Origin of the sequence: Demequina iriomotensis (assembly GCF_000971395.1) — a bacterium.
Classification (GTDB): domain Bacteria; phylum Actinomycetota; class Actinomycetes; order Actinomycetales; family Demequinaceae; genus Demequina; species Demequina iriomotensis.
In genome coordinates this window covers 223,714-337,926 of sequence record NZ_BBME01000011.1, presented here as the reverse complement: position 1 = coordinate 337,926, position 114,213 = coordinate 223,714, and the positions used below count along the sequence as shown (strand labels likewise).

The following is a 114,213-nucleotide window of genomic DNA, read 5'->3' as shown; positions in this document are numbered from 1 at the left end:
GGCGCGTGGCCAACGAGGAGCTCAACTACCGGCGCTTCTTCGACGTCGGCTCGCTCGTCGCGGTGCGCGTCGAGGACGAGGACGTCTTCGACGCGACCCACGCGCGCATCGTCGAGCTGGTGAAGGACGGCACGCTCGACGGCCTGCGCATCGACCACCCCGACGGGCTCGCCGATCCCGAGGGCTACATCGCGCGCCTGTCGGAGGCGACCGACGGCGCATGGATCGTCGTCGAGAAGATCCTCGAGGACGAGGAGCGGCTGCCCACCAGCTGGAAATGCGCGGGCACCACGGGCTACGACGCGTCCTGGCGGGTGGGAGCGCTGCTGCGCGACCCCTCGGGCGCGGCCCCGCTCGCGGGGACGCTGCATCGCGTCGCGGGAGATGCGATGGGCGAGCTGCCGGAGCTGATCGACGCCGCGAAGCGCGAGATCGTCAAGGAGTCGCTGTCGAGCGAGGTGCACCGGCTCGCGACGATCGCGCACACCATCTGCACCACGGACGTGCGCCTGCGCGACCACACCTGGCGCGCGCTCTACGACTGCCTGCGGACGATGCTCGTGACGTTCGACCGGTACCGCGCCTACGTGGTCGCGGACACGGCGCCGCGGCCGGGCTCGCTCGACACCATCGACCACGCCACCGAGCGCGCGCGCCGACTCCTCGACCCCGAGAGGCACGAGACGCTCGACGTGGTGGTCGACCTGCTCAAGGGCGCCGAGGTCGGATCGGCCGGACGGACCACCGACGCGAAGCGGCGCGAGCTGGTGACGCGCTTCCAGCAGGCGTGCGGGGCGGTGATGGCCAAGGGTGTCGAGGACACCGCGTACTACCGCTGGACCCACCTGCTGCCGCTGTGCGAGGTCGGCTCCCCTGCCGGTCGGTTCGCGATGCCGCCCGCCGCCTTCCATGCGTGGGCGCAGGAGCAGCAGAAGATCTACCCGCACGCGATGACGTGCCTGTCGACGCACGACACCAAGCGGTCCGAGGACGTCCGGGCACGGCTCGGCGTGCTGTCCGAGGCCGCCGACCAGTGGGACGATCTGGTCCAGGAGCTGCGGACGATCACGGCGGAGATGCGCCCGGCCGAGCTCGACGGGCGCACCGAGAACCTCTGGTGGCAGACCCTGGTCGGCACGTCCGACGAGGACGGGTTCATGGAGTGGGACCGGCTCGAGGGCTACCTGGTCAAGGCGATGCGCGAGGCGAAGTCGCACACGACGTGGACCTCCGTGAACGACGCCTACGAGTCGCAGGTGCTGTGGTTCGCGCAGGCCACCCACGGCGACCCGGAGGTCCGGGAGGCGCTCGCCGGCTGGCACCGTGCCACGGCGATCGGCGTGCGCGCGGCCGTCCTCAGCCAGAAACTCCTCCAACTCACCATCCCCGGCGTCCCCGACGTCTACCAGGGCACCGAGACCGTGGCGCCCAGCCTCGTGGACCCGGACAACCGACGTCCCGTCGACTTCGACGTGCGCGCCGACATGTTGAAGCGCGCGCTGCGCAACACCCGGCCCCGCGGCCTCGCCGAGGAGAAGATGCTCGTCACGTCGGCGGCGTTGCGGACGCGCCGCGACCACCCCGCCGCCTTCACCGGCGACCACGCCGGGTACGTGCCGCTACCCGCATCGTCCGGTCACGCGGTGGTGTTCGCGCGCACGGCGGACGACGAGCCGCTCGCGATCACCGTGGCGACGCGTGCCGCGCTCGAGCTCGAGCACCTGGGCGGCTGGGCCGAGCATTCGGTGCAGCTGCCGGAAGGCACGTGGCGCGACGTCATCGGCCGCCAGGTGTTCGACGGCGGCTCGGTGCCGCTCGCGCAGCTGCTGCGCCACCACCCGGTCGCGCTCCTGGAGCGGGCATGACGGCGCCGGTGCGCGTGTGGGCGCCCGAGGCGTCCCGGGTCGAGGTGCTCGTGGGCCCCGCCGACGAGGCGGTGGTCGACGTCATGCACCCCGCCGGCGACGGCTGGTGGGCGGGGCCGGCGCTCGCCGACGGCACCGACTACGCGTTCGCGGTGGACGGCGCCGGCCCGTTCCCGGACCCTCGCAGCGCGTGGCAGCCGTCCGGCGTGCATGGACCGTCGCGGACCTTCGATGCCTCGGCGTATCGATGGAGCGACGGCGCGTGGGCCGGCTGCTCCGCGCTCGGCGCGGTCACCTACGAGCTCCACGTGGGCACGTTCACGCCGCGCGGCACGCTCGACGCGATCGACGACCGCCAGCTCCGGGACCTGCGCTCGCGAGGCGTCGAGATGATCGAGCTGATGCCCGTGGCCGCGTTCCCGGGCGGCCGGGGCTGGGGCTACGACGGCGTCGCGCTGTACGCGGTGCATGAGGCGTACGGCGGGCCGGCGGCGCTCCAGCGGCTGGTGGATCGGGCCCACCGCATCGGCCTGGGCGTCTGCCTCGACGTGGTTTACAACCACCTGGGTCCGGACGGGAACTACCTCGCGCAGTTCGGGCCGTACTTCACCGACGCCCACGAGACGCCGTGGGGATGGGCCGTCAACCTCGACCAGGCGGGCGCGGCGGGGATGCGGGGCTTCATCGTCGACAACGCCCTGCGGTGGTTCGAGGACTTCCACCTCGACGCGCTGCGTCTCGACGCCGTCCACGCGCTCGTCGACGACTCGGAGCGGCACATCCTCGCCGAGCTGTCGGACGCCGCCGCCGCGCTGTCCGCTCGGCTGGGGCGGCCGCTCTCGCTCGTGGCGGAGTCCGATCTCAACGACGCCAGGATGGTGACGCCCACGGCCGAGGGCGGCCTGGGCATGACGGCGCAGTGGGCGGACGACGTCCACCATGCCCTCCACGCCTACCTCACCGGCGAGACGCACGGGTACTACTGCGACTTCGGCTCGATCGAGGCGTTGGACAAGGTGTACCGGTCGGTGTTCGTGCACGACGGCGGGCTCTCCACGTTCCGAGGCAAGCCGTGGGGTGCACCCGTGCCCGCGTCCATGGACCGGCGCCGCTTCGTGGTCTTCGCTTCGAACCACGATCAGGTCGGGAACCGCGCGCTCGGCGACCGCCCGGCCTCGCGGCTCTCCCCCGGCGCTCAGGCGGCATCGCTCGCGCTGGTGCTGCTCTCCCCCTTCACACCCATGCTCTTCATGGGCGAGGAGTACGGGGAGACCAGGCCGTTCATGTTCTTCACCGACCATGACGAGCCCCTCGGCTCCGCCGTGTCCGAGGGCCGGATGCACGAGTTCGCCGGGCACGGGTGGGAGGCCCTCTACGGCGGCGAGGTGCGCGTCCCCGACCCGCAGGATCGACAGACGTTCCTGCGGTCGAAGCTCGGGTCGGGGCTGGCGGCCGCGTCGGCCGCGAACGAGCGGATCGAGGCGTGGGTCACCGCCCTCATGACGGCACGGCGCCGCACCCTCGAGGACGGCGCGTGGGCGGCTCATCCCGCCGGCGCGTCCGAGGCCGCCCCGCGACACCTCACCATGTCGGGCCCGGTGCAGGTCCACGCCAACCTCTCCGACTCCGCGATGGAGGTGCCCCTCGCGGGTGAGGTGGTCGGGGTCTTCGGCAACGTCGCGATCGACGGCGCGGATGGCGGGCGCGGGACGCTCATGCTCGCGCCCGACGCGGTGGCGTTGGTCGCTGCGGAAGGCTGAGCACCCAGACCGCCCGAGCTCGTCCCCCGTCACCGCACGCCCACCCCTGCGCGCGCACGCCCCACTAGGGCGCCCACCCTCGGGGTGGCGCCGCCTGGGCGGGGTCATCTGGGTGGACCGGCGGCATCGACGTGGAGTGCCGCCTTGCCACCTTGGATGGGCACCTGACGAGGGTCGACGGCCGCCGGCGGGGTGAACCAGACCTCGGTCGCTGTCGCACGGACGGTCCAGCCGTCGTCGTGGATGCGGTGGTGACACGACACGCACAGCAGCACGCCGTTGGCCAGGTTGGTCGGGCCGAGGTGCTCGTGCCACCAGTCGATATGGTGAGCGTCGCACCAGGCCACCGGGGCATGGCAGTAGGCGCAGCCGCCGTCGCGTTCCGCCAGGGCGGTGCGCTGGGCGGGGGTGAACGAGCGCAGGCTGTATCCCACATCCAGGGGCTGCGAGCCGCTGCCGAGAACGACGGGCAGGATCCTGGCATCCACGGCCATCCGGCGCATGGTCCCCGCGGTGAGCGGTGTGGCGAGCGCGTCGCATCCACCCATGCCGATGCCGGTGCGGAGCGCCTCGAGGTCGAGGCGGATCACCACCTCGGTGGAGGTGCCCGAGCCGGGCTGGTCGCACCGCATGGCGTGGCGGGACAGCGCCACGAGCGCGTCGACGCGGATCCGACCCGCCTCGCCGGGCTCGGCATTCCCCCACCCCTGCTTGCGGCGCTGCTGGAACGCGGCCTTCACCTGGGCGTCGAGGAACGTCTTGATCACGGCCGCGGAGGCCGGATCGAGCACGCCGGACACACGGGTCATGCCGTCCGCTCCCTCGGTCAGGGACAGGTAGCGCGCGGAGCGCTGACGCACGTCGCGCTCCTCGGTCTGCGCCTGGTCCCACAGCGCGGTGACCTGTGCGCACACCTTGCGCAGATCCATCAACGACAGACGCGTGGCCTTGCCGACGAGACGCAGCTCGATGTCCTCGTCGCCGCCTTCGATCTGATCGAGCGTCTGGCTCAACAACGCGGCGGCCGCGGCAGAGATGTCGCCGCATTCGTAGGCGGTCGCGATGTGACGGTAGCGCGGGCGGCGCGGCGCGCCGCCCTTCTCCCGGCCCGCGCCGTCGTCGCCGTCGTCGACCTCCCCGTCACCGTCGCCGCCGAGAAGTCCGCCCGCGTTGATGAGGTCGTGCGCGGCGCCCGCGGTGCCGCCCGTGGACTTCGCAACCATCCCCTTCGCGCTGCCGTGCCCGTGACGGCGCGCCAGCCCGCCGCCTTTTTCCCGGGCTGCGTCGTTGCGGCGCGCGATCTCGGCCGCGAGGATCGACACCACCACCTCGACCAACCGCAGCAGCCGACCGGCGGCATCGTGAGCGGCCACCAGCTCCGCCTCCGCCAGCCGCGCGACCGCGCGCGACTCGAAGGCGCGCAGCGCGTTCACCGCCTGCACGATCCGGCCCAATGAGAAGCTCATGGGACCAGTCAACACGCGGGGTCTGACAGTGGAGGCCGCACATCACCCCTGACAGATGGGGATATCGACCAGGTTTCCGGGCCTGTGGACCACGCCCCGCCCGGGCGCGGGGGCCGATGCGCGCGGGCCGGTGCGCTCAGCCCGCTCCCACGCCGCGGACGTCGCGCGCGTGGAACTCGAGGATCTGCGCGATGGTCTCAGGCCGCCGGGTCTCCAGCGCGATCTCGCGCGTGCCGAGTCGCACGCCGCCCTCCACGAAGTTGTGCGACCCGGTGATCGCCGCATGCGCGTCGCCCGAGCGGAAGAACACGATCGCCTTCGCATGGAGGTAGCGCCTGCGCGTGTACAACGACCGATGGCCCGTCCACAGCATCGACGAGGCGATCAGCACACGGTTCGCGGGGCTGGCGTTGCGCGGAGGGTTGAACCACAGCTCGTTCTCGCGTGCGCCGATGACCTTGCCCAGCTCACCCGTCGGGCAGTACTGCGACACGAGGATCACCCGGTCCGCCCGCCGCGCCAGCGCGAGCGCCCGGCGGTAGATGATCGAATCGCCGGGGACCCCGCCGTCGACCAGCACCCGATCGGCGCCGTAGCGGAATGCGAGCGACTCGTGGCCGCGCTCATGCGCGTTCATGTGCTGGATCTGGTGGTAGACCGTCTCGAGATCGTCCGCGAGCCGCGCGTCGGCGATGCGGAGCATGAAGTCCGCGTTCTCGACGCCCTTGCGATCCAGGTTCACCCCGCCGAACGCGTACACCGCATCGTCCACCACGCAGAACTTGGTGTGCGTCCGGCCCCGCCACGGCAGCCCCTTCTCCCGGCCCAGCCAGGAGAAGCGCACGCCCTCGCGCATGAGCCGCGTCGCGAGGCTGTCGGAGGCACGCCACGCGCTGGTGCGGTAGCCGGTAGGAAGGAACGTGCCGGCGACGTCGGCGTAGGAGAAGACATCGGCGGCGACGGACACCTCGACGCCGCGTCGCGCCGCGGCCACCAGCGCTCCGATGAGATCGTCGGTGCGGTGGTCGTGCGCGATGGTCAACGTCGTCAACAGCACGCGCCTCTTCGCGTCGTGGATCCGCCGGGTCGCGTCCGCGACGTACTCGTCGCCACGGAGGAGCCGGGGCGCTGCAAGGCTCCCGCGGCGGCCCTCGGAGCGCTCGCCGTGTGCGGGTGCCGGCGCACTGGACACAGATCCACACTTTCCTGCTGTCCCGCCAGTCTACGAAGGCGCGCCGCGCCGCGCATCGTCCCGGAGCCGCGCTCGAATCCCACCATTCGCCCAGACCCCGCCAAACCACCCCGGCACGTCGACCGAGCAGGAGCGACACGCCGCCGCTCCCCTGGCGCACCGACACGAACACCGTCAGGATGCACTCATGAGCGCAGATGTGATCCACGTCACATGGGACGATGCGACACGTGCCGTGTTCGAGCGACGCCTCGCCCCGCTCGACCCCGCGGGTCGCGAGGAGGCGCTCCGGCTCATGGGCCTCGGGCTTCACATGACCGGCCGGAGCGACGATGCACGGCCCCTGCTCGAGCGTGCCGTCACCGTCCCCGGCGCCGACCCGCACCCGGGCGCATACGAGGCTCTCGCGCAGATCGCCGCGAGCCGCGGCGACCGTGAGGGCGCGATCTACCGCTTCCAGGAGCTCCTCGCCGAGTACCCGGAGGGCGAGGGAACCACGGGCGGCGTCGAGGTCGCGCTCGCCGAGCTTCTCCTGGAGCGCGCCGGCGAGGGCGACGTGGACCGCGCCGTCGAGCTCCTGTCGACCTGGCGCCGACGCCGCCCGCTCACCCTCGACACGCTGCTGTTCCGCTGGCACGTCGCGCTCATCCGCTCGGCGGAGGCCGTCGGCGACGACAGGACCGCACGCACGGCCGCCACCACGGCGCTCAACCTGGCCGAGAGCGCGAAGCGGCTGAGCTTCCACCCTGACTTCCACCGCATCGACGCCGATCGCTCGACGATGCAGTGGCTCAAGGCCCTCGCGGCCTGACGGGGCGCTACCCTGCCAGGGTGCCGCTCGACCAGGATCTGCCCTCGACCATCGCGGCGGCGGTCGAGCACACGCTGGAGATCAAGAGGTCGATCTTCCTCACGCACCTCGCCCCCGTCGGCTCGATGGAGGAGGCGGACGCGGTCATCGCGCGCATCCGCAAGGAGCGCTGGGACGCGCGGCACCACTGCGTCGCGATGATCGTGGGCACCCACGCCGACCGCCAGCGCTCGACCGACGACGGCGAACCCGCCGGCACCGCCGGCGTGCCGATGCTCGAGGTGTTGCGCCGGCGCGACGTCACGGACGTCGTCGCCATCGTGAGCCGATGGTTCGGCGGGGTGCTCCTGGGCACGGGAGGGCTGGTGCGCGCCTACACGCACGCGGTCGCGGACACGCTCGACGTCGCACGCGAGGTCCGACGCAGGCGCCTCACCGCCGTCACGCTCGACGTGCCGCACGCCGATGCCGGGCGCGTCCTCGCGTTCTGCCACGGCTGGGTGGCCTCGCACGAGGGCACCCTGGGCGAGCCCGAGTACGGCACGGACGCGCGGCTCGTCGTGCACGTGCCGCCGGCACGGCTCGACGCGTTCGACGCCGACCTCGCCGCGGCGACCGCCGGCACCGTGCGACCGCTGCGCGGCTCCACGTCGGTGGTCGACATCCCGCTGTGAGCTCCTATGTGTTGAGGTACTCGAACACGTCGTAGATGAGGAACGCGGGCCAGACCAGCGCCTGCAGCAGCGCGCCCACGTGCTCCCAGAAGCCGTCGGCCTGCTGCCAGAACCACACCGCCGAGCCGACCATCGCGAGGAAGTACCCGCCGCCGCCTGCCGCGGCGGCACCGTTGTTGCTCGCCATGCCACACCCCCTGTCGGGTCAATCGGGGACCCGCCTCCTGAGTATCAGGGCGCGCGGCCGCGCGCAACGGGACGATGCGCGCCGCCCGGGGCGCAGGGCTCACACCGGGCGCGTGTGCTCCAGCGCGGCATGCGCCATCGACTCGAGGCGCGACAGGCAGCGCAGGTACTTCTTCCGGTAGCCGCCGCGCAGCATGTCGGGAGAGAACACGGCATCGAGCGAGGCACCGGACGCGACCACCACCGCATCGCGGTCGTAGAGCCGGTCCACGAGCGCCACCAGGCGCAGCGCCTGGTTCTGATCGTCGAGCGGCGCGACGTCGGTGAGCGCCAGCGCGGCCACGCCGTCGATGTAGGCGCCGTAACGGCTCGGGTGCACCTGCGTGAGGTCCTCGAGCAGCGCGGTCCATTCGGCGAGCGCTCCGCGCGGCGCCTCCGCCACCGAGGCGACGAGCGCCTCGGCCGCGGGCGGCGGGAAGGACAGGTCGCCCCGGTGGCGATAGTCGGGACCGTCGATGCGCTGCGTCGTGAACACGCGCGCGACGGCCTGGATCTCGCGCTGGAAGTCGTCCGCGGCGAAGCGGCCCTCGCCCAGCGCATCGGGCAGCGTGTTCGACGTCGCGGCGACGCACACGCCCGCGTCCGTGAGCTCGCGCATGAGCCGCGCCATGATGAGCGTGTCGCCCGGGTCGTCGAGCTCGAACTCGTCGATGCACACCACCGCGAAGCCGGACAGCGCCTCGCGCGCGGCGATGAACCCCAGCGCGCCCACCAGGTTGGTGTACTCCACGAATGTGCCGAACACCGCGCGCGACGGTCCCAGCGCATGCGCGAGGGACGCCAGTAGGTGGGTCTTGCCCACGCCGAAGCCGCCATCGAGGTACAGCCCGACGCCCGGCCCCCTCCTGGATCGCAGCCGTCGCAGATGCGGCGCGGCGAAGTCGCGCACCGCGGCCAGCGCGGCCGCCTGCGACGGATGCGCGGGGTCAGGTCGATAGGTCTCGAACGACGCACGCCCGAAGTGAGGCGGCGGCTTGAGACCCGCGATGAGGTCCTCGGGCGCGACCACAGGGCGGCGCCCGATCAGCGCGATGCTCACCGCGTCTCCCCTGAGACGGCGCGAGGCGCGCCGGTGTGCACCGCCGCGCCCCGCATCGTCATCCCGAGGATCAGGCCTCGACCTCGGTGCGGTCGCCGGACCACAGCGTGTGGAACGTGCCGTCGCGGTCGACGCGCTTGTAGGTGTGCGCGCCGAAGAAGTCGCGCTGGCCCTGGATCAGGGCCGCCGGCAGGCGCTCGGCACGCAGCGAGTCGTAGTACGCGAGGGACGAGGCGAAGGCCGGGGCGGGCACGCCCGTGAGCGCCGCCTGGGCGACCACGCGGCGCCATGCGCCGACCCCGCCCGCGATCTCGTCCGAGAAGTAGGGGTCGACCAGCAGGGTCGGCAGCTCCGGGTCACGCGTGAACGCGTCCGTGATGCGGTCGAGGAAGCGCGCGCGGATGATGCAGCCCGCGCGCCAGATCTTCGCCATGTCACCCAGCGTGATGTCCCAGCCGAACTCCTCCGACGCGGCGCGGATCTGGTCGAAGCCCTGCGCGTACGCGACCACCTTCGAGGCGTAGAGCGCGAGGCGCACGTCCTCGATGAAGCCCTCGCGGTTGTTGATGTGGAAGTCGCCGGTCGACGCGGTCAGCACGTCACGCGCGGCGGCGCGCTGCGCCACCTGCGACGAGATCGCGCGGGCGAACGTCGCCTCGGCGATGCCCGTGAGCGGGACGCCCAGGTCGAGGCCCGACTTCACGGTCCAGCGACCGGTGCCCTTCTGCCCGGCCTCGTCCTTGATCACGTCGACGAGCGCCTTGCCGGTGCTCGCGTCGGTCTGGCGGAGCACCTCGGCGGTGATCTCGATGAGGAAGGACTCGAGGTCGCCCTGGTTCCACTCGGCGAAGATGTCGGCGATCTCGGCCGGCTCGAGGTCCAGGCCGGTGCGGAGCAGGTCGTACGCCTCGCCGATGAGCTGCATGTCGGCGTACTCAATGCCGTTGTGCACCATCTTGACGAAGTGGCCGGCGCCGTCGGGGCCGATGTGGACGCAGCACGGCGTGCCGTCCTCCGCCTTCGCCGCGATCTTCTCGAGGATCGGGCCGAGCGTGACGTAGGACTCCGCGGGACCGCCGGGCATGATCGACGGGCCGAGCAGCGCGCCCTCCTCGCCGCCCGAGACGCCGGAGCCGACGAAGTGCAGCCCCTTGGCGGCGAGGTCCTTCTCGCGGCGCATCGTGTCGGTGTAGAGCGCGTTGCCCGCGTCGACGATGATGTCGCCCTGCTCAAGCAGTCCCGTGAGCTGGTCGATCACCGCGTCCGTCGGGCCGCCGGCCTGGACCATGATGACGACGGTGCGCGGCTTCTGCAGCGACGCCACGAAGTCCTCGAGGCTCTCCGAGCCGATGAACGTGCCCTCGTCACCGTGATCCGCGATCAGGGAGTGCATCTTCTCCGCGGAGCGGTTGTGCACCGCCACCGTGAAGCCGTTGCGTGCGAAGTTGCGGGCCAGGTTGCGGCCCATGACCGCAAGTCCGGTCACACCGATCTGAGCGAGCGCCATCGTCCATCCTTCTCGTTCCGGGGATACCCGCCCCAGCCTAGACGTTCGCGGTGCGCGTGGCGTACGTCGTGCCTGACGGGGCCGGGCATAGGCTCCGAGTATGGCCAACGACCTCGACGCGGCGCCTGCGGACTTCCGCGCGGCGATCACGTCGCTGCGCGACGCCGCCACGCACCCGCTGGTGCTCCTCACGGAGGTCCCCGCACCCCACCGCATCGCGCCCTACGCCGCCGCCATCAGCGGCGAGATGGCCGACTACGAGGCCTCCGGCCGCTTCGTCATCCTCCACGACCCCGCGGGCCAGCCCGCGTGGGACGGGACGATGCGCATCGTCGCCCTGGTGAAGGCGGTCGCCGATGCGGAGGTCGGCAGGGACGAGCTCTGGGGCGAGGTCGCGTGGTCGTGGCTCACGGACTCGCTCGCGGGCGCGCCGCACCGTGCGCGCGGCGGTACGGTGACCAAGGTGACCTCCGAGTCGTTCGGCGAGCTGTCCGACCGGCCAGGCGAGGTCTCGATCGAGCTGCGGGCGTCGTGGACGCCCACCACCACCGATCTGGCCCCGCACATCGCGGCGTGGACCGATCTCATGGCGGCATGCGCCGGCATCCCTCCGACGCCGGACGGGGTGCGTGCGCTGCCGGGAAGGACCCTGTGACCGAGCCGACCACCGCATCGTCCCTCGCGGACGATGCGCCCACCCCCATCCCCCTCACCGAGCCCGAGGGCGGGGTGCCCCCGATCATCGACACGCCCGAGGCGCTCGCCGCGGCGTGCGAGACGTTCGCCGCCGGCACCGGTCCCGTGGCCGCCGACGCCGAGCGCGCCTCCGGATTCCGCTACGGCCAGGGCACCTACCTTGCGCAGTTCAAGCGCGCGGGCGCGGGGATCGCTCTCATCGACACCGCGGCGCTGCCGGACCTGTCGAGCTTCGGCGAGGCTCTCGGAGACACGGAATGGGTGTTCCACGCCGCAAGCCAGGACCTGCCGGGCATGCGCGAGCTCGGGATGACGCCCGCGAAGGTGTTCGACACCGAGCTGGGGGCGCGCCTGCTGGGCTGGCCCCGCGTGGGTCTCGCCGCGGTGGTCGAGCGCGAGCTCGGCTTCGCGCTCGCGAAGGAGCACTCGGCGCAGGACTGGTCCACACGCCCGCTTCCTCACGACTGGCTCGTGTACGCGGCGCTCGACGTGGAGGTGCTGCTCGACCTGCGCGAGCGCCTGGGCGCCCACCTCGAGGCCGCCGGCAAGCTGGCCTGGGCCGAGGAGGAGTTCGAGGCGGTGCGCCTCGCTCCCCCGCCGGAGCCGCGCGAGGAGCCGTGGCGCCGGACGTCCGGCTCCCATCAGGTGCGCGATCAGCGCGGGCTCGCGATCGTGCGCGCGCTGTGGGAGGCGCGGGACAAGGAGGCACGGCGCCGCGACGTCTCGCCGGGACGCGTGCTGCGGGACCAGGCGATCGTGGCCGCCGCGATGGCCAAGCCCGCGTCGCTCGACGCGCTCCTGGGCGTGCGCGAGTTCCAGTCCAAGGGAACCAAGCGCCGCGCTCCCCAGTGGTACGCGTCGGTCGAGAAGGCGATGGCGCTCGGCGACCGCGAGCTGCCGTCCCGGCGCGCGCCGGCGGGCGACGGCCCGCCGCAGCAGCGCGTCTGGAAGGACAAGCGTCCCGAGGCGTTCGCGCGCCTCGGAGCGGCACGCGAGCGGATCACCGCGCTCGTCGAGCTCCATGAGGTGCCGGCAGAGAACCTCCTGCAGCCCGACGCGCTGCGGCGCACCTGCTGGGAGTACGCCGGCGGCGGCGAGGCCTGGATCCGTCAGTTCCTCGAGGGGCGCGGCGCGCGCGCGTGGCAGATCGACCTGGTCGCGCCGGAGCTGGCGACCGCGTTCGAGGCGGCGGGGGCCCAGCCCACGGAGGTCTGAGCCTCCCGCGCGCCCCGCGTCCCAACCCACCGCGAAATGGGGCGCCCACGGTCGGTCTCGGGCGTGGCGTGCGCGCCATGGGGCGCTGAGCGTCGCCGCCCGAGGACGCGCACCGCGTGTGCCCCATAGCGCGCAGCCCGAGCCCAGGAACGACCGCCAGCGCCCCATTCGGGCGGGGGTGCGTGAGCGAGGCGGGGGTGCGTGAGCGAGGCGGTGTGGCCTACTCCCCCGCGAGCCGACCGATCGCGGCGTCCGCGATCGCGCTCGGGTCCAGGCCGAGGTCGTCGATGAGCTGGGCGCGCGACGCGTGCTGGAGGAACTCCCGCGGGACGCCGTGGTGCGACCACTGCGCCGTGCTGCCCTGAAGGCGTGCGAACGCCGCCCACTCCTGACCGATGCCCGCATCGGTGAGCCCGTCCTCGACGGTCACCACCAACTCGGCGCCCGCGATGAGCTGCTCGAGCCCCTCGGGGACCGGGTGGACCCAGGTCGCGGTCGCGGCGACCGCGTCGATCCCGTCGGCGGCGATCTTGTCCGCGGCGTCCACGGCGGTCGCCGCCATCGACCCGAGGCCCACGACCACCACGCGCGGCGCGTCCCCATGCTCCCCGAGGATCTCCAGCTCGCCGACGGTGCGCACGGCGGGGATCGCCTCGCCCACGGCGCCCTTGGGGTAGCGGACCACGGTCGGCGCATCGTCCACCTCGACCGCGTCGCGGAAGGCCTGGCGCAACGTGGGCTCATCGCGCGGCGCGGCGAGACGTAGGCCGGGCACGTGCCGCAGCAGCGCCATGTCCCACATGCCGTTGTGGCTGGGTCCGTCGTCACCCGTGATGCCGGCGCGGTCGAGCATGAACGTGACGCCCGCACGATGCAGCGCGACGTCCATGAGCACCTGGTCGAACGCGCGGTTGAGGAACGTCGCGTAAACGGCGATCACGGGGTGGAGCCCGGCGTAGGCGAGGCCCGCGGCGCTCGTGACGGCATGCTGCTCCGCGATGCCGACGTCGATCACCCGCTCGGGATGCGCATCGGCGAAGGGCTGCAGCCCGACCGGCCCGAGCATCGCCGCCGTCAACGCGACCACGTCGGGACGGTCCTGCGCGACCTGAAGGATCTCGTCCGCGAACACCGACGTCCACCCGAAGCGCGAGGGCTCGATCGGCAGCCCGGTCTCGGGGTGGATCTTGCCCACGGCATGGAACCGGTCTGCGACATCCTGCTCGGCGGGCGTGTAGCCGCGGCCCTTCTCCGTGAGCATGTGGACGATGACGGGCTGGCCGAAGTCGTGCGCCTGACGGAGCGCACGCTCGACCTGGCGCTGATCGTGACCGTCGATCGGCCCGATGTACTTGAGGCCGAGGTCGGAGAACACGCCGTCCTCGGTGAGCAGGCCCTTGAGGGCGCGCTTGCCGTGCTGCACGGTGTTGTAGGTGAAGCTGCGGAAACGCCCGCGGTTCTCGAAGGTGCGCTTGCCCCAGCCGAGGAAGCTCTCGTACCGGCGGTCCGTGCGGATCCCGTCGAGCTTGCGCGCGAGGCCGCCGATGGTGGGCGCATAGGAGCGGCCGTTGTCGTTGATGATGACCACCACGCGGTCGCGCGAAGCGCCCAGCGAGTTGAGCGCCTCCCAGGCCATGCCTCCGGTGAGCGCGCCGTCGCCGATGACGGCGACCGTCGTGCGGGCCGTCTCGCCCCGCAGGGTGTGGCCGCGCGCGATGCCGGCGGCCCAGGACAGCGCGGTGGAGGCGTGGGAGTTCTCGACGATGTCGTGGACGCTCTCCTGGCGGTCCGGATAGCCGGAGAGCCCACCACGCCTCCGCAGGGAACCGAAGTCCTGGCGACCGGTGAGCAGCTTGTGGACGTAGGCCTGATGGCCGGTGTCGAAGACGATCGAGTCGTGGGGCGAGTGGAACACGCGATGCAGCCCGATGGTGAGCTCGACCACGCCGAGGTTCGGGCCGAGGTGCCCGCCGGTGCGCGAGACGTTCTCGACCAGGAACGTGCGGATCTCCGCGGCGAGATCCTCCAGCTCCCCGTAGGTCAGCTCGCGGAGATCCCGCGGCGACCCGATGCGCTCCAGCACCCGTTGCTCCTCACTGCTGTTGACGTTCCACTGTACGGCCTCGATGCCGGGACCCCCGGGCGTGGCGACCCACGGGACGGCGACGGCCCCGCCCGGCTGCTGCCGGACGGGGCCGCGACGTCGGGTTCCGGCTACTTGACCAGCGACCGCAGCACGTACTGCAGGATGCCGCCGTTGCGGAAGTAGTCGGCCTCGCCGGGGGTGTCGATGCGGACTACGGCCTCGAACTCCACGACGGAGCCGTCGGCCTTGGTCGCCTTCACCGTGAGCGCCTTGGGGTGCTCGCCCGCGGAGAACGCCGCGACGCCCGCGATGTCGAAGGTCTCGGTGCCGTCGAGGCCGAGCGACGCGGCGCTCTCCCCCGCCGGGAACTGCAGCGGCAGCACGCCCATGCCGATGAGGTTCGAGCGGTGGATGCGCTCGAAGCTCTCGGTGATGACCGCGCGCACGCCGAGCAGCGACGTGCCCTTGGCGGCCCAGTCGCGCGACGATCCGGAGCCGTACTCCTTGCCCGCGAGGACCACCAGCGGGATGCCCGCGGCCTGGTACGCCACCGAGGCGTCGTAGATGGTGGTCTGCTCGCCGGTGAGGTGGTCGAGCGTGAAGCCGCCCTCCACCACGGAGCCGTCCTCCTGCTGGAGCAGCAGGTTCTTGAGCCGGATGTTGGCGAACGTGCCGCGGATCATCACCTCGTGGTTGCCGCGGCGCGAGCCGTAGCTGTTGAAGTCGCGGCGCTCGACGCCGTGCTCCGCGAGGTAGATGCCCGCGGGGCTGTCCGCCTTGATCGAGCCGGCCGGCGAGATGTGGTCCGTCGTGACGGAGTCGCCCAGCAGCGCGAGCACGCGGGCGCCGGTGATGTCCTCGACGGCCTCGGGCTCGAGGCCCATGCCCTCGAAGTACGGGGGCTTGCGCACGTAGGTCGAGTCGTCGGCCCACTCGAACGTCTTGCCGGCGGGCGTGGGCAGGTTCTGCCACCGCGAGTCGCCCGCGAACACGTCCGCGTAGTCCTTCTCGAACATCTCCTGCGTGATCGACGAGCCGACGATCGCCTCGACCTCGGCCGCGTCGGGCCAGATGTCGCGGAGGTAGACGTCGTTGCCCGCGGAGTCGGTGCCCAGCGGGTCGGCCTCGAAGTCGTGGTCCATCGTCCCGGCGAGCGCGTACGCGATCACCAGGGGCGGCGACGCGAGGTAGTTCATCTTCACGTCGGGGTTGATGCGACCCTCGAAGTTGCGGTTGCCCGACAGCACCGAGACGACCGCGAGGTCGTTCTCGTTGACCACGTCGGAGACCTCCTGCGGGAGGGGGCCGGAGTTGCCGATGCACGTGGTGCAGCCGTAACCCACCAGGTGGAACCCGAGCGCCTCGAGGTCAGGCCACAGGCCCGCCTTCTCATAGTAGTCGGTGACCACCTGCGAGCCGGGCGCCATCGACGTCTTCACCCACGGCTTCGACGTGAGGCCCTTGGCGTTGGCGTTGCGCGCGAGGAGCGCCGCGGCGAGCATCACCGACGGGTTCGACGTGTTGGTGCACGAGGTGATCGAGGCGATCACCACGGCACCGTGGTCGAGCGCGGTCTCGGTGCCGTCCGCGAGGGTCACGGGCGCGTGCTTGTGCGGGCGCGTCGTGGTGGCGACGGACGATGCGTGGGCCGGCTCGGGCGCATCGTCCGCGTGGGCCTCGGCGGCGATCGGGTCGGAGGCCGGGAAGGTCTCCTCCACCGACTCGTCGAGGCCGTGCATCTCCTCGTGCTGCGCGTAGTCGAGGATCGAGCGGCCGAACGACGCCTTCGCGTCGGACAGCTCGATGCGGTCCTGCGGGCGCTTGGGGCCGGCGATGGACGGCACCACGGTCGACAGGTCGAGCTCGAGGTACTCGGAGTACGCGGCCTCCCGCGACGGGTCGTGCCAGAGGCCCTGCTCCTTGCAGTACGCCTCGACCAGCGCGACCTGCTCCTCGGAGCGGCCCGTGAGGCGGAGGTAGTCCACGGTGACGGCGTCGATCGGGAAGATCGCGGCGGTCGAGCCGAACTCGGGGCTCATGTTGCCGATGGTCGCGCGGTTGGCCAGCGGCACCGCGCCGACGCCCTCGCCGTAGAACTCGACGAACTTGCCCACGACACCGTGCTGACGCAGCATCTGCGTGATGGTGAGGACCACGTCGGTCGCGGTCGCGCCGGCGGGGATCGCGCCGGTGAGCTTGAAGCCGACGACCTTGGGGATGAGCATCGACACGGGCTGGCCCAGCATGGCCGCCTCGGCCTCGATGCCGCCGACGCCCCAGCCGAGCACGCCCAGGCCGTTGATCATGGTCGTGTGCGAGTCGGTGCCGACGCACGAGTCGGGGTACGCCTGGGTCGCGCCGTCGAGCTCGCGCGTCATGACGCCGCGGGCGAGGTACTCGAGGTTGACCTGGTGGACGATGCCGGTGCCCGGCGGCACCACCTTGAAGTTGTCGAACGCCGTCTGACCCCAGCGGAGGAACTGGTAGCGCTCGCGGTTGCGCTCGTACTCGAGGTCGGTGTTGCGCTCGAGGGCGTCCTTGCGGCCGAAGATGTCGATCACCACGGAGTGGTCGATGACCATCTCGGCGGGCGCGAGCGGGTTGATGACGGTCGGGTCGCCGCCGAGCGCGCTCACGGCCTCGCGCATGGTCGCGAGGTCCACGACGCACGGGACGCCCGTGAAGTCCTGCATCACCACGCGCGCGGGCGTGAACTGGATCTCGGTGTCCGGGTCCGCGGTGGGCTCCCACGCGGCGAGCGCGCGCACGTGGTCGGCGGTGATGTTGGCGCCGTCCTCGGTGCGGAGCAGCGCCTCGGCGAGGATCTTGAGCGAGTACGGCAGGCGGTCAAGCCCTGGAACCGCGTCGAGTCGGAAGATCTCGTACTGCTGCGGGCCTACCTGCAGCGTCGACTTGGCTCCAAGGGTGTTCGCGCTCATGCGTCTCCTCCGTGGTTCGGGGTCTCCCAGCACTGGGTCTGGGCACATCCTATCGGGCGCCACCGACGGCGAAGTTCCTCGTGCATCGGCATGAATGACTATGCACGATGTCCGTTTCGTGGCATTCTCTGGCTCATGGGGGGAATCGAGAACCTCCGGCCCGTCGTCGTGCCGGACGGTGTGATCGAGCTACGCATCCACGGCGTCTCCGGTACGCCGCCCGAGGGGCTCCTGGCCGAGCCTCCCATCCTCGTCGCCGGCGGTGGCGACACCGGGTTCTATCGGGGTGCCGCGCACGTGGGCCGGATCGCCAAGGCGGGCGAGCCCGGCTTCGTCGAGGCGTACTCGTGGGGCGGGCTCACGTCGGGTGGTCGCGTACGTTCCGCACTTCGCGTGCTGCTTCTTCCCTTCGCGCTGATCAACGTTGCGGGGTGGATGCTGCCTGGCGTCTGGGCGTCCGCTCCGGAAGCAGAGACTGCCAGCGACAAGGACGACGCGACAACACTTGCGGACCGGCGCCCCACCGTGCCAACGGAGGTTGACGCGCGCACCATGCAGCGTTCGGCATGGCACACGTTCGCGGCCCGCGTCATCGCGCTCTGCATGACGGCGATCGCGACGATGGGCGCGTATTGGGTTGCTTCGATCGCGGTGGAGCGCGGGACCAAACCATTCGGATCCAACACCGGGATCTCGGAGGAGTGGCGGGCGGCGATCGCGCTCGGCGTCGCAGTCCTCGCGTTGCTCGGCTGGAGCCTCATCGCCATGCGCCGGTCCGACAAGCGTGTCCAACGGCAGGGTGCGGCACCGACAGAAGCGATGGTGCGGTCCCCCGCGACTGCACCCAAGAAGGAGGGGATCTCGGTCGCCCGCCTGTGGAGCGCGGGCGCCTTGACCCGGAGCCTGAGCCACATCCATACGCTTGCAGGCCTCGGCGTCGCATCGTTGCTGTACGCCACCGAGACCGATTCAGCCCGACCATTCTACGTGGGCGTGGGCTACGTGGCCTTGAGCGTGATCGCGCTCGTTGTCGAGGCCGTCAAAGGTGCGCTCATCCGCCTCCCGAAGGGCGTACGCCCGTTGGCGTACGCGGTCGTCGTGACCGTCGGAGTCTGGACCGCGTGGGGCACCTCGACGGCCGGCGCGAGGCTCTCGAGCCTCGCCGAACCGCTGGGGAAGGGCTTCCTCACCGTTGCGCTCCTCGCGTTCGCCCTCACGCTCGTCCAAGCTGGGTTCGCACCCGATGGCGGTCCCACGATCGCACGCTGGCACTCGGCCATCTTCGCCACGCTCGGGTTCGCGACCGCGGTGACCGGCGTGTCAGGCAGCGCGGTGGTGCTGAACAGGGTTCTCGATGGCGCGGCTGCGCACACTCCCCCGACGCCGGTCATGCTCATCGCAGCGTTCGCAGGTGTCCTCACCGTATGCGTCTTGGCGTGCGGCGTCCTCTGGCGCTGGAATGCGACGAAGGGTGTGGGCACGACGGAGTGGTTCAAGGGCCTCCGGAAGCTTGCTGAGAAGGCACGCTCCGTCCTCGGAGTGGCTGCTCTCGCCTTCGGCGCCGTCGTTGTCCTCGGCCTGGTTGTAGGCGTCATCGTGGTGATGCCTGGCGAGGCCCCTGAGCCCGGGTCACTCGCGGCCGGGTTTGGCTGGGGAGCGTTGGGTTGGATACCGGTAGCGGCGGTCGTCGGATTCCTCGCGGCGAGCCGTATTCGGCGCAATGTTGCGAAAGGAGCAGTCGCGTGCGTGACGACGGCCGCCGCCCTCGCGGGCGCTCTGGGGCTCTGGCACTGGGCGCTCGTGGCCCTCGGCAAGAACAGCAAGGAAGAAGCATTCGGGCTCGCCTCGAGCCACGCCGATGACGCATTCGCGACCTTCTCGATCCTTGCCGCGTTCGTCACGCCTCTTGCCGCCGTCGGCCTATTCATGTTCCGCGGCTCCGCCAGCGTGGGAATTCGGCGACCGGTCGGTGTGATCTGGGACCTCGTGAGCCTGTGGCCGCGCTTCTTCCACCCTTGGGCTCCGGTCCCGTACAGCGACACGACCTTCCCCGACCTGCAGGAGCGAGTGACCGCGTTGCTCGCGAACGACGCCAAGGCCACCGTCATCGTGAGCGCGCACAGCCAAGGCGCAATCATCGCGCTCCCCGCACTACAGGGCCTCCAAGGGACGAGCGCTACGACGGCGGTGCCTGGCAAGGACAGACTACGGCTGCTGACCTACGGTCAGCTCCTCAACGTCCACTATCGCTGGCTCTTCCCGTGGATCTTCAATCCACACCTGTTCGCCGACGTCGGCACGTTGGTGCGGAACGAGGAGCGCACCGGCTGGATCAATCTGTATCGCCAGACGGATCCGCTGGGCCACCCCGTGAATGACCCGCCTGGCGAGGACGACTGGGAGAACGTCCCCGATCCACCCACGCCGGACGAAGACCCTTACAGTTTCACCCCCGGACCACCAGGGAAGCCGCGCACCCTCAACCACGGCAACTATCAGTACGGCGCCCGCTACGAGGAGGCCCTGAAGGAGCTCAGTCGCACTGGTGCCTCTACACCGGATGCACCGCCGGAGTACGTCATCTGATGAACGTCGCCACCGTCTCCACGTGGTGCGTCATCGGGAACAGGTCGTACCCCTGCGCCCCCTCGAGCGCGTACCCGTGCGCCGCCAGCAACGCCGTGTCCCGCGCGAGCGCCACAGGGTCGCACGCGACGTAGACGATGCGCGGCGCGCCGACGGCGGCGAGCGCGTCCACGGTGCGACCACCGGCACCTGAGCGCGGCGGGTCGAGCACGATCGCGTCGGGGGTCGCACGCCCGGGCTCGACCGCGGCCGACTCGAGGAACGCACGCGTATCCCCGTGGACGATGCGTGTGTCCGGCACCGCATGCGCGTTGCGGCGGGCATCGCGCGAGGCGCGCGCGTCCGCCTCGACGGACGTGACCACGCGGCCCGTCGACGCGAGCGCGACGGTGAACAACCCGGCGCCGGCATAGAGGTCGAGCACCGTGGCCGCGTCGCCGACGCCGCGAAGCACTGCATCGACAAGCACGCCAGGCGCCTCCCGATGCACCTGCCAGAATCCCTCGACGTCGACCTGGTAGGTCCACTCCCCCTGCGCCGTCGTCACGGTCTCGCGCACGCGGCGCGGGGCGTTGTCGCGCCGGTCGGGACGTCCGCCGCGCCACGGCACTCCGTCGACGACGAGGCGCGGCTCCTCGCCACCGGGCGCGACGCCCACGATGTGCGAACCGCCGGAGAACCGCGTCTCGAGCACGAGCCGCTCGAGCTCGGGCGCCGCGATGGGCAGCGAGCCGAGCTCCTTGACCGCGCGCGAGCGGTGGACGTGCATCGCGGCACGCCCCTCGGGACCCGCGATCGCCGTGACGCGCGTGCGGTAGCCCAGCCCGCCGCGCTCGTCGTCACCGGGCGCCGCCTCGACGGAACCGGGGAACTCGCGGTCGGCGAACCGCAGGAACGCCTCCGCCAGCACCTCGTGCTTCCATCGCCGCTGCGCGGGCAGCGCGACGTGCGCGAGCTCGCCGCCGCCGACGCCGCCGGGGCCCGCATCGGACCACACGGAAGGCACGCGATCCGGCGACGCCTCGACCACCTCGACGGCGTCCGCACGCCACAGCCGCGCATCGTCCCCCGCCTCGGTGAGCCGCGCCCGCACCACCTCGCCCGGCAGGGCGTGGCGCACGAACACGACGCGCCCCTCGTGGCGCGCGACGCAGTGGCCGCCGTGGGCGACGGCGCCGATCTCGAGCGTCAGCAGATCACGCATGAGTCGCCTCTCCTTCCTCGACGCGCGGCAGCTCGCGCGTGAGCGCATCGCCCTCGAGCACCGCGAGCGACGACGACAGGTGCCACGGCACCGCCGCGACCACCACGCGAGGCACGGACAGGAGCTTGGCCCGCAGGCGCATCGTCGCCCGGTTGTGCAGGAACCTCTCCCACCACCGCCCGACGATGTACTCGGGTACGTACACCACCACCATGTCACGCGGCGACTCCCGGTGGATGCTGCGGACGTGGTCGAGCACGGGCGCCACCAGGTCACGATACGGCGAGTCGAGCACCACGAGCGGCACGCCGAGGCCGAGCGCTCCCCACCGCCGCTGCAGCTCGCGCGTCGCGGCCGGGTCGACCTGGACCGCGACGGCCTCGAGGGACGAGTGGCGTGCCGCCTTGGCGTACGCGATCGCGCGCAGCGCGGGACGATGCAGCTGGGCGACGAGCACGATGCCGTGCGTGGCGCTCGGCCTGGCCGACGCAGGATCGTCCGGCAGGATGGTGAGCTGCTCCTTGACGTCCGCGTAGTGGCGGTGGATCCCCCGCATGAGGAACACGAGGGCCGTGACGAGCACGAGCGCGAACCATGCACCCGCCACGAAGTTGAAGATCGCGATGACGAGCCACACCGCCGCCGCGACGATGGCCGCGGAGGCGTGGAGCACGCGCGTGCCCTTCATGCGCAGCCGCGTGCGACCGCTCGGCTCGAGCGCGATCCTGAGGCTCTGGTAGCGCACCATGGCGACCTGGCTCAGCACGATCGCCGCGAACGCGCCGATGAGGTACATGTGCACCAGCTGCTCGAGGCGCGCGCCGGTGACCACGACGATCACGGCCGACGACCCCGCCACCCACAGCACGCCGCCCCGCAGCACCAGCCGGTCGCTCTGCTGCGACAGCTGGCGCGGCAGGTAGGAGTCGGTGGCGAGCAGCGACGTGAGGCCCGCGAAGCGGCGGAACACCGCCGAGGCGGCGGCGTACAGGATGCCGACCGACGGGATCGCGACCACCCACACGGGCCATGACTGCTCGAACACGCGCTCGGCGGTCTGCAGCAGCACCGGCCCCGACGCCCAGCCCGACACCCGGTAGCGCCACACCATGACGATGACCGCGGTGAACGCGACGGCGCCGGCGAGCACGGCGAGGATGAGGGTGCGACCGGCCCGGGCGCCGCGCGGCTCGGCGTGCGCCGGCCCCGACGAGGCGAGGTGCTCGATGCCGGTGAGCATCACCGCGCCCGAGGCGATCGCACCCGCGAAGGCGAGCGCGGTGGACCACGTGGGCGCCGGCGGCGTGGTGGTGAGCGGGGCGATGTTGTCGCGCGTGGCGCCGACGAGCAGCTGGAGCAGCACGACGCCGAGGAAGCCGAACCACACCACCAGCAGCAGGTGCGCGCGCTCGCGCACGCCGCGCAGGTTGACGAGCGTCATGATGAGGATCGCGACCACCGCGATCGTCGTGTGCGCGCCGTCGAGGGCCGGGAAGACGAACGCCACGAACTGCGCGATCGCGGAGACCGACACCGCGACCGTGAAGACGTAGTCGACGAGCAGCGACGCGCCGGTCACGAGCGCCGCGTCCGGCCCGAGCTTGTCCGACACGAGCCCGTAGTCGCCACGCTCGTCCGGGCGCTTGCGCACGTTCGAGCGGTATGCGAAGCCGAGCAGCAGCATGATCGCCACGACGCCGACGGCCATGATCGGCAGCGTCGACTGCACGCCGCCCTTGCGCAGCGCATCGACCACCGCGTCGGGCGCATACGTCACCGTCGACAGCAGGCTCGCGCCGAACACGGGGAGCGCGAGGCGGGTGCGCAGCTGCGCACGCTGGATCCGCCCCGTCGCGATGGGCCGCCCGAACACCAGCAGTTTCAGGGTCGCCAGAAACCTTCGCACGTCGCACCATCCTAGGCTCAAGGGGTATACCGTGGGTTGCCGTGCACATCGTGATCATGGGCTGCGGCCGCACCGGAGCGACTCTGGCGATCGAGTTCGAGGCCCGTGGCCACACCGTGGCGGTGATCGATCAGTCGGGCGACGCGTTCCGTCGGCTCCCCGCCGGATTCGCCGGCCAGCGGATCACGGGCATCGGCTTCGACCGGGACACGCTCGTGTCCGCCGGCGTCGAGGACGCGTACGCCTTCGCCGCGGTCTCGGACGGCGACAACTCGAACATCCTCGCCGCACGTGTGGTGCGCGAGACCTACGGCATCGACAACGTCGTCGCGAGAATCGCGGACTTCGGCCGCGCCGAGGTGTACCGGAGGCTCGGCATCCCCACGGTGGCACCGGTCCCCTGGACCGCCGCGCAGATCGTCTCCCGCCTCCTCCCCGGCGGCTCCGATGCGCTCTATCACGACCCGAGCGCGGGCGTGAGCCTCAGCCGCCTGCCGATCGACGCGGGCTGGGTAGGCAGGCGCTACACCGATCTTGAGCGGCGCGCGCAGGCGCGCGTCGCATACCTCGTGCGCTTCGGCGAGGCGCTCCTGCCGGACGCCGACACGCTGGTCCAGGAGGGCGACGAGGCCTACTTCACCATGCTCCCCGGCGCAGGCGGCTCCCCCGCCCGCGTCGCGGGACGCTCCCCGGAGGTGTCCAAGTGAAGGTCATGATCGCCGGCGCCGGCTCGGTGGGGCGCTCGATCGCGCGCGACCTCCTCGAGCACGGGCACGAGGTCCTCCTCATCGACTCGAACCCCGCGGCGATGCGCGTCGCGCAGGTGGCCGAGGCGGAGTGGATGCTCGCCGACGTCTGCGAGATGTCCGCCCTGCGCGACGCGCAGGTGGAGACGATGGACGTGGTGGTCGCCGCGACCGGTGACGACAAGGCGAACCTCGTCGTGTCCTTCCTCGCGAAGACCGAGTTCGGCGTGCCCCGCACGGTGGCGCGCGTCAACAACCCCCGCAACGAGTGGATGTACGACGCCCAGTGGGGCGTGGACGTCGCCGTGTCGACGCCGCGCATCATGACCGCGATGGTCGAGGAGGCGGTGGCCGTCGGCGACCTGGTGCGCGTGTTCACGTTCCGCCAGTCGGGCGCGGCGATGGTCGAGGTGACCCTGCCTGCATCGTCACCCGTGGTGGGCGTGCTCCTGCGGGAGATCCAGTGGCCCGTCGACGTGGTGCTCGCGTGCATCATCCGCGGCGACCGCACGCTTGCGCCGACGCCGGACGACACGCTCGAGGCTCACGACGAGCTGCTCTTCATCGTGTCGTCGGAGGCGGATCCTGAGGCGCTCGAGCAGGTGCTGCGTCGCGGGACAGCAGCCATACGCCCCACAGCGTGAGGGCGAAGAGCGGCACGCCCATCGCGAGCTTGACGGTGCCGAGCACCGCGAGCTGATCCGCGAGCAGGAGCGGCACCTGCACGGCGAGCCGCAGCGCGAACATCGCCGCGAGCACGCCGGACGCGAGCTGGTAGCGACGCCGCTCGGTCGCATTCGCGCGCCACGCCGTCCCCTCGCCGCGGATGAGGCCCATGACGATGCCGACCACGGGCCAGCCCGCGACCATCGAGACGAGGATGCCGCCCAGGTAGGCGGCGTTGATCCACAGCCCCGGCTCGAAATAGCCGGCCGCGTCGCCCGAGCGCCATGCCCAGATCGCGCCGAAGGCGACGCCTGCGGCGCCGGCGAGCGCCTGCATCACGGGAGTGCGCTGGATCAGGCGCACCGCGACCATGACGACCATCACCGCGACGGACGCGATCACCGGGGTGCGGAAGCCGCCCCAGATGAGGTACGACGCCACGAAGACGATGCCGGGCAGCGAGGACTCGACGAATCCTCGCCATCCGCCGATCGCGGCGTGCAGGTCGAAGGTGTCCCCGCCGAGCAGGCTCGCGGCCCGGCTCTCGGGAACCTGGCGCTCGTCGCTCACGACGCCGGGATGAGCTCGTAGCGGGGGTTGTACAGGCGCGGCAGCGACTCCGTCGCGCACACCCGGCCCTCCAGGCGCAGCTCCACGCCGGGCGCGATGCCGGGCACGTCGCGGCGGCCCATGAACACCGCGTCGATACGTCCGGTGGCGTCCTCCAGACGCACCGTGAACGCGGGAGGCGCGTCGCTCGGCTCCACCTGGATGGCGACCACGCGGCCGGCCACGCGGGCGACCCCGCGCGGCTCCACGTCCGCGATGGCGCTGTCGGCGACCGTCACGCGGTCGCCTCGGCGGTCGCGACGCCCGTCGAACCGAAGCCGCCCTCGCCGCGGTGCGAGCCCGGAAGGGCCTCGACGGGGACGAAGTCGGCGCGTTCGACGCGCTGGATCACCAGCTGCGCGATGCGGTCGCCTTTGGCGAGCGTCACCGCCTGGGTCGCGTCGGTGTTGAGCAAGGTCACGGCGATCTCGCCGCGGTAGCCCGCATCGACCGTGCCCGGCGCGTTGACGATCGTGACGCCGTGCCGGGACGCGAGACCCGAGCGCGGGTGCACGAAGGCCGCGTAGCCGTCCGGCAGGGCGATCCTCAGCCCGGTGGGCACGGTGGCGCGCTCCCCCGGTTCGAGGCGCACGTCGATGCGCGTGGTGATGTCCGCTCCCGCGTCACCCGGGTGGGAGTAGCGAGGCAGGGGCACGTCCGGCTCGGTCGTGCTGACGAGGATCTCGAGGTCGGCCATGCGTCAGGCCGCGCACTCCGAGCAGATCGGCTGGTCGTTCTTGAAGCTCGCGAGCTGGCTGCGGTGGTGCACGAGGAAGCACGACATGCACGTGAACTCGTCCTGCTGCGCCGGCAGCACGCGGACCGAGAGCTCCTCGCCGGACAGATCGGCGCCGGGGAGCTCGAAGCCCTCCGCGGCCTCGGTCTCGTCCTCGTCGACCACGCCGGAGGTCTTGTCCGCGCGACGGGCCTTGAGCTCCTCGATGGAGTCGGCCGAGATCTCGTCGTCGGTCTTGCGCGGCGCGTCGTAATCGGTTGCCATGCGGCTGAAGTCCCTTCCACGTTCCTGTGGCTGTCTAATGCGCAGCGGGCACCTTTTGTTCCCGCGCGGCTGACGCATTCTGCACCATCCCGGAGAAGAATGCGACCCGAGCGTGCGCGGGCCTTCTAGAACGGCCGGACACCTGCCTCTGCCAGCGCATCTCGCAGGGCGTCCCACGCCTCGGGCATCGCCGCGATGACCATGTCCCCATCCGGCGCACCGCCGTCCAGGCCCGCGACCTTCACCCCCGCCTCCGTCGCGATGAGCGCCGCGGCGGCGAAGTCCCACGGATGGAGACCCTGCTCGTAGTAGGCGTCCACGGTGCCGGCCGCGACGTGGCACAGGTCGACCGAAGCCGAGCCGAGCCGCCGGATGTCGCGCACCTGAGGCAGCAGCCGCGCGACCACCTGCCCCTGGAGCGCACGCCGCTCGGCGGTGTACTGGAAGCCGGTGGCCACGAGCGTGCGGTCGAGCGGCGCGGAGCCCTCGCGCCGGAGCGCCTCGCCGTCCCGCCACGCCCCGAGGCCGCGCGCAGCCGTCCACAGGGTGCCCGCGCCGTCGCTCACCGCGCCGGCCTCGATGGTCCACCGGTGCGGCTCGGGCGGTCCGCTCACGGCGGCGACCGAGACCGAGTAGTGCGGGATCCCGTACAGGTAGTTGACCGTGCCGTCGATGGGATCGAGCACCCACGTGATGCCCGACGTCCCCTCGACGTCGTCGCCCTCCTCGCCGAGGATGCCGTCGTCCGGGCGCAGCTCGCGGATCCTGGCGCGCAGCAGCTCCTCCGCCGCAAGGTCCATCTGGGTGACGATGTCGACCGACGAGGACTTCGTGTCGGCGACGCGGGCCGAGGCGCGCCCGGCGACGATGAGCCGGCCGGCCTCCGTCGCGAGCGTGGTGGCGACCTCGAGCAAGGCGGCAGGGGTGCTCATGGGCACATCGTAGGAGGCGCCGCGACCGGAGATCCCGGCAATCGTCGTGAACCGGGGTGTCGCGGCCTCGGTCGCGATCGGGCGTGGCACCCTGATGCCATGACGCGCCTCACCCTTGTCGGCCCCTCCGAGGACGGGCTCCACCTCGTCGTGGAGTCCGAGTCGGGTGACCGCTTCGAGCTGCCCCTCTCCGACGAGCTTCGCCACGCGGTCAGGTACACGCGCCCCGCCGCGTCGCCCGCCGCCGCGTCGCCCGAGGAGTCCGACGGGCCCACGATGACGCCGCGCGAGATCCAGCAGCGCATCCGTGCCGGGCTCACGGCGGCGGAGCTCGCGGAGCTGTCCGGCACGTCCCTGGCCGCCATCGAGAAGTACGAGGGCCCCGTCGCCGCCGAGCGCCGCTACATCGCGGACCTCGCACGCGAGACCCGCATCGGCCGCGACCCCAGCGCTCCCCAGCTGGGCGACCTGGTGACCGACCGCCTGGCCGCCCGCGGCGTCGACCCCGAGTCGGTCACGTGGGACGCCTGGCGCGAGATCGACGAGCCCTGGCGCGTCGCCGCCGACTACCGCGTGTCCGGTCGCGGCGTGCGTGCCCTGTGGACGTTCGACCACTCGGCGCGGACGCTCACCGCCGAGGACGAGGAGGCGCGCTGGCTCTCGGAGACCGAGCTGCTCGACGTGCCCATCCCCCGGCGCCACCTCAGCGCCGTGCGCGACTCCGAGAAGGACGCCGCCCGACCGTTGCAGGCCACCCGCCCGCCGGCCCCCACGGAGCCCGTGCCCCTGGTGGACTCCCCCGAGGCCGCCGAGGCCGCGGCGGAGGACGATGCGCCGGCCCCCGCCGCGCGTCGCGCCCCCGAGCCCACCCAGACCGAGCTGCTGCTCGACGACCTCGACCTCCGGCGCGGCACGCGCGAGGCCGTGGCGGAGACCGACGAGGACGAGGACGACGACGAGGCGTTCGAGGGCTTCGGCCCCGCGCGCCGCGCTCGCGAGGCGGAGACGGGCTTCTCCCACCCCGCTGGTCGGGCGCGCGCGAGCGAACCCGCGGCCGCGGCTCCGCAGCCCAAGCCCGAGGAGCCGGTCGATCGGCGTCCGGCGAAGCGTGGGCGCGCCTCGGTCCCCAGCTGGGACGAGATCGTCTTCGGCGCGAAGAACGACCAGGGCTGATCGCCCGGCGGGCTCCCTCAGCCCGCCGCCACCAGCAACGGCACGTCGAGCTCCTCACGCGTGAGCGAGCCGTGCACGCCGACGAGCCCGATCGCCTCGGGCGTCTGGGTGCGGGAGTCGACCACGGTCGCCCGGCCCCCCATCGCGACCACCACGTCGCCGATGCGATCCTCGACGTGGCCGGAGACGGGTCCGAACAAGCCGAGCGCGACGGCCTCTGCGCGCTCGAGCACGGCCGCCCCCTCGCCCAGCACCGAGCGCCACCGCTCGGCCACCGCGGGCGCCGCCGACGCATCGTCCATGTGGAGGTGGAGCATGCGGGGCTCGCCCGCGACCAGCCGCACGTCCTGCGCGAGGGCGGGATCGGCCCCGATGTCCCAGCGAGGTGCGCCCGTGACGTCGACCATGCCGTGATCGGCGGTGATGACCATGGCCGCATGGCGCGGCAGGCGGGCGCGCAGGCGCCGCAGCTCCTGGTCGGCGTCCTCGAGCGCCGCCGTCCACGGTTCCGACTGCCAGCCGTGCTTGTGGCCCTGGCGGTCGAGCGCCCCCCAGTAGAGGTAGGTGAGCCCGGGCGTACGAGCGCGGCGGATCGCCTGGTCGACGCGCTCGGCCAGGCCCGTGGTGCCGATGAAGTCCCCGCCCGCCAGCGCGGCGCGGGTGAGGCCCGAACCCTCGAACTTGGCCTGACCCAGCGACGCGACGCTGAGCCCGCGCTCGTGCGCGGCGGCGAGGAGCGAGGGCTCGCGCTGCCACCGGTGCGGATCGTCTGCGCCCTCCCACGACACGAGGTTCGCGGCGGCGCCCGTCGCGGGGTTGTGCGCGGTGTAGCCGGTCATCCCCGTCGCGCCGGAGGGCCGTCCGGTGCCGAAGAGCGCGAGCGACGTCGCCGTCGTCGTGGGGAAGCCTGCGGTGATGACGGCCGACTCGGTACCGCGCAGGAACGGCGCGTGGCCCTTCCGCGCGTCGAGCTGGTGGTGGCCCAGGCCGTCGATGAGGACCACGACGATGTGCTCGGCGGCGGGGATGCCCAGACGGACCCGGTCCGCCTCGGCATCGCGCGCGGCCACCGCATCGGCGGCGCCCACCGCGGCGAGCACGCCCGGCAGCACGGCGCCCAGCTCGAGGCCGCCGTAGTCGGGGACGGACAGCCCCGCAGCCGCCAGCCGTCCCCCGGGGGTCACCCCCTGGCCCCGATCGCCCCCTGCAGCACACCCGCGAAGTCCTGCAGCGCGCGGATGGAGTCCTCGCCGTCGGCGATGAGGCTGACGCGGACCAGGATGTCGTCCGAGGTCAACGTCCCGGTGTAGCCGTGGTCCGCCTCGCAGCTCTGGTCGCCGCAGCTCGCCGGCTCGAGGTCGACCCGCGAGTGCACGGAGCCTCCCACGGCGAGCACCAGCTCGCTCGGGAGGTCGCCCTCGGAGAAGTGCTCGGGCTCGTGGACCACGTGCGTCATCGCGGTGTTCCGGATCGCGGACAGCGACGTGGTCTCGACCGTCGCCGAGGCCTCGTGGCCGCCCTCCGCGCCGTGGCCCGCGCCATCGTCCATGTGGACGCGCAGCAGGCGCGTGTCCGTGATCACCAGGACCGTCATGTGGCGGCGGACCTCGCGGTCGTCGAACGTGGTCTCGGCGTGGACGAAGTGCGCGCGCGCCTTCTCCGCCCCGATCGCCGAGCGGAGCACGGACGTGGCGAGCGCCGGGTAGTAGCCCGCGATGCGTACGGCCTGGTCGAGGGTCTGTGACATGGCCGCTATTGTCTCACCTTCGGGGGTGGACGTTCCGCCCGTCCTCAGGACGATGCGGAGGCCCTCTCCGCGTGCCTGTGCGCCGCTGTCCGACGGACGCGAGACAATACGGGCTGGACCCTGACCGCCAGAATTCTGCGAGGTGACTGATGACCGACGCGCCCGACGCGCAGATCGTCGACATCGACGTGAGCGCCGAGATGGAGGCGTCGTTCCTCGAGTACGCGTACTCGGTGATCTACTCCCGTGCCCTCCCCGACGCCCGTGACGGCCTCAAGCCCGTGCAGCGCCGCATCGTCTACATGATGCAGGACATGGGCCTGCGACCCGAGCGCGCCTATGTGAAGTCCGCGCGCGTGGTCGGCGAGGTCATGGGAAAGCTCCACCCCCACGGCGACAGCGCGATCTACGACGCGCTCGTGCGCATGGCGCAGTCCTGGTCGCTGCGCCTGCCGCTGGTCGACGGGCACGGCAACTTCGGCTCGCTGGACGACGGCCCGGCCGCCTCGCGCTACACCGAGTGCCGCCTCGCGCCCGCGTCGATGGTGATGACGGAGAACCTCGACGAGGACGTCGTCGACTTCGTCCCCAACTACGACAACAAGCTCACGCAGCCCTCCGTGCTGCCCTCGGCCGTGCCGAACCTCCTGGTCAACGGCGCCGCGGGCATCGCGGTCGGCATGGCGACCAACATGGCGCCGCACAACCTCATCGAGGTCGTCTCGGCCGCGCGCCACCTGCTGAGCAACCCCGGCGCGTCGCTCGAGGAGCTCATGCGCTTCGTCCCCGGCCCCGACCTGCCCGGTGGCGGCAAGATCGTCGGCCTCGAGGGCGTCAAGGAGGCCTACGAGTCTGGCCGCGGCAAGTTCATCACGCGCGCCACCACGCGCATCGAGAAGGTGACCGCGCGCCGCCAGGGCATCGTCGTGACCGAGCTGCCCTACATGGTCGGCCCCGAAAAGGTCATCGAGAAGATCAAGGACGCCGTCTCGAGCAAGAAGCTCGACGGCGTCTCCGCGGTCACCGACCTCACCGACCGTCACCACGGCCTGCGCCTGGTCATCGAGATCAAGAACGGCTTCAACCCGGAAGCCGTGCTCGAGAAGCTGTACAAGGTCACGCCGCTCGAGGAGTCCTTCTCCATCAACAACGTCGCGCTCGTCGACGGTGAGCCCCGCACCCTCGGGCTCAAGGAGCTCCTGCGCGTGTGGGTGGACCACCGCCTCGACGTGGTGCGCCGCCGCTCGGCGTTCCGCCTCAAGGCGCGCCAGGACCGCCTGCACCTCGTCGACGGCCTCCTCATCGCGATCCTCGACATCGACGAGGTCATCCAGATCATCCGCGCGGCGGACGATGCGTCGGTCGCCCGGGAGCGCCTGCGCACCGCCTTCGACCTGTCGGAGATCCAGGCCGAGTACATCCTCGAGCTGCGCCTGCGCCGCCTCACCAAGTTCTCACGCCTCGAGCTCGAGAACGAGAAGTCGCAGCTGCTCGCCGAGATCGCCGAGCTCGAGGAGATCCTCGGCTCCGACACCGTGCTGCGCGCGGTGGTCGGGCGCGAGATGGAGACCGCGGCCACGCAGTACGGCACGCCGCGTCGCACGATCCTGCTGGCGGACGGCGGCGCGCTCGCACCGGCGGCCACGCTGCCGGGGACGCGCGCCAAGGCGCCCGCGATGTCGCTCGAGATCGAGGACACGCCCTGCTACGCGATGCTGTCCACCACCGGCCTCATCGCTCGCACGGCGGAGGACGAGGCCCCGGCACGCGAAGGCCGCCGCTCGGCGCACGATGCGCTGCGCAGCGTGGTGCACGCCTCCGCCCGGGCCGACGTGGGCATCGTGACCAACCGCGGGCGGCTCATCCGCGTGTCGCTGCTCGACGTGCCCTCGCTCGCCCCCACGACAGAGCCGCCGTCGCTGGGCGGCGGCACCCCGGTCGCGGAGCTCGTGGCGCTCGGCAAGGGCGAGGAGGTCGTGGGCCTCGTGCCCCTCGACGGCTCCACGCCGCTCGCGCTCGGCACGCTCCAGGGCGTGGTCAAGCGCGTCAAGGCGGACGACATCCCGAACAAGGACGAGTGGGAGGTCATCGCGCTGGCCGACGGCGACGTGGTCATGGGCGCGGGAGCCGCGGCGGACGGTGACGACCTCGTCTTCGTCGCGACGGACGCGAGCATGCTCCACTTCGACGCCAAGAACGTGCGTCCTCAGGGCCGCGCGGGAGGCGGCATGGCGGGGATCAAGCTCGGCGACGGCGCGCGCGTGCTGTTCTTCGGCATCATCCGCGCCGGCACCAAGGGAGCCGTGGCCACCATCGCGGGACCGTCCGACGGCCTGCCCGGCGTGGCCGCCGGCTCCGCCAAGTGGACGCCGCTCGAGGAGTTCCCGACCAAGGGCCGCGCCACGGGAGGCGTGCGCGCGCACCGCTTCCTCAAGGGCGAGGACACCCTGCTGCTCGCCTGGGCAGGGCCCACTCCCCCACGCGCCTCGACGTCCGCCGGTCAGCCGGTCGACCTCCCCGAGGAGGCGGGCAAGCGCGACGGCTCGGGCACGGCCATGCCGACGCCCGTCGGCGGGATCGGGTGAGCGGGCTCGTCTACCGCACCGACGCCGTCGTGACGGCGGCGCAGTACATCGACGCGCTCGACCGGTCGACGCTGGGCGCCCGCCGCCCGACCGACGATCCGGTGGTGTTCGAGCGCGCGCTCGCCGCCTCGAACCTGCTGGTGACGGCATGGGACGGGGACCTGCTCGTGGGCTTCGCCCGCGCACTCACGGACCTCGAGCTCATCTGCTACCTCCAGGACCTGGGCGTCGACGTGGCGTACCAGCGCCGGGGCATCGGGCTCGAGCTCCAGCGGATCATGCGCGCGCAGCTGGGGCCCCACTGCAAGGTGCGGCTCTCGGCGGCGCCCGACGCGGCCGGGTACTACCCCGGGCTCGGCTATCGCCGCCACGAGCGCTCCTGGGAGCTTCTGCCGGGCGACCCGCTGGGCTGAGCGCAGCGGGTCGCGCGCCTCGCGGCTCCCGCCATCGCCCCTCCTCCCGACGCCCCCCCTCCCGTCGCCCCCGGTGCCGCAAGTCACGGACCTGCGGGACGCCGCCACCCGGATCCCGCATGGGCCGCTCGCGGTCGGCTCCAGGGCCGTGACTTAGAGCAGCGGCTCCTCGACCGTGGCCCGCGCCTCGCCGCCCTCGCGCAGCCGCACGCCGTCGCCGACGAGCAGCACGTCGCCCCGGAAGAACCGCAGCAGCCACAGCACCGCGTCGACGTTCGCGTCCTTCTGGATCCGCGCCGGCGCCCCCGGCTCGGCGCGCGTCGAGCGTCGGCCGATCACGTCGAGCACGGAATGCACCGCGAGCGTGTACTGCCCCCGCAGCACCGTCTCCAGCGGGCTCGAGACCCGCCGGTAACGCACCTTCACGCCGTACTCCCCCGCCTCGACGTCGGCACGATGCCCGACCTCCGCGGTGCGGCGCACGTACAGCCCCTTCTTGGGCAGGATGCGCGCCACATGGACGCCGCGCCGCATCGCGATCTCGAGGGCGAAGGCCAGGCCGTAGCCGGACGCCTCGCCCGAGCGCGAGAACACGGCGACGTCGCCGCGCACCTCGATGTCGCGCATCACCAGCACGGCGACCGTCGGGTGCCCCGCCGCGGCGGCATCGATCGCCCCGTTCACCGCCAGATGGAGGAACCTCCGCCGTCGTGGTGGCGGCGGCACCGCGAGGAGCACGCAGTCGAGGTCCGCGGCGCGCACGATGGCCTCCCGTACCTCGCCGCGGACCAGCCCGCCGTCCACGATCTCGAGCTGCGGCGTGACCGCGCGGAACCGGTCGGACGCGTCGAAGAGCGCGTCGCTGCTGAGCAGGACCAGGGTGGACGATGCACCGGCCAGCCGTGCCACGGCGCGATCGGTGAGCCGGTGAGCGTCGAGCACCGCGATCCGCCGGGTGACCTCGATGACGTGGGTCATGCGCGCCTCATCCCCTGTCGAACGCCCACTGGCGGTCCGTGAAGAGCTTCGCCACCACCAGGCCCACCATGATCGACAGCACGATGAGCACCACCTGGAGGATCGCGCCGATGGTCGCGGTGTAGTCGCCCTCGTTGAGGCGCACCACCGACTGGAACGCGAGCACGCCGGGGATCATCACGAGCACCGCCGGCACCTGGAGGGTGATGATCGGCGAGGGCGTGCGGGGCGCGGCCACCGCGACAAGCACGCCCACGAGCACGCACGCGAGCACGGTGGCCATCTGGATCATCACGCCGTGATCCGCCAGGTAGAGCCGCGCGGTGTTCGAGACCATGCCGATGAGCGCGGCGGACAGCGCCATGCGCCACGGCGAGTTGAACATCAGGGCGAAGCCGAGCACCCCCACGAGGCTGGCGACCGCCATCATCGCGTAGTGCGGGAGCGGGTCGAGCGGGATGGGCTCGCGCGCACTCGAGTCGAGGGCTCCGAGCAGCGTGATCCCCCACACCGACAGCGCGGCTCCGACGATCATCATCGTGGCGAACACCAGGCGCGATATGCCGGCGGAGAAGTCCAGCTTGGCCATGTCGAGCGCGGCTGTGATGAGCGGGAAGCCCGGCAGGAGGAACAGCGTGCACGCGATGTAGCCCGAGGCGTGGACGTCGACGTCGAGGCCGAAGGCGCCGTAGAGCGCGACCGAGGCGAGGTAGAGGCCGCACGCGAGCGCCGCCGCCACCATCGTGGTGCCGAACGGGTTGAAGCCACGATGCGCGAGGGAGCGCCGCAGGAACTGTCCCGCGGTCGCCGCGACCAGCACGGCGAGCACCTCGAGCGGTCGGGCGTTGTTGAGGACGCCGAAGGCGGCGCAGGCCGCACCCGCGGAGAGCGCGTTGACCGCCGCGGGGTAGAGCGCGGGCCTGCTCTCGATGCGGTCGAGCGCCTCGTGGACCTCCTCGACCGTGATCGACTCGGGCAGGCCCGAGCGGAAGTCGTCGAGCAGCTTGATGCGCTCGGCGTTCACGCCGAACTTGCGGACCTCGGTGACCTCGGTGCGGAAGATCGCGCCACGGTGCGTGGTCGCGGTGATCTCCGTGAGCGTCACGGCGGCGGTGTGGCGGTCCACGCCGAGCGCGTGCGCGACCGCGCCCATGGCCTCCTTGACCCGGTAGCTCGCGGTGCCGGCGGCGAGCATCATCCGGCCCATGCGCAGGATGGCCCCGGATTGCGCGATGAGGCCGACGGGTTCGAGCGAGTGCTCGGGGTCCCGGGTCTGCGCGTCTGAATCCGCCATGTCACCCCTCGTATCGATGTCGCGGCGATGCCGCCTGGCTCTCCGGGGCCTTCATTCTGGCAAACGTCGGGGCGCGCGGGCCAACGGCACGCGGACGAAGCCCCGGGCCCGGCAAAGCGGGCGCACCCGGCGTGCCCTGCCGTCGCGGCGCGCCGGCTGCCGCCATGATCCCGACCATGCCAAGGTCCCTCCTCGCGGCCATGCCCCTGCCGGTCCAGCGCTGGCTGCGACACGTCCCCGACGCCCCGCCGTCGTGGCGCGCGCTCCTCGCCTCGGGCATCGGCCTCGCCGTCCTCATGACGGTGCTGCCGAGCAGCGGGATGGACACGCGCTGGCCTGACGCCACCGTCTGGGAAGGCGGGTCCCAGGGCTACGGCGACCTGCTCCTGTTCGTCGACGCGGGCCGGACCATCCTCGAGGGTCACCCGGGCGATGCGTATGCGGACCCCGCGGTGCAAACGGGCCCGCTCGCGCTCGCCTGGGCCGCGCTGCTGGCCTGGGTCCTCCACGTCGTGGGCGCGGCGCCCGGCGTGGGGTTCGCGATCTCCGCGATCGTGGTGATCGTGCCGGCCCTGTACGGCGCGACGCGCTGGGCCGGGCGCCTGCGACCGCCCCGGTGGCTGTTCGCCACGGCGCTCGCCGTCACGGCGGGGCTCGTGGCCGCCTGGCAGCTCGCGGCGCTTGTGACGTTCCAGCACCCGACCTATGTGTGGGTCCCGGTGCTCTGGCTCGTCGCCGGCGGGTTCGCACAGCGGTCCCGTACCGTGCCGGCGGCACTGGCGCTCGTGCTCGCCTGCGGGCTCGAGACGTGGGCCGTGCTGGCGGCCCCGGTCATCCTCCTGTGCCTCCCGACGTGGCCTCGGCGCGCCGTGGGAGCGGCGGTGAGCGGGCTGGGCACTGCGGCGCTGTGGGCGCCGTTCGTGCTGAGCGATCGCTTCCACATGCTCGACTTCGCGTGGTCGACGGGCAGGCCGACGGTGCTCACGCTCCTGGTCCCGGGCGACGGAGCGGTCACCTGGACCACGCGCGTCGCGCAGGCCGCCGTCATCGTGGGAGCCGGGCTCGCCGCGTGGTTCGCCACGCGCCGGCGGTCGGACGCCGTCACGGTGGCCGTGGTGGTCGCCGCGTGGGCGCGACTGGTCACGGACCCGCTCACGTTCCCGTACTACCGGCTCTCGGTCCTGGTGCCGACGGCCGCGTTCGTGCTCGCGGCGGCGGCCTGGTACCTCGCGACCCGGTCACGGCGCGCCGCGGCAGGCGCCGGCATCGGGGTCGTGGTGCTGGCCCTCGCGCAGGCCCATCCCGTGCCGGGGCCGCCGGCCGTGCAGCTGATCCTCCACGCCGCCGCGCTGACGGCCCTCGTGGCCGCCGCCCGCGGCATCCCCGCACGGCTGCCCGATTCACCCGTGAGCCGCCCTGGAGACGGCCTGTCCGCGTCCGTCGAGGATGCCGCCGTGCGTTAGCGCGGCACGCCGACGCGACGGTGCCAGTCGCGGATGCGCCATAGCCGCGCCCGCACCAGCACCGCCTCGGCGCGAGACCCGAGCAGCGTCAGCGCCGCTCCCCCGCCCACCACGGCCGCGACGGTCGCCCCGCTCGCGTCGGACAGCGCGGCGATCACGAGCACGGCGCCCGACAGGGTCGCGGCGGCCATCGTGAGCGGACGCCCCGTCGACGCCCGCTCGCGCACCCACAGCTCGTCCAGCAGGTCGAGCTCACGCTCGGCCTCCATGAGCTCCTCCTCGAGGAGCGCGCACCGCTGCGGGACGCCCAGCAGCGAGACGTCGCGGAACACGCGGTGGGTGCCGACGGCGTTGACCCGCGGCTCGAGGTGGTAGCCGTACGGGTGCACGGGGCACGCCGGCGCACCCTCGTGAACCTCGGGGGCCCGTCCGGGCAGCCCGCTCATGCGTCGATCCGCGAGTGGTCGAGCGAGGCCGCGCCCGCGATGATGAAGTCGCGGCGGGGACCCACGTCGTTGCCCATGAGGAGCTCGAAGACGCGCTCGGCCGCCGCGGCATCGGCGCTGGTCACGCGGCGCAGGGTCCGCTTGGTCGGGTCCATCGTCGTCTCCGCGAGCTGATCCGCGTCCATCTCTCCCAGGCCCTTGTACCGCTGGATGTCGTCCTTGTACTTGCGGCCCGCGCGCTTGAGGTCGCGCAGCGTCTCCTGAAGCTCCTTCTCGGAGTACGTGTAGATGTACTCCTTCTCGCGCCGCGCGGAGCCCGAGACCTCGACGCGGTGCAGCGGCGGCACGGCGGCGAACACCCGACCGGCGTCGACGAGCGGGCGCATGTAGCGGAAGAACAGCGTGAGCAGCAGCGTGCGGATGTGGGCGCCGTCGACGTCGGCGTCCGTCATGAGGATGATCTTGCCGTAGCGCGCCTGCTCGAGGTCGAACGTACGTCCAGAGCCGGCGCCGACGACCTGGATGATCGACGCGCACTCGGCGTTGTGCAGCATGTCCGTGACGGACGCCTTCTGCACGTTGAGGATCTTGCCGCGGATCGGCAGCAACGCCTGGAAGTCGGACTGGCGGGCGAGCTTCGCGGTGCCGAGCGCCGAGTCGCCCTCGACGATGAACAGCTCGGACTGCTCGACGTCGTTGGAGCGGCAGTCGGCGAGCTTCGACGGCAGCGACGAGGTCTCGAGCGCGTTCTTGCGCCGCGAGATCTCCTTCTGCTTGCGGGCGGCCACACGGGCCCGCATCTCCGCGACCACCTTCTCGAGGACGATGCTCGCCTGCGCCTTCGTGTCGCGCTTGGGCGAGGTGAGGATCGCGGTGAGCTCCTGCTCGACGACCTTGGCGACGATCCCGCGCACGGGACCGGTGCCGAGCACCTCCTTGGTCTGCCCCTCGAACTGCGGCTCGGGGATGCGCACCGTCACCACGGCCGTGAGGCCCGCCATGATGTCGTCCTTCTCGATGCGCTCGGCGCCGTCCTTGCCCGTGAGCTTGAGGCGCCGCGCGTTCGCCGAGATCTGCGCGCGCAGCACCTTGACGATGCCCTGCTCGAAGCCCGCGAGGTGCGTGCCGCCCTTGGGCGTCGAGATGATGTTGACGAACGAGCGGGTCTCGGACTCGTAGCCCGTCCCCCAGCGCAGCGCAACGTCGACCTGGCACTCGCGCTCGACCTCCTCGGACACGAGGTGCCCGTTGGGCTTGAGCACGGGCACGGTCTCCCGGTAGGTGCCGGTGCCGGTGAGCTCCCACGTGTCGGTCACCGCGGCGTCGTGCGAGATGAAGTCGACAAAGTCCTTGGCGCCGCCCTCGTAGCGGAAGGTCTCCTCCGTCACCGCATCGGGGTTGCGCTCGTCGCGCACCACGAGCGCGAGCCCGGGCACCAGGAACGCGGTCTGGCGCGCACGCGTCACCAAGTCCTCGTAGCTGAACGACGCACCCTTGTTGAAGATCTGGCGGTCCGCCCAGTAGCGGATGCGGGTGCCGGTGCGCGCCTTGGCCACCTTGCCCACGATCGCGAGCTCGGAGCCCGTGACGAACGGCGTGAAGCCCGCATCCGGCACGGGGCCGCTCGCGGGGTCCTGGAAGTAGCCCGGCTCTCCGCGCCGGAAGCCCATGTGGTGCGTCTGGCCGCCGCGGTCGACCCACACGTCCAAGCGCTCGCTCAGGGCGTTGACCACCGAGGCGCCGACGCCGTGCAGGCCGCCCGACGCGGCGTACGAGCCGCCGCCGAACTTCCCGCCCGCGTGCAGCTTGGTCATGACCACCTCGACGCCGGTGAGGCCGGTCTTGGGCTCGACGTCGACGGGGATGCCGCGACCCTGGTCGCGCACCTCCACCGAGTCGTCCGGGTACAGCACGATGTCGATCCGGTCGCCGAAGCCGCCCAGCGCCTCGTCCACCGAGTTGTCGATGATCTCCCACAGGCAGTGCATGAGGCCACGCGAGTCGGTGGTGCCGATGTACATGCCGGGACGCTTGCGCACCGCCTCGAGGCCTTCGAGGACGGACAGATGCCTAGCCGAGTAGTCGTTCGCCACGGCGGACATCTTAGTTGGGGCGGCCGACACCACGGCGCCGCCTCTCCGATGAGCGTGCGGATGACGACGGGACGTGGGAGCGTTATGCCTGGCATGAAGGGGGCACGATGACCGTGACGGCACAGCGGCGGATCACACCTGGCGACCTGGTCGCGCGCGGGGTGGTGGCCGCGTCCGCGATCCTCGCGATCCTCGGCGGCGCCTGGGGCTCGGGCGCCTTCGGCGGCACCCCGATCGAGGAGGCCGTCGACGGAGCGCTCGCCTCGGACGCCACGCTGATCGCGCCGGCCGCGCCCGCGTTCGCGATCTGGGGCGCGATCTATGCCGGCCTGGCGGTGTTCGCCGTCGCGCAGGCGCTGCCGCGGCCGGGCTCGAGCAGCCGGGTCCGCGCCGCGAGCCTGCCCATGCTGCTCGCGATGGTCATGAGCTTCGTATGGGTCTACACCATCCAGCACGGATGGCTCGCGGCCTCTGTCGGCGCATGCGCCGCGCTGGTCGCGTGCCTCGGCTGGGCGGCCGCGGTGCTGGTCCGCCGGCCCGCCAGAGGTCTCCTCGAGGCGGCCACGATCGACCTGCCCGTCGGCCTCTTCCTCGGCTGGGCGGCCGTCGCCACGGTCGCGAACGTCACCGCGCTCGGCGCGTGGTGGCTCGGCACGCCGGCCGATGCGGGCATGCCCGCGGCGCTCGGCGTGCTCGTGGGCACCGGCTTCCTCGGCGTCGCGATGGTGCGCGACCTGTCGGCGTCGCCCGCGCTCGGCTGGGTCGCCACGGCGGGCTTCGCGTGGGGCCTCGCGTGGATCGGCGAGGGACGGCTCCACGGCGAGCCGGCCGATGCGCTGGTCGGGTGGACCGCGCTCGCGGCGGCGGCCTGCGTGGTCCTCACCACGGCGGTCGCCACCATCGCGGCGGCCGTCGCGCGCGTGGTGCGGGCGCGACGTGCGCGCGAGCGCGGCGTCGAGGATTACGGCTGACGAGGTCCTGCTACCGGCGCGGCCGCAGGCGCTGCGAGGTCATCGCCACGTTGTCGTGCTTGATGAAGAATCCGAGGTCCTGGTAGAGATGCAGGCCCGCGGGGCTTGCGTGCAGCTCGACCACCTCGATCCCCCGTCGGTCCGTCTCGGCGAGCAGCGCCTCCATGATCGCGCGCGCGTAGCCCTTGCGCTGGTGCTGCGGCGCCGTGGACACCCATTGGATGTAGCCCATCTCGTGCGCCTGCGCGCCGGGTCGCGCCAGCCTGCGCGCGACGTTGACCAGGCCGCACGCGGCCAGCCCGCCCTCCGGGGCGTCGATCACCATCCCGAACAGGTCCTGCCCCATCCGGTCGCGGACCGTGCGCGTCGACTCGACGGCCCAGGTGGGCGTGGGCTTGGCCCCGACCGCCTTGTACATGAGCGCGCCGAGGTGGACGATCTCGGCTGCGTCCTCCGAGGTCGCGGGACGGACCTCGGTCACCTCAGCGCCACGCGACGGCGACGACGATGTTGACCACCGTCAGCGCACCCACGAGCCAGTACTGGACCACCGGGTTCTCGCGCTTGCGGCTCGACTCAGCGATGCCGGCGATCGCGAGCGCGATGACGAGCTTCACGGCGATCTTCACGTGGTCGGGCTCGTAGCCCGTCTCGTCGGATCGCGCGAATGCGAGCCCCGCGAGCGCGAGGCCCGTGACGATCTGCGCGCGCGCACCCCACAGCATCGCGATGGTGATGCGCTTCGTGTCCGCCCGGAGCTGCTCGAGCGCGGGCCCGAGGATCGCGGCCAGGCCGATGAAGTGGAGCACCAGCAGGGCGTAGCGCAGAGCGGTCACGGGGCAACTCCTCGGTAGAACAGCGGGACGGCACGATGCTAGCGTGCGCGTGCGCATGCCTCACCCCTGAACCAGCGCCGATGCGGGTGACCGCCTAGCGTGGGAGTCCTATGAGCGCCTTCGAGAGCTGGGTGGTCTCCGCAAGCGACAGCCTGTGGACGTGGCTGGTCCTGCCGCTGGTCGCGGTGCTCGGCCTGTACTTCACCGGCCGCTCCGGCCTGGTGCAGGTGCGCATGCTCCCGCAGATGTTCCGGGGGCTGAGCGACCGCACCCCGACGGATGCGCGCGGGCACGCGCAATCGCTCTCCGCCTTCCAGGCCTTCACCGTGTCCGCCGCCTCGCGCGTGGGCATCGGCAACATCGCGGGCGTGGGCACCGCGATCGCGGTCGGCGGGCCCGGCGCCGTCGCATGGATGTGGCTCATGGCGCTGTTCGGTTCCGCGACCGGCTTCGTCGAGGCCACGCTCGCGCAGCTGTACAAGCATCGCGACGCCGCCGGGTTCCGGGGCGGCCCCGCGTACTACATCCAACGCGGCCTGGGCCGGCGGTGGCTCGGCGTCGTCCTCGCGATCGTGCTCATCGTGGCCGCGCCGCTCGCGGTCAACATGCTCCAGTCGTTCACCATCGCCGAGACCGTCACCAACTCGTTCGACGGTGGCGCGCCGGGCTGGGTCGCACCGGCGGTCGCGACGTTCGTCGCCGTGGCGACCGCCGCCGTGGTGCTCGGCGGGACCCACCGCATCGCGCTCGTGACGGAGACGCTCGTGCCGGCGATGGCGGTCCTGTACCTCGCGCTCGGCGTCGTCATCGTGGTCCTGCACCTCGACGCCGTCGGGCCCGTGCTCGCGGCGATCGCGCACGACGCGGTCACGGGTGAGGCCGTCGCCGGCGGCGCGATCGGCACCGTCATCCTCACCGGGGTCCAGCGCGGCATGTTCTCGAACGAGGCCGGCTTCGGCACCGCCCCCAATGCCGCCGCCAGCGCGGCGACGACGCACCCTGTCAAGCAGGGCCTCGTGCAGACGCTCGGCGTCTACTTCGACACATTCTTCGTGTGCTCGATCACCGCCTTCATCATCCTCGTGACGCGACCCGACCTCGAGTCCGCGGAGCCCGGGATCGCGCTCACCCACGACGCGATCGTCGGATCGCTGGGAGGCTGGGCCGGGATCCTGTTGTCAGTGATCGTGTTCATGCTTGCGTTCAGCACCATCCTCGGCCTCTACTTCTACGGCGAGTCGAACGTCGAGTTCATGAGCGAGCACCCCGCAGCCCTCTGGGTCTACCGGGTCCTGGTGCTCGGCGCCGTGCTCGTGGGCGGGCTCGTGACGGCGTCCGTGGTGTGGTCCCTGTCGGATCTGCTGCTCGGGGTGCTGGCGATCATCAACCTCGTCGCGATCGCGCCCCTGTCCCGCCACGCCTTCGCGCTGCTCAAGGACTTCCGCGTGCAGCGACGCGAGGGCCGCGACCCGGTGTTCACCCGCGACCGGCTGCCGGGAGCGCGGGGCGTCGAGGTCTGGGAGGACGAGCAGTCCGTGACGGGGTTGCCTCCGCGCTCCGGCACCGGCGGCTAGCTCCCCACCCCGGACACGACGAAGGCGCCCACCCCGACCGGGGTAGGCGCCTTCGTCACGGGGCGATGCCCGTCAGTCCAGGTAGTCGCGCAGCACCTGCGAGCGCGACGGGTGACGCAGCTTCGACATCGTCTTGGACTCGATCTGGCGGATGCGCTCGCGCGTGACGCCGAACACGCGGCCGATCTCGTCGAGCGTCTTCGGCTGGCCGTCCGTGAGCCCGAAGCGCATGCCGACCACGCCGGCCTCGCGCTCGCTGAGCGTGTCCATGACCTTGCTCAGCTCCTCCTGGAGAAGCGTGAAGCCCACCGCGTCGGCGGGGACCACGGCCTCGGAGTCCTCGATGAGGTCGCCGAACTCGGAGTCGCCGTCCTCACCGAGCGGGGTGTGGAGGGAGATGGGCTCGCGGCCGTACTTCTGGACCTCGACGACCTTCTCGGGGGTCATGTCGAGCTCCTTGGCCAGCTCCTCCGGCGTGGGCTCACGGCCCAGGTCCTGGAGCATCTGGCGCTGGACGCGCGCGAGCTTGTTGATGACCTCGACCATGTGGACCGGGATGCGGATGGTGCGCGCCTGGTCCGCCATCGCGCGCGTGATCGCCTGACGGATCCACCACGTCGCGTAGGTCGAGAACTTGTAGCCCTTGGTGTAGTCGAACTTCTCGACCGCGCGGATGAGACCGAGGTTGCCCTCCTGGATGAGGTCCAGGAACAGCATGCCGCGGCCCGTGTAGCGCTTGGCGAGCGAGACGACGAGTCGCAGGTTCGCCTCGAGCAGGTGGTTCTTGGCGTGGCGCCCGTCGTTCGCGATCCACTCGAGCTCGCGGCGGAGCTTCGGCGCGAGCTTCTCGCCCGAGCCGAGCTTCTCCTCGGCGAACAGGCCGGCCTCGATGCGCTTCGCGAGGTCGACCTCCTGCTCGGCGTTGAGGAGCGCGACCTTGCCGATCTGCTTGAGGTAGTCCTTGACCGGGTCCGCCGTGGCGCCGGCGGTCATGACCTGCTGGACCGGGGCGTCGTCGTCGCCCGCGGCGAGCACGAAGCCGCGGCTCTCGGTCTCGTCCTCCTTCGCGGCGGGCTTCGCGTCGTCCTCGTCCTCCGAGACGTCCGACGCGTCGGGGCCGTCAGCGCTGTCGAGGTCGGCGTCCTCGATCACGACGTCCTCGGCCTCGTCGCCCTCGGCATCGGCCGCCTTCTTGGCCGACGTGGCTGCGCCCTTCGCGGGTGCCTTCGCGGCGCGCTTGGGGGCGGCCTTGCGCTGGGGAGCGGCGGCCTGAGCCTGCTCCTCGACGGCCTCCGGGTCGGCCTTCGCGGCGCGCGCGGGCGTCGCCTTGGTCGAGGCTCCGGTGGACTTGGATGCGGCTGCGGTAGTCGTGGCCTTCTCCTTCTCGGTTGAGCTGCCGACAGGCGGCAGCGAAGCGTCGGACGATGCGGGGGTTGCGCCGGCAGCGGCCGCCGGGCGACGCATCGCGTCGACGGCAGACCTCCCGTCGGCGCGACTGTGCTGCTCTGGCGACACGGCTTCCCTCTCGACCTGTCACGGAGTGGATGGTGAGGCCCCGCTGATCGCCTCGCGCAAATCCATTAGATTGTAACGCTCTTGTCAATCGATCCGTTCCATCGCGGCCATCTTCTTACGCGATCGTGACCCGCGCGCGGCACCGTCAGCGCGACGGGCCCGCGGCGTCGATGAGGGCCAGCACCAGAAGCGCAAGACGATACCGGGGATCGTGGTCGAGGGCGACCGCGCACCACTCCCGCGCCTCCCGCTCGCCACCGCTCCACCACGCGATCACGGCGAGCGTCGCGGCAGGGGGTGCGCACAGGCGCGCCGGCAGATGCGCGAGGAGGTCGAGCAGCAGGGTCCGGGCGCGCCGCGCGGTCCCCGGGTCCGGCGGCGTCGCGGGTCGCATGCCCTCCCCCAGCGCCCGCCCGAGCGCGAGCGAGTCGATGCCCCGCAGCGCATCCTCGACGGCCTCGTCCGCGCCGGGCACCAGCATGAGGAGGACCGCATCGCGCACCCGCACATCCGCGAGCGCGGCGCCGAGCGCACCCAGGCGCGCGGGCCCGTCGACGCCGTCGCGCAGCACGGCTCTCCAGCGACGCGCCGACTCGGTGCGCCATGCCTCGAGGTCGCGCGGCGCGCGGTCCTCCCACCGGCGCGCCGCACGTGCCGCCAGGCGCCGTTGCGCCGCAGGGGCACGCCCCGACCCGGGCATGCGGCGCAGGCGCACGGCCGGTCCGGGCACCGAGGCGCCCGGAGGCACCGGCCTCCCGCCGGGAGGGCAGCACCGAGGGTCGTCGCAGTCGGGACAGAAGTACCGTCCCGCAACTACGATCCACGGCTCGACGCTCGCCACCGTCTCGTCGAGCGCGGCCACGGCCGTCGCGAGCGCCTCGATCGCGATGGACTCGTCACGCGTGTACGCGAGCACGATCGCGGAGCGCGCACCCTCGCGCATCGCGACGAGCGCGAGGTCCCGCGCGGGATCCTCGCGGCGGTCTCCGACCAGGTCGCGCTCGTCGAGGCGCAGGATCGCCCCGAGCTCCCCGTGCTCGCGCACCACCACGGCCACCACCGAGTCCTCGGGCTCGAATCCGAGGAGCGCGGGGATGAGGGAGGCCAGCTCGCCGGGTCCGGTGATCGTCGTCATGGGACGAGCGTGAGGCGGGATCCGCCGCCGCGAGGTTCCCGCGAGCGGTTCTGTGGAGTGCCGGCGGGCGCGGCCGGCCTGGGGACCTCGCCTCGTCCCGCGCCCCTACGCTGGTCGCATGCATGCGACGCACACCCGCCATCGCGCCCTCATCGCCGACCGCACCGCCACCCTGCTGTCGTGGGCCGGCAGCGCCATGAGTCCCGGCGGTGCGGCCGGGATCGACCTGATCGACCAGCTCGCCGAGTCCTCCCAGGGAGGCAAGGCGTTCCGGGGACTGCTGCTGCTCGCATCGTTCGAGGCGTGCGGCGGCAACGACCCCGACGTCGCGGCGGGCGTCGCCGCGTCGCTCGAGCTGTTCCAGACGGCGGCGCTGCTCCACGACGACGTGCTCGACGGCTCGGACATGCGTCGTGGTCGGCCCGCGGCGCACCGCGCGTTCGAGGCGCGTCACCGGCAGGCGGGCTGGCCCGGCGACGCCGAGGCGTACGGGCGCGCGGGAGCGATCCTCGCGGGTGACGTCGCGCTCGTCGCGGCGCTGCGGGGAGCCACGCTCGCGGCCCGAGCCGCCGGTGACATGGTCGGCGACCTGTTCGACGAGATGGCGGCGCTCGTCACGGCGGGACAGCACCTCGACATGCGCGTCGCCGCCGCGCCGTGGTCCGACCTGGCCGCGCTCGAGGTAGACATCCGCGCGGTGATGCGCGCGAAGACGGCCTCCTACACGGCGGAGTTCCCGCTCGCGCTCGGCGCGGCCGTGGCCGGGGCAGAGCACGCGACGATCACCGCGCTCCGCGGTGCGGGCCTGCCGCTGGGGGTCGCGTTCCAGCTGCGCGACGACGTGCTCGGGCTCACGGGCAGCCCGCAGGTGACCGGCAAGCCCGTCGGGGACGACCTCCGCGAGGGCAAGCGCACCCTCCTCGTGTGGCACGCGCTCGCCCACGGCGACGCCGCCGAGCGCGCGGCGGTCGAGCGTGTGCTCGGCCGCGCGTCGGCCGCCGAGGCCGAGCTCGCCACCGCGATCGCCGCGATCGAGTCCTCCGGAGCGCTCGCGGCGGCCGAGCGGGAGATCGCGACCCAGGCCGCGCTCGCACGCGAATCCCTGGTCGCGGCCCTCGCGCGGCCGGAGCCGGTGCTCGCCTTGGTCGACGCCGCGGTCGACCGCGCGTCCTAGCCTGCGCCTCGTTACAGGAGCGCCTGCGCGACGCGCCGCACGTGCGCGCGACGTCCCTCGCGCAGCGCGGCGAGCGGCGACATGCCGAGCTCCGGCTCGTCCGAAAGCAGCCACTCCGCGCATTCGGCGTCGTCCATGCCCGCGTCGCGCAGCAGCGTCAGCGTGCCGCGCAGCGTCGCGATCACCTCGGGACCGGCGTCGCCGTCGACGATGACGTCGGCGGGGATCTGCAGGGTCTGACGCTCTCCGCGGCGCACGGCGAGCAGGTCGCCCTCGCGGAGCATGTCACGCACCTTGCTCGGGGTGGACCCCAGGCGGTCGGCGAAGTCGGGAACGGTGAGCCACATGGCGTCGGTCATGGCACCAGGGTACCGACCGTGGCCGGACCCCTTGCGGCCGCGCCCGGACCGGGGTTACGGTCACTTTTGTCACATCCGTCACTTGAGCACCATCTCTCACACCGGAGGCATGCATGGCTGCGACGTCCCCCCTCGTCCCCGCCGGACCCGCGGCGACCACCGCCGCGATCGCCACCTTCTTCGGCCTCGCGACGACGGCCCCGGCTGCCGCGGACGAGCAGCACCGCGTCGAACCGGGTGACACGGTGTCGCACCTCGCGCATCGTTACGGCAGCACCATCCCCGCGATCGTCGCCGCGAACGACCTCGACTCGCGGGCCACCATCTACGTCGGCACCACCGTCACCGTGCCGACGGGATCCGCCGGCAAGCCCTCGACGAAGGTGACGACCCTCGCCGCCACGTACACCGTCAAATCGGGCGACACGCTGTCCGAGATCGCGCACCGCCACGGCACCACGGTCGCGAGGCTCGCGCGGGACAACCACCTGGCGAACGCCGCACTGATCTTCCCCGGGCAGCGACTCACCATCGGTGGCTCGGGCCAGGCCTCCGCCTCCGCGTCCCACACGTCGCAGCCGACGGCAAGGACGGCGTCGACCTACACCGTCCGCTCGGGCGACACGCTGTCGGAGATCGCGCAGAGGCACGGCACCACGGTCGCCTCCCTCGCGAAGGCCAACACCCTGGCGAACGCCTCCTTCATCACGGTCGGCCAGCGCCTCTCCATCCCAGGGAAGGCGACCTCCGCATCGTCCTCCCGCACGGCCACGACGCAGACGGCCCCGGCCGCCGCGTCCCGCACCCATTACACGGTCAAGGCCGGCGACACGCTCTCGTCGATCGCGCAGCGGCACGGCACCACGGTCGCCGTGCTCGCCCGCGAGAACACGCTCGCGAACGCGTCGCTCATCCGGGTGGGCCAGCGCCTCACCGTGCCGGGCGATTCGACCGAGCCGCTGGTCGGCGACACGTTCGCGGGACGCACCTACGCCTCCGACATCGTCCGGGCCGCCAACCAGAACAAGGCCGTCCTGCTCACGCGGGCCGTGCCGTCGCGGGACGACATGCAGCGGATCATCATCGCGACCGCGAAGGAGCATGGCGTCGACCCGGTGCTCGCCCAGGCCATCTCGTACCAGGAGTCCGGCTTCGACATGCGCGCGGTCTCCCCCGCCAACGCGGTGGGCGTGATGCAGGTGATCCCCACCTCGGGCGAGTGGGCCTCCGACATGGCGGGGCGGCGGCTCGACCTGCTCGACCCGCGTGACAACGTCCTCGCGGGCGTGCTCATCCTGCGGGCGCTCGACCGCACCTTCACGAGCGTCGAGGACGCGATCGCGGGGTACTACCAGGGCGCCGCCGCCGTCATCGACCACGGCTACCACTCCGACACCGTCGGCTACGTCGCGAGCGTCAAGGCGCTCATGGCGCGGTTCAGCTGACGCGCCGCGCGCGCACCGTCGGAGCCGGCAGGGCGGACGCCTAGAATGGGCGGCGTGTCCGACACCCTCACCGATCCCCTCCTGGGCCGCGTCATCGACGGCCGCTACGAGGTGCGCGAGCGGATCGCCGCGGGGGGCATGGCCACGGTCTACCTCGCCTTCGACCGCCGCCTCGAGCGCGACGTCGCGCTGAAGGTCATGCACCGCCACCTCGAGGTCGACCCGAACTCGCGGGAGTTCGTGGCCCGGTTCCGGCGCGAGGCGAAGGCGGCCGCGCGCCTCACGCACCCGGGCGTGGTGCGGGTCTACGACCAAGGCGTCGACGCGGACGTCTCCTACCTCACCATGGAGTACGTCGACGGCGAGAATCTGCGCGAGGTCCTCGCGCACGAGGGAACCCTGTCGCTCGCCGCCGCGCTCACGACGGTCGAGCAGGTGCTCGACGCCCTTGCGTCGGCGCACCGCCAGGGGCTGGTCCATCAGGACGTCAAGCCCGAGAACGTCCTCATCGACTCGGAGGGACGGCCCCGCGTCGCCGACTTCGGGCTCGCCCGGGCGGTCACCGAGGTGACCTCGAGCACCTCCGGGACGATCCTGGGCACGGTGGCGTACCTGGGCCCCGAGCTCATCACCAACGGCGTGTCCGACGCGCGCACCGACGTCTACGCGACGGGCGTGCTCCTGTACGAGCTCGTCACCGGCCGCCAGCCGCACACCGGTACCACCGCGATCCAGGTCGCGACCAAGCACGTGCACGACGACGTCCCTGCCCCGTCGACGGTGGTGGCGTGGCTGCCTCCGGAGATCGACGAGCTGGTCGCGTCCCTGACCGCCCGCGACCCGGAGGCGCGCCCGCAGGACGCCGGCGAGGCGCTGCAGCTCGTGCGGCGCACCCGCGGGCTGCTCGACGAGCCCACGCTCGACCGGCGCGCCGACCCCCCGTCGGGCTCGACCGTCCTCGTGCGCGACGGCGACGCGACCGCCGTGCTCGAGTCGGCGTCGCCCGGCTCGACCGTGGCGCTGCCCATCGGGCTCGGCCACCCCTTCGCCGCCGTGGGTGCTGAGCTCCAGCCGCTTCCCGACGACGACCCGGAGGCGCGGGAGCCGCAGCGCGCGGAGCGCCGTGCGGGCTGGTGGATCGCGGCGGTCATCGTCGCGCTGCTCGTGCTCGGCGGCGGCGGGCTCTGGTGGTACAACTCGATCGGCCCGGGCGCCTACACGACCGTTCCGTCCGTGGTGAACGAGACGGAGGAGGACGCGACCGCGATCCTCAAGGGCGCGGGCCTCACGCCCGACGTCGAGCGCACCTTCGACGACGTGATCCCCGACGGCTTCGTCATCTCGACCGATCCCGGCGCGCAGCAGCGCGTCCTCAACGATGCCGTGGTCACCGTGACGGTGTCCAAGGGGCCGCGCATGACGGACGTGCCGAAGCTCGTGGGCCGGTCGCAGGAGGACGCGGAGGCGCGGCTCGCGGAGCTCGAGCTCCCGCTCGGCGACGTGTCCGAGACGTTCTCCGACACCATCGCCGCCGGCGAGGTCATGTCGATCACGCCGGAGGCCGGCGAGTCCGTGCCCCACGACACCCCGGTGTCGCTCGAGGTGTCCGCCGGTCCCGCCCCCATCGAGTTCCCCCAGGTCACGGGCATGACGGAGGACGAGGCGGTGGCGGCGCTCGAGGCGGACGACTACAGCCTCGACGTGACCGTCGAGCACGAACGCACCGAGGAGGCGGACAAGGGCATCGTGTTCGCGCAGACACCCGGCGCGGGCGAGGCGGGCCACCGGCTCGACAGCATCACCATCACGGTCTCGGACGGCCCGCCGCTCGTCACCGTCGACAACTACGTCGGCATGGACTACGACGAGGCTGTCCGGGCGGCGAACGCGTCCGGTCTCAAGGTCACCACCACGGGCAAGTGGAGCTTCCTCAGCGACAAGGACAAGATCGTCGACCAGAACCTGCAGCCCGGCATCCAGGTGGAGCGCGGCACGGATCTGATCCTGCAGTACGACTGACGGAACGGACGATGCGCGGCCCGCCTTCGCATCGTCCCTTCCCCAAGCACGACGAAGGCCCCGTCCGTCCGGACGGGGCCTTCGTGCGTGGACGAGGCGGCTAGGCCAGCTCGTCCTCCTGCGGCAGGCGCGCCTTGTGGCGCGCGAGCAGGTCGGCCACCAGGAACGCGAGCTCGAGCGACTGCTGGTGGTTGAGGCGCGGGTCGACCTTGGTCTCGTAGCGCCGGGCCAGGCCCTCGTCGTCGATCTTCTCGGTGCCGCCCATGACCTCGGTCACGTCGTCGCCCGTGAGCTCCACGTGCAGGCCGCCCGGGACGGTTCCCAGCGCCTCGTGCACCTCGAAGAAGCCGGTGACCTCGTCGAGGATCGTGTCGAACTTGCGCGTCTTGTAGCCCGAGTCCGACGTGAACGTGTTGCCGTGCATCGGGTCGGTGAGCCAGGTGACCGCCACTCCGGAGTCCCGCACGCCCTCGACGATGCCCGGGAGCGCGTCCCGCACCTTGTCGGCGCCCATGCGGGCGACGAACGTCAGGCGGCCCGGGATGTTCTCCGGGTTGAGGCGCTCCGCGAGCTCGACCGCGTCCGCGGACGTGGCGGTGGGCCCGAGCTTCACCGCGAGCGGGTTGTGCACCTTCGACAGGAACTCGACGTGCGCGCCGTCGAGCTGTCGGGTGCGCTCGCCGATCCACAGGAAGTGCGCCGAGCAGTCGTACGGCAGGCCCGAGCGCGAGTCGATGCGCGTGAGCGCGCGCTCGTAATCGAGCAGGAGCGCCTCGTGGCTCGAGAACAGCTCGACCGTCTTGAGCGCCTCGAAGTCGCCGCCGGCCGCGCCCATGAAGCGCACGGCACGGTCGATCTCCTTCGCGAACGCCTCGTACTTCGCGTAGGCCGGGTTGGCGGCGAAGCCCTTGTTCCACTGGTGGACGCGACGCAGGTCGGCGAAGCCGCCCTGCGTGAACGCGCGGATGAGGTTGAGCGTGGAAGCCGACACGTGGTACGCATCGAGCAGACGGTCGGGGTTCGGGATCCGCTCGTCCTCGGTGAAGCCCGAGGAGTTGACGATGTCGCCCCGGTACACGGGCAGCGTGAGGCCGTCACGGGTCTCCGTGTCCGACGACCGCGGCTTCGCGTACTGGCCCGCCATGCGGCCGATCTTCACCACGGGCGTCGAGGCGCCGTAGGTGAGGATGACCGCCATCTGGAGGATGGTCTTGATCTTGTTCCGGATGCGGTCGGCCGTGGCCTCCGCGAAGATCTCGGCGCAGTCGCCGCCCTGGAGGACGAATGCCTCGCCGCGGGACGCGGCGGCCAGCTGCGCGCGCAGCCGGTCCGCCTCGCCCGCGAACACCAGAGGGGGGACCTGCGTGAGACGGTCGGTCGCGCGTCGCAGCGCAGCGGCGTCGGGCCACTGCGGCTGCTGCCTCGCCTCCTTGGAGAGGTACGAGTCGACGCCCGCCGCCGTCAGGGCAGCCTCTGTCATGTGATTACGCCTGCCCGATCGCCTCGAGCGTCTCGACGTACCACGGGGTGGTGGTGTCGAACGGCTTGTGGCCCGCGATGCGCGGGAACGGGATCGCCTTGAGACGGTCGCCGTCCTCCTCGTCGTGGCCGATCACGCCGGGCTCGCCGCGCAGCGCGCACTCGACGGCGTAGTCGGTCATCGACTTGATGAGACGCAGGTCCTCGGCGTTGGCGGCCGCCGCGCGCGAGAAGTAGCCCGACTTCTGGACCATGACCTTCTCGGCGCCCAGCTTCTCCGCGAACTGCTTCGCGAACCACTGGCCGGGGTTGATCTCGTCGAGGCGCACGTGGCCGAAGGGGTCGCGCTTGACCTCCTGGCCGGTCGCCTCCATCTCCGCGATGATCTCGGGCACGCCGGCGCCCTCCGACAGGAAGATGTTGACGTTGCCGACCTCGTCCATGACGGTGCGCAGGCGCGCCGCCTCGGCGTCGATGTCGAGCTTCTGCTCGGGGACGTACACGGCGTGGATGTCCCAGCGCTCCTTGGTGAGCCCGATGCCGGGCAGGAACGTGCGGGTCGCGAGGTCCTCGCGGTACTTCATCGCCGCGGCGGCGGTCAGCCAGCCGCACGCGCGACCCATGACCTCGTGGATGATGAGCATGCGCGGACCCGACCGGTGCTCGCCGATGATGTTGCGGCCGAACTTGGCGGCCTCCTCGGCGGCGGTCCAGGCGCCCAGCGACTGGCGGATCGGCACCACGTCGTTGTCGATGGTCTTGGGCAGGCCTACGACGGTGAGGCCGTAGTCGTTGTCGGCGAGGTACGCGGCGAGGTCGGCGGCCGTCGTGTTCGTGTCGTCGCCGCCGATGGTGTGGAGCACGTCGACGCCATCGGCCTTGAGCTGCTCGGCCGCGACGGCCAGCGGGTCCTCGCCCTCCTGCACGAGGCCGCGCTTGACGCAGTCCGCGACGTTGGTGAGCTTGACGCGCGAGTTGCCGATGGGCGAGCCGCCGAACTCGTGGAGCAGGCCGGCGTGCTTGCGGACCTCGTCGTCGATCACGATCTTCTTGCCGAGCAGCAGGCCCCAGTAGCCGTGCTCATAGGCGATGATCTCCACCTCGGGGGCGATCTCGGTGTAGCGCTCGATCAGGCCTCCCACCGCTGAGGAGAGGCAGGGAGCGAACCCACCGGCGGTCAGGAGTGCAACGCGGCGAACCGACATGACGGACCTTTCGTTCTGTGTCTTGCGGATTTCGTGGTCATTCTAGGCGCGCGACGATGCGCGCGGAGCCGGGACGGGGGACCTACTCCCCCGCCTCCCGGCGAGCCTCCTTGGCGAGCTCCCGCTTCACGATCGCGGCGTCGCGCTCGACGTACTCCTGACCCGACAGCGCGGCGATCGCGGCCATGATGCGGTCGGTGGCCTCGCGCAGCGCGGCCCGGTCCTCCTGCCGACCGTCGAAGTCCGACAGGTCGATGGCGGGGCCGATGCGCACGCCGATCGGGTGGCGCTTGGGCACCTTCTGCCCGATGGGCTGCGCGATGTGCGTGTCGATCATCGCGACGGGGATCACGGGGGCCCCGGACTCGATCGCGAGGCGCGCCACCCCGGTCTTGCCGCGGTAGAGGCGACCGTCGGGGCTGCGGGTGCCCTCCGGGTAGATCCCGAGGAGCTCGCCGCCCTGCACCACCTGCAGGCCCGTGCGCAGGGCGGCCTCCGAGGCCCGCCCGCCGCCGCGGTGGACGGGGATGGTGCCGACGCCCTCCATGAAGGCCTTCGTCGCGTATCCCTTGACGCCCTTGCCGGTGAAGTACTCCTCCTTGCCGAGGAACACCACCTTGCGCTTGATCACGACGGGCAGGAACACCGAGTCCGAGAAGGACAGGTGGTTGGACGCGAGGATCGCGCCACCCGTCTCCGGGATGTGCTCCTCGCCCTCGACGGACGGCTTGTAGACGCCCTTGAGCGCCGGCCCGACCAGGACGTGCTTGAAGAGGCGGTAGTAGGTGTCGCTCATGATTCCGGGGAGGTTCCTAGCGGTCGGCGGAGGCGAGGCGGGCGAGGTCGGCGGCGCCGACGATGCCCGCGTCGTTGCCCATCTCCGCGGCGACGATGGGCACGATGGGACGGTGGCCGCGCGCGGGCAGGTTCGCCTCGAACGCCTTGCGGGCCGGGTGGAGCAGCAGGTCCCCGGCGGCGACCACGCCCCCGCCGATGACGAACAGCTCGGGGTCGAGCGCCGCGGCGAGCGACGCCGAGCCCTCGCCGATCCAGCGTCCCAGCTCCGCGAGCAGCTCGAGCCCGAGCTCGTCACCGTCCATGGCGATCTGCGTGACCTGCGGGCCGGTGATCGCCGTGGCGTCGCCGCCGGCGAGCTCGAGAAGCCCGGAGGCGCGGACGGGACGGTCGACCGCAGCGCGGCGCGCCTCGCGCGTGAGGGCGGAGCCCGAGGCGTACTGCTCCCAGCAGCCGCGCAGGCCGCAGCCGCACGAATGGCCGTTGGGCACCACCCGCAGGTGGCCGAGCTCCGCGGCGAAGCCGTAGGCGCCGCGGACCAGCTTGCCGTCGACCACGAGCGCCGCGCCCAGGCCGGTGCCGATGGTGAGCAGCACCATGTGCTTGACGTCGCGAGCGGCGCCGAAGGCGAACTCCGCCCACCCGGCGGCGTTCGCATCGTTCTCCACGACCACCGCGATGTCGTCGCGGCCGATGAGCTCGCCCACGTTCTTGGCCAGCGGGTAGTCGCGCCACGCGATGTTGGGGGCGAAGAGCACGTTCTCCTGATCGGAGGAGACGAACCCGGCGGCCGCGAGGCCCACGGCGTGGAACTCGTGATCGACGGCGAGCTCGGCCACCGCATCGGCGATCGCGGCATCGATGCTCGCGGGATCCTGAGGCTTGGTCTTGCGCTTCGTCTTCGCGACGATCGCGCCGTGCTCGTCGACCACACCGACCGCGATCTTCGTGCCGCCGATGTCTACGCCGATTGCATGCATTCTCTGTGGCCTTCCGCTACCTCGCTGGGACTCCGTCAAGGCTATCGTCTGACACGTCCCCCCTACTGCCATGGGAGTCCCAAAGATGAGCCATCCCGCGCCCGCGGACTACGCCCCCAACATCGTCGCCCTCATCGCGGACGCGTGGCGCGTCCATGCCGACAAGGTGGTGATGCGGTACGCCGACGACGACGACGCGTGGATCGACGTCACCGGCGCCCAGGCGCAGGCGTGGGTGACCGCCGTCGCGAAGGGGCTCATCGCGCGCGGCGTCGAGCCGGGGCAGAGCGTGGGCATCATGGCGCGGACCCGCATCGAGTGGTCGATCCTCGACATCGCGATCTGGACCGTGGGCGCGCTGCCGGTCCCGATCTACGACACGTCGTCGTCCTCGCAGATCGACTGGATCACGTCGGACGCCGACGTGTCGCTGCTGTTCGTCGAGACGGAGGCGCACGCAGCGCTCGCCCGACAGGTCGCGACGGATCCCGAGAGCCCGCTGAGCGACGTCCAGGTCATCGACGAGGGCTGCATCGCCGCGCTCGAGGCCGCGGGCGCCGGCATCCCCGACTCGCTCGTCGCCGAACGGGCCGCACTGGCGACCCTCGAGGACCCGGCGACGATCGTCTACACCTCCGGCACCACCGGACGGCCCAAGGGCGCGGTGCTCACGCATCTCAACTTCGTCCGCCACACGTACGGCATCCAGCAGGAGCTGCCGGACGTCCTCATGCGCGAGGACTCCAGCTCCGTGCTGTTCCTCACGCTCGCGCACTCGCTCGCGCGGCTCGTGGAGGTGGTGCTGCTCGCCTGCGGCACCACCATCGGGTACTGCCCCGACTCTCGGAAGCTGGTGCCGTACTTCGCGACCTTCCGCCCGACCTTGATCCTGGCCGTGCCGCGGGTCTTCGAGAAGGTGTACAACTCCGCCGAGCAGAAGGCCGCCGCCGGCGGGAAGGTCCGGATCTTCCGGTGGGCCGCGAAGCAGGCGATCGACTACTCCACGGCGCTGGCGACCCCGTCCGGTCCCTCGCTCGGCCTCAAGGCGCGCCACGCGGTGGCCGACCGCCTGGTGCTCGCGAAGATCCGCGAGGTGCTCGGAGGCCGGGCGATCCACGCGATCTCGGGATCGGCACCGCTCGGCGAGCGCCTGGGCCACTTCTACAACGGGCTCGGCCTCCAGGTCATGGAGGGCTACGGCCTCACCGAGGTCACGGCCGCCTCGCACGTCAACCGGACGGCCCGCTCGCGGATCGGCTCGGTCGGTCCCGCGCTGCCCGGCTTCGAGACGCGGATCGCGGACGACGGCGAGATCCTCCTGCGCGGAGACATGCTCTTCCGCGGCTACCACCGCAACCCCGAGGCGACCGCCGACGCCGTGCGGGACGGCTGGTTCCACACGGGCGACATCGGCCGCGAGGACGCGGACGGCTTCCTCTACATCACGGGCCGCAAGAAGGAGATCATCGTCACGGCCGGCGGCAAGAACGTCGCGCCCGCGCTGCTCGAGGACCGGATCCGCGGGTACGCGCTCGTGAGCCAGTGCGTGGTCGTCGGCGATGCGCGCCCGTTCATCGGGGCGCTCCTCACGCTTGACGCCGAGGCGCTGCCCGGGTGGCTCACCAGCCACGGCCTCCCCGTCATGCCGGTCGCGGAGGCGGCGGCGCACCCCGTGGTGCGGGAGCACCTCGAGAAGGCGGTGACCAGGGCGAACAGCGCGGTCTCGCGCGCCGAGTCGATCCGGCGCTGGGAGATCCTGCCGACCGACTTCACCGTCGAGGGCGGCCACCTCACGCCGTCGTTGAAGGTCAAGCGGGGGCAGGTGCTGCGGGACTTCGCCGCGGACGTCGACGCGCTGTACGCGACCGCTCCCCGCTAGACCAGGGGGCATCCGGCACCCCATGCCCTATGCCCCCCGAGCGAGGGGCACCACAAGTCGGGGCTGTCGGGACGAATCGGACGGCGCGAGCATGATCCGGAATCCAACCCGGAGGTACCGATCATGTCCCTGTCCGCCCCTGCTGTCGCGGCGCGCACCGCGAGCCCGACCCGACTCGGCGTCCATGCCCTCGACGTGGCGCTCGACGGCCTGTCCGACCGCCTCGACGGCGCCCTGGTCCGTCCGGCCGACCTCGACTGGGACGCGGCGCGCGCCGCGTGGCAGCTCGGCGTCGACCAGCACCCGGTCGCCGTCGTGCTCGCGCGGTCCGAGGCGGACGTCGCGCGCACCCTGCGCCTCGCCACCCGGATGGGCGTGCGCGTCGCTCCGCAGTCGTCCGGCCACGGCGCGGTCGCGCTCGGCCCGCTCGACGGCGCGATCCTGCTCCGCATGAGCGCGCTCTCCGCCGTGGTGATCGACGCCGAGGCGCGCACCGCCACCGTCGGCGCGGGCGCGACGTGGGGCGACGTCTCCGATGCGGCCGCGCCGCATGGGCTCGCCGGCCTCTCCGGATCGTCGCGGACCGTCGGAGTGGTCGGCTACTGCCTCGGCGGCGGGATCGGCTGGCTCGGCCGGCTGCACGGCCTCGGCGCGGGCACGATCCTCGCGGCGCGCGTGGCGCTGCCGGGCGGCGCGGTGGTGATCGCCTCCCCCTCCGAGCACGCCGACCTGTTCTGGGCGCTGCGCGGCGGAGGAGGCGCGGGCGTGGTCACCGAGCTGACGCTGCGGCTGTTCGATGTGCCGCACCTGGTGGCGGGGACGCTCTGGTGGCCGCGCGGACGCGCAGCCGAGGTCCTCACGGCGTGGGCGCGGCTCATCCCGACGCTCCCGCACGAGGTCACCACCGTCGCGCGGGTGGTCCGGTTCCCGGACATCGACGCCCTGCCCCCGCACCTGCGCGGGGCGGAGCTGGTGCTGGTGCAGGCCGCCGTGGTCGGATCGGCCGGCCTCGCGGACCGCCTGCTCTCGCCCTTGCGCGAGCTCGAGCCGTTCATGGACGACGTCGCCCCGGCACCGCTCGAGACGCTCGGCCACCTCGCGATGGACCCGCCTGAGCCGTCGGCGGGCGTCGCCGAGGGCCTGGTGCTCGCCACGCTCGACGCGGCTGCCATCGATGCGTGGCTCGCCGCTCTCGACTCCCCGGACTGCGCGGGCGTGGTGTCGGCCGACCTGCGCCAGCTGGGCGGGGCGCTCGCCCCGCGGGCCGGCGAAGATGCGGCGCTCACCGGCATCGACGGCGCGGTCGCCGCCGTGGCGGTCGCGCCGGTCACGCCCCACGCAGATGCCGCCGCCGCGGCCGCGATGGTCGAGGCCGCGCTGGCGTCGCTCGCGCCATGGGCGGGTGCGCATCAGTACGCGAACTTCGTCGAGCGCCCGATCGACGAGCGCGCTCTCGTGGGCACGGCGACCGACCGCCTCGACACGGTGCGCCTGTCCTACGACCCCGACGAGACCGTCATGCGGCGCCATGGCCACGCCACGGGCCGCGCCGCCGTCGACGCCGCCTGACACGCCGCGCGAGCCGCGTCAGGGCACGCCGGGAGGAGCCACCCGCTCCCCCGGCGTGCCGCGCGTCTCAGCTCGCGCGCGGCGGGCGGACCAGCCTGAGCGGCGGCACGAGCCCGCCCTCTGCGAGCACCGACATCGCCGCCGCCTGATCCTGGTCCACCTCGACCGTGCTCCGGTCGGACGGCCGCACCTCGATGGTGAGGAACGACACCACGCAGTCTCCGCATGCCTTGCCGCGCATCTCGCACGAATCGCAATCGATCAACATGCTCCACACGCTAGGAGGGGGGTCTGACATTGCGACGTCATGGCAGGCAGATCAAGCAACGGCGAGCGCTGTCGGTGGGCCGACGTACCGTCATCACGTGACCAGCCCCGCCGAGACCGTCGAGCAGCTCCTGCACCAGCAGCGATCGTTCGAGGACGTCGGCGAGCCCCTCCATCGCACCACGTTCGTGGTGGTCGACCTCGAGACCACCGGCACGTCCCCCGACAAGGCGCACATCACCGAGATCGGCGCGGTCAAGACGCGCGGAGGCGAGGTGATCGGCGAGTTCCAGACCCTCGTCGATCCCGGGGCCCCCATCCCTCCGTTCATCGTCGCCCTCACCGGCATCACCGACGCCATGGTCGTCGCCGCGCCGCGCATCGAGCAGGTGCTGCCGTCGTTCCTCGAGTTCCTGGGCGACGCCGTCCTCGTGGCGCACAACGCGCCGTTCGACACGGGATTCCTGCGCGCGGCGTGCCGGGCGCACGGCTACCCGTGGCCGGGCAACCAGGTGGTCGACACCGTGACCCTCGCACGCCGGGCCACCACCAAGGAGGAGGCGCCCAACAAGAAGCTCTCGACCCTCGCCAAGGTCTTCGGCACGGTGGTCGAGCCGAACCACCGCGCCCTCGAGGACGCGCGTGCCACCTCGGAGATCCTCCACCGCATGCTCGAGCGGGTCGCGGCGTTCGGCATCAGCCACCGCGAGGACCTGGACACGCTGCGCAACCCCATGCCCGAACGCATCCGCAAGAAGGCCACGATGGCGGACCGCGTGCCGCCCAAGCCAGGTGTCTACACGTTCCGCGGACCTCGGGGCGAGCGCCTTTACGTCGGCACCTCGAAGAACCTGCGCGCCCGGGTGAAGTCCTACTTCACCACGGCCGAGCAGCGCCGGTCGGTACGGGACATGCTCGAGCTCGCGGTCGACGTCGACACCACCGTGTGCGCGACGGAGCTCGAGGCGAACGTGCGCGAGGTGCGCCTCATCGCCGAGCATCGTCCGCGCTACAACCGACGATCGGCACGCCCCGAACGGACCGCGTGGGTGCGCCTCACCGACGAGCGCTATCCGCGGCTGTCCGTGTCGCGCGCGGTGACCGGCCCCGAGGGGGCGCTCGGACCGATGCGATCCGCGAGCGACGCGAGGCTCGCGATCGAGGTGCTCCAGGGCGCGCTCGGCGTGCGGACCTGCACCACGCGGCTGCCGGTGGTGCCGCGCGCGAACGCGCGCGCGTGCCTGCTCAAGGACCTGGGCGCCTGCGCGGCGCCGTGCATCGCCGGCGCAGAGTCGGGGTACGAGGCCACCGCCGACGCGGCCCGTTCGGCCCTGCGGGAGGACCCGACCCCGGTGGTGAGCGCGCTCGAACGGCAGATCGCGGAGCGTGCCGAGGCGCTCGACTACGAGCGCGCCGCGGAGCTGCGCGACGGCGTGAGCGCAGTCGTGGACGGAGCCATGCGTGCGCAGCGGCTCGCCTCGCTCGCGCGCTGCTCGATCGTCGCCGTGCATCCCGACGGCGACTGGTGGGACGTCGCGGCGTTCAGCCGCGGGGCGCTGGCCGGGACCGAGCGCGTCAAGGACCGCGTGTGGGAGGCCGCCGATCGGCTGCGCGCCGCCACGCACGAGCTGGCGCTCGATGTCGAGGTGCTCGTCGAGGAGCGCGAGCTGGTGTCTCGTTGGCTCGAGGCCCCGGGCACGCGGCTGCTCTACGTGGACGGCGAATGGTCGAGCCCCGTCACGGGAGCCGGGCGCCACGCGCGCTGGGTGCAGGCGCGTCGCGCGGACCGGGACGCGAGGCCCCTCACCCGCGGCGCTCAGGACTGAGTGGCCGCCACCCAGCGGTCCAGCATATCGGCGGCCGCGCCCGAGTCGACGGACCTCGCGGCGTGGCCCAGGGCCGCCTCGAACCTTTCGACCAGCGTGCCGCTCGACGTGCCGGGCAGGGTCGCATCGGCCACGAGGCCCGCGGCCGCGTTGAGCAGGACCGTGTCGCGCACCGCGCCGGTCGCGCCCCCGAGCAGCCGACGCACCACGACCGCGTTCTCCTCCGCCTCGCCGCCGCGCAGATCCTCGAGCACGATGCGCGGCAGGCCCAGGTCGGCGACCGGGTCGAGCCGCAGCTCGGTCACGCCTCCGCCACGCACCTCCCAGACGGTCGCGGCGCCCGTGGGAGCGAGCTCGTCGAGGCCGTCGTCGCCGTGGAACACGAGCGCCTCGCGTCCCTGCGCGGCGATCACGCCGGCGAGCACCGGCGAGACACGCAGCGACGAGGAGCCGATCGCGGTCGCCTGCGGCTGCGCCGGGTTGGTGAGCGGGCCCAGGATGTTGAAGGTGGTCGGGACGCCCAGCTCCTTGCGGATCGGCATGGCGAAGCGCATCGACGGGTGGAACACCTGCGCGAAGCAGAACGTGATGCCCACCTCGGTCGCGAGCTCCTTCACCCGCTCGACGGGGAGGTCGAGCCGCACCCCGAGAGCGCCGAGCACGTCGGCCGAGCCCGACTTCGACGTCGCCGCACGGTTGCCGTGCTTGACCACGGTCGGGCCGGCGCCGGCGATCACGATGGACGCCATGGTCGAGATGTTGACGGTGTGCGCGCCGTCGCCGCCCGTGCCGACGATGTCGACGGTGCGTCCGGGAACCTCGAACCGCACCGCGTGCCGGAGCATCGCCTCGGCCAGGCCCGCGACCTCGGCCGGCGTCTCCCGCTTGACGCGCAGCGCCGCCAGGAACGCGCCCATCGCGACGGGCGACGCGGAGTCGGTCAGCACCGAGTCCATGACGGCGGACGTCTCCTCCGCCGTGAGGTCCTCATGCTCGACGAGGCGAGCGAGGAGATCCTGAAGCGTCGCCATCGTCGCGCGCCTCAGGCGGTCGCGGGCGCGAAGAACGCGTCGACGGCGTCGCGCAGCACGAACGGGTCGAGCGGGTGCGACACCGCGGCGTCCGCCTCGGACCACGTGGCGAGCCACGCGTCACCGGGCCGCCCGACGAGCAGCAGGATCGGGGGGCACGAGTACAGCTCGTGACGCATCTGGCGCGCGACGGCCATGCCGCCCACCTTCGCGGTCTCGCCGTCGAGGATCACCAGGTCGAAGGTCGCATTGTCGAGGCGCTCGGTGACGGCCGCATGCGTCGCGGTCTCGGTCCACTCGATCGGCTGGCCGTGGGTGGTGGGTCCCACCGCGAAGCGCACCTTCTCACGCACGTTGCGATCGTCGCTGTACAGAAGGATGCGTGCCTTGCGGACGGTGACGTCCCCGGACTCGTGCTTGACCACGTCGCTCATGGCGCCCATTCTGGCACGACACCCGCGCCCGTCCGGCCCGCCGCTCGCCCGCATCCGGGCATACCGCCCGGGGCACGGGAACATGACGTCGTACCCGCGCGTTGCTTGGTGAGTCCCGGGTGCTCCGTACGCTTTAATGGGACCTATGTCCCACGCCACGACTGCGCCGTCGCCCATTCACGCGACCCGGCCCAATCAGGTAGCCGTCGGCACCATCGTGTGGCTGAGCTCCGAGCTGATGTTCTTCGCGGGCCTCTTCGCGATGTACTTCACGCTCCGTGCTCAGGTACCCGAGGTCTGGGCCGAGAAGACCGAGCTCCTGAACGTCCCCTTCGCCCTCGCGAACACCACCGTCCTGGTGCTGTCGTCCTTCACCGCTCAGGCGGGTGTGTGGGCGGCCGAGCGCTACCAGCGCCGCCGCACCGGGAAGCTGCACCAGTTCAAGGGCTGGGGCATGCACGAGTGGTTCGTGCTGACGTACATCATGGGCTCCGTCTTCGTCGCCGGACAGGTGTACGAGTACGCGATGCTGATCTCCGAGGGCCTCACGATCTCCTCGAGCCCGTACGGCTCGGTGTTCTACCTCACGACCGGCTTCCACGGCCTGCACGTCATCGGCGGTCTCATCGCCATGCTCTTCGTGCTCGCCCGCTCGTTCGCCGCCAAGAAGTTCGGCACACACGAGGCCACCACGACCATCGTGGTCTCGTACTACTGGCACTTCGTCGACGTGGTGTGGATCGCGCTGTTCGCCGTGATCTACCTGATCCAGTAAAGGGCCCCGCATCGTGAACGCACTCGCACGTCACCGCTACCACCGCGCGGCACCGGTCGTCCTCGTCCTGCTGCTGCTCGCGCTCGTCACGGGCGTCGCCGCCGCCGTCTCCAACGCATCGTCCGCCGAGGCAGCCACCACGGCCACCGCCGACGACGCCGCGGAGGGCCAGAAGCTGTTCGCCGCCAACTGCGCGTCGTGCCACGGCCTCGACGCCACGGGCACCGAGGGCGTCGCGCCCTCGCTCGTGGGCGTCGGCGCCGCCGCCGTCGACTTCCAGGTCGGCACCGGCCGCATGCCGATGCAGTCGTCCGGCCCGCAGGCCATCGCCAAGCGCCCGCAGTTCACCGCCGAGGAGATCTCGCAGCTCGCCGCGTACGTCGCGTCGCTCGGCGCGGGCCCGGCGATCCCCACCGAGGAGCAGGTCGACCCCGAGCTGGGCGACCCCGCGAACGGCATGGAGCTCTTCCGCACCAACTGCGCCATGTGCCACGGCTCCGTCGGCGGCGGTGGCGCGCTCACCCAGGGCAAGTACGCGCCCAACCTGTGGGAGACCACTCCCACCCACATCTACGAGGCCATGCTCACGGGCCCGCAGTCGATGCCCGTGTTCAACGACGCGAACATCGACCCCGAGGGCAAGCGCGACATCATCGCCTACCTCAAGGCGCAGGACGAGGGCTCGCCGGGCGGTCTCCGCCTCGGCACCATCGGACCCGTCGCCGAAGGCATGTGGGGGTGGCTCGTCGCCCTCGGCCTCATCATCGCCAGCACCGTGTGGATCGGAGCCCGTTCTTCATGAGCACCACTGAGAACCCGACCTCGCACGAGTCGGACAACACCCCCGAGTCCTTCGAGGACCCGGGCCTCCCCTATCACCGTCCGCGCCGCGCGGACGTCGACCCGAAGGCCGAGAAGAAGGCCGAGCGCCAGGTCGCAGCGCTGTTCGGCGTCTCGATCGTCGGCACCGTCGTGGCCATCGGCTCCTACATGGCGCTCGACATGACGGACGAGATCGACTCGATCCGCTTCGTCAACATGGCGATCGGCATCGGCATCTTCCTCGCCATGATCGGCATCGGCTTCGGCGCGATCCACTGGGCCAAGACCCTCATGCGCGACCACGAGATGGTCGAGGAGCGCCACGAGCTCCGCTCCTCCGAGGAGGGACGCGCGGGCGCGATCCAGAACCTCAAGGACGGCGCCGAGGACTCGGGCATCTCCGGCGTGAAGCGCCGCCCCGTGCTCGTGGGCACCGGCGTGTTCGCCATGCTGCTCGCTCCGCTCGCGATCCTGTGGCCCCAGATCGGCAACATGGGCGCCGACTGGAACACCTCGAACTTCGGTCACACCATGTGGCGCAAGGGGATGCGCCTCACGCGCGACCCCGACGGCACGCCCATCAAGGCGTCCGACGTCACCATCGGCTCGGCGTTCCACGTCATCCCCGAGGGCCTCAACGAGCTCGAGCACCACAAGATCGAGGAGAAGGCGAAGGCCGTCGTCCTCCTGCTCCGCCTCGACCCGCGCGACCTCAAGATCCCGGAGGGGCGCGAGGACTGGTCCTTCGACGGCATCGTCGCGTACTCCAAGATCTGCACGCACGTCGGCTGCCCCGTGGCGCTGTACGAGCAGCAGACGCACCACCTGCTGTGCCCCTGCCACCAGTCGACGTTCGACGTCTCGGACGGCGCCAAGGTGGTCTTCGGCCCCGCGAAGCGCCCGCTGCCGCAGCTGCCGATCGCGATCGACGACGAGGGCTACATCATCGCCCAGAGCGACTTCCACGAGCCGATCGGACCGTCCTACTGGACGCGACTGAGCGACACCTCCGACGGCCTGCACGCCGATGAGACCGAGGGGAGCAGCCACTGATGGGCGCTCGCGTCAACACCGCCGCCGCCGGCACCGCGAACTGGGTCGACGAGCGCACCTCGATCGGTGGCTTCGTCAAGTTCTTCGCACGCAAGCTCTTCCCCGACCACTGGTCGTTCATGCTGGGCGAGATCGCGCTGTACTCGTTCGTCGTGCTGCTGCTCTCGGGCGTCTTCCTCACGGCCTTCTTCGTGCCGTCGATGGACATCGTCACCTACGAGGGCCCGCTCGCCACGATGCAGGGCGTCGAGATGTCGAAGGCCTTCGAGTCGACGCTGCACATGTCGTTCGAGGTCCCCGGCGGCCTCCTCATGCGCCAGATCCACCACTGGTCGGCGCTGCTGTTCACGGCGGCGATCGTCACGCACATGGCGCGCGTGTTCTTCACCGGCGCGTTCCGCAAGCCGCGCGAGCTCAACTGGCTCGTGGGCTTCACGCTGATGATCCTGTCGCTCGCGGCGGGCTTCTCCGGCTACTCGCTCCCCGACGACGTGCTCTCCGGCAACGGCCTGCGCATCATCGAGGGCGTGACGCGCTCGATCCCGATCGTGGGCGAGTACATCTCGTACTGGATCTTCGGCGGCGAGTTCCCCGGCGAGATCCTCATCCCCCGCCTCTTCACCATGCACATCCTGCTGGTGCCCGGCCTGATCCTCGTGCTCGTCGCGCTGCACCTGTTCCTGGTGTTCCTGCACAAGCACACGCAGTACCCGGGCGGCGGCCGCACCGACAAGAACGTCGTGGGCCTTCCCCTGTTCCCGGTGTACACCGCGAAGGCCGGCGGATTCTTCTTCGTCGTGTTCGGCATCATCGCGCTGGTCGCGGCCATCTTCACCATCAACCCGGTGTGGAACTACGGCCCCTACGACCCGTCGCCCGTGTCGGCCGGAACCCAGCCCGACTGGTACATCCTGTTCGTCGACGGCGCGCTGCGCCTCATGCCGGGCTGGCTGTTCGACGTCATCCCGATGGAGTGGGAGATCTGGGGCTACACGCTCTCGCTCAACCTCCTCATCCCCGCGCTCATCATGCCGGGCCTGTTCTTCGGGTTCGTCGCGCTGTACCCGTGGATCGAGTCGTGGGCCACGGGCGACCGCGGCGAGAAGCACGTGCTCGACCGTCCGCGCAACGCGCCGGTCCGCACCGGCATCGGCGTCGCGCTCATCACCTTCTACGTGATCCTGGTGATGGAGGGCTCGAACGACATCATCGCGAACCTGTTCCACCTGTCGCTCAACGACCTCACCTACTTCTTCCGCATCGGCATCTTCGTGCTGCCGGTCCTCGCCTTCTGGATCACCCGCCGCCTGTGCATCGGCCTCCAGCGCAAGGACCGCGAGCTGGTGCTGCACGGCAAGGAGACGGGTCGCATCGTCCGTCACGAGCACGGCGAGTACCAGGAGGTCCACGAGCCGCTCACCGATCACGAGCGTTGGGTCCTCGTCTCCTACGACGACATCTCTCCGCTCGAGATCGAGCCCGAGTACAACGACCGCGGCGTGCGCCGCAAGGGCTACCGGTGGGACCGCTTCAAGCAGCGGCTCTCGCGGATCTACTTCGAGAAGCGCATCTCCCCCGTCACCCCGGAGGAACTCGAGGCTGCGAAGCACGAGCACCACTAGGAGCAGGGACCGCAAGGGGCGTCCGGCCGAGACCGGGCGCCCCTTCGGCGTCCCCGGGGACGATGCGCGGACGTCCTCCTCGCGGGCCCGGTCCTCCTCGCGGGCCCGCGAGGAATGGGGCACCTGCGGTCGCTCCGGAGCGCAACTAATGCGTTGTGGGGCGCTCATCGTCGCGCGCCCGCGGCGGACGACCGCAGGCGCCCCCTGGCGAGCGCCGCGGTGAGGAAAGCGACGGTGAGCGCCCCATTCCGTGCGCGCTCCGTGCGCGCTCCGAGGGCGCTCCGTGGGCGGGTTCCGTGGGCGGGTTCCGTGGGCGTGTCCCCGGAATGCCCTGGCATCCTTCCCGGTTGGAGTGGATGTCCCATCACGCTCCCGGGCCGGGCACCGCTAGGCTCGGAACGTTCCCGGAAACCCGGCCGCGTCGCCTCCCTGGCGCCGCGGCCCGACCTTGGAGGAAGAATGGCCGACTACACGCTGCCGGACCTCAGCTACGACTACGGCGCCCTCGACCCGCACATCGCGGGCGAGATCATGGAGCTGCACCACAGCAAGCACCACGCCGCCTACGTGGCCGGCGCGAACACCGCCCTCGAGAAGATGGCCGGCGCGCGCGAGAGCGGCGACTTCGGCGCCATCGCGGGCCTCGAGAAGGCCCTCGCCTTCAACCTCGGCGGCCACACCAACCACTCCGTCTTCTGGACCAACATGTCCCCCGACGGCGGCGACAAGCCCGAGGGTGAGCTCGCGGCTGCCATCGACGAGCACTTCGGCTCCTTCGACGGCTTCCGCGCGCACTTCACCAACAACGCCATGACCATCATGGGCTCGGGCTGGTCGATCCTCGCGTGGGACACCATCGGCAAGAAGCTCATCATCGTCCAGCTCTACGACCAGCAGGGCAACGTGCCCGTGGGGCTCATCCCGCTGCTCATGCTCGACATGTGGGAGCACGCGTTCTACCTGCAGTACAAGAACGTGAAGGCCGACTACGTCAACGCCTGGTGGAACGTCGTGGACTGGGCCAACGTCCAGCAGCGCTTCATCACCGCCACGGCCACGCAGGGGCTCATCGTCGCGTAAGGCGCGCATCGTCCGCAGGGGCGGTCTCCCATCCGGGAGGCCGCCCCTGCGCCGTTCCGGTCCCGGTCCCTCGCACAGACCAGGCGCGACGCTACGGTGGGAGCATGCCGACCGACGACAGCGCCCCGGCCTCCGACCGTCTCCCGGCGGCCGAACGCCGCCCGATGATGTGGCTGCTGCTCGTCACGCTCGTGGTGCTGCAGTTCGGGTATCCCGTGACCTTCGGGGGCCGGGGGTGGACGATCGTCTACCTGCTGGCCTACATGGGCGTGGTGGTGTTCAGCGTCCGGCGCGCCAACGTCGATCGCCGACGCTACTGGCCCCTGCTGGTCGCCTCGCTCGCGCTCGTGGCGGGCGCCACGTGGTTCGCGTTCCAGCAGCACGACGAGACGGCCACCGCCGCCATGCTCACGGGCGTCGGCCTGCTCCAGCTCGCGCTCGTCGTCACGCTCACGGCCTCGCTGGTCCAGCCCCCGCCCCGTGCGCGCACCATCGACCTGCTGCTCGTGGCGGTCTCCGCGTACCTGCTGCTCGGCGGGGTGTTCGGGGTCGCCTCGGGCCTCATGGAGCTGTCGCACCCCGGCAGCTTCATGGACCCCAACGCCGCCGCGGGCGCCCTCACGTGGCAGGGTCTGCTCTATGGCAGCTACGTCACGCTCGCGACGCTCGGCTTCGGGGACATCGTGCCCGTGACCCCGTGGGCCCGGTCGCTGTGGTCGTTCGAGGCCGTGCTCGGCACGCTGTTCGTCGCCGTCGTGATCGCACGGCTGGTGGGCGTCGCCGGCTTCGCCCCGCGCGACACGACCGAGGCCTGAGCGCTACCGCCCGACGTACGCCGCCAGATGCTCCGCCGTGAGCGTCGCGCGCCCGCCCACCAGATCGGCCGGCGTGCCCTCGAAGACGATGCGCCCGCCGTCGTGGCCGGCGCCGGGGCCCAGGTCGATGATCCAGTCGGCATGCGCCATCACGGCCTGGTGGTGCTCGATCACGATCACGGTCTTGCCCGCGTCGACGAGCCTGTCGAGAAGCTCCAGCAGGTGGGCGACGTCGGCGAGATGCAGGCCCGTCGTGGGCTCGTCGAGCACGTAGACCCCGCCCTTGTCGCCCATGTGCATCGCGAGCTTGAGCCGTTGGCGCTCGCCGCCCGAGAGCGTGGTGAGCGGCTGACCGAGCGCGAGGTAGCCGAGGCCGACATCGACCAGGTTGCCCAGCACCTTCGCCGCGGGCGGGTTCTTGGCCTCGCCGTCGGCGAAGAAGGCGTGCGCCTGCTGCACCGGCATCTCGAGGACGTCGGCGATCGAGCGGCCGGCCAGCTGGTAGCGGAGCACGTCGTCGCTGAAGCGCCGGCCCTCGCAGGCCTCGCACACGCTTGCGACCGTCTCCATGACGCCGAGCTCGGTGTAGATCATGCCGGCGCCCTTGCAAACCGGGCACGCGCCCTCGGAGTTCGCGCTGAAGAGCGCGGGCTTGACGCCGTTGGCCTTGGCGAACGCCTTGCGGATCGGCTCGAGCACGCCGGTGTAGGTCGCCGGGTTCGAGCGGCGCGAGCCCCGGATGGGCTGCTGGTCGACGGTGACCACACCGGCATCGGCCGGGATCGCGCCGTGGATGAGGGAGCTCTTGCCCGAACCCGCGACACCCGTCACCACGGTAAGCACCCCGAGCGGGACGTCCACGTCGACGTCGCGCAGGTTGTTCATGGCCGCGCCGCGGATCTCGATGGCGCCCTGAGGCGTGCGCACGGTCTCCTTGAGCGCGGCCCGGTACCCGAGGTGACGGCCGGTGAGGGTATCGGAGGCGCGCAGGCCGGCGATCGTCCCCTCGAAGCACACCTCGCCGCCCGCACCGCCCGCCCCCGGGCCGAGGTCGACGACGTGGTCCGCGATGGCGATGGTCTCGGGCTTGTGCTCGACCACCAGCACCGTGTTGCCTTTGTCCCGCAGCCGCAGCAGCAAACCGTTCATGCGGGCGATATCGTGCGGGTGGAGGCCCACCGTCGGCTCGTCGAACACGTACGTGATGTCGGTGAGGGCCGAGCCGAGGTGGCGGATCATCTTGGTGCGCTGGGCCTCGCCGCCCGAGAGCGTGCCCGCCGCGCGATCGAGCGAGAGGTAGCCCAGCCCGATCTCGACGAAGGAGTCGAGCGTAGCCCGCAACGCCGCGAGCAGCGGAGCCACCGAGGGTTCGTCGAGCCCCCGCATCCACGCCGCGAGGTCGGAGATCTGCATCGACGCGAGATCCGCGATCGAGGCGCCCTCGATGGTGGCCGAGCGGGCGAGCGCGCTGAGCCGCGTGCCGTCGCAGTCGGGGCAAGCCGCGAAGGTCACCGCGCGATCGACGAATGCGCGGATATGGGGCTGCATGGCGTCCGGGTCCTTGGACAGCATGGACTTCTGGATCTTCGGGATCAGGCCCTCGTAGGTCATGTTGATGCCGGCGATCTTGACCTTGGTCGCCTCCTTGTACAGGAGGGCGTCGCGCTCCTTGGGCGAGTAGTCCCTCACCGGCTTGTCCGCCGCGAGCAAGCCCGACTCGGTGTACATGCGCACCGCCCAGCCATCGGCCGTGTAGCCCGGGATGGTGATCGCGCCCTCGCTCAGGGAACGCGACTCGTCGACGATCTGCGTGAGGTCCAGCTCGCTGATGCGGCCGGTCCCCTCGCACCGCACGCACATGCCGCCCATGACGCTGTACTCGCGGTGCTCGCGGACCGTCGAGCCGTCGGTGCGCGTCACGGTGGCGGAACCCGATCCGGACGAGGACGCGACGTTGAAGCTGAACGCCTGCGGCGGACCGACGTGCGGCGTCGCGAGCCGCGAGTACAGGATCCGGAGCATGGCGTGCACGTCCGTCGCGGTGCCGACTGTCGAGCGGACGTTGGCGCCCATCGGCTCCTGATCGACGATGATCGCCGTAGTCAGCCCCTCGAGGACGTCGACGTCGGGGCGCGACTGGCTGGGCATGAATCCCTGGATGAACGAGCTGTACGTCTCGTTGATCATGCGCCGCGACTCGGCCGCGATCGTGTCGAACACGAGCGAGCTCTTGCCCGAGCCGGACACCCCGGTGAACACCGTGATCCGACGCTTGGGGATGGTGAGCGTGACGTCCTTGAGGTTGTTCTCCCGCGCACCCTCGACCCGGATCAGGTCGTGGGCGTCGGCGGCATGCACGGCGTCGGTCATGAGGGGGCTCCCGTCGGTGGGGACGATGCGACGGGGACCATTGTGCCGTGCGGCACCGACATCGCGGCGTCGGCCGGCGAACGTCCGCGCCGTCCTCCCCCGCCGGAGCACGGAAACGGCCCGCCCCCACCGGGGACGGGCCGCCTCAGACGTCCGGGAATCAGTGCGCGTGCTGGCCGCGCGAGAACTCCATGACCCAGCCGACCAGGCCGATCACGCCCAGCACCACGGCCGGGGCCATGATCCACCAGCCGACGGCGAGCGCCACGAAGGACAGCGCCGCGCCGGCTCCGACCACGAGCGGCCACCAGCTCCACGGCGCGAACGTGCCCTGGACGCCGGCGTCCTCGGAGATCTCCGCGTCCTCCCGGTCCTCGGCGCGCTTGCCATGACGCTTCTCGAGCATCTTGAAGTACACGGCCACCATGGCGAACATGCCGCCGGTGAGGTAGATCGCGAGGAACCCGACCCACTCGGCCCAGTGCGTGAAGATGCCGTAGGCCGTGCCCGCGAGGAAGAAGAACGCCGCGGGGATGATGAAGATGTTCGCCTCAGTACGCATCGGCTCTCTCCTTACGCGACCGGCGCGTGATCCGTGGCGTCACGCTCGGCCTGGTAGTGGTCGCGCGCCGCGGCACCGGGGTGGTGCAGGTCGAACGCGGGGCGCTCCGAGCGGATGCGCGGGATGGACGTGAAGTTGTGGCGCGGCGGCGGGCACGAGGTCACCCACTCGAGCGAGTTGCCGAAGCCCCACGGGTCGTCGACCGTCACCTTCGGCGCACGCTTCGACGTGATGTACACGTTCCACAGGAACGGCAGCGTCGACAGCGCGAGCACGACGGCGCCGATGGTCGACACCTGGTTCATCCACTGGAAGCCGTCCTCGGGCATGTAGTCGACGTAGCGTCGCGCCATGCCGTGCGCGCCCAGCCAGTGCTGGATGAGGAACGTGGTGTGGAAGCCGACGAACAGGAGCCAGAAGTGGATCTTGCCCAGGCGCTCGTCCAGCATCTTGCCCGTGAACTTGGGCCACCAGAAGTAGAAGCCCGCGAACATCGCGAACACCACCGTGCCGAAGACGACGTAGTGGAAGTGCGCGACCACGAAGTAGGAGTCGGACAGCGGGAAGTCGAGCACCGACGAGCTCAGGATGATGCCGGTGAGACCGCCGAAGAGGAAGGTGACCAGGAAGCCGATCGACCACAGCATCGGCGTCTCGAACGTGATCTTCCCTCGCCACATCGTGCCGATCCAGTTGAAGAACTTCACACCGGTCGGGACCGCGATGAGCATCGTCATGAAGGAGAAGAACGGCAGCAGGACCGCGCCCGTGACGTACATGTGGTGCGCCCACACCGTCACCGACAGCGCCGCGATCGCGATGGTCGCGTAGACCAGGCCGTGATAGCCGAACAGCGGCTTGCGGGAGAAGACCGGGAAGATCTCCGAGACGATGCCGAAGAACGGCAGCGCGATGATGTACACCTCGGGATGCCCGAAGAACCAGAACAGGTGCTGCCACAGGATGGCGCCGCCGTTGTCGGGGTTGAACACCTGGGAGTGCAGCACGCGGTCCGAGCCGAGCGCGAACAGCGCCGACGCGAGCGGCGGGAACGCGAGCAGCACGAGCATCGACGTCACCAGGATGTTCCAGGTGAAGATCGGCATGCGGAACATCGTCATGCCCGGCGCGCGCATCGTCACGATGGTCGTGATGAAGTTGACCGAGCCGAGGATGGTGCCGAAGCCGCCGAGCGCGAGGCCGAAGACCCACAGGTCCCCGCCGACGCCGGGCGAGTAGATCGAGTTCGACAGCGGCGCGTAGGCGAACCAGCCGAACGATGCGGCGCCCTGCGGGGTGAAGAAGCCCGCCATCGCGATGACGCCGCCGAAGAGGTAGAGCCAGTACGCGAGCATGTTGAGGCGCGGGAACGCCACGTCGGGCGCGCCGATCTGCAGCGGCATGATGAAGTTCGCGAAGCCCGCGAACAGCGGGGTGGCGAACAGCAGCAGCATGATCGTGCCGTGCATCGTGAAGAGCTGGTTGTACTGCTCGGCCGACTGCACCACCTGCATGCCGGGCTCGAAGAGCTCGGCGCGGATCAGCAGCGCGAGCAGGCCGCCCACGATGAAGAAGAAGAACGACGTGATCAGGTACATGTACCCGATGGTCTTGTGGTCGGTGGAGGTGATCCACTTGATGACCAGCGAGCCGCGGCGCGTGGGGGCGACCGGGATGGAGACGGCGCGCTCGGCGTCGCCGGTCTCGAAGGGAACGGTCGTGGCCATCAGGAATCGGCCTCCTCGTGCTGCTCGGTCAGCTGGACCACCTGGTCGCGGCTGTAGTCGTCGACGCCGATCTGGCCGTCGTAGCCGGCCGCGCGGAGCTCCTCCATGTGGGCGTCGTACTCCTCACGCGACACGACGGCCACGTTGAAGAGCATCGAGGCGTGGTACTCGCCGCAGAGCTCGGCGCACTTGCCCTGGTACATGCCCTCCTCGGTCGGGATGACCTGGAAGGTGTTGGTCCGGCCGGGGACGGCGTCGACCTTGTAGAGGAACGCGGGGATCCAGAACGAGTGGATGACGTCGCGCGACTCGATGGTGAACTCGACGCGCTCGTCGACGGGCAGGTAGAGCGTGGGGAGCGTCTCCTCGACGCCCTCCTCGCCGGTCAGGGTCGCCTGGACGCCGGGATCGTAGACATCGTCGTCGATGTAGTTGAAGTCCCAGCTCCACTGCTTGCCGACCACGTTGATCTGGACGTCGGGGGTCTCGGACGTGTCGTGGATCGCGGCGATGTCCTCGGCGGTGTACTTGAACAGCACGCCGATCATGAGCAGCGGGACGATGGTGTACATCAGCTCGAGCGGGACGTTCGCGCGCGTCTGCACGGGGAGCTTGTTGTCCCCCTTGCGCTTGCGGTAGACCGCCACGCACCAGAGGATCAGGCCCCAGGTGATGACGCCGACGGTCAGCGCGGCGATCCAGGAGCCGTTCCAGAGCGTGATGATCCGCCCGGTCTGGTTGGTGATGTCAGGGGAACTCGGGAGGGCGCCGTTCTCGATGCCGTTGGCGCATCCTGCCAGGAGGGACGTCAGTCCCAGGACAGCGATGCCTGCCAGGGCTTTTCCGGGCACGCGGGGACGTGAAAGCAGGGACACACGGGCAGTGTAGCGCGCTGTACGGTGAAGCCATGCAGGCCGCACGCATGTTCCTGGACGCCTCGGGATCCGCTCCTTTGACGAACAGGACGCTCGAGGCGTTCCACGCCGGGCTGGCCGACGGATGGGCGGATCCCGCCCGTCTGCACACCGAGTCGCGTCGTGCCAGGCAGCTTGTCGACGCGGCCCGCGAGGCCCTCGCCGAGGCGCTCGGTTCACGCCCCGAGCACACCTTCCTCGCCCACTCCCCCCATGCCGCGATCGAGCGCGTCGCGGCCGGGATCTTCGCGGCGCGGCGGGGTCGCGACCGCATCGTCGCCACGGCGATCGAGCGCGACGCCACCCTTCACGCGGCCGACCACGTCGCTGCGGGCAACCTCACGCTGGTGCCCGTCGACCGCCTGGGCCACGTCGAGCTCGACGCGCTCGCGCGCGAGCTCGCGGTGCCCGACGTCGCCTTCGCCGCGGTCCAGCACGGCAACCATGAGATCGGCACGCTCCAGCGGCTCGACCGCGTCGCGGAGGCGACCGCCGCCGCGAAGGTGCCGCTCCTGGTCGACGCGACCGCGAGCATCGGTCACGGCCCGGCGCCGGAGCACTGGGACGCGATGGTCGCCAACCCCGCCGACTGGGGCGGTCCCGCGGGGCTCGGCGTCGTGGCGATGCGCCCGCGCACGCGCTGGCTGCCCGCGTGGCCGGAGGGCGACGACTGGGCGCCCGGAGGCGTGCTCGTGCCCGCGGTCCTCGCCGCGGCCGTGGCGCTCCAGGAGCGGCTCGAGCAGCTCGACGCCACCACGGCCAGGATGCGCGGGCTCGTCGACCGGGTCCGCTCGACCGCCGCCGGCTGGGCGGGCGTCGACGTCGTGGGCGACCCCAACGAGCGGCTCCCCCACGTGGTGACCTTCTCGTGCCTCTACGTCGACGGCGAGGCGCTGCTGTCGCGCCTCGACCGCGAGGGCATCGCCGTGGGATCGGGCTCCGCGTGCACCACCAGCACCCTCGAGCCCAGCCGCGTGCTCGCATCCGTGGGGGCCCTCAGCCACGGCAACGTGCGGCTCGGGCTGCACCCCGGCGTCACCGAGGAGCAGGTGTCCCGCCTGCTCGCGCTCATGCCGCGCGTCATCGCCGACCTGCGCACCGAGGCCGGCGCGCCGGGGCTCGCGTGAGCATGGACGATGCGCCGGTCGCCGGCGCGGGTCGCGTCACGGTCGATGCGGCGGGGCTCCTGTGCCCGCTGCCGATCATCGAGCTCGCGAAGGCCGCGCGCGGCCTGGAGGCAGGCACGGAGATCACCGTGATCTGCACAGACCTGGCGGCGCGGGTCGACGTGCCCGCGTGGGCGCGCATGACGGGCCACGAGTTCCTGGGGGAAAGCGAAACGGACGGCGAGGGCGTAGCCCTCACCGTCCGTCTGCGCTGAATCAGATCAGCTGAAGGAGTCTCCGCACGCGCAGGAACTCGAGGCGTTCGGGTTGTCGATGGTGAAACCCTGCTTCTCGATGGTGTCCGCGAAGTCGATCGACGCACCGTCGAGGTACGGGACCGACATCTTGTCGACAACGACCTCCACGCCGTCGAAGTCGCGGATCGCGTCCCCGTCCAGCGTGCGCTCGTCGAAGTAGAGCTGGTAGATGAGGCCCGAGCAACCGCCGGGCTGCACCGCGAGGCGCAGTCGAAGGTCGTCGCGGCCCTCCTGCTCGAGCAGGCTCCTGACCTTGGCCGCCGCAGCATCGGTGATGACGACGCCGTGCGACTTGGTCTCGGTTGCGATATCAGTCACTGACGCCTCCTCTCTCTCGGTGTTGTGTCAAGCGTACGCCGCCCGGCGGATATTCCGAACCCCGGCTCGCACCGGATGTAGACATGTCATCGAGCGGGGGTCCAGGTCTGCGCCACGCGGCGCACCTGATCGGCGAGGCCGCCCTCCCCCGCCGCGCCCTCGTGGGCGCCGGCGATCCCGGCGGCCATGAGGTCGCGCTTGCCCACCGCGAGCTCCGCCGTCACGACGACGCATGGAACGCCGCGGCGCGCCGCGAGGGACGATGCGGCGGAGGCGGCGCCGTGGTCGAGGTCCGCCGCGCGCAGGCGGTCGACCACGGCGACCACGACGTCCGCGTCGGCGGCCGCCCGGTCGAACCCCGTGAGCTCGGCCAGCGCACCCGCGGCCGGCGCCACGTGCGCGCCCATCGCGGCCAACGCGTAGGCGAGGCCGCCGGCGGCGCCGGTGCCTCGTTCGTCGGAGAGCCGGCCGGGGCCGACGAGCGTGCGTCGGGACGCGACGGGGTCGGCGGCCCTCGCGATCGCGGTCCAGCGCTCCTCCTGCGCCTGCGCGGCCGAGGCCAGCGCCGCATCGTGCTCGCGTCCGTCCCGCACGGCGGCGCTCATCCCCGTGAAGCCGAGCAACGGCCTGTCGGAGGTCACGAGCGCGACCATGCGGAGCGCGGACAGGTCGGCGCGCGCCGCCTCGAGGCCCCCGCCCCACAGGTCGACGGCGTCGCCCGCCGGCGGCGCATCCCCGAGCGGCACCACGATGCTGCGCTGCTCGCCGGCGGCCGCGAGCCCGAGCAGCGCGGCACGCAGCGCGGCAGGCTCCCAGCGCCCGTTGGCGGCAGGGGCGAGCACCACCGAGGCGCCCACGTCGCGGGCCGTCGCACCCCCCACGGCGCGCACCTCACCGGCCAGCGCATCGGCGCTGCGCGGTCCGCCGGAGGGCGTCGCGACCACCTGCAGCTCGACGTGCGAGGCCGCCGCCGACCAGGCATCTCGGACGATCCGGACGGTGTCGACGGGGGTGAGTCGCCCGGTGTCCGGGCGGAGCCAGCTCTGGGCGGCGATGGCGGCACGCATGGCCTCAAGTGTGCCCTGTCGCGCATGCGACAATGGCCGGATGACCCAGACCTTCTCTGAGCCCTCGCCGTCTGCGCTGATGCTCCTGGGCGAGCGTCGCGACCCCCTCTCGGAGCGTGGGGTCGACTGCCCGGGAACCCTTCCCTCCGCGTCGGACCCCGACCTGGTCGAGCGCGCGCGGGCCGCGAAGGAAGCGCTTGGCGACCGCGTCTTCATCCTGGGCCACCACTACCAGCGCGACGAGGTCATCCAGTTCGCGGACGTCACGGGCGACTCGTTCAAGCTCGCGCGCGACGCCGCGGCGCGCCCGGCGGCCGAGTTCATCGTGTTCTGCGGCGTGCACTTCATGGCGGAGTCCGCGGACATCCTCACGTCCGACGCGCAGCAGGTGATCCTGCCCGACATGGCGGCCGGCTGCTCGATGGCGGACATGGCGAACATCAACCAGGTGGACGATGCCTGGGCGCAGCTCGAGGAGGCCGGCATCGCCTCCCGCACGGTTCCCGTCACGTACATGAACTCGACCGCGGCCATCAAGGCGTTCTGCGGCGAGCACGGCGGCGTGGTCTGCACCTCGTCGAACGCCGAGGTCGCGCTCGACTGGGCCTTCGCGCAGGTCGGCGGCGTCGACGGCGACGGCAAGGTGCTGTTCCTGCCGGACCAGCACCTGGGCCGCAACACCGCCGTGCTGAAGCTCGGCCTGTCGCTCGACGACTGCATCGTCTGGGATCCCCGCAAGCCCCTGGGTGGCAACTCCCCCGAGGCCGTCGAGGCCGCGCGCATGATCCTGTGGAAGGGCCACTGCTCCGTGCACGGGCGCTTCCGCAAGGCCCACGTGGACCGCTTCCGCGAGGAGGTGCCCGGCATCAACGTGCTGGTCCACCCCGAGTGCGCCCACGACGTGGTGAACGCCGCGGACTTCGTCGGCTCGACCGAGTACATCATCAAGAAGCTCGACGCCGCGGAGCCGGGCTCGAGCTGGGTGATCGGCACCGAGCTCAACCTGGTCCGCCGTCTCGCGAACGCGCACCCCGACAAGGACATCCACTTCCTCGAGGACACGGTCTGCTTCTGCTCGACCATGAACCGCATCGACCTCCCGCACCTCGTGTGGGCGCTCGAGTCGCTGGTCGCGGGCGACGTGCCCAACGTCATCGTCGTCGACGACGAGACGCAGCGGCTCGCGAAGATCGCGCTCGACCGCATGCTCGCGCTTCCCGCCAAGAACCCCGCCAAGGACTGATCAGAAGAACATGAGCGACAACACCACCCCCGAGACCGACATCCCCGGCGTCGAGGCACCCGGCAAGAAGGGCAAGCCGACCCCGAAGCGCAAGGATCAGGAGGCCGCGCGCAAGCGCCCGGTCATCGCCGACACCAAGGCCGCGAAGAAGCAGCAGCGCGAGCAGCAGCGCAACTCCCGTGAGAAGGAGTGGCAGGCGATGCGCGACGGCGACGAGCGCCACATGCCGCTCGAGCACCGCGGTCCCGAGCGCCGTTACCTGCGCGACTACGTCGACGCCCGCACGTCGCCCGGCGAGTTCCTGCTGCCGGCCTCGATCGTCTTCGTGATCCTCTCGCTGTTCATCAGCAGCGGATGGGCGGGCCTCGCGCTCATCGTGTTCTTCTACCTCATGGTGCTCATCGTCGGCATCGAGACCTTCATCATGACCCGCCGGCTCAAGAAGCGGTTCATCGAGAAGTTCGGGGAGCGCAAGCTGCCGCGCGGGTGGACGTTCTACGTCATCGCGCGCCACCTCAACATGCGCCGCTTCCGCGCGCCCAAGCCGAAGGTCAAGCGCGGCGACTACCCCGTCTGACCCGACGCACGCATCGTCCCGAGAGGCGCCCCGGCCATCCGCCGCGGGCGCCTCTCGCGTCTCCGGGGCTCACGCGGCTGTCCTAGGGTCGAGCCATGGTCAACTATCGATACCTCGGCAACTCCGGCCTCAAGATCACGGAGCTCACGTACGGCAACTGGATCACCCACGCCTCGCAGGTCGAGAACGACCAGGCGACGGCATGCGTGCGCGCCGCGCTCGACGTGGGCATCTCCTCGTTCGACACGGCCGACGTCTACGCGAACACCGGCGCCGAGGTGGTGCTGGGCGAGGCCCTCAAGGGTGAGCGGCGCGAGAGCCTAGAGATCTTCACCAAGGTCTTCTGGTCCACGGGGCCCGGCGGCGCGAACGACATGGGCCTGTCGCGCAAGCACATCATGGAGTCCATCCACGGCTCGCTGCGCCGGCTCCAGACCGACTACGTGGACCTCTACCAGGCGCACCGCTACGACTACGACACGCCGCTCGAGGAGACGATGAGCGCGTTCGCCGACATCGTGCACTCGGGCAAGGCGCACTACATCGGCGTGAGCGAATGGACCGCGGACCAGATCCGTGCGGGCGCGGCCCTCGCGAAGGAGCTGCGCATCCCGTTCGTGTCCTCGCAGCCCCAGTACTCCATGCTGTGGCGCGTCATCGAGGAGGAGGTGGTCCCCGCATCGCGCGAGGTCGGCGTGAGCCAGATCGTGTGGTCGCCCGTCGCTCAGGGCGTGCTCACCGGCAAGTACAAGCCCGGCCAGCCCGCCCCGGCCGGGTCGCGTGCGACCGACGCGAAGTCGGGCGCACGCTTCATCGAGCGCTGGATGGGCGAGGAGATCCTCACGCGCGTGCAGCGGCTCCAGCCGATCGCGGACGAGCTCGGGCTCACCATGGCGCAGCTCGCGATCGCGTGGGTGCTGCAGAACAGCAACGTCGCGGCCGCGATCATCGGCGCCTCGCGGCCCGAGCAGGTGGTCGACAACGCGAAGGCCTCGGGCGTCGAGATCCCGGCCGAGCTCATGACGCGCATCGACGAGGTCCTGGGCGACGTGGTCGAGCGCGACCCGGCCCGCACCACGGAAGCCGGTCCCGCGCACCGCTGACGGCCCGCAGACGACGAAGGCCCCGGGGGTTCGCCCCGGGGCCTTCGCTGCATCAAAGGAGATAACAATGCGTGCACGCCTGGCAGGTGCGTGCACAGGGGGAACGCGCGGGACCGCGCATGTGTTCCCGGGCGGGCGCACACTGGAGCGGTGGACATGCTGCGCGACCGCGACGACGCGGGTGCGAGGCTCACGTGGCTCCTGTCGCCGCTGGTGGCCCAGGGCGACGCGACGGACGCCGTCGTGCTCGGGCTGCCGCGCGGCGGAGTCCCGGTCGGCGCCGCGATCGCCCGCGGCCTCGGGCTCCCGCTCGACGTGTGCGTCGTGCGCAAGCTCGGCGCACCGGGCAACCCCGAGTACGGCTTCGGGGCGATCGGCGTGGGCGGGGTCCGCGTGCTCGACGAGGCCTCGATGCGCGCGCTGGGCGTCTCGGACGACGACGTCGCACGGATCGAGGCGCGCGAGCGCGCCGTGCTGGACGATGCGTCGGCGAGGTACCGCGCCGCGCATCCCCGCGTGCCGCTCGCGGGACGCACCGCGATCGTGGTGGACGACGGGATCGCGACCGGCGGGACCGCGCGGGCCGCGGCGCACGTCGCCCTCGCCGCGGGCGCCGCGACGGTGATCGTGGCCGCCGGCGTCGCCGCGCCCGACTCGCTGCACGCGCTGATGAAGGACGGCAGCGCCGATCTCGCGCTCGCGGCGCTCATCCCCGATCACCTCATGGCCGTGGGTCAGTGGTACCTCGACTTCTCGCAGACCCCGGACGCGGAGGTGCTGAGGCTGCTGCGCGAGTCCGCCTAGCGGCCCGCGATGTCGAGGATGCGCGCGGCCGCAGGCGACAGCCTCCGGCGGGGGTCCCACACGGCCGCGAGCGGACGCGACAGCGAGGGCCCGTCGATGGGCACGCGGATGAGCCGGCCCGCGGCCACGTCGTCGTGCACCGCCCGCTCGCTCAGCGCCGCCGCTCCCCCGCCGGCGAGGATGGTGGCGCGGATCGCGGCGGTGGTCGACAGCTCCGCCGCGGGCGCCGCGACGCCGGCCGCGCCGACCACCGGCACGAGCGCGCGCTCGAGGGTCAGGCGGGTCCCCGAGCCGGGCTCGCGGCTGACGAGCGGAGTCCGTGCGAGCTCCGCGGCGCCGACCGCGCTGCGGCGCGCCCACGGATGGCCGGGGGCTACCACGATCACCACCTCGTCGTGGGCGACCACGAGCGCGGCGAGCCGCTCGGGCGGGTCCGGCGTCTCGACGAACCCGAGGTCCACCGCACCGGCGCGCACGCGCTCGACCACGCTCGCGCTGTTGACCGCGGCAAGCTCGACCTGCGCCGCGTGAGGCTCCGCCGCGTAGGCGACGAGCCATCCCGGCAGCAGGTGCTCCGCCACGGTGAGGCTGGCGGCCAGCCGCACGTGCGCAGCGGAATCCACCCGGAGCGCCCGGACGGCGGACTCGAAGCCGTCCATCTGCTGCAGCACGGCCGCCGCCCACCCGGCGACCGTGACCCCGTGGTCGGTGAGCGTCGTGCCCCGCGCGCTCCGCGAGAACAGCGCGAGCCCCCACCGGCGCTCGACGGCACGCATGCGCTGGGACACCGCCTGCTGCGTCACGCCCACCGCATGGGCGGCGGCGGTCAGGCTGCCATGCGCCTCGACCGCCGCGAGCATCCGCAGCTCCTCGATGGACGTCTCCGCCATGCCGCCTCCGTCACAATCTCTGCTTGTGGTTCGGGAGCATTCTCGCACTACCGGCGACCACCCGGCCTTGGGATGCTCGACGCATGACCCGCCCGCGCATCGTCCCCGTCGCCCCTCAGTGGTTCTCGGCGGTCATGGGCACGTCGATCATCGCGACCTCCGCACACGTGCTTCCCGTGCGCCTGCCCGGGCTCGACGCGATCGCGTGGACTGCGTGGGCGGTCGCGGGAGCCGCGCTCGCGGCCATCTCGCTCGCCACCGCGGCGCACCTGCTCACCACGCCGGGCGCGCTGAGCGCCCAGCTGCGCGACCCCGCCGTGGCGCCGTTCTTCGGCGCCGCAGCGATGGCGCCGCTCGCCTTCGGTGCCGCGACGCTGCTGGTCGCCGCACCGTTCCTCGGTCCCGCGGTGATCGCGATCGACGCGGCGCTGTGGCTCCTGGGCACGGCGCTGGGGCTCGCGACGGCGGTCGCCGTCCCTGCGCTGGCGTTCCTGCGCCCGGCGGCCGGGACCGCCGGCGCCTCGGGGACCGCGCTCCTCCCCGTCGTGCCGCCCATGGTGTCCGCGGCGACGGGCGCGCTGCTGCTGCCGCACGCTGGCGACGGGACGGCGCAGGCTCTCGCCGTCGCATGCGTGACCATGGTCGGTGTGTCCGGCATCGCGACGCTCGCGATCCTGCCGCAGATCTGGTCGCGCCTCGCCCGGCACGGCGTCGGGGAGGCGCGGTCGGTGCCCGCGCTATGGATCGTGCTCGGGCCGCTCGGGCAGTGCGTCACCGCCGCGGGGCTGCTCGCGGATCACGCGGGTCGCGCGCTGGGGATCGACGCCCGCCTGCTCACGGTCGCGGCCGTGCTCGCCGGCCTGCCCGTCCTGGGCTTCGCGCTCGCGTGGCTCGGCGTGTGCGGCGTGCTGACCGCCCGTGCCGCACGCGAGGGGCTGCCGTTCTCGCTCGGGTGGTGGGCGTTCACCTTCCCCGTCGGCACCCTGGTGACGGGCGCATCGTCCCTCGCCGCGCACACCGGGGCGCCGGCGCTCGACGCGTTGGCCGTCGGCCTGTTCGTGCTGCTGCTCGCCGGATGGGGCGTCGCCGCGACCGGGACCGTGCGGCACCTGCTCGCCGCGCGGCGACCGGCCGCGGGCGGTCAGCGCGCGGTGAGCGCCCGGTTGAGCCTCGCGACCCACCACGGGCCCTGATAGACGAACGCCGTGTAGACCTGGAGCAGCGTCGCGCCGGCGCCCAGCACGGCGCGCGCGTCCTCCTCCGAGGAGATCCCCCCCACGCCGATGAGGCACAGGTCGGGGCCGACGCGGCCGCGCAGCCTCGCGATCACCTCGAGGAGGCGCGGCAGCAGCACGGGGCCGGAGAGCCCTCCGGCGCCGCGGTCGTGCGCGATGGTCGTGTTCGAGGCGACGATGCCGTCGAGGCCGAGCTCGAGCGCGAGGTCCGCGACCGCGTCGACATCGTCATCCGCGAGGTCGGGGGCGATCTTCACCAGGAGCGGGACGCTGCGGTCCGTGACCGCCTGGTCCGCCGCCGCGCGGGTCGCCTCGAGGATGGGACGCAGCGTCTCCACGGACTGCAGGTCGCGCAGGCCCGGGGTGTTGGGCGAGGACACGTTGACCACCAGGTAGTCGGCGTACGGGGCGAGCAGCCTCGCGGAGTACGCGTAGTCGTCCGCCGCACCCTCGGGCGACGTCGCCTTGTTCTTGCCCAGGTTCACGCCGAGCACGATGCGCCGGCCGGCCTTCGTCGAGCGCAGCTGGGCGAGCCGCTCGGCCATCGCATCGGCGCCGCCGTTGTTGAAGCCCATGCGGTTGCGCAGGCCCTGGACGTCCTTCTCGCGCCACGATCGCGGCTTCTCGTTGCCCGGCTGGCCCATCGGCGTGACCGTGCCGACCTCGACGAAGCCGAAGCCCGCGGCGGCGAGCCCCGCGACGGCCTCGGCGTCCTTGTCCATGCCCGCGGCCAGGCCGACGGGTCCGGGGAAGGTGATCCCGAGCGCCTCGACCGCACCCTCGCGGTGGGGACGCGCGACCAGACCCAGCCGCCGCATCGTCCGGAAGGCCCACGCGTTGCGGCCGATGGCCGTCACCCCGAAGCGGTGTGCCCACTCGGCGTCGGTGCGGGACAGGACGTGGCGATACAGGGGGACGTACACGGTCCCAAACTACCGGGGCTAGGCTCGTCGGCATGACCTCCATCACCACCACCCAGGACCAGGTCGCGTCCATCGAGGCCGACGCCATCATCGTCGGCTGGACCGCGGACGACGCCGTCGCAGCCCACCCGCTGCTCTCCGACGAGGCGCGCGAGACCATCGCCGCGGGCGCCTCCCTGCTCGACGCCTCGTCGAAGGCCGGCAAGGTCACCGTCGTGCCGGGCGCCGGCACCGAGGCCCGCCGCATCGTCGTCGTCGGCATCGGCTCCGGCTCGGACGCCGACCTCCGCGCGGCGGCCGGCGAGGCCTCCCGCCAGGTCGGCAAGAAGCCGTCCAAGGTCGTCGTCGCGCTGCCCGTCGAGTCGGACGATGCGGCGATCGCCGTCGCGCAGGGCGCCGTGCTCGGCGCCTACACGTTCACCGACTACAAGTCCGCCGAGGACGCGGCCACCGACACCGAGTGGGTCGTTGCGGGCGCGTCCGACGCCGCGATCGCGCGCGCCACCATCCTCATCCAGGCCGCCGCGGGCATCCGCGACCTGGTCAACACCCCGCCGCTGGACCTCTACCCCGGCTCCTTCGCGGAGATCGCCGAGCAACTCGGCGCGCAGGCCGGCGTCGACGTCGAGGTGTGGGACGCCAACCGCCTCGCGAACGAGGGCTTCGGCGGCATCCTCGCCGTCGGCATGGGCTCCTCGCGCCTGCCGCGCCTGGTGCGCGTGGCCTACAAGCCCGAGGGGGCGACGCAGACCGTCGCGCTCGTCGGCAAGGGCATCACGTTCGACACGGGCGGCATCTCGCTCAAGCCCGCGAAGTCGATGGAGACCATGAAGTCCGACATGACGGGCGCCGCCACCGTGCTGCACGCCGTCGTCGCCGCCGCCCGCGCCGAGCTCCCCATCGCCGTCACCGCGTGGCTGTGCATCGCGGAGAACATGCCCTCGGGCACCGCGCAGCGCCCCTCCGACGTCATCCGCATCTACGGCGGCCAGACCGTCGAGGTGCTCAACACCGACGCCGAGGGACGCCTGGTGATGGCCGACGGCCTGGTGAAGGCCCGCGAGGAGAACCCCGACGTCCTCATCGACGTCGCGACCCTCACCGGCGCCCAGGGCATGGCGCTCGGCACCCGCACCTCGGGCGTCATGGGCACCCCCGAGATCCGCGACGAGGTCGTGTCCCGCGCGGACGAGGTCGACGAGCCGATGTGGGCGATGCCGCTCCCCGAGCACCTGCGTGAGTCGATCGACTCGAAGATCGCGGACCTGCAGAACATCGGCGACCCGCAGGGCGGCGGCATGCTGTCGGCCGGCATCTTCCTGCGCGAGTTCGTGGGCGACACCCCGTGGGCTCACCTCGACATCGCGCGCCCGTCCTACAACGAGGGCAAGCCGTGGGCCGAGAACGTCGCCGGCTCCACCGGCCACTCGCTGCGCACCCTGTTCCGCTTCCTCGAGGAGCGCGCGCAGGCGTAGACACTTCGGCACGGTCAGAAGGCCCGGTCACCGTTCGCGGTGGCCGGGCCTTTCTGCCGATCGGGGGCGGCACGCATACAGGGGGATGTACGGAGCCTTCCTTCATACGTGCCGGGTTGGGCACGCATGAAGGATCGTCCGGGAGCGCGTCCTGAATCCGGGTCGCCGCCCGGGCCCCTCTTCTGCCACGGGAACTTTTGACACTGGGAACGGACCTGGTCCCGGGTCGCGGGCGTGTCGCGCCGTTTCGCGAGCGACACGCCGCGCAACCGGGACTCACTCCGTTGGAAGTGTCCGGCGGGTGGGGCGGGAGGTCAGCTGGGGTTCTTGCGCTGCTTCTCGTTCCACTCGCGCATGCGCGACGGGTAGCCCGAGAGGTTGACGTCGAAGGCGGGGATCGAGAACTGCTGCGCGAGCTTGCGCGCGGCGGCCTCGTCGGGCACGCGGCGGCGCGTCCACTCCCCCGTGTCCGCGACGATCACCATGGTCGTCTGCGTCACGCGCGTCGGCGGCTCGACGAACGCCTCGCAGCCGGTGTGCGACGCGACGAACTCCTTGAGGTGCGCGATGGTCTCCGCCTTGGCGTCGCGACCGCCTCCCTGAGGGGACGATGCGTGCTTGGACCTCGACATCCACGAGAACAGACCCATGTCCCCAGCGTAACCACCGGGTATCGTCACAGCGCGCAACTCGCGCGGTTCGCGGGTCACGCGCACCGTGGCAAGATGAGCGGTACTGACATCCCTTACAAGGAGATCCCATAGTGTCCGAGTCCACCCCACGCTCGTTTGATGTCCTCATCCTCGGCGGCGGGTCGGGCGGCTATGCCGCTGCCCTTCGCGCGTCGCAGCTCGGCCTGACGGTCGGCCTGGTCGAGGAGTCCAAGGTCGGCGGAACCTGCCTCCACAACGGCTGCATCCCGACCAAGGCGCTGCTGCACGCGGCCGAGCTCGCCGACAGCGCCCGCGAGGGTGAGAAGTACGGCGTCAACAGCTCGCTGCAGGGCATCGACATGCTCAAGGTGAACTCCTACAAGCAGGGCGTCATCGACCGCCTCTACCGCGGCCTCCAGGGCCTCGTGAAGTCGCGCAAGGTGCACGTGATCGAGGGTCACGGCCGCCTGGTCGGCCCCGACACCATCGAGGTGAACGGCGAGCGCTACACCGGCTCGAACATCATCCTCGGCACCGGCTCCTACGCCCGCTCGCTCCCCGGCCTCGAGATCGGCGGCCGTGTCATCACGTCCGACCAGGCGCTCGGCATGGAGTGGGTCCCGCAGCGCGCGATCGTGCTCGGCGGCGGCGTCATCGGCGTCGAGTTCGCGTCCGTGTGGAAGTCCTTCGGCGCCGACGTCACGATCGTCGAGGCGCTCCCCCACCTCGCCCCCAACGAGGACGAGGCGCTGTCCAAGGGCCTTGAGCGCGCGTTCCGCAAGCGCGGCATCAACTTCAAGGTGGGCGTCCGCTTCCAGGGCGTCGAGCAGTCGGACGCCGGCGTCAAGGTGACCCTCGCGGACGGCACCGTGCTCGAGGCGGACGTCATGCTGGTCGCCGTCGGCCGCGGGCCGCGCACGGCCGACCTCGGCTACGAGGAGCAGGGCATCCGCATCGACCGCGGCTTCGTGCTCACCGACGAGCGTCTCCACACCGGAGTCGCGAACATCTACGCCGTCGGCGACATCGTCCCCGGCCTGCAGCTCGCGCACCGCGGCTTCCAGCAGGGCATCTTCGTCGCCGAGGAGATCGCCGGCCTCGCGCCGCAGCCGATCGTCGAGGCGAACATCCCCCGCGTCACCTACTGCGACCCCGAGGTCGCGTCGGTGGGCCTCACCGAGGCCAAGGCCGCGGAGCAGCACGGCGCGGACAACATCGTCACCCTCGAGTACAACCTGGGCGGCAACGGCAAGAGCCAGATCCTGGGCACCACCGGCTTCGTCAAGCTGGTGCGCGTGGTCGACGGCCCGGTGGTCGGCGTCCACATGCTCGGCGCGCGCGTCGGCGAGCAGATCGGCGAGGCGCAGCTCATCGTGAGCTGGGAGGCGCACCCCGAGGACGTCGCCCCGCTCATCCACGCCCACCCCACGCAGAACGAGGCTCTCGGCGAGGCGCACCTCGCGCTCGCCGGCAAGCCGCTGCACGCCCACGACTGATCCGATCCGACTGAGGGAGAACCACACATGAGCAACGACGTCACCCTTCCCGCACTCGGCGAGTCCGTCACCGAGGGCACCGTCACCCGCTGGCTGAAGAACGTCGGCGACACCGTCGCCGCCGACGAGCCCCTCCTCGAAGTCTCGACCGACAAGGTCGACACCGAGATCCCGTCGCCGTTCGCCGGCACGCTGCTCGAGATCCTGGTCCAGGAGGACGAGGAGGCCGAGGTCGGCGCGATCCTCGCGCGCATCGGCGACGCGGGCGAGGCCCCTGCGGCCGCGCCTGCTCCCGGGGCGGGAGCCGCCCCCGCGCCGGAGGCGGCTCCCGCCCCGGCTGCCGAGCCCGCTCCTGCCCCCGTCGCCGAGGCGCCTGCCCCCGCTGCCGCTCCGGCCGGCGGTGGCCGCGACGTCACGCTGCCCGCGCTGGGCGAGTCCGTGACCGAGGGCACCGTCACGCGCTGGCTCAAGGCCGTCGGCGACACCGTCGACGCGGACGAGCCCCTCCTCGAGGTCTCGACCGACAAGGTCGACACCGAGATCCCGTCGCCGTTCGCCGGCGTGCTCACCGAGATCCTCGTCGGCGAGGACGAGATCGCCGAGGTCGGCTCGGTCCTGGCCCGCATCGGCGAGCCTGGCGCCGCCCCGGCTCCGGCTCCGGCCGCGGCTCCCGCCGCCGCTCCGGCCCCGGCCCCCGCGCCGGTGGCCGCCCCGGCTCCGGCTCCGGCCGCGCCCCCGGCACCGCCCGCTCCCCCGGCCCCCGTGGCCGCCCCCGCCGCTCCGGCACCCGCCGCTCCGGCACCCGCCGCTGCCGCATCGTCCGGCTCGGGCTACGTCACGCCGATCGTGCGCAAGCTCGCCTCGGACAAGGGCGTGGACCTCTCCACGCTGACCGGCACCGGTGTCGGCGGCCGCATCCGCAAGGAGGACGTCCTCGCGGCGGCCACCGCCGCGCCTGCCGCCGCTGCCGCCCCGGCGGCCGCTGCCCCCGCATCGTCCGCGATGGACGTCGAGGTCTCCGAGCTGCGTGGCCAGACGGTCAAGATGACCCGCATCCGCAAGATCACCGCCGACAAGATGATGGAGTCGCTGCACGGCATGGCGCAGCTCACCTCCGTGGTCGAGGTCGACTGCACCAAGATCTGGGCGCTGCGTGCGAAGTCCAAGAACGCGTTCTCGGAGAAGCACGGCGTGAACCTCACGTTCCTGCCGTTCTTCACGCGCGCGGTCGCGGTGGCGCTCAAGGAGCACGCGTTCCTCAACGCCTCGGTCGACGGCGACAGCATCGTCTACCACCCCGCCGTCAACCTGTCGCTCGCGGTGGACACCCCCAAGGGCCTCATGCTGCCGACGCTCAAGGACGCCGACTCGAAGACCATCGTCGACCACGCCAAGGGCATCGTCGACCTCGCCGGCAAGGCCCGCAACGGCGGCCTCAGCTCGGACGAGATCTCGGGAGGCACCTTCTCGGTGACCAACACCGGCTCGGGCGGCACGCTCTTCGACACGCCGATCGTCCCCGCGCCCCAGGTGGGCATCCTCGCGACCTGCGCGATCGTCAAGAAGCCCGTCGTGGTCAAGGGCCCCGACGGCGAGGACGTCATCTCGGTGCGCCCGATGGCCTACCTGCCGCTCAGCTACGACCACCGGATCGTGGACGGCGCGGACGCGGCCCGCTTCCTCCAGACGGTCAAGAAGATCATCGAGGCCGGCGAGTTCGAGTCCGAGCTCGGGCTGTGACGGCCCAGGACAGCTGACCATGCGCGTCGTCATCGCGGGCTCCTCGGGGCTCATCGGCACGGCGCTCACGAAGGACCTGCGCGAGGGCGGCCACGATGTGGTCGCCCTCGTGCGGCGTTCCCCCACGGGTCCCCACGAGTCGCGCTGGGACCCCGCCGCGGGCCACGTGGACGCCGAGGTCCTGCGCTCGGCGGATGCGGTGGTCAACCTCGCCGGCGCGTCGATCGGCGACAAGCGCCTCACCGATTCCTATGCCCGGGTGGTCCGGCAGTCGCGCATCGACTCGACCCGGACGATCGTCTCCGCCCTGCTGGGGGACGATGCCGGGGCCGGGTTCTCGGGCATGCTCCTGCAGGGTTCCGCCATGGGGTTCTACGGCGAGCGCGGCGAGGAGGAGCTCACCGAGCGCTCCGGCCCGGGCGAGACGCTCCTGTCGAGCATCGTGCTCGACTGGGAGGCGGCCGCCCAGCCCGCGCGGGACGCGGGCATCCGGGTGGTCACCGCCCGCACCGGGCTCGTGCTCGCCCCGCACGGCGGCTTCGCGGAGCGCCTGCTCCCGCTGACGACGCGCGGGCTGCTGGGCGCGCTCGGCTCGGGCGACACGTGGCACTCCTGGATCACGCTCGTGGACCACATCCGCGCGCTGCGGTTCCTCATCGACTCGGATCACTCCGGGGTCGCGCTGTGCATCGCCCCGCATCCCGCTCGCGACGCCGCGCTGCTGCGCGCCTTCTCCGAGGCCGCGGGCCGCCGTCCGGGCTTCCATGTGCCCCGCGTGGTGCTCGAGGCCGCGGTCGGCCGGGCGATCGAGGACCTGCTCACCTCCCAGCACGGGACCCCAGGAGTCCTCGCGCGCCTCGGCTTCGAGTGGCGGCATCCGACCATCGAGGACGCCGCTCGCTGGGTCATGGCCGCGCGCTGACGTCCTCGACGCGCCACCGTTCGCCCGACCAGACGAGCAGCATCCGTATGCGCTGCGCATGGGCCGGGGTGCGCGCGAGCTCGCCGTCCGCGCCGCGCCACGTGTGCGCCGCGACCACGTAGGCCACATCCACAACCGCCCGCCCGCCCTCGACCTCGACGACCTCGGTCGCGCCGACCTCCACCGCGAGCCCGTCGACGCGCGCACCCTCGCGAAGGGCCCGCGCCTCGCGCTCCGCCGCGGCCCACGCGGAGGATCCCGGCACCGCCAACGCGACGAGAGCCTCCGGGTCCGCGCGCGCGAGGGCGTCCGCGCGCTCGAGGGTCACCGCTCGCGCCGCCGCGCCCGCATCGGGCAGGGACGATCGCGCGCTCGCCTCGGGCGCACCACGCGCGGCCAGTCCCGCGACCGCCGGCACCTCCGGCCCCCACACCCACCAGCCGCCGAGCAGCGCCAGCGCCGCGAGGACGGCGGCGCCTCGCCACGGATGGCGACGGAGACGCCAATGCCAGGCGCGGGGGTCGCTCACCGTGCGCACCGCGGCCGGCGCGGCGGCCGTGACCGGGTCCGGCGACGGCTGCCACCGCACGGGCGCCGCGCAGCGGTCGATGCCGCGCGCGACGGCGCCCGCGGTCGGGCGCGCACCGGGATCGGCGGCCAGCAGCGGCCCCGCCCAGGCCTCGGCCTCCGTGGTGATGCTCGCACTCGCCGCGGCCAACGCCAGGGCGCCGAGCGCGTGAACGTCGTCGGCCGCGGTCGGCGGGCCGCCCGCCGCACGCTCCGGAGACGCGAACCCGGGTGTGCCCCGTTCGCGCCCGAGCGCTGCTCCCACCAGGTCGATGAGCACGGGCCGGGAGCCCACGATCACGTTGGAGGGCGAGAGATCGCCGTGCGCGAGGCCCGCCGCGTGAAGCGCCGCGAGCGCCTCGGCGATTCCGCGCACCAGCCAGGCCCACTCGCCCAGCGACTCGCAGCGCCCTACGTCCGCGAGGACGGTGCCCGCGACGCGCGGCGCGTGGACCACCACCGCATCGTCCTCACGCACCACGTCCACGGGCGCGCACACGCCCGGATGGTCGATGGCGCTCAGCGCCGCGAACCGTGCCCGGGCGAGGCGCTCGTCGCGGTCGCCCGAACCGACCGCGCGCGCCACCCGGTCAAGCCGGAGCGGGGTGACCTGTCGCACCCCTCCACCGTCGCATCAGCGAGGGCGGAGGGATGCGTTCTCCACAGGCCGGGTTCAGTCGCCGATGCGCCGCGACGGCCACCACGCGCGGCGGCCGATGTCCCCGATGAGGCCGGGCACCAGCAGCGAGCGCACCACGAACGTGTCGATGAGCACCCCGGCGGCGACGATGAACGCGATCTGCGCGAGGAAGATCAGCGGGATGACCCCGAGCGCCGCGAAGGTGGCCGCCAGCACGATGCCCGCGGACGTGATGACGCCGCCCGTCACCGCCAGCGCGCGGCGGATGCCTTCGCGGGAGCCGTGGACCAGGGACTCCTCCCGCGCGCGCGACATGAGGAAGATCGAGTAGTCGACGCCCAGCGCGACCAGGAACACGAAGCCGAGCAGCGGCACCGACGGGTCCGTGCCCGGGAAGTCGAGCACGTGGTTGAACACCAGCGCCGAGAGCCCGATGGTCGCCGCGAAGCTCAGCACGTTCGCCAGGATGATGAGCAGCGGTGCCGTGAACGCGCGGAGCAGGAGGATCAGCACCACGAGGATCACGGCCAGGATGGTCGGCAGGATCACGGTGAGGTCGCGCTCGGTGGTGAGGCGGGTGTCGAGCGACTCGGCCGCCTGGCCGCCCACCAGCGCGTCGGGCTCGACGGCGTGCACCGCGGTGCGCACCTCCGCGACGATGTCCAGCGCCTCCGCGGAGGACGCCGAGACCTGCGTCACGGCGTCGATCTCCACGCGCCCGTCGACCACCACGGGCTGCTCGCCCGGCACCGAGCCCGCGGGTGCGCCCGCCGCGACGGCGGGCGTGAGCACGTACGCCTCCACGATGCCGTCGACGCCCTGCACCGCCGCGAGGACCTCGTCCGCGGCACCCTCGGCCGCGATGACCCGGATGGGCGACGTGGCGCCCGCGTCGAAGTGCTGCTCGAGGAACTCGAAGCCGGTCACCGACTCCGTCTCCGCGGTGAAGATGTCCCGCTCGCCCAGACCGCCGGACGTGAAGGTCGGGACGAAGGCGGCGAGCACCGCGAGGCCCAGCGCGGCGGCCGCCCACACGGCGCGCGGACGCGCGTCGACGCCGCGGGAGATGCGGCCCCACAGACCCGCGCGCTCCTCGACGGCCTCGATGGTCTCCTCCGACTCGTGAGCGTCGTCGCCGCGGTAGCGCGGCATCGCGGGCCAGAACACACCACGCGCATGCCTGCCGCCGATGAGGAGGAGCGCGGGCAGCAGCGTGAGCGCCGCAAGGAACGAGGCGACGATGCCGATCGCGCCGGCCGGGCCGAGCGCGGCGTTCGACTTGAGGTCGCTCAGCAGCAGCACGAGGAGGCCGATGATCACCGTCCCGGCCGAGGCGGCGATGGGCTCGAGGGACCGCTTCCATGCGTGCGACAGCGCCGCGTACGGGGACTCGAGGCGCAGCAGCTCCTCGCGGTAGCGGGCGACCAGGAGCAGCGAGTAGTCCGTGGTGGCGCCCACGACGAGGATGAACATGATGCCCTGGCTCTGGCCGTTGAGCGTGATGACGTCCGCGTTGGCGAGGGCGAAGACCGCGATGATCGCCCCGGTGAGCGCGAGCATCGACGTCGACAGCACCAGGAACGGCAGCACGGGGCTGCGGTACACGATGAGCAGGATGACGAGCACGACGCCGAGCGCCACCAGCAGCAGGATGCCGTCGATGCCGCCGAACGCCTCGACCAGGTCGGCCACCAGGCCGCCGGGGCCGGTGACGTAGCCGGTGAGGCCGGTGCCTGCCTCCTCCCATGCGGTGCGCAGCGTGTCGACGTAGAGCTGGCCGAGCGAGTCCTCGCCCGCCGTCTCGTCGAACACGTCGGCGTCGACGGCGAAGGACACGAGGATCGCCTCGCCGTCCTCCGACGGGATCGCCGTGGGGCCCTGACCCTGCGGGCCGGTGAGCGTGACGTCGGCGAGCGTGCGGCCCTCGGGGTCGCCCTCGAGGGGCTCCGCGAGGACGCCGTCGACGAACGACTGGACCGTCGCGACGTCCGCGCCGCCACCCTCGACCGCGAGGAGCGTCGGGACCGAGTCGGTCGGAGCGAAGTCGGCGTGAGCCGCGGCGGCCTCGGTCGACTCGGCGCTCGAGGGCAGGAACGCGGCGGAGTCGTTCTCCTGCACCTCGGAGAGCTTGCCGAAGGTCTGTCCGCCGGCACCGCCGATGGCGAGCCACGCGACGATGCACAGGACGATGAGCAGGGGACGTGCCCAGGATCGGATGTTCACGTCGGTAATGATCGCGCAAGGGTGGGACCTTATTCCCAGATCCCGGCAAGAGTTACCATCCTGGGATGCAGAACGTCCCCCTCGAGCTCGGCGAGCGCCTGGTCCCGTACGAGGAGGCGTGGGCGCTCCAGCGCGAGATCCACGCCCAGGTCGCGGCCGGGGAGCGCGAGGACACCCTGCTCCTGGTCGAGCACGAGCCCGTCTACACCGCGGGCAAGCGCACCGCGCCGTGGGACCGGCCCGTCGACGGCACGCCCGTCGTGGACGTCGACCGCGGCGGCCGCATCACCTGGCACGGACCGGGGCAGCTGGTGGGGTACCCCATCGTGCGCCTCGCCGAGCCGGTCGACGTGGTGCGCTACGTGCGCCGCCTCGAGCAGGCGATCATGGACGTCTGCGGTCACTTCGGTCTCGAGACCATCCGCGTCGAGGAGCGATCCGGCGTGTGGCTGCCCGCGACGGGGACCCGGCGCGAGCGGAAGATCTGCGCCATCGGCGTGCGGGTGGCCAAGGGGGTGACGATGCACGGCTTCGCGCTCAACTGCGCCCCCGACCTCGGGTGGTACGAGCGCATCGTGCCGTGCGGCATCTCCGACGCGGACGTCACCTCCCTCAGCGCCGAGCTGGGCCGCGAGGTCGCGCTCGCCGAGGCGGTCGCTCCCACGGCGCGATTCCTGGAAGATGCCCTGGCCGACGTAAGGTGGGCGCTGGCGACCACCCCCGCCGCCCCGATCCTCCCCACGAAGGAGCCCGTGTGACCATCGCCCCCGAGGGCCGCAAGATGCTTCGCGTCGAGGCCCGCAACTCCGCCGTGCCGATCGAGCGCAAGCCCGAATGGATCCGCACCAAGGCCACCATGGGCCCCGAGTACCAGGACCTCAAGGGCCTGGTGAAGACCGGCGGCCTGCACACGGTGTGCGAGGAGGCGGGCTGCCCCAACATCTTCGAATGCTGGGAGGACCGCGAGGCGACGTTCCTCATCGGCGGCGACCAGTGCACGCGCCGGTGCGACTTCTGCCAGATCGACACGGGCAAGCCGGCGGCCTTCGACGCCGACGAGCCGCGCCGGGTCGCCGAGTCGGTCCGCCAGATGGGCCTCAAGTACTCGACCATCACGGGCGTCGCGCGCGACGACCTCGAGGACGGCGGCGCGTGGCTGTACGCGGAGACCGTCCGTCAGATCCACGCGCTCATGCCCGGCACGGGCGTCGAGCTGCTCATCCCCGACTTCAACGCGGACCCCGACCAGCTCGCGGAGGTCTTCTCCTCGCGTCCCGAGGTGCTCGCGCACAACCTCGAGACCGTGCCCCGCGTGTTCAAGCGCATCCGCCCGGGCTTCCGCTACGACCGCTCGTTGTCGGTGCTGACCGCGGCGCAGGAGGACGGACTGGTCACCAAGTCCAACCTCATCCTGGGCATGGGCGAGACGTTCGACGAGGCCGTCGAGGCGCTGCGCGACCTGCACGCCGCGGGCTGCGACCTCATCACCATCACGCAGTACCTGCGCCCCTCGCCCCGCCACCACCCCGTGGACCGCTGGGTCCGGCCGCAGGAGTTCGTCGAGCTCTCCGACATCGCCGAGGAGATCGGCTTCCTGGGCGTCATGTCGGGCCCGCTCGTGCGTTCCTCGTACCGCGCGGGCCGGCTGTGGGGTCAGGCCATGCGGCGGAAGGGACGCGAGATCCCGGCCGCGCTGGCCCACCTGGGCGAGGCGACCGAGTCCCGCCAGGAGGCCTCGGCGCTGCTCAAGGCGCGCCCCGAGCTCGCCTGACCGGCGCATCGTCCCGGGGTCCCGGGGCTGTCCTCCCCTGCGACTAGACTGACGGGCATCATGGCGAAGAACGACGCACCGAAGCCCAAGAAGCAGCGCTGGTACCACCTCGTCGCGCAGGCGTACCGGACCACCGCACCCTCCGACAAGTACCTGCTGCCGGGCATCATCGGCATCGTCGTGGGCGTCATCGCGCTCGCGGTGGTCATCGGTCTGCTGTCGGGCAGCACCGTGGTGCTGGTCTACCTCATCATCTTCGGCGTGCTCACGGGCGCGCTGGGCGCGATGTACTTCCTCACGCGCCGTTTCGAGCGCACCGCGTACATGCGCATGGAGGGTCAGACCGGCGCGTCGCTCGCGATCGCGCAGTCGATCCGCACCGGCTGGAAGTTCGAGGACAACCCCGTCAACATGGACGCGCGCGGCAACGCGATCGTGTTCCAGGGAGTCGGCCGCGGCGGCATCGTGCTGCTGGCCGAGGGCGGATCGGCGGCGCGCAAGCCCGCCACGCAGGCCCAGAAGCGCCTCGAGAAGCTGGTCCCCGGCGTGCCCGTGAGCATCATCTACGTCGGCCGCGGCGAGGGCGAGGTGGCCCTGCCGCACCTCACGAAGGCGATCCGTCGCACCAAGAAGGCGCTCGGCCGCAACGACCGCCCCAAGGTCGAGGCGCGCCTCAAGGCCATCGGCGGCGCGAAGCCCCCGATGCCCAAGGGCATCGACCCGGTGCGCGCCCGTCCCGACCGCAAGGGCATGCGCGGCCGCTGAGCCGTTCCGCTCCACGACAGACCGCCCGGAGCCCCCGCAATGGGGCGCTCACGGGCGGTTTCTCGTCTGCGGCGCCTCCCTTGGGGCGCCGAGCGTCATCCGAGCGTGACGCGCACTCCCCCGTCGGCCGCAGCGAAGCTCACGCCCCGCAGGTCGGCGACGCGAGGCAGGCCTGCGGTCGCAGGCGTGGCCAGGCTACCGACCACCACCACCTGGGCACCGGCCGCGAGACCGGCCCGCACGCCCGCATCGGAGTCCTCGAACACGACGCAGTCCGCGGCGTCGAGGCCCAGCGCGGCCGCTCCGCGGCGGTACGGCTCAGGATCGGGCTTGCCATGCTCGACATCCTCGGCCGCCACCAGCACCTCGACCTCAGGGAACCCCAGCCGCGTGAGGCGGCGCAGCGCCGCGTCGCGCACGGCCGATGTCACCACGGCCCAACGCCCGGCGGGCAGCGTGTGAGCGGCGGCGAGGGCGCCGGGGATCTCCACGTCCGCATCGAAGCGCTCGTTCTCCCAGGCGGAGATCTGAGCGAACCACGGCTCGATGTCCGCCTCTTCGCCCAGGAACCGCCGGAGCGTCGCGCGAGCCGGCACGCCGTGGACATGCGCGAGCACCTCGTCGACGTCGAGGCCCGCCTGGCGGGCGAAGTCCCCCCACACGACGTCGACCGTCGCGGTCGAGTCGATGAGCGTGCCGTCCATGTCGAGCAGCACACCCGCGGCCGTGAGCGCGGTCATCGCTCCTCCGCCGTGCCCAGGCGGACGATGCGCGTCGTGGCGAGGCGGTCATGCAGGCCGCGGCCGTCCGGTCCCCACACGACGGCGGGGATCACGAGCGCGAGCAGGCCGGTCCGGATCGCGGCCTTGGTCGGACCCACCGCCGGGGCGCCGTCCTCACGCACCACGCGCAGCCCGGTGAGGCGATGACCGATGGTGCTGCCGAGGGTCGCGACCAGCACCAGGTGCTGGAGCGCCCAGATCGCGAGCGTCGCGAACGGCGCTCCCGCGAGGAAGGCGCGCTCCACGGCGGTCGCGCCCGCCGCGACGTAGGACGGGTCCGGGAAGAACGCCGAGGAGATCAGCAGGCACAGCGCCCAGTCGATCGCGATGCCGCCGAGGCGGCGCGGGACGTGGGCGGAGGGCGTCTCGGGAGCGGGCTGCGCGGTCACCGCGACAGCCTAACCGGACGATGCACGGCCGAGCCTGCCGCGCATCGTCCCGCGCGACCCCTGGAAGCGCGCCTCGGGACGGCCACATGTAACACCCTTGAAACATTCCGTGTATTTCTTGGCAACCGTCCACCCCTAGGGTGTGAGGTGCCAGTGCACGCCTGTCCATGTATTCAAGGAGTACCGGATGTTCAAAGACGCCAACGAGGCGATCGAGTATGTGAAGAATGAGGGCGTCGAGTTCGTCGACATCCGTTTCTGCGACCTCCCGGGTCAGATGCAGCACTTCAACATTCCCGCGTCGCAGTTCACCGAGGACGTGTTCACCGAGGGCGCGATGTTCGACGGCTCGTCGATCCGCGGCTTCCAGGCGATCAACGAGTCCGACATGAAGCTGCTGCCGGACGTGGCGACGGCGTTCGTCGACCCGTTCCGCAAGGCCAAGACGCTGGTCATCAACTTCTCGATCGTGGACCCGTTCACGAACGAGCCGTACTCGCGCGACCCCCGCAACATCGCGGCGAAGGCCGTCGAGTACCTGAAGTCCACCGGCATCGGTGACACCGCCTTCTTCGCCCCCGAGGCGGAGTTCTTCATCTTCGACTCGGTTCGCTTCGACACGAACCAGCACGAGGGCTACTACCACATCGACTCGTCCGAGGCCTGGTGGAACACCGGCGTCGAGTACGAGGAGGACGGCACCCCGAACCGCGGCTACAAGACGCGCTACAAGGGCGGCTACTTCCCCGTCTCCCCCGGCGACCAGTTCGCGGACCTCCGCGACGAGATGTGCAAGGTCCTCGGCGAGGTCGGTCTCGAGCTCGAGCGCGCGCACCACGAGGTGGGCACCGCCGGCCAGCAGGAGATCAACTACCGCTTCAACACGCTGCTGCACGCGGGCGACGACATCCAGAAGTTCAAGTACGTCGTCAAGAACGTCGCGTGGCGCGCGGGCAAGACCGTGACCTTCATGCCGAAGCCGCTCTTCGGCGACAACGGCTCGGGCATGCACGTCCACCAGTCGATCTGGAAGAACGGCGAGCCGCTCTTCTACGACGAGGCGGGCTACGGCGGCCTCTCGGACATCGCGCGCTGGTACATCGGCGGCATCCTCAAGCACGCGCCGTCGCTGCTCGCGTTCACCAACCCGACCGTCAACTCGTACCACCGCCTCGTGCCGGGCTACGAGGCCCCGGTCAACCTGGTGTACTCGGCGCGCAACCGCTCCGCCGCGGTGCGTATCCCGATCACCGGCTCGAACCCGAAGGCCAAGCGCATCGAGTTCCGCGCGCCGGACCCGTCGTCGAACCCGTACCTCGCGTTCGCCGCGCTCCTGATGGCCGGCATCGACGGCATCAAGAACCGCATCGAGCCCCCGGCCCCGGTCGACAAGGACCTCTACGAGCTTCCCCCGGAGGAGCACGCCCAGATCGCTCAGGTCCCGGCCTCGCTCCCCGCGGTGCTCGACGCCCTCGAGGCGGACCACGGCTTCCTCACCGAGGGTGGCGTGTTCACCGAGGACCTCATCGAGATGTGGATCGACCTCAAGCGCACGCAGGAGATCGACCCGCTGCGCTTCCGTCCGCACCCGCACGAGTTCGAGCTCTACTACGACTGCTAAGTCGTCTCACGGCTCACCGGAGGCCCGTCCCGCTCTCGCAGCGGGGCGGGCCTTCCGCTTTCCGGGCGCGCGCGTCCTGGTCCCGGAGCTCCCGATACGTGCATGGGTGCCCGAACATGAGGGCGTGCGCGCACCCATGCACGTACGGCGCGAGGGAGGCGCCGCGCGGGCGCGTCAGCGCAGCGCGTCGACGAGCGCCGCTGCGGTCGAGAGCACACGGTTGTCGTCGGCCTCGGGCGTGAAGCCCAGGCGCGCGATCACCAGCGACTCCGACGGCACCACCACGACCCACTGTCCGTCGTGCCCCTCGGCGAAGAACGCATCCGCAGGCAGCTCCTCCTCGACCACGGACCCGTCCGGGCGGGCGTTCGACCACCAGCCCGAGGCGTAGCCGTCGGAGCCGGGCTCGACCTCGGTATCGACGGCGGTGGTCGACTCGGCCATCCATCCCTCGGGCAGCAGCTGCTCCCCGTTCCACTCGCCGTCCTGCAGCGCGAACTGGCCGATGCTCGCCCAGTCGCGCGGCGTCGCCCACATGTACGAGCTGCACACCGGCGTCCCGGCGGCGTCGGCCTCGAGCACCGCGCTCGACAGCCCCAGCGGCGCGAAGACCTCCGCGCGCGGAGCGTCGGCCAGCCCACGGCCGTCCGTCACCACCGAGCACAGCAGGGTGGTGGAACCGCTCGAGTACTGCAGATAGGACCCAGGCTCGTGCGCGAGCTCCTGCGACGCGACGTATGCACCCATGTCGCCCTCGCGGTAGAGCATCGTGGTGATCGGCGTGCCGAGGTCGTACGTCTCGTCCCACGCCAGCCCGGACGTCATCTGCATGAGGTGACGGATGGTGATGTCCGCACGGCCGTCCGTCCACGACGGCACCAGGTGGTCGTCGTCGAGGCTGATCTCGCCCTGCTGCACCAGGCGCCCGACCAACAGGTTGGTGACGGACTTGGTCATGGACCATCCGAGCTGCGGCGTCGTCTGGTCGAAGCCGTCGGCGTAGCGCTCGGCCACCAGCTCGCCGTCCTTGAGGACCACGATGCCGCGGGTGCCGAGCGCGTCCCGCTTCTCCGCGTCCAGGTCGTCGCCGAAGGCGTGCGCCAACGCCGCCTCCACCGCATCGTCGCCGGGCTCGGTGAGCGAGAGGTCGGTGTAGACGTTCCCCGAGACGGGCGTCGCGGCCGGCAGGTCGCCCTCTCCCCCGCCGAGCGTGCAGCCGTAGCCGTCGACCGCGACGGCCTCCTGGCGCGCGAGGACGCCGAGGATGGTGGTCGCGGCGCCGTCGTCCGTCACCCGCGTCCTCAGCACGGGCACGAGGGGGTTCGGCGGGAGGTCCGACGCCGCATCGTCCCGGCCCGCGATGACGTCCAGCGCGCACGCGTTGTGGGCCGCGTAGCCGGTGCCCGTGACCAGCAACGGGCGCTCGTACCAGTAGCCGGCGGTGAGGGCCACGGCGACGGTGGCGGCGGAGGCGGAGGCGAGGACGATGGTGCGTGCGCGAGGCATGGAGGCGGGGATCCCTTCGGTCTGACACCGATCGCGAGCCGCCCCCGCTGTCCACGTTGAGGCGGGGTGCCGCGGCTGTCGCCGATCGGGTCGCCCAAGACTAGGGCATGGCCTCGTCCGGGCGCGACGCCGTCAACGTGCGCAAGGTATTTCCAAGAGCAAGTTGCTGGCCTTGCCACAGTGGTGGCGCTGCGCCGCATCACGAGGTGCCCGCATACCGGTGCCACGCTAGTATCCGAAGTACCAACGCCGCTGAGGGTCGTCGAAGGGGGTCCTCGGTGCCTGCGGTCGATCTATTTGTTGGGTATGACTCCGGCGAGGCGCAGTTGGCCAACGCCTCGATCGTCGAGTCCGTCGGGCACATCGTGGATGTCCGGCTCCATGTCCCAGTGACGCAGAAGGACGAGTGGCCACCAAACGAAGACACGCAGAAGAAACTCGTCAAACACACGCGCAACGCGTTCAAAGAGGCGCTCGCATCCAACATCGAGGTCACCCCGGCGAACTGGCATACCGACGAGTTCATTACCTGTGCGAGCCCATTCGGCGAGGTCTCAGGCAGGTACGTCGATCTCGTCGTGTTTGACAAGGCAGACACTCGGCGCCGTGGATTTACCAATCCAATGAAGTCCGGCAGCAAGCTGCATCGCGCGCCCCATCAATGGCGCATCGGCGCCGATGCCGCCTGCGAATCGCTCCGGCGGGAAGCCAACAAGCGATTCGGCAGCGGGATCGCGGGGGCGCAGGTTCGTTGGCGTGCGGCCGCCGGACTGCGGGTGGTCGATGCCACGAGCGAAGCTCGTGGCCGCGACTTACGAATGGCGATGAAGGACTCGCGCCGGACACGTAACTATGTGCTGGTCGCCGTAAGCGTCGTGGCACTTCTCGCGATTCCTTTGTTCATGTACGCAACTGGCAAACTCGATTCAGTCTTGGGCACTTTGCTGCTTCTCATCGCATACGCAGCCATGCTCGGTGTTCCGATCTTTATTGGCGCGCACTCCGAGTATGTCGATGCACGCGATGAACTCCGGGAGGTCGAAGCTCAGCAAGATCTCCAGCGCACGACGAACGCGGCCACCGATCACGAGTATCTTCGTGCACAGAGTCAGTACCGCGTGAGCACGGTCGAACTGAAGCGCTACCACGATCAAACCCTTCGCCAACGCGCATGGGTGTACACCCTTGGAGCGCTGTGCGTGGTTGCGGGGCTTGCGATCGCGGGGATTGCGCTCTACGCGGTAGCTGTACCGCTCAAAGACGCAGAGGACCAACAACGCGTGATCGTCGCGGTCGTCGGTCTCGTCGGGGGTCTACTCACCAACTTCGTCGCTGTCATCTTTATCCGAATGTTCTCCGACACGGTCAAGTCTTCGGTCGACCTCTTCCACCAGCTAGCTGCCACCCACCACGGTAACTTTGCCAACATCGTCGCCGCATCAATATCGGACCAGACCACAAGGGAAGCTGCGCTCGCTCGCATTGCCGAGGCCATGGTTCACCTCCCTGCTCAGCAAGCGCCAGGACTCACCGACTGAGCACGGCACGCGCCGCCATTTTGGGAGCGCCCATGGGAGAAGTCCCAGGTGGGTGCGATGGCGAGGTACGGCTCAAGGCATGCGGCAGGATAGGCGGATGCCTCAGACGTGGACCGGCCGCTCCGGGTGGACGCTCACGCGCGAGGGCGGCGGCCTCACGCTCACCGCCGACGGCGCCACGACCCGCTTCGAGGGCCCTGCCGCATCGCGGATCCGGGTCGCCTGGTGGTGGACCGGCCGCTGCCTCGTGATCGAGGCGGGGGACGATGCGCCGCGCACCCGCCTCGCCGGCCTGCGTCTCCGCGACGCCGGCGCCGTCGCCACCGCGGTCGCGCGCATCGTCACCCGCGCCACGCTGCGCGACGCCCTCCTGGTCGCCGCCGAGCGCGAGGGGTACTTCGAGCGCCTCCTCGAGACGCGCGTGCGCAAGCAGCGGTGGATCGCGCACGACGACGCCGCGACGATCCTCGCGGAACTCCCCCGGCACGACGACGTGCTCGCGCAGCTCTCCGCCGCCCAGCGGGAGGATCTCGACGCGCACCTGTCCCCGGCCGAGCGCAAGGCGCTCTCCTTCCTCGCCCAGGACCACCTGGCGCGCGTGAGCGCCGCCAACGACGAGATCCTGCGCCGGGAGCTCACGGTAGGCCGGCCGTTCTTCGACCGTGTCGAACGTTCACCTCTCTCCGAGGAGCAGGCCCGCGCCGTGATCTCCCACGACAACCGCGTGCGGGTCATCGCCGCCGCCGGCTCGGGCAAGACGTCGGTGATGGTCGCGCGCGCGGCCTACGCCATCCGGCGCGGCTTCGTGCGTCCCGACCGGATCCTCATGCTCGCGTTCAACGCCGACGCGGCCAAGGAGCTGCAGGAGCGGGTCGAGACCCGGCTGGGCGCCCTGGGGCTCCCGAGGGACGGGCTCAGGATCGCGACCTTCCACTCGTTCGGCCTCGCGCTCATCGGCGAGGCGACGGGCAGGAAGCCGCGCATCGCGCCGTGGGTCGAGGGCGGCCGCGACGTCGAGAAGGTGCAGGAGATCGTCGATCGGCTGCGCGACCAGGATCTCGACTTCCGCTTCAAGTGGGACCTGTTCCGCCTGCTCTACGGGAAGGTGTCGGCGACGGCCGACGGCGGCGAGCCGGACTCCTACGACCCCGCGACCAAGGTGAGCGGCTTCGAGACCTACCGCGGCGAGACGGTACGCAGCGAGGGCGAGCGCCTGGTCGCCGACTGGCTGTTCCTCCACGGCGTCGACTACCGCTACGAGCAGCCCTACGCGCACGACGTCGCCGACGCGACCCACGGCCAGTACCGCCCCGACTTCTACTACCCCGCCGTCGACGCGTGGCACGAGCACTGGGCCGTGCGCGCGGACGGCAGCGTGGTCGAGGACTTCCGCGGCTACCGGGACGCGATGACCTGGAAGCGCAAGGTCCATGCGACCCACGGCACCTCGCTGGTCGAGACCGAGTGGCACTCGATCATCGACCACAGCGGCTTCGAGGCCCTCGCGGTCGACCTCGAGGGTCATGGGCTCACCCTTGACTGGAACCCCGACCGGACGCTGCCCGGCGCCGAGCCGCTCGAGCACGAGCGCCTCGCCCGGCTCATGCGCACGTTCATGTCGCACATCAAGTCCGGGTCGCTCACCCGCGAGAGCCTCCGGGAACGCGTGGCCGCGCATCCTGAATGGGACACGGCGCGCACCCGCCTGTTCGTGGACCTCTACTGGCGGATCCACGAGGCATGGCAGGGCGAGCTCGACGCGACCCGCACGGTCGACTTCGACGACATGCTGCTGCGCGCGGCGGAGCTGGTCGAGCGAGATCCGGGCCTCGCCCGCTGGGACCTCGTCATGGTCGACGAGTTCCAGGACACCTCGCGCGCCCGCGCGCGGCTCACGAAGGCGCTGCTCGCCGGGCAGGGCAAGCACCTGCTCGCGGTCGGCGACGACTGGCAGGCCATCAACCGCTTCGCCGGCGCCGACCTCTCGCTGATGACCGGGTTCGGCGCGTACTTCGGCCCGGCGCTCACCCGCCGCCTCCAGACCACGTTCCGCACCACGCAGACCACCGCCGACGTCGCGGGCCGCTTCGTCTCCCGCAACCCCGCCCAGGTCACCAAGGCCGTGCACGCCTCGCGCGGTCCCGGCGGCGCGCCCGTGCGCATCGTCCGCGTCGGGAGGCACGATGCGGTGGCGGGCGCCGTCGAGGCGCACCTGAGGCGCCTCGCGGCATCGTCGAGCGGCACGGTCGACGTGCTCGGGCGGTACGGCTTCGACAAGAACCTCATGCCCGCCGCGCGCATCGACGGCCTCGACGTGCGGTTCCGCACCGTGCACCGGTCGAAGGGCCTCGAGGCCGACCACATCGTGCTGCCGAACGTCACAAGCGGGCGGTACGGCTTCCCCAGCACGATCGAGGACGATCCCGTGCTCACGCTCGCGATGTCGGACGACGACGGCTTCCGTCACTCCGAGGAGCGCCGCCTGCTCTACGTCGCGCTCACCCGCGCGCGCCGGACGGTAACGCTGGTCACGGTCGCGGGCCGCGAGTCGCCCTTCATCCTCGAGCTGATCGACGACCCGGACGTCGAGGTGGTGGACGCGGACGGCACCCCGATCGGCGAGGTCCGTGCATGCCCCGGCTGCGGCGAGGGCACGCTCGTGGCGCGCTCCGGCCCGCACGGCGAGTTCCTCGGCTGCAGCACGTTCCCCCGGTGCAGGCAGACTGTGAGGGTCTGACCCTGTCCTCCGCGCGACACGCCACCGCCTCCCACCCTTCGGTGAATACCCGGTATACAGTCGCCTCATGCATACCGGATATGCAAGGGGGAAGTGATGTCGGTCAAGCATTCGCTCCTGGTCCTGCTCGGCGACGGTGACCGTTACGGATACGAGCTCCGCGCCGAGTTCGAGCAGCGCACCGGCGGCGTCTGGCCGCTCAACGTGGGACAGGTGTACAGCACCCTCGAGCGGCTCGAGCGCGACGGGCTGGTGCTGCGCGCCGCGGCAGGCGACGAGCGCCAGGTCCGCTACGCGCTCACGGAGGCCGGACGCGCCGAGGTGGGCGCGTGGTGGGCGACACCCGTCCCGGTCGCCAACGTGGGCCGGGACGATGTGGCGCTCAAGATCGCGCTCGCCGTCACCTCTCCCGGGGTCGACGCAGGCGCCGTCATCCACGAGCAGAGGCGCGCGGTCATGACATCGCTCCAGGAGCTCAACCGCACCAAGCGGGCGAGCACCGACGCCGCGTGGGACCTGGTCGCGGACGCGCTGATCTTCCGCGCCGAGGCGGAGATCCGGTGGCTCGATCACACCGAGCAGCGGCTTTCGCTGACGCGCAGCAAGGCGGGGCTCCCCGCGGCAGCACCCCGCCGCTCGGTCGCCGCGTCAGAGGCGGAGGCCGCGCGATGACCGCCGCGCCCGACGCCTCACCGGTCCTCCGCCTGCGCGACGTCGCCAAGACGTACGGCGCGGGCGAGGCGGCGGTCGCCGCTCTCACGGGCGCGTCGCTCGACGTCCACGGGGGCGAGATGGTCGCGGTCATGGGCACCTCGGGCTCGGGCAAGTCGACGCTGCTCGCGATCGCAGGCGGCCTGCTCGCGCCGACCTCGGGCGAGGTCGAGGTCGCCGGCAGGCCCTTGGCGACGCTGAGCACGCGCCGCCTCGCGGCCGTGCGCCGCGAGGTGATCGGCTTCGTGTTCCAGGACTTCAACCTCCTGCCCTCGCTCACCGCGCTGGAGAACGTGGCGCTCCCCCTCGATCTCGGAGGCGCCTCGACCGCCACCGCGAGGTCCGAGGCACGCCGCGCACTCGCGACGCTCGGCATGCGCGAGCGCGCCCGGTCCTTCCCCGACGAGCTGTCGGGCGGCCAGCGCCAGCGTGTCGCGATCGCGCGCGCGATCGTCGGCGAGCGTCGGCTTCTCCTCGCCGACGAACCGACCGGTGCGCTCGACTCCGTCACCGGCGAGCACGTGCTGGAGGCGCTCAGGGAGCGTGCGGACGAGGGCGCCGCGGTGGTGCTCGTCACCCACGACGCGCGCCACGCGGCCTGGGCCGACCGCATCGTGTACCTGGGCGACGGCCGCATCGTCGACGAGACCCGCGCCGCCCGACCCGAGTCTCTCCTCTCTGGAGGGGTCCAGTGAGGGCGCTCCGGCGTGGTCGCGCCGCGCTCGGCTTGGTCCGGCGCGAGCTTCGTGCCGACCCGCGCAGCGGCGCTCTGGTCGCGTCCCTGGTGGCGCTGCCCTCGGCGGCGGTCATGCTGGTGTCGATCGCGCTGGCCAGCCAGACGCCGACCGTCGAGGAACGTCTCGCGGCCGAGCTGGGCCGCACCGAGGCACGGGTATCGGTCGGCGACACCACCGGCGCACCCATCATCCAGTCGCCTGACGATCCGTGGTCGTGGGACTACTCCCCCGAGACCCTCGAGGGCGACGGCATGGCCGAGGGGCTCGACCTGCTCGGACCCGCCGATGTCGAGGCCGCCCTCCCCGACGGCGCGCCGTACCTCCGTGTCAGCACCGCCGGACCCGTCGTCGTGGAGGCCGGCGGATCGTTGGCCCGCGCGACCGTCGTCGAGGGCGAGCCGTGGGCCGACGCGCTCGCGGGTCCCTACGAGGTGCTCTCCGGGCGCGCGCCGACGACGGCGTCCGAGGCCATGGTGTCGCCGGGGCTCGCGGAGACGCTCGATCTTGCGACGGGCGACGCGATCACCGTCACCGATTCCGCCCGGACCGTGACCGTCGTGGGCACGATGCGGTGGCGCGGGAGCGACGCCGCGGAAGCCGTCTTCGCCCCACTCGGCGCCACGGGCGTCGACCCGTCCTCGGCCACGCACGCGTGGTACCTGGTCGGGTCGCCCGTGGGCTGGGATACCGTCCGTGGGCTCAACGACACGGGCCTGGTGGTGGAGTCGCGCGCCGAGATCCTGGCCTCGGGCCTGGCCGTCCCGGCCGGCGAGCAGGACTCGGCCGGCGCCGCGCTGATCGCCACCGGCGCGGTCGGCGTGCTCGCGGTCATGCTGCTCGCCGGTGCGGGATTCGCGGTGACGTTCCGGGCCCAGCTGCGCGAACGCGCGCTGGTCGCGGTGACGGGCGCCACGCGCGGCAGCCTCGTAGCCATGGGCGCCGCACGCGGGTTCTGGCTGGGGCTCGCGGGAGGCGCGGCCGGCGCCACGCTCGGGGTCGTGCTCGGCGTGTCGTGGGTGGCCTTCCTTCGGCACTGGGACGGGGCGACCGACCCGGCCACCGTGTGGGGCTATCACGTCATCTGGTGGCACACGCTCGCGGTGGTGGGCTACGGGGCGCTCGCCGGCACGGCCGCGTCGCTCCTCCCGGCCCTGTCGGCATCCCGGATCGACCCGGTCGCGGTCCTGCGGGGCAGTCAACGACCGCCCCGCGTCCGGCGCTGGCCCGGCGTGGTCGGCGCCGTCCTGGTCGCGGCGGCGATCGCCGTGCTCGCGGTCGCGGCCACCACGCTCAACCTGGGCCTCGACGCCAGGGGCGCGGAGGCGCGCGCCGCCGCCACCCGCGGTTGGTGGCTGGCGTCGCTCGGCGCGATGGCAGGGTTCGCGGGCGCGACCCTGCTCACGGCACCGGCCTTCCGCGCGATCGCTCGAGTCGCGGGTGCGCTCGGCGTCTCGGCACGCATCGCCGCGCGCGACGCCGCACGCCACACCGGGCGGACGGTTCCCGTGGTCGCCGCGGTCGCCCTCGTCGCCGCGCTCGGAGGCGCCACTCTCCTGACGCTCGATCGCGACCAGGCCGCGGTCGAGTCACAGTGGCTCCCCGACGTCCCGATCGGCGACGCGCTGGTCCAGGTCACGACGAGCGACGCCGACCCCGCCCCGCTCGCGCGCCCCGCTGCGGACGCGGTGCGCGCCACGCTGCCCGACGCCGACGTCACCATCGTCGACGGCTGGGCGCAGGCCGATCAGCTCGCCGATCCGTCGGCGACCGTGCCGTACGTCCTGGTCCCGATCGCACGCGTCTGCCCGGACTTCGTGGGGGAGCCCGGAGTCATGTCGGCACGCGAGCTCGCCACCGATCCCCGCTGCGACGGGCTTGCGCACGAGGTCGGGCCGTGGATCGGCGCCGCCGCCGTCGGCGACGCCCGCCTGCTGGAGACCCTCATCCACGAGACACCGTCGAGCGAGGCCCGCGCAGCGCTCGACAGCGGCGGTGCCGTGGTGCTCGCACCGACGATGCTCGACGGCGACACGCTCACCGTGGGGATGTTCGACCCCTCGGCCGCGATCTACGCCGACCTCGGCGTCGAGCCGGAGTCACGCATCGTGCTCGACGCCGCGTACCAGCCGAGCGCCTATCGCGCCGGCGGGACCCTCGTCGTCCTCTCGCCCGCAGCCGCTGCACGGGTCGGGTGGCCTGTGGTGCCGTCGCGGCTCATCGTCGATGCGCCCGATCCGATCACGCCCGCCCAGCAGGCGGCCTTCGACGGCGCCATCACACGGGCGACCGGGGAGCTCCCCTACTCGTCGGTGGAGAGCGGCGGCGCGAGCCTTGCGCTGAGCCCCGCCGTCGCCTGGGCGACGGTCGGCATCGTCGCGCTGTTCACCCTGGGGTGCACGGCGGTCGCGCTGGGCCTCGCGCGCACCGACGCCCGGCGGGACGACTTCACGCTCGCCTCGCTCGGCGCATCGCCCGGGTTGTCGCGCGCCGTCGCCGCGTGGCAAGGCGCGCTGATCGTCGGCGTCGCCGGGGCGATCGGCCTCGCCTTGGCCCTCAGGTGGGTCACCGTCGACACCCGGTCGTGGGTCGATGTGTCCTTCTCGCCGCCGTGGGCTCTGCTCGTGGCGACGCTGCTCGGCGCGCCGGTCGCGGCGGGCGCGCTCGCGTGGACGGTCACACGGCCGCCGACGCCGCTGCACTACCGCCTCGCGGCCTGAGACGGCCGAGGCTCCGCGCCGCTCCCGTTCAGACCTTCGGGAACCCGCCGTCGCCCCAGTCGATGACCTCGCCCGTCTGCTCGGGGATGACGCGCGTCCCCCGCGACGGCACCTCGGGCTTGGGTGCGGTGATCGGTCCGCGCTCCGCGCGCGCCGCGGCACGCTCGGACGCCTCCGTCTCGCGCGTCGCGGCCAACTGCGCCGAGTGCCATGCCGCCGCGACGGCGGACGAGTGGTCGACGCGAGCGACGAGCGCCCGGACCCCCGCGATGAGCTCGAGCATCCCGGTCAGCGCGACCGCGACTCCCATGAGCGCCGCGACGGCCCCGATCACCAGTCCGAACCCGCTCCCCGTCCCGAGGAGCAGCGCCGCGATGCCGTACCCGACCGCGCCGATCAGCGGCCCCCACACGAACGCGTTGAGCGCGCCATCGCCGATCCTGTCGGCGGCCGACTTCTCCAGCGCCACGGGCGCCCTCCCCTTCACATGAGCGCACGCCGATGCGGCACGCGAGCAGGACTACTTCTGGCCGAAGAACTCCGCGTTGGACCGCTGCGGCGGCGCGCTCGCGGGACGTGCGACGTCGAGCTTGGCCGCGATGGCCTCGATGGCGGACGCCTGACGTGTCACGGCGCTCACCGTGAGCACGAGGCCCACGAACGCCACCACGGCGCCGATCACCGCGAGCACCGGCACGCCGGACAGCGCCCCGAGCGTGGTCACCATGTTCCCGACGATGAGCAGCACGAGCCCGAGTCCGAGGTTCGACGCGAAGGTGAACGGGACTCCGGACGGCGCATTCTCACTGGCAGACATGGCCATACCCTGGCACGTCGGCGCGGTAGACGCCATCCCCAGTTCGGGTGTCGCCCGGACGCAGGACGCCCGCCCCCGTGAGGGAGCGGGCGCCGAGCGGTGCCGAGACGGACGATGCGTCAGGAGCGCTCGGGGTCCTCGTCGCCGGGGCCGGCGGTCGCCGCTGCGGGGATCGCGGCCTCGTCGGCGCCGGAGACCGCCTCGCCCGCGGACGCGACGGCCGGCACGGCCTCGGCGCCGTGCGCGCCCCCGGCCATAGAACGCGACTGCACCAGGATCGCGGCCGTCAGCGCCGCGAGCAGCACGGCCGCCACCGAGATCCACATCGCGGTCGAGAATCCCTGAACAGTCGCCTCGGCCATCTCGGCGGGGGTGGTCGCGCCGTGGTCGGTGATCCAGTTGGCGGTCGCGGTCGCCGCGACCGTGTTGAGGAGCGCGATGCCGATCGAGCCGCCCACCTGCTGGGTGGTGTTGAGCGTCGCCGAGACCACTCCCGCATCGGTCCCGCGCACGCCGCCGGTCGCGGTGGCCATCGACGGCATGAACGTCATGCCCATGCCGAGGCCCAGGAACAGCAGGCCGGGGAACACGTGGACCCAGTACGTCGAGTCGACGTCGATCTGCGTGAGGAACGCCAGCGCGGAGGCGGCGATGAGCATGCCGGGGAGCATGAGGCGACGCGGACCCACGCGCGGCAGGAACCGCGCGGAGATGCCGACGGCACCGGTCATCATGCCGAGCACCATGGGCAGGAACGAGACGCCCGTCTTGAGCGGCGAGTACCCCTGGATTCCCTGCATGTAGTACGTGAGGAACAGGAACACGCCGAACATGCCGATCTGCGTGAGGCCCACCGCCGCGAGGGCGCCCACCCGGTTGCGGTCGCGCAGCAGGTGGAGCGGGAGCAGCGCGTGCGGCGTGCGGCGCTCGACGACGACGAAGACGGCGAGCAGCACCGCGCCGAGCGCGAGCATCGACAGCACGAGCGCCGACGTCCAGCCGTCCTGCTCCGCCTCCGACAGGCCGAAGACGATCGACAGCACGCCGCCGGTCGCGAGCAGCGCACCCGGAATGTCGAGGCGCGTGCGGATCCCCTCGACGCCGTGGTTGTGGAGGAACAGCGACGCGCCGATGACCGCGACCACCGCGATGGGCACGTTGACCATGAGGGTCCAGCGCCAGTCGAGGTACTGCGTGAGGGTGCCGCCGAGGATGAGGCCCAGCGCCGCGCCGCCGCCGGCGATCGCGCCGTAGACGCCGAGCGCGCGGGCACGCTCCTTGGGATCGGTGAACGTGACGTTGAGCATCGACAGCGCGGCCGGCGCGAGCAGCGCGGCGAACACACCCTGGAGGGCGCGGGCGACGATCAGCATCGTGAACGTCTGCGAGACGCCGCCGAAGGCCGAGGCCACGGCGAAGCCGATGAGCCCGGTGATGAGGACCTGCTTGCGGCCGAACACATCGCCGAGCCGGCCGCCGAGCAGCAGCAACCCGCCGAAGGCGAGGGTGTACGCCGTGATGACCCACTGTCGGTCGGCGTCGGAGATGCCGAGGTCCGCCTGCGCGGTGGGAAGCGCGATGTTGACGATGGTCATGTCGAGCACGACCATCAGCTGTGCCAGGCCGATCGCGGCCAGGCCCCACCAGCGGCGGGGATCGGGGGTGGAGTCCATGATTGCCTTTCGTGTGCGCACCTCGAGGCATGACGATGCCGCGAGGGCGTCGGTGCCATGGGGCCCGCGAGGGCCGGTGCCAGGCCGCGGGGGCCGTGGGGACGAGGGGCGGGCCCGCTCGGGGACGATCGTCCCTTGAGCACTTCCTAGCCGCCCGGTAAGTTACGGCTACGACGCTATAGTGGAACTAACCGGTCGTCAAGTTAAATGCATCGATCCGTCGACGACGGCCCGGAGAGGAAGCCATGACCGAGACCCCGACCCGCCGCCGCGGCGATACGCGTGAGCGCATCCAGGAGGTCGCGCTCGAGCGCTTCACCGAGAACGGCTACGACCAGACGTCGCTGCGCGAGATCGCCGAGGACCTCGGCGTGACGAAGGCCGCGCTGTACTACCACTTCAAGTCGAAGGACGAGATCCTCGAGTCCCTGCTCGCGGCGGCCTCCACCGAGCTCGACGCGCTCATCGCCTGGATGCGCGCGGAGCCGTCGACCCGGGAGCGACGCCTCGAGATGATCCGCCGGCTCGCCGCCGTCACCCACGGCGTGCCCGGCGACGTCATGCGATGCGTCCAGCAGAACGAGGTCGCGCTCCAGAACCTCGGGACCGGCCTGGTGCACGACCTCAAGGTGCGCCTGTGGGAGGCCGCCCAGCCCGCCGACGCGTCCATCGAGGACCGCCTGCGCATCCGCATGGCGATCATGGCGGTGCTCATCGCCAACAAGCCCGGCAACGATCTGGGCGGCACGGCGGCCGAACGCGAGACGGCCGCGCTCGCGATCGCCGAGGACCTGGTCCGCTAGGCGGGACCCGGCGCCTCCCGCCCCCTCAGCCGTCGGCGAGCATCGCCGCGGCCGCGCGCAGTTCCGCGAAGGCGGCGGCGGTGCGGTCGCGCAGCTCCCCCGGCGCATCGTCCACGGCGGGATCCACCCAACGCTGGAACCCGGTCGAGAACGCGACGACGCCCATCTCCGCCGCCAGCCGCGCGACCGGAGCCGCGACCCCCCTGGCGACCAGCGCATCGTCCATCGCCGCGGACATCCCCACGGCCTTCATCGCATTGCGGCCCCGCAGCTCGTCGTTGGCGGCGATGGCCGCCTCGATGAGGTGGCTGAGCTCGCGGTTGAAGGTGGTCATGGAGGACGATGCGCGATCCAGGCCCGCGGCGACAGCGTCGAGCGGCGCGGCGTCGGCGGGCGCCTCGGCGACCCCCTCGGCGAGCAGGCGGCTCAGGGTCTCGTGCCCCGCGGAGAGGATGTCGCGCTTGTCCGCGAAGTGGCGATGGAAGGTGCTGCGGGTCAGCCCGGCGCGCTCGGCGATCTGCGCGACCGTGGTCTCGTCGTAGCCCTGCTCGGCGAACAGCGTGAGCGCCTCGACGACGAGGCGCTGGCGGGCATCGGGCTTCCATCGGGCCATGCCCCCACCCTAGCCGATGCGACACCTGTCGCATCACGTGTTACCGTGATGGAACAACTGTCGCATCACTTCCCGGAGGTCTCCCATGCGCGTCTTCATCACCGGCGGTACCGGACTGATCGGCTCGGCGGTCGTCGCCGAGCTGCTCGCGGCGGGGCACACCGTGACCGCGCTCGCCCGCTCGGACGCGTCCGCCTCCGCGGCCGAGGCCGCGGGCTGCGCCGTGATCCGCGGCTCGCTCGCCGATCTCGTCGTGCTGCGCGCCGCCGCAGCCGAGGCCGACGGCGTCATCCACCTGGCGTTCGGCAACGACTTCGGCTCACCGGAGGCCCTGGCCGCGAACGTCGAGGAGGAGGCCGCCGCGCTCGCGGCCGTCGGCGAGGCGTTGATCGGAACCGACAAGCCCCTGGTGACCGTCGCCGGGACGCCGGGCGTGCCCGGGCGCGCCTCGACCGAGGAGGACCCGATGCCGGTCGTCGGGCCCGTGGGCGGCCGCGGCGCCTCGGTGAACCGCGCGCTCGGCCTCGCCTCGCGCGGGGTGCGCAGCGCGGCGGTCCGCCTCCCGCGCACCGTGCACGCGGACGGCACCGGCGGCTTCGCGGGCATCCTGACCGGGATGGCCCGGCAGTCCGGCGTCGTGGCGTACCCGGGCGACGGCACGCAGCGCTGGCCGGCGGTCCACGCGGCCGACGCGGCGGCCCTGTTCCGGATCGCCCTCGAGAGCTCGCCGGCGGGCGGCGTCTGGCACGCCGTCGCGGACGAGGGCGACACGGTACGCGACATCGTCGCGGTCATCGGGCGCCGGCTCGGCCTGCCCGTCGAGCCGCGTCCCGTCGAGATGTTCGGCCCGGTCGGTCCCGTGTTCGCGGCGGATCAGCCGTCATCGAGCGCGCGCACCCGCGCGGAGCTGGGCTGGGAGCCGACTCACCCGAGCCTGCTCGAGGACCTCGAGCTCCTTCGGGCCTGACCCGCGGGCTCGCCGAGCCCGGCGAGCGGCCCGTGTCACGGGGCCGACGGCGCGGCGCTCACCCCCGCGAGGCGGTCGCGGAACCACCGCTCGTCGCGCGGATCGAGCGCGATCTCGATGGCGGCATCGTGCGTGCGCACGGTCACCACGACGAGGGGCGCGGCGAGCGCCGCCTCCGGCAGATCGAGCGGCGGACCGGCCATCGCGTCGCCCATGGAGGTGCCGAGCATCTGCTCCTCGACAGGGGTGGGACGGCGCGAGCCCTCGTCGACGGAGACCACCGCGATCATCCGGTCGCGACGCCACAGCTCGCCCAGCTCGACGCGCCAGCGTGGCTTCGACTCCCAGAAGGGCTTGAGCCCCGGGACCGTGCCGGCGGCGACCCGGGTGTGCGCGACGAGGACTCCTCGCGCGCGCTCCTTCGCGAGGCGTCGAGGGCTGGGGCCGAGCTCGAGCAGGCCGAGCAGGAAGTTCAGCACGCCGCCCACCAGCCACATGTCCATCGCGCTCGTCCTCCGTCCGTCGAGCGCGAACCTAGCAGCAAGGAGACCCAAGTACCGCGAGGTCAGCCGGCCATCTCCTCCTGGCGGGTCGCCGCGGCCACCGCATCGGCGGACGCCACGTACCCGGGGATGTGCCGCTCCCCCACCCCGTCGTACGCCGAGAGCGGCCGGATCAGGGCGTTGTCCGCGAGCTGCTCCTGGATGTGCGCGGTCCAGCCGGCGATGCGGGACGCCACGAAGATGGGAGTGAACAGCTCCGTGTCGAAGCCCATGAGGTGGTACGCCGGGCCCGACGGGTAGTCGAGGTTGGGATAGATGCCCTTGCGCGCCACGAACTCCGCCTCGAGGGCGTCGTACAGCTCCGCGATGTCGGGGCGCTCGGCGTGCGCGACCAGCGTGTCGAGCGCCGCCTTCATGGTGGGCACGCGCGAGTCGCCGCGCTTGTACACGCGGTGGCCGAATCCCATGATCTTGCGCTTCCGACCGAGCGCCTCGTCGAGCCACGCCCCCACGTTCGCGGCCGAGCCGATCTCGTCGAAGGTCCGCATCACCGCCTCGTTGGCGCCGCCGTGCAGGGGTCCCTTGAGCGCGCCGATCGCCGCCACCACGCCGCTGTAGTAGTCGGACAGCGTCGACGTCACCACGCGCGCGGTGAACGTGGAGGCGTTGAAGCTGTGCTCGGCGTAGAGCGTCA

101 protein-coding genes (2 of these 101 cut by a window edge) are annotated in these 114,213 nt (G+C 71.9%); 49 read left to right on the top strand and 52 right to left on the bottom strand.

Annotated features, from left to right (window positions below; all coding sequences use genetic code 11):
- Positions 1-1,865, top strand: the 3' portion of a protein-coding gene (gene treY / locus AOM09_RS06755) for a malto-oligosyltrehalose synthase (protein ID WP_062385986.1). Its footprint begins 586 nt before the window's first position; the window shows 1,865 of its 2,451 coding nt (coding positions 587-2,451); the start codon falls outside the window, past its left edge; it ends in the stop codon at positions 1,863-1,865.
- Positions 1,862-3,625 carry a malto-oligosyltrehalose trehalohydrolase gene (gene treZ, locus AOM09_RS06750; RefSeq protein WP_062385898.1) on the top strand — a complete coding sequence of 588 codons (1,764 nt, stop codon included), beginning with the start codon at positions 1,862-1,864 and terminating at the stop codon, positions 3,623-3,625. Before treY ends, treZ begins: the two co-directional genes overlap by 4 nt.
- Before the next feature lie 104 nt (positions 3,626-3,729).
- Here treZ and AOM09_RS06745 read toward each other — a convergent pair whose 3' ends face one another.
- Positions 3,730-5,091, bottom strand: coding sequence for an HNH endonuclease signature motif containing protein (locus AOM09_RS06745; protein ID WP_156162274.1), 1,362 nt, complete (start codon positions 5,089-5,091; stop codon positions 3,730-3,732).
- A 136-nt stretch (positions 5,092-5,227) separates the two neighbouring features.
- Positions 5,228-6,283 carry a phospholipase D-like domain-containing protein gene (locus AOM09_RS06740; protein ID WP_062385893.1) on the bottom strand — a complete coding sequence of 352 codons (1,056 nt, stop codon included), beginning with the start codon at positions 6,281-6,283 and terminating at the stop codon, positions 5,228-5,230.
- Positions 6,284-6,470: 187 nt separating this feature from the next.
- On the opposite strand from AOM09_RS06740, the gene AOM09_RS06735 reads away from it, so the two are divergent.
- The gene (locus AOM09_RS06735) at positions 6,471-7,094 is read left to right on the top strand and encodes a tetratricopeptide repeat protein (protein ID WP_062385891.1); all 624 of its coding nucleotides are present in this window, start codon (positions 6,471-6,473) and stop codon (positions 7,092-7,094) included.
- A gap of 20 nt (positions 7,095-7,114) precedes the next feature.
- Complete coding sequence (locus AOM09_RS06730; protein WP_062385888.1) at positions 7,115-7,768, top strand: IMPACT family protein; 654 nt, start codon at positions 7,115-7,117, stop codon at positions 7,766-7,768.
- Positions 7,769-7,772: 4 nt separating this feature from the next.
- Here AOM09_RS06730 and AOM09_RS06725 read toward each other — a convergent pair whose 3' ends face one another.
- The 3 genes from AOM09_RS06725 to gnd form a co-directional block, all read right to left on the bottom strand.
- Positions 7,773-7,955, bottom strand: coding sequence for a hypothetical protein (locus AOM09_RS06725; RefSeq protein ID WP_062385886.1), 183 nt, complete (start codon positions 7,953-7,955; stop codon positions 7,773-7,775).
- Positions 7,956-8,054: 99 nt separating this feature from the next.
- A complete protein-coding gene (zapE, locus tag AOM09_RS06720) occupies positions 8,055-9,053 on the bottom strand; it encodes a cell division protein ZapE (protein WP_062385884.1) in 999 nt (332 codons plus the stop codon).
- Positions 9,054-9,123: 70 nt separating this feature from the next.
- A complete protein-coding gene (gnd, locus tag AOM09_RS06715; RefSeq protein ID WP_062385882.1) occupies positions 9,124-10,560 on the bottom strand; it encodes an NADP-dependent phosphogluconate dehydrogenase in 1,437 nt (478 codons plus the stop codon).
- 100 nt (positions 10,561-10,660) lie between these two features.
- On the opposite strand from gnd, the gene AOM09_RS06710 reads away from it, so the two are divergent.
- Both AOM09_RS06710 and AOM09_RS06705 read left to right on the top strand, forming a co-directional pair.
- The gene (locus tag AOM09_RS06710; protein ID WP_062385881.1) at positions 10,661-11,215 is read left to right on the top strand and encodes a DUF3000 domain-containing protein; all 555 of its coding nucleotides are present in this window, start codon (positions 10,661-10,663) and stop codon (positions 11,213-11,215) included.
- Positions 11,212-12,471, top strand: coding sequence for an HRDC domain-containing protein (locus tag AOM09_RS06705; protein WP_062385880.1), 1,260 nt, complete (start codon positions 11,212-11,214; stop codon positions 12,469-12,471). The genes AOM09_RS06710 and AOM09_RS06705 overlap by 4 nt, the downstream gene beginning before the upstream one ends.
- A 220-nt stretch (positions 12,472-12,691) precedes the next feature.
- Here the strand turns inward: AOM09_RS06705 and dxs are convergent, their stop codons facing one another.
- Both dxs and acnA read right to left on the bottom strand, forming a co-directional pair.
- Positions 12,692-14,554: a 1-deoxy-D-xylulose-5-phosphate synthase gene (dxs, locus tag AOM09_RS06700; RefSeq protein WP_062385879.1), complete on the bottom strand. Its 1,863-nt coding sequence runs from the start codon at positions 14,552-14,554 to the stop codon at positions 12,692-12,694.
- A 131-nt stretch (positions 14,555-14,685) separates the two neighbouring features.
- Positions 14,686-17,496, bottom strand: a complete 2,811-nt coding sequence (acnA, locus tag AOM09_RS06695) for an aconitate hydratase AcnA (RefSeq protein WP_062385876.1) — start codon at positions 17,494-17,496, stop codon at positions 14,686-14,688.
- Between the two features lie 135 nt (positions 17,497-17,631).
- Here acnA and AOM09_RS06690 point away from each other — a divergent pair, with 135 nt between their 5' ends.
- The gene (locus AOM09_RS06690) at positions 17,632-20,082 is read left to right on the top strand and encodes a hypothetical protein (RefSeq protein ID WP_062385873.1); all 2,451 of its coding nucleotides are present in this window, start codon (positions 17,632-17,634) and stop codon (positions 20,080-20,082) included.
- Here AOM09_RS06690 and AOM09_RS06685 read toward each other — a convergent pair.
- Both AOM09_RS06685 and AOM09_RS06680 read right to left on the bottom strand, forming a co-directional pair.
- Positions 20,075-21,286, bottom strand: coding sequence for a class I SAM-dependent RNA methyltransferase (locus tag AOM09_RS06685; RefSeq protein WP_062385871.1), 1,212 nt, complete (start codon positions 21,284-21,286; stop codon positions 20,075-20,077). The two genes, AOM09_RS06690 and AOM09_RS06685, sit on opposite strands and share 8 nt — an antisense overlap.
- Positions 21,279-23,192 carry an APC family permease gene (locus AOM09_RS06680; RefSeq protein ID WP_169747625.1) on the bottom strand — a complete coding sequence of 638 codons (1,914 nt, stop codon included), beginning with the start codon at positions 23,190-23,192 and terminating at the stop codon, positions 21,279-21,281. The genes AOM09_RS06685 and AOM09_RS06680 overlap by 8 nt, the downstream gene beginning before the upstream one ends.
- A 41-nt stretch (positions 23,193-23,233) precedes the next feature.
- Here AOM09_RS06680 and AOM09_RS06675 point away from each other — a divergent pair, with 41 nt between their 5' ends.
- Positions 23,234-23,899 carry a potassium channel family protein gene (locus tag AOM09_RS06675; protein ID WP_062385865.1) on the top strand — a complete coding sequence of 222 codons (666 nt, stop codon included), beginning with the start codon at positions 23,234-23,236 and terminating at the stop codon, positions 23,897-23,899.
- Complete coding sequence (locus tag AOM09_RS06670; protein ID WP_062385864.1) at positions 23,896-24,582, top strand: potassium channel family protein; 687 nt, start codon at positions 23,896-23,898, stop codon at positions 24,580-24,582. Before AOM09_RS06675 ends, AOM09_RS06670 begins: the two co-directional genes overlap by 4 nt.
- On the opposite strand, the gene AOM09_RS06665 is transcribed toward AOM09_RS06670, so the two are convergent.
- From AOM09_RS06665 to AOM09_RS06645, 5 genes are all read right to left on the bottom strand, one after another.
- Entirely contained in the window at positions 24,500-25,174 is a 675-nt protein-coding gene (locus AOM09_RS06665) for a DUF3159 domain-containing protein (protein ID WP_062385862.1), read from the bottom strand. The genes AOM09_RS06670 and AOM09_RS06665 overlap by 83 nt on opposite strands.
- Positions 25,171-25,452: an OB-fold nucleic acid binding domain-containing protein gene (locus AOM09_RS06660; protein ID WP_062385861.1), complete on the bottom strand. Its 282-nt coding sequence runs from the start codon at positions 25,450-25,452 to the stop codon at positions 25,171-25,173. The genes AOM09_RS06665 and AOM09_RS06660 overlap by 4 nt, the downstream gene beginning before the upstream one ends.
- Entirely contained in the window at positions 25,449-25,910 is a 462-nt protein-coding gene (gene dut, locus AOM09_RS06655) for a dUTP diphosphatase (protein ID WP_062385859.1), read from the bottom strand. Before dut ends, AOM09_RS06660 begins: the two co-directional genes overlap by 4 nt.
- A 3-nt stretch (positions 25,911-25,913) precedes the next feature.
- Entirely contained in the window at positions 25,914-26,213 is a 300-nt protein-coding gene (locus AOM09_RS06650; protein ID WP_042211966.1) for a DUF4193 domain-containing protein, read from the bottom strand.
- A gap of 125 nt (positions 26,214-26,338) precedes the next feature.
- On the bottom strand, positions 26,339-27,145 hold the full coding sequence (locus AOM09_RS06645; RefSeq protein WP_062385857.1) for an inositol monophosphatase family protein: 807 nt from the start codon (positions 27,143-27,145) through the stop codon (positions 26,339-26,341).
- A gap of 99 nt (positions 27,146-27,244) precedes the next feature.
- Between AOM09_RS06645 and sepH the strand changes: the two genes are divergently transcribed.
- The gene (gene sepH, locus AOM09_RS06640) at positions 27,245-28,318 is read left to right on the top strand and encodes a septation protein SepH (protein WP_062385855.1); all 1,074 of its coding nucleotides are present in this window, start codon (positions 27,245-27,247) and stop codon (positions 28,316-28,318) included.
- Between the two features lie 17 nt (positions 28,319-28,335).
- Here the strand turns inward: sepH and AOM09_RS06635 are convergent, their stop codons facing one another.
- The gene (locus AOM09_RS06635) at positions 28,336-29,502 is read right to left on the bottom strand and encodes an alkaline phosphatase family protein (RefSeq protein ID WP_062385853.1); all 1,167 of its coding nucleotides are present in this window, start codon (positions 29,500-29,502) and stop codon (positions 28,336-28,338) included.
- Positions 29,499-30,065 (bottom strand): DUF5998 family protein, encoded by a 567-nt coding sequence (locus AOM09_RS06630; RefSeq protein ID WP_156162272.1) that lies wholly within the window; start codon positions 30,063-30,065, stop codon positions 29,499-29,501. The genes AOM09_RS06635 and AOM09_RS06630 overlap by 4 nt, the downstream gene beginning before the upstream one ends.
- A gap of 149 nt (positions 30,066-30,214) precedes the next feature.
- On the opposite strand from AOM09_RS06630, the gene AOM09_RS06625 reads away from it, so the two are divergent.
- Complete coding sequence (locus AOM09_RS06625) at positions 30,215-32,650, top strand: DNA gyrase/topoisomerase IV subunit A (RefSeq protein ID WP_062385848.1); 2,436 nt, start codon at positions 30,215-30,217, stop codon at positions 32,648-32,650.
- Positions 32,647-33,063 carry a GNAT family N-acetyltransferase gene (locus AOM09_RS06620; RefSeq protein WP_062385846.1) on the top strand — a complete coding sequence of 139 codons (417 nt, stop codon included), beginning with the start codon at positions 32,647-32,649 and terminating at the stop codon, positions 33,061-33,063. Before AOM09_RS06625 ends, AOM09_RS06620 begins: the two co-directional genes overlap by 4 nt.
- Before the next feature lie 153 nt (positions 33,064-33,216).
- On the opposite strand, the gene AOM09_RS06615 is transcribed toward AOM09_RS06620, so the two are convergent.
- On the bottom strand, positions 33,217-34,041 hold the full coding sequence (locus AOM09_RS06615; RefSeq protein ID WP_062385844.1) for a hypothetical protein: 825 nt from the start codon (positions 34,039-34,041) through the stop codon (positions 33,217-33,219).
- A gap of 7 nt (positions 34,042-34,048) precedes the next feature.
- On the bottom strand, positions 34,049-35,335 hold the full coding sequence (locus AOM09_RS06610; RefSeq protein ID WP_062385841.1) for a threonine/serine exporter family protein: 1,287 nt from the start codon (positions 35,333-35,335) through the stop codon (positions 34,049-34,051).
- A 176-nt stretch (positions 35,336-35,511) separates the two neighbouring features.
- Here AOM09_RS06610 and AOM09_RS06605 point away from each other — a divergent pair, with 176 nt between their 5' ends.
- Positions 35,512-36,798 (top strand): hypothetical protein, encoded by a 1,287-nt coding sequence (locus AOM09_RS06605; protein ID WP_156162271.1) that lies wholly within the window; start codon positions 35,512-35,514, stop codon positions 36,796-36,798.
- Here AOM09_RS06605 and AOM09_RS06600 read toward each other — a convergent pair.
- Positions 36,795-37,244: a hypothetical protein gene (locus AOM09_RS06600; protein WP_062385836.1), complete on the bottom strand. Its 450-nt coding sequence runs from the start codon at positions 37,242-37,244 to the stop codon at positions 36,795-36,797. The genes AOM09_RS06605 and AOM09_RS06600 overlap by 4 nt on opposite strands.
- Positions 37,241-39,346: a DNA gyrase/topoisomerase IV subunit B gene (locus AOM09_RS06595; protein ID WP_062385834.1), complete on the bottom strand. Its 2,106-nt coding sequence runs from the start codon at positions 39,344-39,346 to the stop codon at positions 37,241-37,243. The genes AOM09_RS06600 and AOM09_RS06595 overlap by 4 nt, the downstream gene beginning before the upstream one ends.
- 98 nt (positions 39,347-39,444) lie before the next feature.
- On the opposite strand from AOM09_RS06595, the gene AOM09_RS06590 reads away from it, so the two are divergent.
- Complete coding sequence (locus tag AOM09_RS06590; protein ID WP_062385832.1) at positions 39,445-40,308, top strand: TspO-related membrane protein; 864 nt, start codon at positions 39,445-39,447, stop codon at positions 40,306-40,308.
- A gap of 10 nt (positions 40,309-40,318) precedes the next feature.
- On the opposite strand, the gene AOM09_RS06585 is transcribed toward AOM09_RS06590, so the two are convergent.
- Positions 40,319-40,789 (bottom strand): GNAT family N-acetyltransferase, encoded by a 471-nt coding sequence (locus tag AOM09_RS06585; RefSeq protein ID WP_062385830.1) that lies wholly within the window; start codon positions 40,787-40,789, stop codon positions 40,319-40,321.
- Position 40,790: 1 nt separating this feature from the next.
- A complete protein-coding gene (locus AOM09_RS06580) occupies positions 40,791-41,144 on the bottom strand; it encodes a hypothetical protein (RefSeq protein ID WP_062385829.1) in 354 nt (117 codons plus the stop codon).
- 110 nt (positions 41,145-41,254) lie between these two features.
- On the opposite strand from AOM09_RS06580, the gene AOM09_RS06575 reads away from it, so the two are divergent.
- Positions 41,255-42,718, top strand: coding sequence for an alanine/glycine:cation symporter family protein (locus AOM09_RS06575; protein ID WP_062385827.1), 1,464 nt, complete (start codon positions 41,255-41,257; stop codon positions 42,716-42,718).
- 72 nt (positions 42,719-42,790) lie between these two features.
- Here the strand turns inward: AOM09_RS06575 and AOM09_RS06570 are convergent, their stop codons facing one another.
- Both AOM09_RS06570 and AOM09_RS06565 read right to left on the bottom strand, forming a co-directional pair.
- Positions 42,791-44,233, bottom strand: a complete 1,443-nt coding sequence (locus tag AOM09_RS06570) for an RNA polymerase sigma factor (protein WP_082098903.1) — start codon at positions 44,231-44,233, stop codon at positions 42,791-42,793.
- A gap of 145 nt (positions 44,234-44,378) precedes the next feature.
- On the bottom strand, positions 44,379-45,368 hold the full coding sequence (locus AOM09_RS06565) for a DUF4192 family protein (RefSeq protein WP_062385826.1): 990 nt from the start codon (positions 45,366-45,368) through the stop codon (positions 44,379-44,381).
- A 118-nt stretch (positions 45,369-45,486) separates the two neighbouring features.
- Between AOM09_RS06565 and AOM09_RS06560 the strand changes: the two genes are divergently transcribed.
- Positions 45,487-46,542 (top strand): polyprenyl synthetase family protein, encoded by a 1,056-nt coding sequence (locus AOM09_RS06560; RefSeq protein WP_062385824.1) that lies wholly within the window; start codon positions 45,487-45,489, stop codon positions 46,540-46,542.
- 11 nt (positions 46,543-46,553) lie between these two features.
- Here AOM09_RS06560 and AOM09_RS06555 read toward each other — a convergent pair whose 3' ends face one another.
- A complete protein-coding gene (locus tag AOM09_RS06555) occupies positions 46,554-46,901 on the bottom strand; it encodes an Rv2175c family DNA-binding protein (RefSeq protein WP_062385822.1) in 348 nt (115 codons plus the stop codon).
- A gap of 113 nt (positions 46,902-47,014) precedes the next feature.
- Here AOM09_RS06555 and AOM09_RS06550 point away from each other — a divergent pair, with 113 nt between their 5' ends.
- Together AOM09_RS06550 and pknB are read left to right on the top strand one after the other, a co-directional pair.
- Positions 47,015-48,346, top strand: a complete 1,332-nt coding sequence (locus AOM09_RS06550; RefSeq protein WP_082098902.1) for a lytic transglycosylase domain-containing protein — start codon at positions 47,015-47,017, stop codon at positions 48,344-48,346.
- Between the two features lie 54 nt (positions 48,347-48,400).
- Positions 48,401-50,365 carry a Stk1 family PASTA domain-containing Ser/Thr kinase gene (gene pknB, locus AOM09_RS06545; protein WP_156162269.1) on the top strand — a complete coding sequence of 655 codons (1,965 nt, stop codon included), beginning with the start codon at positions 48,401-48,403 and terminating at the stop codon, positions 50,363-50,365.
- Positions 50,366-50,465: 100 nt separating this feature from the next.
- Here the strand turns inward: pknB and AOM09_RS06540 are convergent, their stop codons facing one another.
- The 4 genes from AOM09_RS06540 to AOM09_RS06525 form a co-directional block, all read right to left on the bottom strand.
- Positions 50,466-51,845, bottom strand: coding sequence for a class II 3-deoxy-7-phosphoheptulonate synthase (locus AOM09_RS06540; protein WP_062385817.1), 1,380 nt, complete (start codon positions 51,843-51,845; stop codon positions 50,466-50,468).
- A gap of 4 nt (positions 51,846-51,849) precedes the next feature.
- Positions 51,850-53,049 carry a pyrophosphate--fructose-6-phosphate 1-phosphotransferase gene (locus AOM09_RS06535; protein WP_062385815.1) on the bottom strand — a complete coding sequence of 400 codons (1,200 nt, stop codon included), beginning with the start codon at positions 53,047-53,049 and terminating at the stop codon, positions 51,850-51,852.
- Between the two features lie 82 nt (positions 53,050-53,131).
- The gene (locus AOM09_RS06530) at positions 53,132-53,845 is read right to left on the bottom strand and encodes a lysophospholipid acyltransferase family protein (RefSeq protein WP_062385813.1); all 714 of its coding nucleotides are present in this window, start codon (positions 53,843-53,845) and stop codon (positions 53,132-53,134) included.
- Between the two features lie 16 nt (positions 53,846-53,861).
- Entirely contained in the window at positions 53,862-54,824 is a 963-nt protein-coding gene (locus tag AOM09_RS06525; protein WP_062385811.1) for an ROK family glucokinase, read from the bottom strand.
- Between the two features lie 85 nt (positions 54,825-54,909).
- On the opposite strand from AOM09_RS06525, the gene AOM09_RS06520 reads away from it, so the two are divergent.
- On the top strand, positions 54,910-56,703 hold the full coding sequence (locus AOM09_RS06520) for an AMP-dependent synthetase/ligase (RefSeq protein ID WP_156162268.1): 1,794 nt from the start codon (positions 54,910-54,912) through the stop codon (positions 56,701-56,703).
- Between the two features lie 123 nt (positions 56,704-56,826).
- Positions 56,827-58,272 (top strand): FAD-binding oxidoreductase, encoded by a 1,446-nt coding sequence (locus AOM09_RS06515; RefSeq protein ID WP_062385807.1) that lies wholly within the window; start codon positions 56,827-56,829, stop codon positions 58,270-58,272.
- 67 nt (positions 58,273-58,339) lie between these two features.
- Here AOM09_RS06515 and AOM09_RS06510 read toward each other — a convergent pair whose 3' ends face one another.
- Positions 58,340-58,540, bottom strand: a complete 201-nt coding sequence (locus tag AOM09_RS06510) for a hypothetical protein (RefSeq protein ID WP_062385804.1) — start codon at positions 58,538-58,540, stop codon at positions 58,340-58,342.
- Positions 58,541-58,637: 97 nt separating this feature from the next.
- Between AOM09_RS06510 and AOM09_RS06505 the strand changes: the two genes are divergently transcribed.
- Positions 58,638-60,365, top strand: coding sequence for a DEDD exonuclease domain-containing protein (locus tag AOM09_RS06505; RefSeq protein ID WP_228375076.1), 1,728 nt, complete (start codon positions 58,638-58,640; stop codon positions 60,363-60,365).
- Here AOM09_RS06505 and trpD read toward each other — a convergent pair.
- Together trpD and AOM09_RS06495 are read right to left on the bottom strand one after the other, a co-directional pair.
- Positions 60,356-61,396, bottom strand: coding sequence for an anthranilate phosphoribosyltransferase (gene trpD / locus AOM09_RS06500; protein WP_062385802.1), 1,041 nt, complete (start codon positions 61,394-61,396; stop codon positions 60,356-60,358). The two genes, AOM09_RS06505 and trpD, sit on opposite strands and share 10 nt — an antisense overlap.
- Positions 61,397-61,407: 11 nt before the next feature.
- Positions 61,408-61,830: a response regulator gene (locus AOM09_RS06495; protein WP_062385981.1), complete on the bottom strand. Its 423-nt coding sequence runs from the start codon at positions 61,828-61,830 to the stop codon at positions 61,408-61,410.
- Between the two features lie 145 nt (positions 61,831-61,975).
- Here AOM09_RS06495 and ctaE point away from each other — a divergent pair, with 145 nt between their 5' ends.
- From ctaE to AOM09_RS15515, 6 genes are all read left to right on the top strand, one after another.
- Positions 61,976-62,605, top strand: a complete 630-nt coding sequence (ctaE, locus tag AOM09_RS06490) for an aa3-type cytochrome oxidase subunit III (RefSeq protein ID WP_082098900.1) — start codon at positions 61,976-61,978, stop codon at positions 62,603-62,605.
- Between the two features lie 13 nt (positions 62,606-62,618).
- Positions 62,619-63,407 carry a cytochrome bc1 complex diheme cytochrome c subunit gene (qcrC, locus tag AOM09_RS06485; protein WP_062385798.1) on the top strand — a complete coding sequence of 263 codons (789 nt, stop codon included), beginning with the start codon at positions 62,619-62,621 and terminating at the stop codon, positions 63,405-63,407.
- The gene (gene qcrA / locus AOM09_RS06480) at positions 63,404-64,480 is read left to right on the top strand and encodes a cytochrome bc1 complex Rieske iron-sulfur subunit (RefSeq protein ID WP_062385796.1); all 1,077 of its coding nucleotides are present in this window, start codon (positions 63,404-63,406) and stop codon (positions 64,478-64,480) included. The genes qcrC and qcrA overlap by 4 nt, the downstream gene beginning before the upstream one ends.
- The gene (gene qcrB, locus AOM09_RS06475; protein ID WP_062385794.1) at positions 64,480-66,102 is read left to right on the top strand and encodes a cytochrome bc1 complex cytochrome b subunit; all 1,623 of its coding nucleotides are present in this window, start codon (positions 64,480-64,482) and stop codon (positions 66,100-66,102) included. Before qcrA ends, qcrB begins: the two co-directional genes overlap by 1 nt.
- A 459-nt stretch (positions 66,103-66,561) precedes the next feature.
- Positions 66,562-67,182 (top strand): superoxide dismutase, encoded by a 621-nt coding sequence (locus tag AOM09_RS06470; protein WP_062385792.1) that lies wholly within the window; start codon positions 66,562-66,564, stop codon positions 67,180-67,182.
- A 104-nt stretch (positions 67,183-67,286) separates the two neighbouring features.
- Entirely contained in the window at positions 67,287-67,997 is a 711-nt protein-coding gene (locus tag AOM09_RS15515; RefSeq protein WP_062385789.1) for a potassium channel family protein, read from the top strand.
- 3 nt (positions 67,998-68,000) lie between these two features.
- Here AOM09_RS15515 and AOM09_RS06460 read toward each other — a convergent pair whose 3' ends face one another.
- The 4 genes from AOM09_RS06460 to ctaC all read right to left on the bottom strand — a co-directional run bounded on the left by AOM09_RS06460 (position 68,001) and on the right by ctaC (position 73,531).
- Positions 68,001-70,367, bottom strand: coding sequence for an ATP-binding cassette domain-containing protein (locus tag AOM09_RS06460; RefSeq protein ID WP_062385787.1), 2,367 nt, complete (start codon positions 70,365-70,367; stop codon positions 68,001-68,003).
- Positions 70,368-70,527: 160 nt separating this feature from the next.
- Positions 70,528-70,929, bottom strand: coding sequence for a cytochrome c oxidase subunit 4 (locus AOM09_RS06455; protein ID WP_062385785.1), 402 nt, complete (start codon positions 70,927-70,929; stop codon positions 70,528-70,530).
- A gap of 11 nt (positions 70,930-70,940) precedes the next feature.
- Positions 70,941-72,656 (bottom strand): aa3-type cytochrome oxidase subunit I, encoded by a 1,716-nt coding sequence (gene ctaD / locus AOM09_RS06450; RefSeq protein WP_062385783.1) that lies wholly within the window; start codon positions 72,654-72,656, stop codon positions 70,941-70,943.
- Positions 72,656-73,531, bottom strand: coding sequence for an aa3-type cytochrome oxidase subunit II (ctaC, locus tag AOM09_RS06445; protein ID WP_156162266.1), 876 nt, complete (start codon positions 73,529-73,531; stop codon positions 72,656-72,658). The genes ctaD and ctaC overlap by 1 nt, the downstream gene beginning before the upstream one ends.
- 32 nt (positions 73,532-73,563) lie before the next feature.
- On the opposite strand from ctaC, the gene AOM09_RS06440 reads away from it, so the two are divergent.
- Both AOM09_RS06440 and AOM09_RS06435 read left to right on the top strand, forming a co-directional pair.
- Entirely contained in the window at positions 73,564-74,697 is a 1,134-nt protein-coding gene (locus AOM09_RS06440; protein ID WP_062385781.1) for a cysteine desulfurase family protein, read from the top strand.
- A 2-nt stretch (positions 74,698-74,699) separates the two neighbouring features.
- A complete protein-coding gene (locus AOM09_RS06435; protein WP_062385779.1) occupies positions 74,700-74,951 on the top strand; it encodes a sulfurtransferase TusA family protein in 252 nt (83 codons plus the stop codon).
- 6 nt (positions 74,952-74,957) lie between these two features.
- On the opposite strand, the gene erpA is transcribed toward AOM09_RS06435, so the two are convergent.
- Both erpA and AOM09_RS06425 read right to left on the bottom strand, forming a co-directional pair.
- A complete protein-coding gene (gene erpA, locus AOM09_RS06430) occupies positions 74,958-75,311 on the bottom strand; it encodes an iron-sulfur cluster insertion protein ErpA (protein WP_082098899.1) in 354 nt (117 codons plus the stop codon).
- 86 nt (positions 75,312-75,397) lie between these two features.
- Complete coding sequence (locus AOM09_RS06425) at positions 75,398-76,378, bottom strand: glycerate kinase (RefSeq protein WP_062385777.1); 981 nt, start codon at positions 76,376-76,378, stop codon at positions 75,398-75,400.
- 40 nt (positions 76,379-76,418) lie between these two features.
- On the opposite strand from AOM09_RS06425, the gene nadA reads away from it, so the two are divergent.
- From nadA to AOM09_RS06405, 4 genes are all read left to right on the top strand, one after another.
- Positions 76,419-77,621 (top strand): quinolinate synthase NadA, encoded by a 1,203-nt coding sequence (gene nadA, locus AOM09_RS06420; protein WP_062385775.1) that lies wholly within the window; start codon positions 76,419-76,421, stop codon positions 77,619-77,621.
- A 10-nt stretch (positions 77,622-77,631) separates the two neighbouring features.
- Positions 77,632-78,198 carry a DUF3043 domain-containing protein gene (locus tag AOM09_RS06415; RefSeq protein ID WP_062385772.1) on the top strand — a complete coding sequence of 189 codons (567 nt, stop codon included), beginning with the start codon at positions 77,632-77,634 and terminating at the stop codon, positions 78,196-78,198.
- A gap of 95 nt (positions 78,199-78,293) precedes the next feature.
- Positions 78,294-79,301 (top strand): aldo/keto reductase family protein, encoded by a 1,008-nt coding sequence (locus AOM09_RS06410; RefSeq protein WP_062385770.1) that lies wholly within the window; start codon positions 78,294-78,296, stop codon positions 79,299-79,301.
- Positions 79,302-79,457: 156 nt separating this feature from the next.
- Positions 79,458-80,105 carry a phosphoribosyltransferase gene (locus AOM09_RS06405; protein WP_062385974.1) on the top strand — a complete coding sequence of 216 codons (648 nt, stop codon included), beginning with the start codon at positions 79,458-79,460 and terminating at the stop codon, positions 80,103-80,105.
- Here the strand turns inward: AOM09_RS06405 and AOM09_RS06400 are convergent.
- Entirely contained in the window at positions 80,102-80,995 is an 894-nt protein-coding gene (locus AOM09_RS06400) for a LysR family transcriptional regulator (RefSeq protein WP_062385768.1), read from the bottom strand. The two genes, AOM09_RS06405 and AOM09_RS06400, sit on opposite strands and share 4 nt — an antisense overlap.
- Positions 80,996-81,078: 83 nt before the next feature.
- Between AOM09_RS06400 and AOM09_RS06395 the strand changes: the two genes are divergently transcribed.
- On the top strand, positions 81,079-82,188 hold the full coding sequence (locus tag AOM09_RS06395; protein WP_062385766.1) for an SLAC1 family transporter: 1,110 nt from the start codon (positions 81,079-81,081) through the stop codon (positions 82,186-82,188).
- Here AOM09_RS06395 and AOM09_RS06390 read toward each other — a convergent pair.
- Entirely contained in the window at positions 82,137-83,153 is a 1,017-nt protein-coding gene (locus tag AOM09_RS06390) for a quinone-dependent dihydroorotate dehydrogenase (protein WP_062385763.1), read from the bottom strand. The genes AOM09_RS06395 and AOM09_RS06390 overlap by 52 nt on opposite strands.
- A gap of 32 nt (positions 83,154-83,185) precedes the next feature.
- On the opposite strand from AOM09_RS06390, the gene AOM09_RS06385 reads away from it, so the two are divergent.
- Complete coding sequence (locus AOM09_RS06385) at positions 83,186-84,628, top strand: leucyl aminopeptidase (protein WP_062385761.1); 1,443 nt, start codon at positions 83,186-83,188, stop codon at positions 84,626-84,628.
- 314 nt (positions 84,629-84,942) lie between these two features.
- Here the strand turns inward: AOM09_RS06385 and AOM09_RS06380 are convergent, their stop codons facing one another.
- Positions 84,943-85,278 (bottom strand): hypothetical protein, encoded by a 336-nt coding sequence (locus AOM09_RS06380; RefSeq protein ID WP_062385758.1) that lies wholly within the window; start codon positions 85,276-85,278, stop codon positions 84,943-84,945.
- A gap of 113 nt (positions 85,279-85,391) precedes the next feature.
- On the opposite strand from AOM09_RS06380, the gene lpdA reads away from it, so the two are divergent.
- From lpdA to AOM09_RS06365, 3 genes are read left to right on the top strand one after another with little or no spacing between them, the layout of a single operon-like run.
- Positions 85,392-86,777, top strand: coding sequence for a dihydrolipoyl dehydrogenase (gene lpdA, locus AOM09_RS06375; RefSeq protein ID WP_062385756.1), 1,386 nt, complete (start codon positions 85,392-85,394; stop codon positions 86,775-86,777).
- Positions 86,778-86,804: 27 nt separating this feature from the next.
- Complete coding sequence (gene sucB / locus AOM09_RS06370) at positions 86,805-88,517, top strand: 2-oxoglutarate dehydrogenase, E2 component, dihydrolipoamide succinyltransferase (RefSeq protein ID WP_062385754.1); 1,713 nt, start codon at positions 86,805-86,807, stop codon at positions 88,515-88,517.
- A 19-nt stretch (positions 88,518-88,536) separates the two neighbouring features.
- Complete coding sequence (locus AOM09_RS06365; protein ID WP_062385752.1) at positions 88,537-89,439, top strand: TIGR01777 family oxidoreductase; 903 nt, start codon at positions 88,537-88,539, stop codon at positions 89,437-89,439.
- On the opposite strand, the gene AOM09_RS15345 is transcribed toward AOM09_RS06365, so the two are convergent.
- Positions 89,423-90,625 carry an RIO1 family regulatory kinase/ATPase domain-containing protein gene (locus AOM09_RS15345; RefSeq protein WP_169747624.1) on the bottom strand — a complete coding sequence of 401 codons (1,203 nt, stop codon included), beginning with the start codon at positions 90,623-90,625 and terminating at the stop codon, positions 89,423-89,425. The genes AOM09_RS06365 and AOM09_RS15345 overlap by 17 nt on opposite strands.
- A 54-nt stretch (positions 90,626-90,679) precedes the next feature.
- The gene (locus AOM09_RS06355) at positions 90,680-92,869 is read right to left on the bottom strand and encodes an MMPL family transporter (RefSeq protein ID WP_228375075.1); all 2,190 of its coding nucleotides are present in this window, start codon (positions 92,867-92,869) and stop codon (positions 90,680-90,682) included.
- Between the two features lie 65 nt (positions 92,870-92,934).
- On the opposite strand from AOM09_RS06355, the gene lipB reads away from it, so the two are divergent.
- From lipB to AOM09_RS06340, 3 genes are read left to right on the top strand one after another with little or no spacing between them, the layout of a single operon-like run.
- Positions 92,935-93,627 (top strand): lipoyl(octanoyl) transferase LipB, encoded by a 693-nt coding sequence (gene lipB / locus AOM09_RS06350; protein ID WP_062385748.1) that lies wholly within the window; start codon positions 92,935-92,937, stop codon positions 93,625-93,627.
- Positions 93,624-94,640, top strand: coding sequence for a lipoyl synthase (lipA, locus tag AOM09_RS06345; RefSeq protein WP_062385746.1), 1,017 nt, complete (start codon positions 93,624-93,626; stop codon positions 94,638-94,640). The genes lipB and lipA overlap by 4 nt, the downstream gene beginning before the upstream one ends.
- A gap of 60 nt (positions 94,641-94,700) precedes the next feature.
- Entirely contained in the window at positions 94,701-95,405 is a 705-nt protein-coding gene (locus AOM09_RS06340; RefSeq protein WP_062385744.1) for a DUF4191 family protein, read from the top strand.
- A 95-nt stretch (positions 95,406-95,500) separates the two neighbouring features.
- Here AOM09_RS06340 and AOM09_RS06335 read toward each other — a convergent pair whose 3' ends face one another.
- Together AOM09_RS06335 and AOM09_RS06330 are read right to left on the bottom strand one after the other, a co-directional pair.
- Positions 95,501-96,145 (bottom strand): HAD-IA family hydrolase, encoded by a 645-nt coding sequence (locus AOM09_RS06335; protein WP_062385741.1) that lies wholly within the window; start codon positions 96,143-96,145, stop codon positions 95,501-95,503.
- Positions 96,142-96,576 carry an RDD family protein gene (locus tag AOM09_RS06330; protein WP_062385739.1) on the bottom strand — a complete coding sequence of 145 codons (435 nt, stop codon included), beginning with the start codon at positions 96,574-96,576 and terminating at the stop codon, positions 96,142-96,144. The genes AOM09_RS06335 and AOM09_RS06330 overlap by 4 nt, the downstream gene beginning before the upstream one ends.
- A 187-nt stretch (positions 96,577-96,763) precedes the next feature.
- Here AOM09_RS06330 and glnA point away from each other — a divergent pair, with 187 nt between their 5' ends.
- Positions 96,764-98,197, top strand: coding sequence for a type I glutamate--ammonia ligase (glnA, locus tag AOM09_RS06325; protein WP_062303700.1), 1,434 nt, complete (start codon positions 96,764-96,766; stop codon positions 98,195-98,197).
- Positions 98,198-98,371: 174 nt separating this feature from the next.
- On the opposite strand, the gene AOM09_RS06320 is transcribed toward glnA, so the two are convergent.
- Positions 98,372-99,703, bottom strand: coding sequence for a serine hydrolase domain-containing protein (locus tag AOM09_RS06320; protein ID WP_062385737.1), 1,332 nt, complete (start codon positions 99,701-99,703; stop codon positions 98,372-98,374).
- Between the two features lie 278 nt (positions 99,704-99,981).
- Between AOM09_RS06320 and AOM09_RS06315 the strand changes: the two genes are divergently transcribed.
- The 5 genes from AOM09_RS06315 (at position 99,982) to AOM09_RS06295 (ending at position 108,143) form a co-directional block, all read left to right on the top strand.
- Complete coding sequence (locus AOM09_RS06315) at positions 99,982-101,241, top strand: hypothetical protein (RefSeq protein ID WP_062385735.1); 1,260 nt, start codon at positions 99,982-99,984, stop codon at positions 101,239-101,241.
- Between the two features lie 97 nt (positions 101,242-101,338).
- On the top strand, positions 101,339-103,978 hold the full coding sequence (locus AOM09_RS06310) for a UvrD-helicase domain-containing protein (protein WP_062385733.1): 2,640 nt from the start codon (positions 101,339-101,341) through the stop codon (positions 103,976-103,978).
- Positions 103,979-104,074: 96 nt separating this feature from the next.
- A complete protein-coding gene (locus tag AOM09_RS06305; protein ID WP_062385730.1) occupies positions 104,075-104,650 on the top strand; it encodes a PadR family transcriptional regulator in 576 nt (191 codons plus the stop codon).
- Positions 104,647-105,384: an ABC transporter ATP-binding protein gene (locus AOM09_RS06300; RefSeq protein ID WP_062385728.1), complete on the top strand. Its 738-nt coding sequence runs from the start codon at positions 104,647-104,649 to the stop codon at positions 105,382-105,384. Before AOM09_RS06305 ends, AOM09_RS06300 begins: the two co-directional genes overlap by 4 nt.
- On the top strand, positions 105,381-108,143 hold the full coding sequence (locus AOM09_RS06295) for an ABC transporter permease family protein (protein ID WP_062385725.1): 2,763 nt from the start codon (positions 105,381-105,383) through the stop codon (positions 108,141-108,143). Before AOM09_RS06300 ends, AOM09_RS06295 begins: the two co-directional genes overlap by 4 nt.
- Before the next feature lie 28 nt (positions 108,144-108,171).
- On the opposite strand, the gene AOM09_RS06290 is transcribed toward AOM09_RS06295, so the two are convergent.
- From AOM09_RS06290 to AOM09_RS06280, 3 genes are all read right to left on the bottom strand, one after another.
- The gene (locus AOM09_RS06290; RefSeq protein ID WP_062385723.1) at positions 108,172-108,612 is read right to left on the bottom strand and encodes a hypothetical protein; all 441 of its coding nucleotides are present in this window, start codon (positions 108,610-108,612) and stop codon (positions 108,172-108,174) included.
- A 51-nt stretch (positions 108,613-108,663) separates the two neighbouring features.
- Positions 108,664-108,960 (bottom strand): hypothetical protein, encoded by a 297-nt coding sequence (locus tag AOM09_RS06285; protein WP_156162263.1) that lies wholly within the window; start codon positions 108,958-108,960, stop codon positions 108,664-108,666.
- Positions 108,961-109,079: 119 nt separating this feature from the next.
- Positions 109,080-110,633, bottom strand: a complete 1,554-nt coding sequence (locus AOM09_RS06280; protein WP_082098898.1) for an MFS transporter — start codon at positions 110,631-110,633, stop codon at positions 109,080-109,082.
- 245 nt (positions 110,634-110,878) lie between these two features.
- On the opposite strand from AOM09_RS06280, the gene AOM09_RS06275 reads away from it, so the two are divergent.
- The gene (locus AOM09_RS06275) at positions 110,879-111,436 is read left to right on the top strand and encodes a TetR/AcrR family transcriptional regulator (protein WP_062385720.1); all 558 of its coding nucleotides are present in this window, start codon (positions 110,879-110,881) and stop codon (positions 111,434-111,436) included.
- 25 nt (positions 111,437-111,461) lie between these two features.
- On the opposite strand, the gene AOM09_RS06270 is transcribed toward AOM09_RS06275, so the two are convergent.
- Positions 111,462-112,049 (bottom strand): TetR/AcrR family transcriptional regulator, encoded by a 588-nt coding sequence (locus tag AOM09_RS06270; protein ID WP_062385717.1) that lies wholly within the window; start codon positions 112,047-112,049, stop codon positions 111,462-111,464.
- A gap of 85 nt (positions 112,050-112,134) precedes the next feature.
- Between AOM09_RS06270 and AOM09_RS06265 the strand changes: the two genes are divergently transcribed.
- Complete coding sequence (locus AOM09_RS06265; RefSeq protein WP_062385715.1) at positions 112,135-113,016, top strand: NAD-dependent epimerase/dehydratase family protein; 882 nt, start codon at positions 112,135-112,137, stop codon at positions 113,014-113,016.
- Between the two features lie 35 nt (positions 113,017-113,051).
- Here AOM09_RS06265 and AOM09_RS06260 read toward each other — a convergent pair whose 3' ends face one another.
- Together AOM09_RS06260 and AOM09_RS06255 are read right to left on the bottom strand one after the other, a co-directional pair.
- A complete protein-coding gene (locus AOM09_RS06260; protein ID WP_062385714.1) occupies positions 113,052-113,519 on the bottom strand; it encodes a hypothetical protein in 468 nt (155 codons plus the stop codon).
- Positions 113,520-113,581: 62 nt separating this feature from the next.
- A protein-coding gene (locus tag AOM09_RS06255; RefSeq protein ID WP_062385711.1) for a bifunctional 2-methylcitrate synthase/citrate synthase crosses the window boundary here: on the bottom strand, positions 113,582-114,213 show its 3' portion. Its footprint extends 544 nt past the window's final position; the window shows 632 of its 1,176 coding nt (coding positions 545-1,176); the start codon falls outside the window, past its right edge — the gene reads right to left on this strand; its stop codon occupies positions 113,582-113,584.

Bases quoted from the DNA above. Each gene is read 5' to 3' on its own strand.
- sucB (WP_062385754.1), top strand. From the start codon at position 86,805: ATGAGCAACGACGTCACCCTTCCCGCACTCGGCGAGTCCGTCACCGAG.
- AOM09_RS06300 (WP_062385728.1), top strand. From the start codon at position 104,647: ATGACCGCCGCGCCCGACGCCTCACCGGTCCTCCGCCTGCGCGACGTC.
- AOM09_RS06460 (WP_062385787.1), bottom strand. From the start codon at position 70,367: ATGACCGACGCCGTGCATGCCGCCGACGCCCACGACCTGATCCGGGTC.
- AOM09_RS06565 (WP_062385826.1), bottom strand. From the start codon at position 45,368: ATGACGACGATCACCGGACCCGGCGAGCTGGCCTCCCTCATCCCCGCG.
- sepH (WP_062385855.1), top strand. From the start codon at position 27,245: ATGACGCGCCTCACCCTTGTCGGCCCCTCCGAGGACGGGCTCCACCTC.
- AOM09_RS06560 (WP_062385824.1), top strand. From the start codon at position 45,487: ATGCATGCGACGCACACCCGCCATCGCGCCCTCATCGCCGACCGCACC.
- AOM09_RS06340 (WP_062385744.1), top strand. From the start codon at position 94,701: ATGGCGAAGAACGACGCACCGAAGCCCAAGAAGCAGCGCTGGTACCAC.
- AOM09_RS06710 (WP_062385881.1), top strand. From the start codon at position 10,661: ATGGCCAACGACCTCGACGCGGCGCCTGCGGACTTCCGCGCGGCGATC.
- lipB (WP_062385748.1), top strand. From the start codon at position 92,935: ATGCAGAACGTCCCCCTCGAGCTCGGCGAGCGCCTGGTCCCGTACGAG.
- AOM09_RS06555 (WP_062385822.1), bottom strand. From the start codon at position 46,901: ATGACCGACGCCATGTGGCTCACCGTTCCCGACTTCGCCGACCGCCTG.
- AOM09_RS06440 (WP_062385781.1), top strand. From the start codon at position 73,564: ATGCAGGCCGCACGCATGTTCCTGGACGCCTCGGGATCCGCTCCTTTG.
- AOM09_RS06575 (WP_062385827.1), top strand. From the start codon at position 41,255: ATGAGCGCCTTCGAGAGCTGGGTGGTCTCCGCAAGCGACAGCCTGTGG.
- AOM09_RS06435 (WP_062385779.1), top strand. From the start codon at position 74,700: ATGGACGATGCGCCGGTCGCCGGCGCGGGTCGCGTCACGGTCGATGCG.
- ctaD (WP_062385783.1), bottom strand. From the start codon at position 72,656: ATGGCCACGACCGTTCCCTTCGAGACCGGCGACGCCGAGCGCGCCGTC.
- acnA (WP_062385876.1), bottom strand. From the start codon at position 17,496: ATGAGCGCGAACACCCTTGGAGCCAAGTCGACGCTGCAGGTAGGCCCG.
- AOM09_RS06425 (WP_062385777.1), bottom strand. From the start codon at position 76,378: ATGCGTGCCGCCATCGCCGCCCAGAGCTGGCTCCGCCCGGACACCGGG.
- AOM09_RS06275 (WP_062385720.1), top strand. From the start codon at position 110,879: ATGACCGAGACCCCGACCCGCCGCCGCGGCGATACGCGTGAGCGCATC.
- AOM09_RS06410 (WP_062385770.1), top strand. From the start codon at position 78,294: ATGGTCAACTATCGATACCTCGGCAACTCCGGCCTCAAGATCACGGAG.
- AOM09_RS06365 (WP_062385752.1), top strand. From the start codon at position 88,537: ATGCGCGTCGTCATCGCGGGCTCCTCGGGGCTCATCGGCACGGCGCTC.
- AOM09_RS06455 (WP_062385785.1), bottom strand. From the start codon at position 70,929: ATGCGTACTGAGGCGAACATCTTCATCATCCCCGCGGCGTTCTTCTTC.
- AOM09_RS06405 (WP_062385974.1), top strand. From the start codon at position 79,458: ATGCTGCGCGACCGCGACGACGCGGGTGCGAGGCTCACGTGGCTCCTG.
- AOM09_RS06745 (WP_156162274.1), bottom strand. From the start codon at position 5,091: ATGAGCTTCTCATTGGGCCGGATCGTGCAGGCGGTGAACGCGCTGCGC.
- AOM09_RS06310 (WP_062385733.1), top strand. From the start codon at position 101,339: ATGCCTCAGACGTGGACCGGCCGCTCCGGGTGGACGCTCACGCGCGAG.
- AOM09_RS06385 (WP_062385761.1), top strand. From the start codon at position 83,186: ATGACCTCCATCACCACCACCCAGGACCAGGTCGCGTCCATCGAGGCC.
- AOM09_RS06690 (WP_062385873.1), top strand. From the start codon at position 17,632: ATGGGGGGAATCGAGAACCTCCGGCCCGTCGTCGTGCCGGACGGTGTG.
- AOM09_RS06525 (WP_062385811.1), bottom strand. From the start codon at position 54,824: ATGCATGCAATCGGCGTAGACATCGGCGGCACGAAGATCGCGGTCGGT.
- ctaE (WP_082098900.1), top strand. From the start codon at position 61,976: ATGTCCCACGCCACGACTGCGCCGTCGCCCATTCACGCGACCCGGCCC.
- dut (WP_062385859.1), bottom strand. From the start codon at position 25,910: ATGGCCGACCTCGAGATCCTCGTCAGCACGACCGAGCCGGACGTGCCC.
- trpD (WP_062385802.1), bottom strand. From the start codon at position 61,396: ATGGCGACGCTTCAGGATCTCCTCGCTCGCCTCGTCGAGCATGAGGAC.
- AOM09_RS06470 (WP_062385792.1), top strand. From the start codon at position 66,562: ATGGCCGACTACACGCTGCCGGACCTCAGCTACGACTACGGCGCCCTC.
- AOM09_RS06550 (WP_082098902.1), top strand. From the start codon at position 47,015: ATGGCTGCGACGTCCCCCCTCGTCCCCGCCGGACCCGCGGCGACCACC.
- AOM09_RS06645 (WP_062385857.1), bottom strand. From the start codon at position 27,145: ATGAGCACCCCTGCCGCCTTGCTCGAGGTCGCCACCACGCTCGCGACG.
- AOM09_RS06260 (WP_062385714.1), bottom strand. From the start codon at position 113,519: ATGGACATGTGGCTGGTGGGCGGCGTGCTGAACTTCCTGCTCGGCCTG.
- AOM09_RS06600 (WP_062385836.1), bottom strand. From the start codon at position 37,244: ATGAGCGGGCTGCCCGGACGGGCCCCCGAGGTTCACGAGGGTGCGCCG.
- AOM09_RS06615 (WP_062385844.1), bottom strand. From the start codon at position 34,041: ATGACCCACGTCATCGAGGTCACCCGGCGGATCGCGGTGCTCGACGCT.
- AOM09_RS06395 (WP_062385766.1), top strand. From the start codon at position 81,079: ATGACCCGCCCGCGCATCGTCCCCGTCGCCCCTCAGTGGTTCTCGGCG.
- AOM09_RS06535 (WP_062385815.1), bottom strand. From the start codon at position 53,049: ATGTCGGTTCGCCGCGTTGCACTCCTGACCGCCGGTGGGTTCGCTCCC.
- AOM09_RS06335 (WP_062385741.1), bottom strand. From the start codon at position 96,145: ATGACCGCGCTCACGGCCGCGGGTGTGCTGCTCGACATGGACGGCACG.
- nadA (WP_062385775.1), top strand. From the start codon at position 76,419: ATGACCCAGACCTTCTCTGAGCCCTCGCCGTCTGCGCTGATGCTCCTG.
- AOM09_RS06320 (WP_062385737.1), bottom strand. From the start codon at position 99,703: ATGCCTCGCGCACGCACCATCGTCCTCGCCTCCGCCTCCGCCGCCACC.
- AOM09_RS06515 (WP_062385807.1), top strand. From the start codon at position 56,827: ATGTCCCTGTCCGCCCCTGCTGTCGCGGCGCGCACCGCGAGCCCGACC.
- AOM09_RS06265 (WP_062385715.1), top strand. From the start codon at position 112,135: ATGCGCGTCTTCATCACCGGCGGTACCGGACTGATCGGCTCGGCGGTC.
- AOM09_RS06540 (WP_062385817.1), bottom strand. From the start codon at position 51,845: ATGACAGAGGCTGCCCTGACGGCGGCGGGCGTCGACTCGTACCTCTCC.
- glnA (WP_062303700.1), top strand. From the start codon at position 96,764: ATGTTCAAAGACGCCAACGAGGCGATCGAGTATGTGAAGAATGAGGGC.
- AOM09_RS06650 (WP_042211966.1), bottom strand. From the start codon at position 26,213: ATGGCAACCGATTACGACGCGCCGCGCAAGACCGACGACGAGATCTCG.
- AOM09_RS06630 (WP_156162272.1), bottom strand. From the start codon at position 30,065: ATGTCACAGACCCTCGACCAGGCCGTACGCATCGCGGGCTACTACCCG.
- AOM09_RS06400 (WP_062385768.1), bottom strand. From the start codon at position 80,995: ATGGCGGAGACGTCCATCGAGGAGCTGCGGATGCTCGCGGCGGTCGAG.
- AOM09_RS06285 (WP_156162263.1), bottom strand. From the start codon at position 108,960: ATGTCTGCCAGTGAGAATGCGCCGTCCGGAGTCCCGTTCACCTTCGCG.
- AOM09_RS06610 (WP_062385841.1), bottom strand. From the start codon at position 35,335: ATGGCGGATTCAGACGCGCAGACCCGGGACCCCGAGCACTCGCTCGAA.
- AOM09_RS06495 (WP_062385981.1), bottom strand. From the start codon at position 61,830: ATGAGCGACGTGGTCAAGCACGAGTCCGGGGACGTCACCGTCCGCAAG.
- AOM09_RS06605 (WP_156162271.1), top strand. From the start codon at position 35,512: ATGCCAAGGTCCCTCCTCGCGGCCATGCCCCTGCCGGTCCAGCGCTGG.
- qcrB (WP_062385794.1), top strand. From the start codon at position 64,480: ATGGGCGCTCGCGTCAACACCGCCGCCGCCGGCACCGCGAACTGGGTC.
- AOM09_RS15515 (WP_062385789.1), top strand. From the start codon at position 67,287: ATGCCGACCGACGACAGCGCCCCGGCCTCCGACCGTCTCCCGGCGGCC.
- AOM09_RS06625 (WP_062385848.1), top strand. From the start codon at position 30,215: ATGACCGACGCGCCCGACGCGCAGATCGTCGACATCGACGTGAGCGCC.
- gnd (WP_062385882.1), bottom strand. From the start codon at position 10,560: ATGGCGCTCGCTCAGATCGGTGTGACCGGACTTGCGGTCATGGGCCGC.
- qcrA (WP_062385796.1), top strand. From the start codon at position 63,404: ATGAGCACCACTGAGAACCCGACCTCGCACGAGTCGGACAACACCCCC.
- AOM09_RS06530 (WP_062385813.1), bottom strand. From the start codon at position 53,845: ATGAGCGACACCTACTACCGCCTCTTCAAGCACGTCCTGGTCGGGCCG.
- AOM09_RS06415 (WP_062385772.1), top strand. From the start codon at position 77,632: ATGAGCGACAACACCACCCCCGAGACCGACATCCCCGGCGTCGAGGCA.
- AOM09_RS06595 (WP_062385834.1), bottom strand. From the start codon at position 39,346: ATGTCCGCCGTGGCGAACGACTACTCGGCTAGGCATCTGTCCGTCCTC.
- AOM09_RS06510 (WP_062385804.1), bottom strand. From the start codon at position 58,540: ATGTTGATCGATTGCGATTCGTGCGAGATGCGCGGCAAGGCATGCGGA.
- AOM09_RS06305 (WP_062385730.1), top strand. From the start codon at position 104,075: ATGTCGGTCAAGCATTCGCTCCTGGTCCTGCTCGGCGACGGTGACCGT.
- AOM09_RS06520 (WP_156162268.1), top strand. From the start codon at position 54,910: ATGAGCCATCCCGCGCCCGCGGACTACGCCCCCAACATCGTCGCCCTC.
- AOM09_RS06380 (WP_062385758.1), bottom strand. From the start codon at position 85,278: ATGGGTCTGTTCTCGTGGATGTCGAGGTCCAAGCACGCATCGTCCCCT.
- AOM09_RS06280 (WP_082098898.1), bottom strand. From the start codon at position 110,633: ATGGACTCCACCCCCGATCCCCGCCGCTGGTGGGGCCTGGCCGCGATC.
- AOM09_RS06270 (WP_062385717.1), bottom strand. From the start codon at position 112,049: ATGGCCCGATGGAAGCCCGATGCCCGCCAGCGCCTCGTCGTCGAGGCG.
- treZ (WP_062385898.1), top strand. From the start codon at position 1,862: ATGACGGCGCCGGTGCGCGTGTGGGCGCCCGAGGCGTCCCGGGTCGAG.
- AOM09_RS06735 (WP_062385891.1), top strand. From the start codon at position 6,471: ATGAGCGCAGATGTGATCCACGTCACATGGGACGATGCGACACGTGCC.
- AOM09_RS06685 (WP_062385871.1), bottom strand. From the start codon at position 21,286: ATGCGTGATCTGCTGACGCTCGAGATCGGCGCCGTCGCCCACGGCGGC.
- AOM09_RS06725 (WP_062385886.1), bottom strand. From the start codon at position 7,955: ATGGCGAGCAACAACGGTGCCGCCGCGGCAGGCGGCGGCGGGTACTTC.
- AOM09_RS06590 (WP_062385832.1), top strand. From the start codon at position 39,445: ATGACCGTGACGGCACAGCGGCGGATCACACCTGGCGACCTGGTCGCG.